Origin of the sequence: Alkalispirillum mobile (assembly GCF_003664325.1) — a bacterium.
Classification (GTDB): Bacteria; Pseudomonadota; Gammaproteobacteria; order Nitrococcales; family Halorhodospiraceae; genus Alkalilimnicola; species Alkalilimnicola mobilis.
This window is the reverse complement of record NZ_RCDA01000001.1, coordinates 1,482,767-1,594,554: the sequence shown is the minus strand read 5'-3', so window position 1 is coordinate 1,594,554 and position 111,788 is coordinate 1,482,767. Positions and strand designations below refer to the sequence as shown.

Below are 111,788 nucleotides of genomic sequence, written 5' to 3'. Positions count from 1 at the left end.
CGCGCACGGCGTCGACGAAGGCCTGGTCCAGCTCCACCGGCAGCAGGTCCGGGTCGGGGAAGTAGCGGTAGTCGTTGGCCTCCTCCTTGGTGCGCATGGAGCGGGTCTCGCCCTTGTCCGCGTCGTAGAGGCGGGTCTCCTGCACCACCTCGCCGCCGGACTCGATCAGCGCGATCTGGCGCTCCACCTCGTAGTTGATGGCGCGCTCCACGAAGCGGAAGGAGTTGAGGTTTTTCAGCTCGGCACGGGTGCCGAACTCTTTCTGCCCCTTGGGCCGGACGGAGACGTTGGCGTCGCAGCGGAAGGAGCCCTCCTGCATGTTGCCGTCGCAGATCTCCAGGTAGCGCACCAGGGCGTGCAGCTTTTTCATGTAGGCGGAGGCCTCGGCGGCGCTGCGCAGATCGGGCTCGGAAACGATCTCCAGCAGCGGCGTGCCGGCGCGGTTCAGGTCCACCCCGGTCATGCCCTGAAAGTCCTCGTGCAGAGACTTGCCCGCGTCCTCCTCCAGGTGGGCGCGGGTGATGCCGATGCGCTTGCGCTCGCCATCCTCCGGCTCGATCCACAGCTCACCGCCCTCGACAATGGGCAGCTCGTACTGGCTGATCTGGTAGCCCTTGGGCAGGTCGGGGTAGAAGTAGTTCTTGCGGGCGAATACCGAGCGCGGCGCGATCTTTGCGCCCACGGCCAGGCCGAACTTGGCGGCCATGTGCACCGCGCCCTTGTTCAGCACGGGCAATACGCCGGGCATGCCCAGGTCCACGGCGCAGGCCTGGCGGTTGGGCTCGGCGCCGTAGGCGGTGGCCGCGCCGGAGAAGATCTTGCTCTTGGTGGCGAGCTGAGCGTGAATCTCAAGCCCGATTACCGTTTCCCATTCCATAATCGTGTTCCTGGTCGAAGCCCTGGTGGTCTGGCGGTCTCGTGGTGCCGGGGTCGGTCCGGGTGTGACGGCCTTACTCGAAGCCCTCGGGCACGTGCCGGTGCCAGTCGGTCACCTGCTGGAACTTGTGACCGACGTTGAGCAGCCGGGCCTCGTCGAAATAGTTGCCGATGACCTGCAGCCCCACCGGGCGGCCCTGCACGAAGCCGGCCGGGACGGACAGGCCGGGCACGCCGGCCAGGTTCACCGCCAGGGTGTAGACGTCGGAGAGGTACATCTGCACCGGGTCGTCGGTGCGCTCGCCGATGTTGAAGGCCACCGTGGGCGAGGTGGGGCCCATGATCACGTCCACCTCTTCCAGTGCGCGGGTGAAGTCGTCGCGGATCAGCCGGCGGACCTGCTGGGCCTTCAGGTAGTAGGCGTCGTAGTAGCCCGCGGACAGCGCGTAGGTGCCCACCAGGATGCGCCGTTTCACCTCGTCGCCGAAGCCCTCGCCGCGGGAGCGCTTGTAGAGATCTTCCAGGTCAGCGGGGTTGTCGCAGCGGTAACCGTAGCGCACGCCGTCGAACCGGGACAGGTTGGAGGAGGCCTCCGCCGGGGCGATGACGTAGTAGACGGGCACCGAGTGGCGGGTGTTGGGCAGGGAGATCTCGCGGATCTCGGCGCCCTCCTCGCGGTAGACATCGATGGCCCCCTCGACCACCCGGCGCACCTCCGGGTCCAGCCCCTCACCGAAGAACTCCTTCGGCACGCCGATCTTCAGGCCTTTCACCGAGCGGCTGAGGGTCTCGCTGTAATCGGGCACCACGTGGTCAACGCTGGTGGAATCGCGCCCGTCGAAGCCGGCCATGCCGCCGAGCAGCAGGGCCAGGTCCTCGCAGGTGCGGGCCATGGGGCCGCCCTGGTCGAGGCTGGAGGCGAAGGCGATCATGCCGTAGCGGGAGACCCGGCCGTAGGTGGGTTTGAGCCCGGACAGGCCGCACAGCGCCGCCGGCTGGCGGATGGAGCCGCCGGTGTCGGTGCCGGTGGCCGCCGGGGCCAGGCGCCCGGCCACCGCTGCGGCGGAGCCGCCGGAGGAGCCGCCGGGTACCGCGTCCAGGTCCCAGGGGTTCTTCACCGGGCCGTAGAAGCTGGTTTCGTTGGAGGAGCCCATGGCGAACTCGTCCATGTTGGCCTTGCCCAGCATGACCATGCCGGCGTCTGCCAGCTTGCGCACCACGGTGGCATCGTAGGGGGACTCGAAGTTATCCAGCATGCGCGAGCCGCAGCTGGTCCGCACCCCCTGGGTGCAGAAGATGTCCTTGTGGACCAGCGGCACGCCGGTGAGCGGCCCGGCCTCACCGGCGGCAATGCGCTGGTCGGCGGCGTCGGCCGCGGCCAGGGCCTGCTCGGCGGTGGGGGTGATGACGGCATTGGTCACCGGGTTCAGCGCGTCGATGCGCGCCAGGAAGGCCTCGGTGACCTCGCGGCTGGAGAACTCGCCGGCGCGCAGCGCGGCGGCAATCTCGGCTACGGTCTTTTCATGCATGTCGGGTCGGGTTCCTGGTGGGGGCTCGGGGTGGACGCGGCGATCACTCGATGACGCGCGGCACCAGGTACAGGCCGGCCTCGGTGGCCGGGGCGATGGCCTGGAAGCGCTCGCGCTCGTCCGGCTCCGTGACCTGGTCCTCGCGCATCCGCTGCACGGCGTCCAGCGGGTGGGCCATGGGGGTCACGCCCTCGGTGTCGATGTCCTTCATCTGCTCGACGAAGTCGAGAATGTCGGACAGGTTGCGGGCATAGCCGGGGATGTCGGCGGGCTCGATGGCCACGCGTGCCAGGTGGGCAATGTGCTTGACTTCGGACTCTTCCAGGGACATTGCGCATCCTCCAAGACAGTAAGCCGGGAAACTTACCACAACACCCCGCTTGCCCAAAGCGCTGCCCAATGTGTAGATTAGCGGCTTTCCTTCCAGCCGGTTCTAAACTCTAATGTTCAAGGGTATTCGAGGACTCTTCTCCAACGACGTCTCCATCGACCTGGGGACGGCCAACACACTTATTTACCTGCGCGGCAAGGGCATCGTGCTCGCCGAGCCGTCGGTGGTGGCCATCCGGCAGGACCGCGACGGCGGCGCCAAGCGCATCGCCGCGGTGGGGGCCGAAGCCAAGGCCATGCTCGGGCGCACCCCCGGGAACATCCGCGCCATCCGGCCGATGAAGGACGGCGTGATCGCCGACTTCACCGTCACGGAGAAGATGCTGCAACACTTCATAAAGAAGGTACACGAAGCGCGCATCTTCAAGCCCAGCCCGCGGGTGCTGGTCTGTGTGCCCTGCGGCTCCACCCAGGTGGAGCGCCGTGCCATCCGCGAGTCCGCCGAGGGGGCCGGGGCCCGCGAGGTGTACCTGATCGAGGAGCCCATGGCGGCGGCCATCGGCGCCAGCATGCCGGTGGATGAGGCCAGCGGCTCCATGGTGGTGGACATCGGGGGCGGTACCTCCGAGGTGGCAGTGCTCTCGTTGAACGGCATCGTCTACTCCGCCTCGGTGCGCATCGGCGGCGACCGCTTCGATGAGTCCATCATCAACTACGTGCGCCGCAACTACGGCATCCTCATCGGCGAGGCTACCGCCGAGCGGATCAAGCACGAGATCGGCACCGCCTTCCCCGATCCCGAGGTGCACGAGGTGGAGGTCCGCGGCCGCAATCTGGCTCAGGGCGTGCCGCGCAGCTTCACCCTGAACAGCAACGAGATCCTCGAGTCCATGCAGGATCCGCTCTCCGGCATTGTCTCCGCGCTCAAAACCGCGCTGGAGCAGACCCCGCCCGAGCTGGGGGCCGACGTTGCCGAGCGCGGCATCGTACTCACCGGGGGCGGTGCCCTGCTGCGCAACATCGACCGGCTGCTGATGGAAGAGACCGGCCTGCCGGTGGTGGTGGCCGACGACCCGCTGACCTGCGTGGCACGCGGGGGTGGCCGGGCGCTGGAGATGATGGACGAGAAGGGCACCGACCTGTTCGTCGGGGAGTAACAGCCCCTCACGCGGCGGCCGGGCTCGCGCCAGGGAGCATGATGCCGCCGTTCGTATGGCAGTACACCGCCGGTGTGGCCCGGGAAGGCGCACCGGCCCTGAAATCCGGTAAGGGTCATCAAGCCGCTATTCCTGCAAGGACCTTCCATCACCGTGCGACTGGTGCTACTGGCACTGGTCTCGGTGCTGTTGATGACCCTGGATCACCGCCAGCAGTTGGCCGAGCCCGTCCGGCAGGGCCTGGCCGCTGTGGTCTGGCCGGTGCAGCAGGCGGTGAGCCTGCCCTATGAGGCAAGTCAGCGGCTGGCCGAGCAGCTCAGTGGTCGCCAGCAGCTGATCGACGAGAACCGCGATCTGCGCCGTCAGTACCTGCTGGACCAGGCCCGCCTGCAGCGCCTCCGGTCCCTGGAGGAGGAAAACCAGCGCCTGCGCGACCTGCTCGGCTCCTCCGGCCAGCTGGGTGAGACGGTATTGATCGCCGAATTGCTCCGCGTCGATCTCGACCCCTACTCCCATCTGATCCAGGTGGACAAGGGCAGCCACCAGGAGGTGACCATCGGCCAGGCGGTGCTGGATGCGCAAGGGGTGATGGGGCAGGTGGACCGGGTCGGGCCCCGCGCTGCCATGGTCCGCCTGATCACCGATCCCAGCCATGCCATCCCCGTGGAGGTGAACCGCAACGGGTTGCGGACCATCGCGCTGGGCACCGGTGACCTCAACCGGCTGGAACTGGGCAGCGTGCCGATCAACGCCGACATCCGCGCCGGAGACCTGTTGGTGACCTCCGGTCTGGGCGGGCTCTTCCCGCGCGGCTACCCGGTGGCCGAGGTGGAGCGGGTGGTGGTGGACCCGGGCGAGCCCTTCGCCCGTGTGACCGCCCGTCCGCTGGCGGCGCTGGACCGGAGCCGAAAGATGGTGCTGGTGCAGGGCGCCGCCCTGCGCGGCGCGGCGGACCTGCCGTCGCCGGAGGAGTTGAGCGCGCCCCCTGCGGCGCCGGCCGCCGGGGCGCCGGCGCAGGCCCCCGAGGCGCTGGAGGCACCGGTTGAACCGCCACAAGAGGAGGCACCGTGAGTCAGGTGGTCCCGCGTGGTCGCTGGGTGATCCTGTTCAGCCTGCTGGCGGCCGGCATGCTGGTGCTGGTGCCCATGCCGGATTGGGCCGCGCCGGCCCGGCCCCAGTGGGTGGCGCTGGCGGTCATGTACTGGGCGATGGCGCTGCCCAGTCGGGTGGGGGTGACGGTCGCCTGGATGGGCGGGTTGTTCCAGGATGCGCTGGTGGGCAGCCTGCTCGGCCAGCATGCCCTGGCTTTCGCCCTGATCACCTGGATTATCCTCAAGCTGCACCAGCGCACCCGGCTGATGCCGGTCTGGCAGCAGGCCCTGATCGTGCTGCCGCTGCTGTTCGCGGTACAACTGGTGCTGTTCTGGGTCAACGGCCTGATCGGCCGGCCGGCGCCGCCGTGGCAGGCGTGGTTGGCCCCGGTGGTCGGGGCGGCCATGTGGCCCTGGGTGTTTTTCCTGCTGCGTGCCGCGCGTCGCCATTTCGGCGTACAGTAAAGTCAGCATGTACTCGAACAAGGCCATTAAAGACGGTTCCCGCGAGTCCCGTCAGTTTCTCCGGCGCGCCGTTGTCGCGGCGGTGGCGGTCGCCCTGCTGACCGGGGTGTTGGTCAACCAGATGGTCAAGCTGCAGGTGCGCGACCACGAGCACTACAGCACCCTCTCCCAACAGAACCGTGTCCGTATTCAGCCGGTGCCTCCCACGCGGGGGCTGATCTACGACCGCAACGGCGTGCTGCTGGTGGAGAACCGCCCCTCCTACCGCCTTACCGTCACCCCGGAGCAGGTGCGCGACATGCCGGCCCTGCTCGAGGCGCTGGGCGAGGTGGTGGACCTGGACGAAGCGGACATCAACCGCTTCGAGCGCCAGCTGCAGCGCTCGCGCCGTTTCCACGAGGTGCCGCTGAAGCTGCGCCTCACCGAGGAGGAGGTGGCGCGGCTGTCGGTGCACCGGCACCGCTTCCCCGGGGTGGAGGTCCGTGCCCAGCTCACCCGCCACTACCCCCACGGCGAGCACATGGCCCATGTGCTGGGTTACGTGGGCCGGATCAGCGAGCAGGAGCTCCGCCGCATCGATACCGCCAATTACGCCGGCGCCACGCACATCGGCAAGAGCGGCGTGGAGCGGGCCTACGAGGACCTGCTGCACGGCCGCGTCGGGTACGAGCAGGTGGAGACCAACGCCCTGGGGCGGGTGCTGCGGGTGCTGGAACGGACTCCGCCGGAGCCGGGCACTGACCTGCACCTCACCCTGGACAGCCGATTGCAGCGCGTGGCCGAAGCGGCGCTGGAGGGGCAGCGGGGCTCGGTGGTGGCCATGGATGCGCATACCGGCGAGGTGCTGGCCATGGTCAGCGAACCGGGCTACGACCCCAACCTGTTCGTGGGGGGCATCAGCCACCAGCAGTTTCAGGCCCTGCAGAGTGCCGGCAGCCAGCCGCTGTTCAACCGCTCGATCCGCGGTCAGTACCCGCCTGGCTCCACCATCAAGCCCTTCGTGGCGCTGGCGGGCCTGCACCACGGCGAGACCGATGAGCGGCGCCGCGTGCAGTGCTCCGGGCAGTTCTCCATCCCCGGGGATGACCGCGTCTACCGGGGGCGCTGGCACTCGAACAACGGCCGCCTGGCGCTGCGCGAGTCCATTGCCGAGTCCTGCAACATCTATTTCTACGACCTGGCCTACCGGATGGGTATCGACGACATGTCGGATTTCCTGGCCGGTTTCGGGTTCGGTCAGCTGACCGGGCTGGATATGAACGGCGAGCGTCCCGGTGTGCTGCCCTCGCGTGACTGGAAGCGCGGGGCGCTGGGCGAGGGCTGGTACCACGGCGAGACCCTGCACACCGGCATCGGCCAGGGGTATTTCTCGGTCACGCCGCTGCAACTGGCGGTGGCCACCGCCATCATGGCGAACCGCGGCTACCCGGTGGAGCCGCGCCTGCTGGCCCGCACCGGTGAGGGGGATGAAACCCTGGCCGCGCCGCCCGAGGTGATGGAGCGCGAGGCCCGGATCACCGTGGACGACCCGGCCTACTGGGATGCCGTGATCGAGGGCATGGAGATGACCGTGCACGGCCGCTACGGTACGGCGCGTGGTATCACCAATGGCCTGGACTACCGGATCGCCGGCAAAACGGGTACCGCCCAGGTCTCCGCCCAGATGCGGGATATCGACCACGAGGAGCGGCCCTACCACCACCGCGACCACAGCTTGTTCGTGGCCTTCGCTCCGGCAGAGCAGCCCCGCATCGCCATCTCGGTGGTGGTGGAGCATGGTGGTGGCGGCGGCCGGACGGCGGCGCCGGTGGCCCGCCAGGTACTGGACGCCTACCTCGACATGGAGGAGGCGCTGGAGGGCGAACCGCCCCCGGAGGGTTACATCGATGGCGACGATTGATATTGGCCGCAACACCCTGGCTGGCCGCGCCCGGCTCGGGACCAGCCGGCTCTCGCCGCTGCAGCGCTACCTGCACCTGGATGGGACCCTGTTGACGGCGCTGCTGCTGGTGGCGCTGTTCGGCCTGGCGGTGCTCTACAGCTCCTTTGGGGAGGACCCGGCACAGGTGCAGCGCCAGCTGGTGCGCCTGGGCATCGCCTTTTCCGCCATGCTGGTCATGGCGCAGATCCCGCCCAGCACGCTGCGCCGCTGGACGCCCTGGCTGTTCGCTGCCGGCGTAGTCATGCTGCTGGCGGTCATGGTGCTTGGGGTCATGGGCAAGGGGGCCCAGCGCTGGCTGGACCTCGGGTTTATCCGCTTCCAGCCCTCGGAGCTGATGAAGCTGGCCATCCCGATGATGGTCGCCTGGTGGCTTGCGGAGCGGCCGCTGCCGCCCAACTGGCGGCACATCGTCATCTGCGGCACGCTCATCCTGGTGCCAACAGCCCTAATAGCGCTGCAGCCCGATCTGGGCACCGCGATCGTCACCGCGGCCTCCGGCTTTTTCGTGCTCTACCTGGCCGGTCTGCGCTGGCGCTGGATGATAACGCTGGCGTTGCTGCTGGCGGCGGCGGCCCCGTTGATGTGGTTTTTCGTCATGCAGGACTACCAGCAGCAGCGGGTGCTGACCTTCCTGAACCCGGAGCGTGATCCCCTGGGCGCCGGCTACCACATCATGCAGTCCAAGATCGCCATCGGCTCCGGGGGGCTCTTCGGCAAGGGCTGGCTGAACGGGACCCAGGCCCATCTGGACTTCCTGCCGGAACGGCACACCGACTTCGTCATGGCGGTGGTCAGCGAGGAGTTCGGGCTGATCGGTGTGCTGCAACTGCTGGCCGTCTATCTTTTCATCGTCGGCCGGGGGCTGTGGATTGCTGCCAACGCCCAGGACACCTGGAGCCGGCTGGTGGGGGGAAGCCTGGCGCTGACGTTCTTCATCTACGTCTTCGTTAATGCCGGCATGGTTTCAGGGTTGCTGCCGGTGGTGGGGCTGCCGTTGCCGCTGGTGAGTTTCGGTGGCACATCGTTGGTGACGGTGATGGCCGCTTTCGGTATTCTCATGTCCATACACACCCACCGAAGAATCTGGTCTTCCTGAACAACTTAGCGGGTATTCTGTGTAATGGACCTTAAGAAATCCTGCTGGGCCGCCGGCTTTATGCTGCTCGCCGGCCTGGCGAGCCCGGCGCAGGCCGGTTTCTCCGACGAAGGGCTGGCCGATTTTGCCGACGAGGTCAGTGAGCGCCACGGGCTGGAGCGGGCCCGGGTGCAGGCCCTTGTGGAGGGCGCGGTGTTCCAGCAGGACATCATCGACGCCATCTCCAGCCCGGCCGAGGCCCGGCCCTGGCGCGAGTACCGCCCGATCTTCCTGACCGAGTCGCGCATCGAGGAGGGGGTCGAGTTCTGGGACGCCCACTCCGACAAGGTCGACGAGGCCGCTGAAGCCTTCGGGGTGGCCCCGGAGGTGCTGGTGGCCATCCTCGGGGTGGAAACCCGCTACGGCCAGCATGCGGGTCGGCACCGGGTGCTGGACGCCCTTGCCACCCTGGCCTTCGGCTACCCGCCGCGCGCCGATTTCTTCCGCAGCGAACTGGAGCAGTTCCTGCTGCTGGTGGAGGAGGAGGGCCTGGAGCCAGAGGGGCTGAAGGGCTCCTACGCCGGGGCGATGGGGCTGCCGCAGTTCATATCCAGCAGCTATCGCCACTACGCGGTGGACTTCGACGGCGATGGTCAGCGGAATCTGTTCGAGAACAAAGCCGACATCCTCGGCAGCGTGGCCAACTACTTCAGCGAACACGGCTGGCGCACCGGTGAACCGGTGGCGGTAAGGGCCGAGGTCTCGGGCGAGGCGTGGGCCGAGCTCACCAGCCCGAACCGCGGGCCTGCCCGCACCCGCCACACCATGGCGGAGTTGTCTGCGGCCGGAGTCACGCCGGCCAGCGATGTGGCGGATGACACCCCGGTGGCCCTGCTGGAGCTGGAGGGCGAAGAGGGCCCTGAATACTGGGTGACCTTCCACAACTTCTACGTCATCACGCGCTACAACCACAGTGCGCTATACGGTCTGGCGGTCTACCAGCTGGCCGAAGCCATCCGGGAAGGGCGTGACGCATGAGCCGCCTGACGCTTCCCGCGCTGGCGCTGGTCCTCCTGCTGGCCGGTTGTGCCGGGCCGGACGCCCCTTCCCCGACCCCCAGCCCCAGCGGCAGCGACCCCTGGGCGGGTCGTACCCCCGACGCCGGGCCGGACAGCCCGCCGGACCTCAGCGCCGTGCGCGATGCCGTGCCTCGGGAGGAGCCCCGTGCGCGGTACGGGAACCCGGCCAGTTACGAGGTGTTTGGCGAGACCTACCACGTGAAGGAGACCGCGGAGGGGTATGAGGAGGAGGGCCGGGCCTCCTGGTACGGCACCAAGTTCCACGGTCGGCGCACCTCCAGCGGCGAGACCTACGACATGTACGCCATGACCGCGGCCCATCGCACCCTGCCGCTGCCGGCCTATGCCGAGGTGACCAACCTGGACAACGGCAAGCGCGTGGTGGTGCGGATCAACGACCGTGGGCCCTTCGTGGACAACCGGATCATCGACCTCTCCTACGCCGCGGCCTACCGGCTGGACATGGTGGATGCCGGCACCGCGCCGGTGCGGGTGCGTACCATCACCGTGGGCGATCTGCCCACCGTGGCGGATGCCGCCGACTCGGCGGACGCCGGCGAAGAGAGTGGCTCGTCCGCCGAAGCGGCCACCGAGGCACCGGTCCGGCTCGGAGAGGCGGCGGGTATCCCCGAGGTGGACCTGCCCGAGGGGGAGCGCCTGAGCGTCACCCGCAGTGATGACGAGCCGGAATCCGGCGCTGCCGAGGACAATGGCAGCAGCGCCGAGCAGGGGCGCTACTTCCTGCAACTGGGCGCCTTCGGTGACGAGGACAACGCCCGACGCCTGCGTGACCGCCTGGCGAGCAAACTATCCGCCCCGGTCCGGGTCCATAGCGAGAACGGTGTCCACCGGGTCAAGGTGGGGCCAATGACCGATATGCGGGCGGTGGACCAGGCCCACGGCGAGTTGCACGGCCAGGGGCTGCTGGACTTCCACCTGGTCGAACGCTAGGCCGCGGCGCACCGCACGCCACTGTGTACAATGCCCAATCCCCACAACCGATCGTGAGCGAGTTGAACCCATGCGTCAGCTGATCATCGCCTGCCTGCTGTCTCTGCTGGTCCTGTTTTCCAGTTCGGCCGTCGGTCAGATCCCCATTCCCACACCGGCGGCACCCTCGGTCGGGGCCGCGTCCCACGTATTGATGGACGCCCGCAGCGGGCAGATCCTGGCCGAAGGGAATGCCGATGAGCAGCGCGATCCGGCCAGCCTGGTCAAGATGATGACCGCCTACGTGGTCTTCAGCGAGCTGCGCGAGGGCAACGTCGACCTGGAGGAGATCGTCACCGTCAGCGAGCGGGCCTGGCGTACCCCCGGCTCGCGCATGTTCATCGAGCCGGGTGACGAGGTGCGGGTCGCGGACCTGATGCGGGGGGTGATCATTCAGTCCGGCAACGACGCCTGCGTGGCCCTGGCCGAACACCTCGCGGGCGACGAGCAGACCTTCGCCCAGGTGATGAACAGCTACGCCGAGCAGCTGGGCATGGAGAACACCTACTTCGCCAACGCCACCGGTCTTCCGGACGAGGCGATGAAGACTACCGCCCGGGATACCGCCCTCCTGGCCCGCGCCATCGTGCGCGACTTCCCCGAGTACTACAGCTGGTACTCCGAGCGCAGCTTCACCTGGAACGACATCCGCCAGTCCAACCGCAACCGCCTGCTGTGGCGCGATTCCAGCGTGGACGGGATCAAGACCGGCCACACCAGTGCGGCCGGCTACAACCTGGCGGCCTCCGCCGAGCGCGATGACATGCGCCTGGTGTCCGTCGTCCTCGGCACCTCCAGCGAGCAGGCCCGGGCGGACCAGACCCAGTCACTGCTCAACTACGGCTTCCGGTTCTTCGAGACCCACCGCCTGTACGACGATAACGAGGAGCTGACCCGCTCCCGCGTCTGGAAAGGCGACATGGAGGACCTGGGGGTCGGCATCGACGGCGAGCTCTACCTGACCATCCCACGCCGCCAGTACGACAACCTGGAGGCGAGCCTGCGGATCGATGAGCCGCTCGTCGCCCCCATCGAGGCCGGTGATCAGGTGGGCCGCCTGGTCGTCCGCTTACAGGGCGAAGTCATGCACGAGGAGCCGCTGCTGGCCCGCGAGACCGTCGCCGAGGGCAGCCTCTGGCGCCGGGTGGTGGACGACGTGCTGCTGCGCTTCCAGTAAGGGGCCGATGGGCATGAGCAGACTGTGTTATCTCAACGGCGAGATCCTTCCCCTGGACGAGGCCCGCATCTCCCCGATGGATCGCGGGTTTCTCTTCGGTGACGGGGCCTACGAGGTGATCCCTGCCTACGATGGGCGCCCGTTCCGCCTGCCCGAGCACCTGCGCCGGCTGGACCAGACGCTGGAGGGCATCCGGCTGCCCAACCCTCACAGCCACGCCGAGTGGGCGGCGATGATCGCCCGACTGCTGGAGGCCGCGGGGGGCGGTGACGCGGGGGTCTACCTGCAGGTGACCCGCGGCGTACCCGAGGTGCGGGACCACGCCTTCCCCCTCGACGCCCGGCCGACGGTGTTCATGACGGTCTCGCCGTTGCCGGCGCCCCTGGGCCCGGAGGCTGGCGAGGGCGCAAGCGCCATCCGCCTGCGGGACAACCGCTGGGGCCGCTGCGACCTGAAGACCACCGCACTGCTGCCCAACGTGCTGCTCCGCCAGGAGGCCATCGAGGCCGGTGCCGACGAGGCGCTGCTGCTGCGCGACGGCCAGCTGACCGAGGGGGCGGCCAGTAACGTCTTCGTGGTGTGTAACAATGAGGTCATGACGCCGCGCCAGAGTCCGAACCTGTTGCCCGGTGTCACCCGGGATTTCGTGGTGGAGCTGCTGCGCGAGCGCGGGGTTCCCTGCCAGTGCAGCGCCATCAGCGCCGACCAACTGGCCCGCGCCGACGAGATCTGGCTGACCAGTTCCACCAAGGAGGTGCTGCCGGTGACCCGGCTGGATGGCGAGCCGGTGGGTGATGGGCGCCCGGGCGCCTTCTGGCGGCAGGCGCGCACCTGGTTCGATGAGTACAAGGCGGCCTTTGCCGCTGGAGAGTAAGATGGTTCAGCAGTTTGACGAGGACAACACCCCACTGGAATTCCCCTGCCGCTTTCCCATCAAGGCCATGGGGCGCGCCGAGGCGGATGTGGAATCGGTGGTCCGCGCCGTGCTCACCGAGCACCTGGAGCGGCCCGAGCAGGTGGAGTTGCGTATCTCCGAGAGCCGTAACGGCCGGTTCATCTCGGTGACCGCCACCATCACCGCCCACAGCCGGCCGCAGCTGGACGCGATCTACCGCTCGCTGCACGCCGAAGAGGCGATCCTGATGACCCTGTAGGGGGTCCCCTGTGCCTGCCTTGCGGCTGGGCCCGCTTCCAAGGAGTCTCTATGCCCCCGTGCCCGTTGACCGACATCCAGGTGCGTTACTTGGGCGAGCGTGACTACCGCCAGACCTGGGAGGCCATGCGCCGGTACACCGACGAGCGCGGGCCGGACACCGCGGACCAGCTCTGGGTGGTCTCCCACCCGCCGGTCTACACCCTGGGCCAGGCCGGCAAGCCCGAGCATATCCTCGCGCCCGGTGCCATCCCGGTGGTGGAGACGGACCGTGGCGGCCAGGTCACCTACCACGGTCCGGGCCAGATCGTGCTCTACCCATTGCTGGACCTCCGCCGCTGGGGGCTGGGCGTGCGCAGCCTGGTCTCCGCCCTGGAGCATACGGTCGTCAGTCTGCTCGCCGGCTATGGCATTGCCTCCGCCGCCCGTGACGACGCCCCCGGTGTCTACGTGGACGGACGCAAGGTGGCCTCGGTGGGCCTGCGGGTGCGGCGCGGCTGCAGTTACCACGGTGTCGCGGTGAACGTGGACATGGACCTGGAGCCCTTCAGCCGGATCAACCCCTGCGGCTACCCCGGGCTGGAGGTCACCCGCCTGCTCGATCTGGGCGTGCCCACCCCCTACGAGCGTCTGGAGGCGGACCTGGCGCTGCACTGCCTTGAGGCCATCGCCGAGTACGGCACCCCGTCTTCCTGAGCGCGGCGGCACCGCCCGCCGCACCAGGATAGGGCGCTTGTCGCCACCCGCACCGTTGCGGTGCGGGCCGGCGCGCCGTTGAAGTGCACAACCCGCTGATTTCCCGGGTCACCACGGCTGGCATGCAACTTGGATAGGCAACGGACAGGCGTACCCGCCTTCCGTTGACTCTTTGCATGTCGAGGTGATCATGAACCGTACCCTCCCCCTTGCCATCCTCCTGGGGCTCCTGGCCCTGGTGGTCGCCCCGTTGGCCCTGGCGCACCCCCACCCGCACCCCCATGTCCACGGCGGTTTCGGCCACGGGCTGTTGCACCCGCTGGTGGGCCTCGATCACCTGCTCGCCATGGCCGGTTTCGGGGTCTGGGCCAGCCAGCAGGGCGATGCCCGCAAGGCCCTGCTGCTCCCGGCGGCCTTCCTGGCCGCGATGGTGGCGGGTTTCGCGATCGGCCTGGCCTCCGCGCCCTCCATGGCCGTGGAGTTCGGGATTCTCGGCTCGGTGCTCCTGGTGGGCGGCCTGGTCGCCTGGGGCGGGCGCCTGCCGCTGTCGGCCGGCATGGGGCTGGCGGCGGTCTTCGCCCTCTTCCACGGCCACGCCCACGGCGCGGAGATGGCCGCTGGCCTCTCGGGTCTGAGCTTCGGCGCGGGTTTCCTGCTGGCCAGTGCCGGCCTGCTCGCGGCGGGCGTGGGCCTGGAGCGCCTGGCCCGACGGAGCGTGCCCGCCATGCCCCTGGCGCGGGGCGCCGGCGTGGGTATCGTGCTGGCCGGTCTCGTGCTCGTCGCCCTGTTCTGAGCGCGGCGAGATGGCTGTTGCCCAACAAGCCTGGTCCGCAGGGGCCAAGCCGGCCGCTTCTGACCCGCCCGCGAGTCCGGGGTGGCAGGGCGTATTGCGGCTGGACTTCGCCCGACGGGGCGAGCGCACAGCTCTGGTGCGTAAACGCCACCAGGGGCCGCTGGTGGTCCAGCGCACCTTCCACCCGGAGGGCGCGGCCTGCCACGCCTACCTGCTGCACCCCCCCGGGGGGCTGGTGGGTGGCGATGAGTTGGACCTCTCCGTGGCGGTGGGCGAGGGCGCTCACGCCCTGATGACCACCCCCGGGGCCGCCAAGTTCTACCGCTCCCTGGGCGACTGGTCCACCCAGCGGCAGGTCTTCCGGCTGGCGCCGGGGGCCGCGTTCGAGTGGCTGCCCATGGAGACCATCCTCCACGGGGGCAGCCGCAGCCGGCTGATCAACCGCTTCGAGCTGGGCGAAGGGGCCCGCCTGATCGCCTGGGAGATGGTGGCGCTGGGCCGTCCGGGGAGTGGTGACCACTTCCCCCGGGGTGCCCTGGACCAACGGTTGGAGGTGGATCGCGAGCAAATGCCGCTGCTGCGGGAGCGCCTCTCCCTCGATGCCGAAGACCCCCTGCGCAAGGCCCCCTGGGGGCTCCAGGGCCAGGCGGTGTTCGCCACGCTGCTGGCGTCCCCCGCCCCGGAGGGCCTGGAGCGCGACCTGCGTGAGGCGCTGCAACCACTGTCTGGCGTGCGCATGGGGGTCACCCGATGCCCGGAGGGACTGTTGGCGGTGCGCGTGCTGGGGCCCGGCGTGGAGCCGGTGCGCCAGACCCTGGAGCAGGTCTGGCGGACCATCCGTGAGCCCGTGGTCGGGCGTCCCCCCTGTCCCCCCCGAATCTGGAGTACGTGAGGCCGAACCCATGGATCTGACCCCGAGAGAGAAAGACAAGCTGCTGCTCTTCACTGCCGGGCTGCTGGCGGAGCGGCGCAAGGCCAAGGGCCTGAAGCTCAACCACCCGGAAGCGGTGGCGCTCATCTCCTGCGCCATCATGGAGGGCGCCCGGGAGGGGCGCTCCGTGGCCGAGATGATGGACGCGGGCGGCCAGGTGCTGACCCGGGAGGACGTGATGGAGGGGGTCGCGGAGATGATCCCCGAAGTACAGGTGGAGGCCACCTTCCCCGACGGGGTCAAGCTGGTCACCGTTCACGAACCCATCCGCTAGGGGGCGCACCATGATACCCGGAGAAGTCCGTACCGAGGACGGCGAGATCACCCTCAACGAGGGGCGCGACACCCTCACCGTGGCGGTCACCAACACCGGCGACCGCCCCGCTCAGGTGGGATCCCACTACCACTTCTACGAGGTCAACGACCACCTCCACTTCGACCGTGAGCCCACCCGGGGCTTCCGGCTGGATATCGCCGCCGGCACGGCGGTGCGCTTCGAGCCCGGCCAGAGCCGCACGGTGCAGCTGGTGCGCTACGCGGGCAGTGGCGATGTCTACGGCTTTCAGGGCCGGGTGATGGGGCCGGCAACAGGAGAGAGCGCATGACTACCCGAATTTCCCGCCGCGCCTACGCCGACATGTTCGGCCCCACCACCGGCGACCGCGTGCGCCTGGGGGATACCGAGCTGTTCATCGAGGTGGAGCGCGATCACACCGTTTACGGCGACGAGGTGAAATTCGGCGGCGGCAAGGTGGTGCGCGACGGCATGGGGCAGAGCCAGCGTACCAACGCCGAGGCCGTGGACCTGGTCATTACCAACGCCCTCATCCTCGACCACTGGGGGATCGTGAAGGCGGACGTGGGCATCAAGGCCGGGCGCATCCACGCCATCGGCAAGGCTGGCAACCCGGACACCCAGGACGGTGTGCACGTCATCATCGGCCCCGGCACCGAGGCCATCGCCGGCGAGGGCAAGATCCTCACCGCCGGACACATCGACGCCCATATCCACTTCATCTGCCCGCAGCAGATCGAAGAGGCGCTGATGTCCGGGGTCACCACCATGATCGGTGGGGGCACCGGCCCGGCCACCGGCACCAACGCCACCACCTGCACCCCCGGACCCTGGAACATCCACCGCATGCTGGAGGCCGCCGAGGGCTTCCCCATGAACCTGGGCTTTCTCGGCAAGGGCAATGCCAGCCTGCCCGATGCGCTGAACGAGCAGGTGGAGGCCGGCGCCCTGGGGATGAAACTGCACGAGGACTGGGGCACCACCCCGGCGGCCATCGACAACTGCCTGAACGTGGCGGAGGCCCACGACGTGCAGGTCTGCATCCACACCGACACCCTCAACGAGTCGGGTTTCGTGGAGAACACCCTGGCCGCCTTCAAGGGGCGCACCATCCACACCTATCACACCGAAGGGGCCGGTGGCGGGCACGCGCCGGACATCATCAAGGCGGTGGGCGAGGCCAATGTGCTGCCCTCCTCCACCAACCCCACCCGCCCCTACACGGTGAACACCATCGACGAGCACCTGGACATGCTCATGGTGTGCCACCACCTGGACCCGGCCATCCCCGAGGACGTGGCCTTCGCCGAGTCGCGCATCCGTCGCGAAACCATTGCCGCCGAGGACATCCTCCACGACCTGGGCGGGTTCTCGGTGATCGCCTCCGACTCCCAGGCCATGGGCCGGGTGGGGGAGGTGGTCATCCGCACCTGGCAGACCGCCCACAAGATGAAGGTGCAGCGCGGGCCGCTGGCGCCGGACAGCGAGCGCAATGACAACTTCCGCGCCCGGCGCTACATCGCCAAGACCACCATCAACCCGGCCATCGCCCACGGCGTGGCCCACGAGGTGGGCAGCATCGAGCCGGGCAAGCTGGCGGACCTGGTGTTGTGGGACCCGGCCTTCTTCGGGGTGAAGCCGAGCCTGATCCTGAAGGGGGGGTTCATCGCCGCCGCCCCCATGGGCGACCCCAACGCCTCCATCCCCACCCCGCAGCCCCGCCACTACCGGTACATGTTCGGTGGTTTCGGCAGGGCCATGCCCAACAGCTCGGTCACCTTCGTCTCCCGGGCGGCGCTGGAGGCCGGGGTGGGGGATCGGTTGGGCCTGCAGCGGCGACTGGTGGCGGTACGGGACTGTCGCAGCATCACCAAGCGGGACATGGTGCTGAACGATTATCTGCCCAAGATGGAGGTGGACCCGGAGACCTACCAAGTGCGGGCAGACGGCGAGCTGCTCGTCTGCGAGCCGGCGAACGTGCTGCCCATGGCGCAGCGGTATTTCTTGTTCTGACGACCCCAGCGCACTCTGATCCTCGTCATCGCGAGGCCCCAGGCCCGCGGCGATCCAAGTGCTGGCCTGGACTGCCACGCCCCTTTGGGGCTCGCAATGACGGTGGGGCGGGGCTGGTCGCGCTATAGCGCCTTTACGGTCACCCAGTTACTACGAGGAGCCTCCAAAAACATGATGTTGACCTTGATTGAACGACTTTCCGACTCCGCCCCACCGGACGCCACCCTGACCCTGCCCTTCCAGGTGCGCCAGAAGAGCCGTTTCCGTGCCCGGCTGGACGACGGCCGTGAGGTGGGTGTCATCCTCAGTCGGGGCGAGATCCTGCGCGATGGTCAGTGCCTGCGGGCCGAGGACGGCACCGTGGTGAGGGTGCGGGCCGCCGACGAGGCGGTGAGTACCCTGCGCAGCGATGACGGTCTGGCGCTGGCGCGCGCCTGCTACCACCTGGGAAACCGCCACGTCCCCCTGCAGATCGGGGCCGGCTTTGCCCGCTACCTGCACGATCACGTGCTGGACGACATGCTCCGGGGCCTGGGGCTGGAGGTGCTGAGCGAACAGGCCCCCTTCGAACCGGAGCCGGGGGCCTACGGCGGCGGGCACGGCCACGGCCATAATCATGGCCACGACCCTAACCACCAGCACGACCACGCCCATGAGCACTGAGACCGACCCCGGCCTGGCCCAGCGGCGGCTCTGGCAGCTGATCAGCCCCACCCTGCCCATCGGCGCCTACAGCTACTCCGCCGGCCTGGAATATGCCGTGGAGGACGGCTGGCTGCGTGATGCCGACGCCGTGGCCGACTGGCTGCAGGGCCAACTCCACCACGCCCTGGCGCGGGTGGACATCCCGGCACTCGCCCGCCTGCACGCCGCATGGCAGAGCGAGGACGCCGTGGCCCTCCATTACTGGAGCCAGTGGCTGCGGGCCAGCCGGGAGACCATGGAACTGCGGGAGGAGGATCGCCACGTGGGCCAGGCCCTTGCGCGGTTGCTGCGCGACCTGGACCTGCCCGAGGCCGCCCCCTGGGTGGACGACCCCATCGCCGGCTGGCCCACCCTCTACGCCCTGGCCGTCGCCCGCTGGGCCATCCCCCTGGAGACCGCCGCCGAGGCCTACCTCTGGGCCTGGTGCGAGAACCAGGTGGCCGCCGCCATCAAGCTGGTGCCCCTGGGTCAGACCGCCGGCCAACGGCTGCTGCTGGCACTGGCCGAACCCGTGGGCGAGGCCGCCCGCCTCGGGCTGGCCCTGGACGACGAAGACATGGGCGGCGGCCTGCCCGGCGTCGCCCTGGCCAGCAGCCTGCACGAAACCCAGTACTCCCGGCTGTTCCGCAGTTGAGGAGACTTCACCTAACCGCTAGCCCCGCCAGGGCCGACCCCACCCATATAGAGAAAGGAACGGATCATGAAAGACAAACCCGCATTGAGAGTCGGCATCGGTGGCCCCGTGGGCTCCGGCAAGACCGCCCTGGTGCAGGCCCTCTGCAAGGCCCTGCGCGAGCACTACGAGATTGCCGTGGTCACCAATGACATCTACACCCGCGAGGACGCCGAGTTCCTGACCCGGAATGGTGCACTCCCCGCCGACCGCATCATCGGCGTCGAGACTGGTGGCTGCCCCCACACCGCCATCCGCGAGGACGCCTCCATGAACCTCGCGGCCGTGGCCGACCTCAACCAGCGCTTCCCCGCCCTGGAAGTGGTCTTCATCGAGAGCGGCGGCGACAACCTCTCCGCCACCTTCAGCCCCGAACTCTCCGATCTCACGATCTACGTCATCGACGTCTGCGCCGGTGACAAGATCCCCCGCAAGGGCGGCCCCGGCATCACCCGCTCCGACCTGCTGGTGATCAACAAGATCGACCTGGCGGAGGGCGTGGGCGCCTCCCTGGAAGTGATGGACCGGGATAGTCGCCGTATGCGCGGGGAGCGGCCCTTCGTCTTCACCAACCTGCACGTGGGCGAAGGGCTGCAATCCGTGATCGAGTTCATCGTCACGGAAGGGATGCTCGAGCGGAAGCCGGCGCTTGCACCAGTATGAAAAAGCGGGGGTGCGCCGTGATCCGATTTGGTGCGCGGGATGGGGGTCATCACGGTTCATGCCTTGAAATGAATCCAAAAAGTCGAGCATAAGCAGTGGTTTGCAAGGCTGGCACGGGGGTTGCTTTTGCCTGATCGAGCTAACGCCTGCCGGTGCACCGCACTGGCGGGATCCTAAGCATCAGGAGGGAAGCATGAGTAAATCGCAAACGCGTACCAACCCCGTCGCCGGCCTGCGCCGCACCGCCATCGCCGCGGGCGTCATGGCCGCCGTCGGTCTGGGGGGGCCGGCGGTGTCCGTGGCCGACGAGGGGCCGATCAAGGTGGGGATTCTCCACTCCCTGTCCGGCACCATGGCCATCAGCGAGACCTCGCTGCGCGACGTGGCCCTCATGACCATCCAGCAGATCAACGAGCAGGGGGGGCTGCTCGGCCGTGAACTGGAACCGGTGGTCATGGACCCGGCCTCCGACTGGCCCCGCTACGCCGAACAGGGGCGGGAACTGCTGGAGCGCCACGAGGTGGACGTCATCTTCGGCTCCTGGACCTCCGTCTCCCGCGAGGCGGTGCTGCCGGTGCTGGAAGAGCTTAACGGCCTGATGTTCTACCCGGTGCAGTACGAGGGCGAGGAGTCCTCCCGCAACATCTTCTACACCGGCGCGGCCCCGAACCAGCAGACCATCCCCGCCGTGGAATACCTGATGAGCGAAGAGGGCGGCGGCGCCGAGCGCTTCTACCTGGTGGGCACCGACTACGTCTTCCCGCGCACCACCAACCGCATCGTCCGCGCCTTCCTGAATCACCACGGCGTCAGCGACGACGACATCGAAGAGGTCTACTTCCCCTTCGAGCACAGCGATTTCCAGTCGCTGGTGGGTGATATCCGCAGCTTCGCCGACGGCGGCCCCACGGCGGTGATCAACACCGTCAACGGCGACTCCAACGTGGCCTTCTACCAGGAACTGGCCAACCAGGGCATCGACGCCATCGACATCCCGGTGCTGGCCACCTCGGTGGGTGAGGAAGAACTGCGCGGCATGGACACCGGCCCGCTGGTGGGCCACCTGGCGGCCTGGAACTACTTTATGTCCATCGACACCCCGGAGAATGAGAAATTCGTCTCCACCTGGATGGATTACGTGGAGGCCGAGGGCCTGAGTGGCGGTAGCGACCGGGTGACCAACGACCCGATGGAGGCCACCCACATCGGCATCCGCATGTGGGCCCAGGCGGTCCTGCAGGCCGGCACCACCGACGTGGACGCGGTGCGCCAGGCGGTCTACGGCCAGTGCGTGGACGCCCCCTCCGGTTTCGAGATCTGCATGGACGAGGAGAACCACCACCTGCACAAGCCGGTGATCATCGGCGAGATCCAGCCCGACGGGCAGTTCGCCCCGGTCTGGGAGACCGACGGCCCGGTGCGCGCCGAGCCCTGGAGCGAGTACCTGGAAGACAGCCGGGACAAGGTCGCCAACTGGCGCTACCCCTGGGTCTGCGGTGACTGCACCGAGCCCACCTACGAGCTGGACTTCTGATCCGCTGTTGACGGACGGGGCCGCCACGCCGGCCCCGTCCCCCGCCTGAAGACCGAGTGTCGGGGCCCCGGGTGACCGGGGTCCGCGGCACCCCATCAGTCCCCCGGGGCCATGCCCCGACCGGACGGGAGCGACCATGAAAGCCTTGACGCGATGGGCGCTGGCAGTCCTGTTGTGCGCGGCGGCAGCGAGCGCCGTGGCCGAGGAAGAACTGACTGCCGAGGAGCGCGCCGCCCAACTGGCGGAGACCGAGGCCGACACCGTCGAGGTGGCCGGCGACGGGCTGGCCGAAGAAACCGCCGAGGCGGTCTCGAAGATGGCCACCAGCAACTGGCAGGACGTGCGCGATGCCATCAACCGGCTTGCCGAACTCAACGACGCCGATGCCCTGCCGGTGCTCCAGGCCCTGCAGGACCGGCGCCTCTATTACGACCAGGACGAGCGCGTGCTGGTGGAGGACGCCCTCACCGGGCAGCTGCGCAACCCGGTCACCGGCGAGGGTGTGGACCGGGAGGGGCTCGACCTGAGCGAACCGCCCCTGACCAACCCGATCCGGCGGAGCCTGCGCCCGGTGATCGGGCAGTTGCAGATCTTTTCCGACGAATTGCCCCTGCGCCTGGCGGCCGCCGAGGAACTGGCCGACCGGCCCCAGGCCGCCATGCTGGATACCCTGCGCGAGGCGGTGGAGCAGGAGGACAACGCCGAGGTGGCGCGCTTGCTCAATATCGCCATCGCCCGGCTGGAACTGGATGACGACGACGCCGAGGTGCGTCTGGCCGCCGTGGAGATTATCGGCGAGGTCCGCTCCAGCCGCCTGAAATCCCAGCTCCAGCGCCTGCTGGCTCAGGACGACGAGGGCGTCTACAGCGAGCCCGACGAGCGGGTACGCGAGGCGGCCCGCGAGGCCATTGAGGCCATCGAGTCCCGGGAGCGGGTGGCCAGCGTGCTCAGTGACCTGGTCTACGGCCTGTCCATGGGCAGCGTCCTGCTGCTGGCGGCGCTGGGGCTGGCGATCATCTTCGGGCTCATGCGGGTCATCAACATGGCCCACGGCGAGCTGCTGATGATCGGCGCCTACGTCACCTTCCTGGTGCAGAACTTCTTCGTCTTCTTCCTGCCCGGGCTGTTCAACTTTTACCTAATAGCGGCTGTCCCCGTGGCCTTCATCGCCACCGCCCTGGTGGGCATCGCCATGGAGCGGGGGGTCATCCGATTCCTCTACAAACGCCCCCTGGAGACCCTGCTGGCCACCTGGGGCATCAGCCTGATCCTCATCCAGACCATGCGCAGTATCTTCGGCGCCCAGAACGTGCGGGTCTCCAGCCCCGAGTGGTTCTCGGGCAGCGTGCAGTTGATGCAGGGGGTCTCCCTGTCCACCAGCCGGGTGGGGGTCATCCTGTTCGCCATCTTCGTGGTGGCCCTGGTCTGGTTCCTGATGCAGCGCACCCGCCTCGGTCTGGAGGTGCGGGCGGTGATGCAGAACCGGGAGATGGCCGCGGCCCTCGGGGTCTCCGCCAACCGGGTGGACATGTGGACCTTCGCCGCCGGGGCCGGGGTGGCCGGCCTGGGGGGCGTGGCCCTCTCGCAGATCGTCAACGTCGGCCCGCAGCTCGGTCAGGCCTACATCGTGGACAGCTTCATGGTGGTGGTGCTCGGTGGCGTGGGTAACGTCATGGGCTCGGTGGTCAGCGCCCTGGGCATGGGGGTCTTCTCCAAGTTCCTGGAGCCGGTGACCGGCGCCGTCATGGCCAAGATCCTGCTGTTCACCGCCATCATCCTGTTCATCCAGTGGCGTCCCCAGGGCATCTTCGCCCTCAAGGGCCGCTCCGCCGACGACTGAGGTCCGCCGACATGAGAGAACCCATGGTCATGCGCCTGGCGGGGCTGCACTCTCCCAAGGGATGGCTGCTCTTCGCCCTGCTCAGCGCTGCTGTTCTGATCCTGGTGCCGGTGCTCAACCGCGTGGTACCACCGGAGTCCTTCTTCTACATGCCCAACTGGATGCTGACCCTGATGGGGCGCTTCCTCTGCCTGGCCCTGGTGGCCCTGGCCCTGGATTTGATCTGGGGCTATACGGGGATTCTCTCCCTGGGGCATGGCGCCTTCTTCGCCATCGGCGGGTACGCCATGGGCATGCACCTGACCCGCAACACCCATGATGAGGGCAGCGTGCCCAACTTCATCCAGTTCCTGGGCATGAGCGACTGGCCCTGGTTCTGGGCCCCCTTCGAGTACTTCTGGGCCACCGCCCTGCTGGTGGTGCTGGCACCGGGGCTGCTGGCGCTGGTGTTCGGCTTCCTCGCCTTCCGCTCGCGCGTACGCGGGGTCTACTTCGCCATCATCACCCAGGCGCTCACCTTCGCCCTGATGCTGCTCTTCTTCCGCACCGAGACCGGGCTGGGGGGCGATACCGGGTTGACCAACTTCCAGGAGGTGCTCGGCTTCTCCCTGCGCTCCCCCGACGCCCGCCTGACCCTCTACCTGCTGAGCGGCGTGGTGCTGATCCTGGCCTACCTGCTCTGCCGGTTCATCGTCACCTCCAAGCTGGGCCGGGTGCTCACCGCCATCCGCGACGCCGAGAACCGGGTGCGTTTCACCGGGTACAACCCGCTGCGCTACAAGCTCTTTGTGTGGACCTTCTCGGCCATGCTCTGCGGCGTGGCCGGGGCCCTCTACGTGCCCCAGACGGGGGTGATCAACCCCGGCGAGATGGCCCCGGCGGTCTCCATCGAGATGGCCGTCTGGGTAGCCCTGGGCGGGCGCGGCACCCTGGTGGGGGCGCTGGCCGGCGCCGGCATCGTCAACGGCGCCAAGAGCTGGTTCACCGCCGCCTACCCCGAGCTGTGGCTCTTCTTCCTGGGCGCCCTGTTCATCTTCGTGACCCTGTTCCTGCCCAAGGGGGTGGTGGGGCTGTTTGACCGCTTCCGCAAGGAGAAACGCTCATGAAGCCGCTGGAACTGCTACAGGAGCTGCGCCGGCGTGACCGGGTCTTCCCCTTCATCGACGAGGCACCGCCGGTTCACCCGAGGCTGGATACCCGCCACGGGCCCATCCTCTACGTGGAGGGCATCACCAAGAGCTTCGATGGCTTCAAGGCACTCAACGACCTGACCCTCTACGTGGGCGACGGCGAGCTGCGCTGCCTGATCGGCCCCAACGGCGCCGGCAAGACCACGCTGATGGACGTCATCACCGGCAAGACGCAGCCGGACGAGGGCCACGCCTGGTTCGGCCAGCGGCTGAACCTGCTGCGCATGAACGAGCACGATATCGCCCAGGCGGGCATCGGGCGCAAGTTCCAGAAGCCGACGGTGTACGAGAACCTCACCGTGTACGAGAACCTGGAGCTGGCCATGCACGCCCACCGGGGTTTGATGACCAGCCTCTTCTGGCGGCTGGACGGGGAGCAGCGGGACCGGGTGCAGGAGATCCTGGAGCTGATCGGCCTCAAGGAGGAGGGGCACCGGGCCGCCGGCCTGCTCTCCCACGGGCAGAAGCAGTGGCTGGAGATTGGGTCGTTGCTCATGCAGAACCCCCGGTTGCTGCTGGTGGACGAGCCGGTGGCGGGGATGACCTCGGCGGAGACGGAGGCCACCGCCGAACTGCTGGTCTCCCTGGCCGGCAAGCACTCGGTGGTGGTGGTGGAGCACGATATGGACTTCGTGCGCTCCATCGCCCGCACCGTCACCGTCCTGCACCAGGGAAGCGTGCTGGCCGAGGGCACCATGGATCAGGTGCAGAATGATCCGAAGGTGCGGGAAGTCTACCTGGGGGAGGAGGCGTGACATGCTCGAGATAAACGGGCTTAACCAGTATTACGGCGGCAGTCACATCCTCAAGGGCGTGGACCTCGCCGTGGAGCAGGGCACCTGCGCCTGCCTCATGGGCCGCAACGGCATGGGCAAGACCACCCTGCTCAAGTGCCTGATGGGCCTGGTGCCCATCGCCGATGGCAGCATCACCTTCCAGGGCCGGGAGATCAGCCGCCTGAGGCCCCAGCAGCGGGCGCGCATGGGCATCGGCTACGTGCCCCAGGGGCGGGAGATCTTCCCCCAGCTCACCGTCGAGGAGAACCTGCGGGTACCGCTGGCCGGCAAGCGTTCCAAGGGCATCCCGGAGCGGATCTACGAGCTCTTTCCGGTGCTCAAGGAGATGGCCCGGCGCCGGGGCGGCGACCTCTCCGGCGGTCAGCAGCAGCAACTGGCCATCGGCCGGGCGCTGGTGCTGCAGCCGGAGATCCTGCTGCTGGACGAGCCCAACGAGGGCATTCAGCCCAATATCGTGCGCCAGATCGGCGATGTCATCCGCACCCTCAACCGGGAGGAGGGGCTGACCATCCTGCTGGTGGAGCAGAAGCTGCCCTTCGCTCGCGCCACCGGCGATCATTTCACGCTGCTCAACAATGGCCGTAACGTCGCCTCCGGCGCCATGGGCGAGTTGACCGACGAGTTGATCCAGGAGCACATGACGGTCTGAGCAGGGTGCCCCCTCCCGGGGCTGGACCGAGAGGGGGCGCCCCGACCGCCGCCTCCGGCCCTATTCCGCCTCCGGGGGGATGCGCTCGGCGTCCACCTCGTGCCCCTGGTCGCGGTAGTAGCGGATGGCACCGGGGTGGAACCACATCACGGTGTTGCGGTCCAGGTGCTCCGCCCGGGTGTCTGTCGCGGCCGGGTGCAAGGCTTCGGGCAGGTTCGGGTGTTCCAGTACCCGGGCCATCAGGTCGTGAACCAGGTCGTCGGACAGGTCCTTGTGGCCGATGGCGAAATTCCAGAACGCCACTGAATGCTGTACGGCCTCCTGGCTGGCATAGGTGTCGGCAGGAATGTCGAAGCGCGCCACCGGGAAGCGCTCCACCAGCCGCGCCTGTTCCTCCTCGGAGAAGGCGAACAGGTGCACGTCATGGCGCTCCTCCAGGTTCAGGAAGGCCTGAATTGGCAGGCCGGCGCAGAAGGCGAAGGCGTCGACAAGGTTGACCGCCACGTAGTCGGCAAGCTGATTGGCCCCGTCGTACTGGTAGTGCACGTCCTCCACGCCCAGGGCCTCCAGGAAGCGCGGCCAGTAGTTGGCGCAGGTGCCACCCATGGGGCCTACGCCCACCCGGCGGCCCGACAGATCGCTGATCTGCTCGATGCCGGAGTCCGCCAGCGTGATCACCTGAAAGGGGGTCTGGTACATGGGAAAAAGTGCCCGTACATCGCGCATCTCCACCCCGGGGGCCACGTCGGACTCGCCCTGCCAGGCCTCCCGGGCCGGCCCCAGGGTAGTCAGGCCCAGCTCCACGTCCCCGCTGTGGACCAGAGCCATGTTGTGGTACGGCCCACCGGTGATCTCCGGTACCGCGTTCACATCCAGTTCCTGGCCAATCAGCCGCGCCAGTCCCTCTCCGTAGACGGCATAGGTGCCCCCGGGCGAGGCGGTGCCGATGCGCAGGGGTTCATCCCCGGGGTTATCACTCGCCAGTGTCGGGGCGACCACGCAAGTCAGGGCCAGGGCAGGAAGCCAGGCCTTCCACGCCCGGCATTGGTGGGTTGTCTGCATCACGGGCATTACACGCCTCCCGACTCCATCCCGAACACCTCACCGGTGCGCGGACATGCGGGGCCGACGCACCGGCCAGACCTCATCCTTGCAGTATGGGCCGGAACTGCACGGATTTCTCGGTCTGGCGGGTCTGTCAACGGGTGTGGCGTTCTGCCCCGCCGGTTTGTGCACATGGGCAAGACGGCCGCATGGACCCGTGCCGACGTGGTGAGCAGGGGCATGATTGCCTGGCAATGTTCTGTAACCTATTGATTATTTGGGGTTGTTTCTGGGCTGGTTAAAAATGCGTCAAATCGCGGCAGCCGGTGCCTATCAACCACTTGGCGTGCTTTCCAGCAATGATCCACAAAGTTGTCCACAGTTTCTGTGGATGACTCGAGCTACCGCCGGGATGAGCGGTTACGCGCCGGGTTACGCCCCGGCAATTCGCAGCCGGACACCCGCGTCGGCGAGTGCGCGCACGATATCGGGTGGAGGCTCCTGGTCGGTGATTAGCGTGTCGAGAGTGCTCAGTGACGCAACCCGCTCGAGCCGAGGGCGGCGGAACTTGTCGTGGTCAGCGAGCAGCGTCACGTGGTGGGCGCGCTCCAGCATGACGCGCTTGACCCCGGCCACGTCCGAGTCCACTTCGGTAGGCCCCTCCGCGGTCACCGCGCCGCAGCTGGAGAAGCAGTGGTCTGCGGTGAAGCGGCGAAGGAACTCCGTTGTCTCGCTGCCGTAATTGGCCCCCTCGGTACTGTTGTAGAAGCCACCAGCCATGATGACCTGGAAGGTGGTGTTGTATGCCATGGCGCTCGCGAGCGCGAAACTGTTGGTGACCACCTTGAGTTTGCGCCGTTCGACCACCAGGCGTTGCGCCAGCGGCAGGCATGTGGCGCAGGCGTCCAGCATCAGCACCTGACCGTCGCGCACCATGCCGGCAGCGACCCGGGCGATCCGCTCGCGTTCCTCCGCGAGCAGGGTGGCCCGTTGGTTCAGCGCCGGCTCCCGGGCGGTCTTCAAGGCGGCGGCCCCACCGTAAGTGCGTTCCAGCAGGCCCGCCTCCGCCATGGCGTCGATGTCACGCCGTACGGTTTCCACGGAAACACTGAACTGTGACGCAAGCTCGGAGATGAGCACCACCGGGCGCGCCTCGAGCATGTTCTCGATCATCAGCCAGCGTTCTTTGCGTGTCAGACGCTGGTCGTCCAGTCCTGCGCTCATTTGCGACCCCCTGCGCGAAGTCGTTGTTCACAAAGTCAGCTTGCCGGATTGTCCGGACCTTGCCAACTGTATTGTGCGTTGCACCAAGATGTGGCACTTGCCAAGTTTGTGCCTCTGGTTTGCGCCTATGTTGGGCATGCTTGAGCCGACTCGTGATGTGGCAGGAAGGTCATAATGATGCGTAACAGGTTGTTTTTAAGATTAAAGACGAAGTATTGGCTCGTTCTTGATTCGTGTGGCCCGTAATTTGCAAATTGGTGATCACCACATTGCAGTGGTCTGATGCAACCGATTGAGGACGAGTCCATGAGCCATACAAAGTTCAACCGCCGTCGCTTCCTGCAGAGCGCCGGGGCACTGGCCGGTGGCGCCGCAATGATGCCCCTGATGCCTGGCCAGGCCTGGGCCTCCCGCGACCGGGAACTCAGCATGCTGGTCTGGGAGGGTTACAACTCGCCCAACGTGCTCGACCCCTTCCGCAGGGAGTTCTCCGCCCGCGTCTCCGCCAGCAACGTCACCTCGGACCCGGACGCCGTGAACCGCCTGCGCGCGGGCGAGACCCGCGTCTGGGATCTGATCAACCTGAACAACCCCTGGGCGCGCCAGATGATGTACCCGGAGGGGCTGATCAAGCCCCTGGACCAAGAGCGCTTCCGGCCCTATTTCGACGACATGCTCCCGGAGTTCCACTGGCCCTATCCCTGGGCCATGAGCGACGACGGCAATGAGCTGCTCGGGGTGGTCCAACGCTTCGGGCCGCTGTCATTCGTGGTGAACACGGACCGGATCTCCCGCGCCACTGCCGAGGACGAGGGCTTCAACCTGTTCCTAGACAGCAGCATGAGCCGACGTTACGGCGTACTGACGTGGGCGAACTGGAACATCTTCCACATGTGTGTCACCGCCGGATTCTCGCCCTTCAAGGAGCACACCGAGGAGGAAATGAGCCGCTTCAGGGAGGTGGCCGAGCACATCTTCGCCAATGCCCGGTTCCTGTCGGATGACCACCTGCAGATGAACCAGGCGCTGATCACCGGCGAGATAGATGCCTATTTCACCGGGGGCACCTACTCCTGTTCGGTGGCGCGCGCCGACGGCTTCAGCAACGTTCGGGGCATCACGCCGAAAAGCGGGCCCATCGACGGCAAGGGGGGCATTGTCTGGGTAGAGCTTACCTCCGTCGTCAACAACCCCAACCTCTCGCCGCTGGCGGAGACCTTCCTCGAGTACATCATGCGCCCAGATGTCTGCCACGACGTCGCCTTTGCCGAAGGGTCCCACAACCCGGTGGCGCAGATGGGCGATCCGGACGTGCTCGGCCAGTTCTCCAGCGCGGAGCTGGACGCTCTGCAGTACGACTCGCTGGAGGAGGATCTGGCCCGTTGCGCGGACTACGACGTCAACCCGGACTACGCGGAGATGCTGGAAATCTACACCGAGGCCCGGCGGAACGCCTGATTGCCGCCAGGGGTGGCGGTGCCGACGTGATCCGGCCGGGCGCGCCCGGGAGCGGGCCCGGCGGTCCGGATCACGACGCCACCGGGGCCTTTTCGAGCGCGGTTTTCCGGTTTCCTCCAATAGAGGCACACGACATGGCAGAGAACATTCTGGAGTTGCGACGGGTGGACAAGCTGTTCGGCGATTTCGTCGCGGTGGAACGTATCGATCTGACGGTGGCGGAGGGGGAGTTCTTCACCATCGTCGGCCCCTCGGGTAGTGGCAAGACAACGATGATCCGGATGCTGGTGGGTATGGATGGTCCCACCCGAGGAGACATTCTGCTGCGTGGCGAACGCATAAACGATGTGCCCGCCAACCAACGTCCGACCTGCATGGTCTTCCAGTCACTAGCCCTGTTTCCCCACAAGACGGTGGGCGAGAACATCGAGTTTCCCCTGAAGCTGCGCGGGGTCTTGCCCCATGACCGGCGCGCCCGCGCCCTGGAACTGCTCGCGCAGCTGCACCTGCCGGAAGCCTATTACGACCGGCGGATACACCAGTGCTCCGGCGGCGAGCGCCAGCGCGTGGCATTGGCCCGGGCGCTGGCCTTTGACCCCGAGGTGCTGTTCTTCGACGAGCCGCTCTCGGCGCTGGACTACCGGCTGCGCAAGACGCTCGAGAAGGAGTTGAAGGATATCCAGCGCAAGACCGGGAAGACCTTCGTCTACATCACCCACTCCATCGAGGAGGCCATGGTGATGAGCGACCGCATTGCCATCATGCGCGACGGCCGCCTGGTGCAGGTGGGCTCCCCGGACGAGATCTACCACCGGCCCCGCAACGGTTTCGTCGCCCAGTTCATGGGTGAGGTGAACGCCTTCGAGGTAAAGCAGGGCGATGACGGTACCGTCCGGGACGCGGCGACTGCGGCCTGCTATCCCCGGCCCGACACCGTAGTCACGCCGGCTGGCGATCTGATGATCGTGCGTCCGGAGAGAATGCGGATCCTGGCCCCGGGGGAGACCGCCGAGGCGACGCTGGAGGGGCGGGTGACCAACCAGTACGTCCTGGGCCCGCGCACCCAGTACCAGGTGCAGGCCGGCGACCGGCAGTTGCTGGTGGAAATGCTGGCGTCCGGCGTGGACCACGCGGTCAATGATCAGGTGCGGGTGGGCTGGTCCGCGCGGGATGCCCTGCTGCTGAGCGCCTGAGGAGGTGATCATGTCTCTGGTACGAAGCCTTCTCTCCGGGGTCACCGGCGGCGCCCTGCCCCGGGGCGCCGGGACCACATCGACGACGCCGGCGCAGCCCGGAAAAGCCCTCGCGGACCTGGTTCGCCATCTTTCAAGGCCTGGTTTGCTGCTTTCGCTCCCGGTGTTGGTGCTCCTGCTCACCGGCTTCCTGGCGCCGCTCGTGCTGGTGGTGACCTACAGTGTCATGCCGCCGCACAGTTTCAGCATCACCCAGGTGCCCACGCTGGCGAACTATGCGCACATTCTGTCCAGTAGCTACTACGTCTCCTTCCTGTGGTCGTTGCTCCTGGCGTTCCTCACCACCGTGATCCTGATGGCGGTGAGCTGGCCCATTGCCTACGGCATGATGCGCACCTTCCGGCATCCCATGGTGCTGACGCTTTTTCTGGTCCTGCCGCTGTTCATCTCCGAGAACGTGCGTCTCTACGGCTGGGTCCTGACGCTCCTGCAGCACGGGGTGGTCGACGGCTCCATGCGGGCGTTGTTCGACATCAGCATCCCCAGCGTGCTCTACAACGGGCCGATGATCCTGCTGGGGCTGGTTGTCGTATTCCTGCCCTTCATGCTCTTCCCGATGGCGCTGGGGATATCGATGATCCCGGACGCCTGCCGAGAGGCCGCCTACGACATGGGGGCTAACCGCTGGCAGGTCTTCCGGGAGGTGGAGGTGCCGCTGGCCATGCCCGGCATCCTGATCGGCGCGCTGCTGACCTTCGTGCTGGCCCTGGGGTCCATTGCCGAGTCAAAGATCCTCGGCGGGCAGTCGATCATCATGGTCGCGCAGGAGATCGAGACGGCCTTCACCTATGCGCAGAACTGGCCGCTCGGCGCCGCTCTCGCGACGCTGCTCATTGCCCTCACCGCGGTGCTCGTGCTCACCCTCCTCGCCCGCCTCGATATCGACCGGCTGTTCGGCCGGGGCGATTAAGGAGACTTCCGTCATGGCCGAATTCCAACAGAACCCCCGTGAGCGCCGGAATGCGCGTCTGATGCGCCTGTGGACGGCAATGGTGCTGTTCATCCTTTATCTGCCCCTGGTGGCCATCGTGCTGGCTTCCTTTTCCAGCATCCGGTTTTTCATGTTTCCGATCCAGCAGTGGTCGCTGCGCTGGTACGAGGCGGTGCTCGGCTCGATGGAACTGAGGGATCACCTCGGGACTTCGCTGTCTATCGCCGTCCTGGTCACGCTGATTTCGGTCGTGATGGGGGTCTTCGGGGCACTGGCGTTCGCGCGCTACCCCTGGCGCGGGCGGCGGCTGTACCAGCGCTTCATACTGCTGCCGATCTTCTTCCCCCAGGCCGTGCTGGGGCTGGCCCTGCTGCTCTGGTACTCGGCGCTGGGTATCACCCCGAACTGGCAGACCGCCGTATTCGCCCACCTGGTGTGGATCGTCCCGATCGTCACGCTGATCATTTCCATCCGCGTGTATGGCTTCGATCCGGCCCTGGAGGAGGCCGCCCGGGACCTGGGTGCGACACGTGCGCAGGTGTTCCGGGAAGTCACGCTGCCTGTGCTCTGGCCGGGCATCTTCTCCGGGGGATTGTTCGCCTTCCTGCTTTCCTGGGGAAACCTGCCCCTGTCCGTGTACACCTCCGGAGCGGATCAGACCATTCCCGAGTGGCTCTATTCGCGGATGATCGCCGGCTACACCCCGCAAGTGCCCGCCCTGGGCGTCCTTCTCATCCTGGTTGCCGCCACCGTGCTGTTCGGTGGTTACGCGCTGCTCCGCTGGCGGGCGCGCCGGCGGGACGGGCAACCCGCAACGATTTGACCGGAGGTCAACCATGAGCACTCAGGCTGAACTCTCTCTTGATCCGTCCGATGGCCTCGATGCCGGGTTCCGGGTCTTCGCCGAAGCCGCCTTGTCGTGCTGGTCGCTCCCGGCGGGGACCCGGCTCTCCCTGCTCTCCGTTTCCGAGAATGGCACCTACCGGGTCGACGCGCCCGGCATGGACGGCCCCCTGGTGCTGCGGGTGCACCGCACCGGTTACCACAGCCGGGACGGCGTCCGCACCGAACTGGCCTGGATGCAGGCCCTTCAGGACCAGGCCGGGGTCTCCACGCCGCAGGCGGTGGCCGGGCGGGACGGCGCGTATATCCAGGAGGTGGCGCACCCCTCCGGGGACGATTCCCGTTTCGTGGACCTGTTTCACTTCATCCCCGGGGAGGCGCCGGACGAGCGCGAGCTCCAGGGCCCCTTCCGCCGGCTCGGCGAGGTGGCCGGGCGCATGCACCACCATGCGCGGGCGTGGCGGCGCCCCGAATACTTCTCCCGTCTGGTCTGGGATTTCGACGGTTGCATCGGCCGGCGACCCAACTGGGGCGACTGGCGTGAGGGCCCCGGGCTTGATGCCGAGGGCCGCGCCGTGCTCGAGGCGACCGCGTCCGAGATCGGCCGTCGGCTGACGCGCTACGGCCGGTCGCCTCGGCGATATGGCCTGATCCACTCTGACCTCCGCCTGGCGAACCTGCTGATCCATGGCGACGATACCCGGGTGATCGATTTCGATGACTGCGGCCTGGGCTGGTTCATGTACGACGTGGCCTCAAGCGTGAGTTTCATCGAGACCCGGGACGACCTGGAGGCGCTGGTGACTGCCTGGCTGGCGGGGTACCGGCGCACGGCTTCGCTGGAGCCCGAGGACCTCGCCGAGATACCCACTTTCATCATGCTGCGTCGGATGACGCTACTGGCATGGCTGGGCACGCACGCCCATACGGACATGGCCATCGAGCAGGGCGATGCCTTCGGGCGGGATACGGTGGCGCTGGCCCGGCGTTTCATGAATGGCACCCTGTTGCCCGGCTACACGAGATAATCGGTGAAGAACATGACTCGAACAGACAAGAAAGCCTTTCTGGAGCGTACGAAAAAGGTCTGGAACCCTGGCAAGACGGCGGACTGGCAGCGCATGGGGGTCGATATCGTCATCGACCGGCGCGAGGGCTACTGTTTCTGGGACCTGGACGGCCGGCGCCTGATCAACATGCACCTGAACGGCGGCGTATACAACCTGGGGCACCGGAACCCCGAGGTCATCGAAGCGGTGACCGACGCGATGCAGCATTACGATATCGGCAACCACCACTTCCCCTCCGTGATGCGGACCCGCCTGGCCGAGGCCCTGCTGGAGACGGCCCCGGCGCATTTGCAGTACGCCATCTTCGCCAGCGGGGGTGGCGAGGCCATCGATATCGCGCTGAAAACGGCCCGCGCGGCCACCGGGCGTCGGCGGATCGTGTCGCTGGAGAACTGCTATCACGGTCACACCGGGCTGGCGGTGAAGACGGGGGCCGGGCGGTTCTCGGAACGCTTCCTGTGCGAACCGGAGGCGGATCAGTTCACGCAGGTGCCGATCGGAGACCTGGAGGCCATGGAGGCTGCCCTGGCCGGCGGCGACGTGGCTTGCGTGATCCTGGAAACCATACCGGCGACCTACGGGTTCCCCATGCCCGATCCGGACTACCTGCGTGCCGTGAAGGCGTTGTGCGAGCAACACGGCGCCCTCTACGTGGCCGACGAGGTGCAGACCGGGTTGATGCGCACCGGACGCATGTGGGCCATCGACGGTTACGGCGTGGCACCGGACCTGCTCGTGACCGGGAAGGGTTTGTCGGGCGGCATCTACCCGATCGCCGCCGTGCTGGTGACCCGGGCAGCGGCCGGCTGGCTGCACGAAGATGGCTGGGCGCACATGTCCACCTTTGGCGGCTCCGAGATCGGCTGTGCCGCGGCGCTGAAGACCCTCGAGATCACCGGGCGGCCAGCAACCGTCGCGAACGTGCGTTCGTTGACCACGTTCTTCGCCGAGGAACTGGCGGTGCTCCAGCGCCGGCATGCGCCTCTGTTCAGCGGCGTGCGCCAGAACGGACTGGTCATGGGGCTGGAGTTCGATCACCCGAACGGCGCCGAGTGGGTGATGCATGCCCTCTTCGAGGAGGGGGTTTGGGCCATCTTTTCCGCCCTGGACCCCCGGGTGCTGCAGTTCAAACCGGGCTTGCTCATGGAGGAAGACCTGGCCAGGGAGGTCATCGGCTGCCTGGATCGGGCGATCCAGTCCGTGCAGCAGCGCCTGGCCGTGGCCTGAACACCGATCATTCTGAAACCGGAGGTCCAAAACGATGCTGACATCCATTGCAGGTCGTTCCGTGCTCGTCACCGGTGCCAGTAAGGGCATAGGCAAGGGCATTGCCCGGGTGTTCGCCCGCGAAGGGGCGAAAGTGCTGCTGGTGGCCCGCTCAGAGGATGCCGCCGAGGCGGCGGCGGAGACCCTGCGGGCCGCCGGCGGCGTGGCTTCGGCCTTCGCCGCCGACGTCACGGACCGCGACGCCATGGCGGCGGCCGCCGAGGCAGCGGTGGCTCGTCATGGCGGCCTCGACGTCCTTTGCGCCAACGCCGGGATGTTCCCCTCGGCAAGCCTGGAGGAGATGACCGAGGCCCAGTGGGACGAGGTCTTGAGCACCAACCTCAAGGGCACCTTCCTGAGCATCCAGGCCTGCCTGCCCGCCCTCAAGCAGAGCGAAGCCGGGCGCATCGTCCTCACCTCGTCGATTACCGGGCCGATCACCGGCTTCCCCGGCTGGAGCCACTACGGCGCCAGCAAGGCGGGACAACTGGGCTTCCTGCGCACGGCCGCCATCGAACTGGCCCGGTACGGCATCACCATCAACGCGGTGATGCCGGGCAACATCATCACCGAAGGGCTGGAGGGGATGGGCGATGACTACCTGGCCCAGATGGCTGCCTCCATCCCGCTGAAGCGGCTCGGATCGGTCGAGGACATCGCCCACGGGATGCTCTACTTCGCCTCGCGCGAAGCGGCCTACGTCACCGGCCAGACCCTGGTGGTGGATGGCGGGCAGACATTGCCCGAGTCGCTGGAAGCGCTGGAGTAGCGCGGAGGGGCCATGCGCATGTACCGCAATCACGTCGGCGGGCGGGGCTGGCGTTTCGATGGGCTCCGGACGCTGCTGGCCAAGGCCTCGCCCGTCCGTGCCGGCGACCAGTTGGCCGGGGTCGCGGCGGACAGTGCCGAAGAGCGTGCCGTGGCCCAGCAGACACTGGCCGAGGTGCCCCTGACGGACTTCCTGGATGACCCGGTGGTCCCCTACGAGTCCGACGAGGTCACCCGGCTGATCCTGGACGGCCATGACCGGACCGCTTTCCGGCCGGTGAGTGGCCTGACGGTGGGGGGATTCCGGGACTGGCTGCTGGACGCCGGCAACGCCCCCGGGCTGCCGGCACTGGCTGCGGGCCTTACGCCCGAAATGGTGGCGGCGGTCTCCAAGCTGATGCGCCTGCAGGACCTTGTGCTGGTGGCATCCCGTTGCCAGGTGACCACTGCCTTTCGCAACACCATCGGCGGGCCCGGTCGGCTGGCCACGCGGCTGCAGCCCAACCACCCGGCGGATCATGCCGCCGGCATCTCCGCCAGTATCCTCGATGGACTCATGTACGGGAACGGCGACGCGGTCATCGGCATCAACCCCGCCACCGACAACGTGCCCACGGTGGCCCGCCTGCTGCATCTGCTGGACGAGGTCATCCAGACCTACGCCATTCCCACCCAGGGCTGTGTGCTGACCCACGTGACCACCACGCTGCAGGCGATGGAGCGGGGCGCCCCGGTGGACCTGGTGTTCCAGTCCATTGCCGGCACCGAGGCCGCCAACCGGGGCTTCGGTATCGACCTCGCACTGTTGCGGGAGGCAGCCGATGCCGTCCGCGAACTGGGCCGGGGCCCCGTTGGCGACAACGCAATGTACTTCGAGACCGGGCAGGGCAGCGCCCTGTCCGCCGACGCGCATCACGGGGTGGACCAGCAAACGTGCGAGGCGCGGGCCTACGCAGTGGCCAGGGCCTATGCCCCGCTGCTGGTCAATACAGTGGTCGGTTTCATCGGCCCGGAATACCTGTATGACGGCAAGCAGATCATCCGGGCCGGGCTGGAGGACCACTTCTGCGGAAAACTGCTGGGCCTGCCCATGGGCTGCGATATCTGCTACACCAACCACGCCGAGGCGGATCAGGACGACATGGACCTGCTGCTCACCGCCCTGGGCAATGCCGGCTGCACCTTCATCATGGGGATACCCGGGTCGGACGACATCATGCTCAACTATCAGAGCACGTCCTTCCACGATGCCCGCTACCTGCGGCAGTTGCTGGGGGTGCGGCCCGCGCCGGAGTTCGAGCGCTGGCTGGCCGAGGTGGGTATCGAGGCCGGGGACGGGGCGCTGATGCCCGCCGCCCGGCTGCCCCGGGTGTTCCGCCACATCGCCGTCGATCATTGAGGAGGCGCCATGGCGGATCTACCGGAATACCGCCCGGGAGGGGCCGCGAAGGCCGATGCCTGGGTGGCCCTGCAGCGTCACACCGAAGCGCGGATCGCCCTGGGCCGCGCGGGGGAAAGCCTGCCCACCCGCGCCCATCTGGACTTCCAGCTGGCCCATGCCCGGGCGCGGGACGCCGTCCACCGGGCCTTGGACAGGAACGGCGTGGCGCAGGTGTTGTCGCCCGTGGTCGATCGTATTCTGCACGTATCGAGTGCCGCGGGCACTCGCGAGGTTTTCCTGCGTCGGCCCGATCTGGGGCGCCGCCTGCCGGAGGCCGCCGCCGCCCGGCTGAGGGCGTCCGCCGGCAGTGGTTGCGACCTTGCCATCGTGCTGGGTGACGGGCTATCCGCCCGGGCCACGGAGGAAAACGGACCGGCCCTGATCAGGGCGTTGCTGCCCCTGCTCAAGGGGCTGCGGATCGGTCCCCTGGTGCTCGCCGAGCAGGCCCGGGTCGCATTGGGCGATCCCGTCGGTGAGGCATTGGGCGCCGGCCAGGTGCTGGTCCTGCTCGGGGAGCGCCCGGGATTGAGTGCGGCGGACAGCCTCGGCGCCTACCTGACCCATGCGCCCAGGCCCGGCCGGCAGGACTCCGAGCGCAATTGCGTGTCGAACATCCGTCCCGGCGGCCAGCCCCCGGAGGAGGCCGCGCACCGTCTGGCTTACCTGGTCCGCGAGGCCTGGCGCAGGGGCGGCACCGGCGTGGCGCTCAAGGACAATACCGAAGACCTGGTCCACGCATCGTGCGGGGATGACCCCCACGTCAACCTGCTGTCGGGTAGCGCTCCATCAGGTAGCAAAGACAATCCTGGCGGATGACCCGCTCATCCCGGGTAAGCATCGCCGGCATCATCGGGCGCCGCAGGAGGATCTCGTCGCCCTCGTGAACGAAATAGGCGTCGCAGGCCTCCTGGCCGGCGTTGTCCTCGGCGGACAGAAAGGCGTTGCTGCCCGGCCGCACTCGGCAGAAGGCCGTCCCGGCGGGCAGCTCATGGAAGTTCAGGTCATCCAGGTCCGGCAGCAGCTGCAGATCCACGTCGCTGCGGTCGAAGCCGAAGCTGTGCTGGCGCGGGATCCGCACCGTGGCCACGGTGTGGTATACGCCCAGGTCGGCCGGCTCCACGTGGTTGGGGATCTCCTGCAGGTGCAGGGCATCTTCCATGAAGGTGCGGGCGTGGGCGGTGGCCGCGGGGCTCCCGGGCTGGCCACACTCCACGGTGACCGCCGGGCAGAGCTCCGCCATGGCCAGCGATTGCACCCCGCGCGGGCGAGTGAAATAGACCAGCGTGCGGGAAAAGAGCGAGGCCAGGAACAGGTAGCGGGCATCCAGCCGGTTGACGCAGCCGTAGAAGGGGTTGCGGCCGGTGTTGTTGTGGATGTCCAGGCTGGCGAAGACCCCCCGCGCTGCCTGTCGGGCTACCACCTCCGCCATCAGCCGCCGTTCGGGGCAGTCGGGGTAGTCGGTGCCCGGCCAGACCCGGTTGTAATCGGGCTGGTGATCCAGTCGCCTTACCCCATGGCGCGCCGCCTGCACGTTGCCAATGAACAGGGTTAGCGCCCGGGGCAGGGGGCGGCCGGCCCAGTCCTTGAGCAGGCTTTGCAGGGCCTCGATGCCGGTGGTCTCGTTGCCGTGGAGCAGCGTGGTGACGAACAGCGGCGGATTGCGCTTTCCGGGTATGTGGATGAGGCTGGGCCCGCCCAGGATCTCGTCCATGGCCGTGGGCGGGGCATCGAGGAAGCCATCCGGGATGTCGTCGTAGACCTTGAGCATGTCCCTATTGTAACCCCTGGTGTGGTGCGTCGGCGGTGGCCGTCACAAGGGCCAGCGGTGCACGGGCTGCCCGGTTTGCTGCTGTTCGAGCATGGCGCGGGTCAGCGCCCCGGCGTCGTGGCCGTGGCGCTGCCACCAGGCCCGCTGCCAGGCCGCCCCGGTCTGGCCGCTGCTGACCCGTTCCCGGATCAGGCCCAGCCAGGACTCGATCTCGTCGCCGGCCACGTCCTGGTGTTCCAGCCCCACCCGGGCCAGGGGCAGTAACTCCTCGAGGATCAGCTCGCGCAGCGGTGCCCGTTGCTGACCAAGCCAGGTCACCGGGGCCTCCAGCCCATGCCGCGCCGCGCTGTAGAAATTGGCCTGGGCGGTGACGAAGGGCAGACGCATCTCCAGTTCCGGCTGCTTGAGCACCAGCCCGTGGACCAGGCCGTAGAAGAAGGCCGCGTTGGCCACCACGTCACTCAGGGTGGGGCCGGCCGCCATGACCCGGTGCTCGATGCGCAGGTGGGGCGTGCCGTTGTCGCCCGGATCCACCAGCGGTCGGTTCCAGCGCCAGATGGTGCCGTTGTGCAGCCGCAGGTGGGCCAGTGCCTCCGGCGGCGTGTCCTGCAGCACCGGGAGCAGCACCGGGTAGTGCTGGCGGTTCTCCACGAACCAGCCGTAGAGGGCGTCCCGGGCGTAGCCGCTGCCGAAGCCCACCCGCGCCATGGGGCCGGCGTGGCCGCCGTGCAGGGGGGTTACCGCCACCGCCTGCTCGAACAGGGGTATGCGGGTCTCGGCCCAGAGCAGGTGGTCAAAGAGCAGTGCGGAGTTGGCAGCCGTGCCCACGGTGGCGGCGGAGGCGGCCACTGCCGCGTTGAACAGACGGTGGGCGTTGCCCGGGGTAACCTGCAGATGCAGTTGCAGGGAGGTGGCGGCGGATTCCAGCATCACGTCCGGGTGGTCCAGGGTGATGTGTTCCTCGCCCCGGATGTCCAGGTGGATGGGCCGGCGGTTACGCAGGGCCAGTACCTGTTCGTTGAGCGCCTGGTAACGCTTCTGGCCGGACATGGCCGCCACGGAGAGGTCCGATTCCCGCACGGTGGGCAAAATGCCGACCAGGGCCGGTTGGCATTGCTCGGCCTGGGCAGCGCGGTGCAGTGCCGCCCAGCGCTGCTCCAGCACCCCGGCTAACTCGCTGAAGGGCCGTCCGGGCAGCGCCATGGGGTCGGTGTTCAGTTCCAGGTTGTAGCGGGCGAGTTCGGTTTCCAGGTGCGAGTCGTCGCAGCGGGAGATGACCTCGGCGTTGCGCGGCGCCGGTCGCCCCTGCCCGTCCACTAGCCACGCCTCCAGCTCCAGGCCGATGCGGGCCGGCTCGTCCGGGAAGCGCCCCTCCTGAAGCCACTGCTTGAGCAGCGCCGTCTCCTCCTTCAGCCGGCGGGAGAAGGTGTGGAAGTGCTCCTGGGTGAAGCGGGTCTCGTCGATCTCCTGGCCCATGCTCGCTCCTGTTGCCGGTGCGGGGTCCGCGCGCCTCAGCCCGTGTCGCGCAGGGCGCGGTCCAGCCCGCGAAGCCGCTCCGGAGTGCCCACGTCGTGCCACTGGCCCCGGTGGTGCTGCCCGGTGACCCGGCCGGCGGCCATGGCGCCGCGCAGCAGCGGGGCCAGCGGGAAGGCCCCGGGCCGGGTGTCGGCCCAGAGCGCGGGGTGGAAGATGCCGATGCCGGCGTAGGTCAGCCGGGGCCCGGCTCCCGTCTCCGCCACGCTGTTGCCGTTCAGCACGAAGTCCCCGTTCTCATTGTGGTCGGGGTTGTCCACCAGCACCAGGTGCGCGAGCGCGCGGGGCGGGGTCAGCAAGGGCGCCAGCGGCACATCGCACCAGACATCCCCGTTGATCACCAGAAAGGGGGCATCCCCGAGCAGCGGCAGGGCGTGGCGGATGCCGCCCCCGGTATCCAGGGCCCCCTCCGGCTCGCGGGAGTAGTTCAGGTGCAGGCCGTAACGGCTGCCGTCGCCCAGGTGGGCCTCGATCCGGTCGCCCAGCCAGGCGGTGTTGATGACCACCTCCGTGACCCCGGCATCGGCCAGGGCGAGCAGGTGGTGCTCGATCAGCGGGCGGCCGCCGACGGCCAGCAGTGGCTTCGGCGTGTGATCGGTGAGCGGGCGCATGCGCTCGCCGCGCCCGGCGGCCAGGATCATGGCCCTCACGGGACCAGCTCCGAGGCGCGTCCGTGCCATTCATCGAGCAGTGTGCGCAGCGGTGCCAGGCCTGGTTGGCGGTCGGCAGCGGCGTACAGGTATTGCAGGAAGCGGGGGGCGTCTTTCAGGTAATCGCGCTTGCCGTCGCGGTAGCGGAGCCGGGCGAAGATGCCCAGCACCTTCAGGTGGCGCTGCACGCCCATCCAGTCCACGTCCACCAGGAAGCTGTCGTAGCGCGGGGCCACCGGCACCGAGCGCATCCCGGCGATGCGCCAGTAGTCGTGCAGCCACTGCTCCACCCGGTCGTCCGGCCAGCTGATGAAGGCATCCCGGAACAGCGAGGCCACATCGTAGGTGACCGGCCCGGTCGCCGCGTCCTGGAAATCCAGCACGCCGGGGCCGTCGGGCAGTGGCATCAGGTTGCGGGGCATCCAGTCGCGGTGGATCCAGACCCGGCCCTGGCTGGAGACCCGGCGGACCAGTTCGTTCACCAGCGCGTCGAAGGCCTCCCGCTCCTCGCGGGTGATGGCCACGCTCAGGTGGCGGCCCAGGTACCAGTCGGTGAACAGCTGCAGTTCCCGGCGCAGGGCAGTCTCGTTGAAATCGGGCAGCTCGCCGGAGCGGCTGGCCCGCTGCCAGAGAATCAGCGAGTCCAGGGCCTGGCCGAAGAGCTCATCGGCGTTGTCCCCGGTAAGCGCTTCCAGGTAGGTCTGGTGGCCCAGGTCCTCGAGCAGCAGGAAGCCCTGGTCCAGGTCCACCGCGTAGATGTAAGGCACCCGCAGGCCGGCGCTGGCCATCAGCTGCTGGACATGCACGAAGGGCTGGCTGTCCAGCGCGGTGGGTGGTGCGTCCATCACCACCCGGGTGCCCTCCGGGTGGTCGATCCGAAAGTAACGCCGGGCGCTGGCGTCGCCGGAAACCGGATGCAGGGGCTCCGGGGCCATGCCCAGTTGCTGCTGCAGCCACGCCTGCAGTCGTTGCCAACGCTCATCGGTCTCCGGCGGCGTGGCCGGGGAGGTGGAATCCGTCTTGCTGCCGCTCATTTGTTCCTGTGTGCTGTCCGGGCTGAGCCTATTCGGCGCTATCGCCTGGCAAAATGCAAGCCTGCCAGCGGTAAATCGGTGCCTGCAATACGCATGACAGGCTGGAATTAGCGGTTACAATGCGGGCTTGCAGCCTGGATGCATGCCCGTGAAACGTCTCGTACCCACCACCATAATACTGGCCCTGTTCGGGGGCGCCGCCGCCCAGGCCCAGGGACCCAGTGCGGCCGAGCGCGAGGACTACTTTGCCGAGCGCCAGCGCATGCTGTGCGGTCCGCCGCTGGTCCGCCCGCTGGACGACGTGGATATCGCCCTGCGCCAGGCCCCCGAGACCCCCGCCACCGTGGACGCCGATGCGGTCTACTACGATGGCAGGGCCGGTCGCTACCGCTTCCGCGGCGATGTCTTCATGCAGCGGCTGGATCAGACGTTGCGCAGCGAGGAGGTCCGCTACGACCAGGAGAGCGGGCGGGTCGATTTGGACTTCCCCTTCGAGTACGAGGAGGCGGGCCTGGCTCTCACCGGGAAGAGTGGCTGGATGCTGCTGCGCGAGGACCGTGGCGAGGTGGTGGATGGCCAGTTCATGCTGGATGAACGGAACATCCGGGGCGAGGCGGAGCTGATCCGCCTGCAGGATGCCCAGCGCTCCAGCTACGAGCGGGTCGGGTACACCACCTGCCGACCGGGTAACGAGGACTGGTGGCTGCAGGCGCGCGACCTGGAGTTGGACCGGGAGGAGGGGTTGGGCACCGCGCGCCACGCCTGGTTCACCTTCCTCAACGTGCCCATGTTCTACACCCCGTGGATCACCTTCCCGATCGACGACCGGCGGCGCACCGGGTTGCTTGCCCCGAGTTTCTCCACCTCCGACCGGGACGGCACCGACATCACGGTGCCGTTCTACTGGAACATCGCGCCCAACTACGACGCCACCCTGGTGCCGCGCTGGATCGAGCGCCGGGGCACCATGCTGGGCAGCGAGTTCCGCTACCTGCGCGAGACCTTCTCCGGCGAGGTGTACGGGGAGTACCTGCCCGACGACGACCAGTTCGGCGATGACCGCTGGCTCTTTGGCTGGGACCACGATGGACGGCTGCCGCTGGGCTGGCGCTACGATGCCGACATCAACCGCGCCAGCGATGACGACTACCTGCGCGACTTCGGCAGCGGCCTGCTGGAGACGAGCTCCAGCCACCTGGAGAGTCGCGGCCGGCTGCGCAACAGCTGGAATGAATGGGCGGTGGAGGCCGAGGTCCAGCACTGGCAGACCCTGGGCGAGGACCTGCGCAACCCCTACCGGCGGGAGCCGCGGCTGAGCGCCGAATACCAGACCCCGTTCCGCATGGGCCGCCCGCTCTACCAGCTGGACACCGAGTACACGCGCTTTGCGCTGCCGCAGGACGACCCGGGCCGGCCGGAGGGCGAGCGCATGGATATCGCCCCCCGGGTGGAGTGGAGCTTCCGCCAGCCCTGGGGCTACGTGACGCCGGCGGCCAGCCTCCGGCACACCCAGTACAGCCTGGACGAGCCGGTAACGGACGCCGCCGATACCAGCCCCAGTCGCACGGTGCCCACCTTCAGCCTGGATTCCGGGGTGTACTTCGACCGCCCCTTCGAGCTCGGCGACCGGCAGCTGATGCAGACCCTCGAGCCCCGGGTCTTCTACCTGTACACGCCGGAACGCAACCAGGACGACCTGCCCGATTTCGACACCTCCCGCCGCGATGTCAGTTTCGACGGCCTGTTCAGCGAGGACCGGTTCGCCGGGGCCGACCGGGTGGGGGACGCCGACCAGGTCACCCTGGCCTTGACCACCCGCTTCATCGACCTGGCCGAAGGGCGCGAATACCTGCGCGCCAGCCTGGGGCAGATCCACTACCGCCGCGACCGCGAGGTGACCTTAAGCCCGGGGCAGGTGCTGGAGGAGGACCGCCGGGGTCGCTCGGATTACGTGGCAGATCTGCGCAGCGAACTGCCGGGCGGGGTGCTGGCGCAGGGCGAGTACCGGTACAATCCTTACGACAACCGCTCCGAGCAGGGGGCGTTCCGGCTGGGCTGGAACCCCAGGCCCGACTTGGTGGTCGGCGCCGGCTACCGCATGCGCTACGGCAGCAACGAGCGGGATCTGGAACAAACCGACCTGGCAGCGGTCATCCCGATGGGCCCCCGGTTCAGCCTGATCGGTCGGTGGCTCTACTCGCTGGCGGACGAGAACAGCCTGGAGACCGTCGGCGGGCTGGAGTACCGCACCTGTTGCTGGCGGGTGCAGGCGCTGGGCCGGCGCAGTTTCGAGGGCTCGGGCGCCGAGCCCGACACTTCCGTCATGCTGCAGTTCGAGTTCACCGGCCTCGGCCAGGTGGACGCCGGCAGCACCGACTTCCTGCAAGACAGCATCTACGGCTATGAGGGCGAGCGCTTCTGACGCCCGGGAATGAGACAACCATGACTGCAATCACCCGCACTATCCTGACCGGTACGCTGCTTACCGTCGCCCTGCTGCTGGCGGCCCTGCAGCCCGCCCGCGCCGAATCGCTGGACCGCATTATCGCGGTGGTGGACGACCAGGTGGTGCTGGCCTCCGAGCTGGACCGGGAGATGGCCACCATCGCCAACCAGCTGCGGGGCCGCGGGCAGCAGCTACCGCCGCAGGACACCTTCCAGCGCCAGGTGCTGGAGCGGCTGATCACCCAGCGGGTGCAGCTCTCCCGCGCCCAGCGGGTGGGCATCAACATCGACGACGCCACCCTGGATGCCGCCATGCAGCGCATGGCCCAGCAGAACAACATGACCATGGGGCAGTTCCGCCAGGCGGTGGAGCAGGAGGGCTTCGAGTTCAACTACTTCCGCGAGGGCATCCGCGAGGAGATCGCCATCAGCCGCCTGCGCCAGGCCCAGGTGGAGGAGCAGGTCACCGTCACCCCGCAGGAGGTGGAAGAGGTGCTCGAGACGCTGGATGACGAGAACCAGGAATACCGCCTGGGCCACATCCTCATCGCCACCCCCGAGGCCGCCTCCAGCGACCAACTGGAAGAGGCCCGTGAGCGGGCCGAGCAGCTGCGCGAGCAGATCGTCGCCGGCGAGACCGACTTCGAGGGCGCGGCCACCGCTTTCTCCGACGCGGCCACCGCCATGGAGGGGGGTGATCTGGGCTGGCGTCTGCAGGGCCAGCTGCCCAGCCTGTTCGCCGAGGCCATCGACGCCGGGCTGCAGACGGGCGAGGTGAGCGAGGTGCTGCAGAACAGCAGCGGCTTCCACCTGGTCAAGCTCATGGATCAGCGTACCCAGGGGGGCGAGCACGTGGCCGAGACCCGCGCCCGCCACATCCTGATCCGCACCGACGGTGATGTGATCACCGACGAGGACGCCAGCCTCCGACTGCAGTCCCTGCGCGAGCGCGTTGAGGACGGCGAGTCCTTCACCGAGCTGGCCGAGGAGTACTCCGAGGACACGGGCAGTGCCGCCCGCGGCGGTGACCTGGGCTGGACCCGGCCCGGCCAGCTGGTGCCGGAGTTCCAGGGCGCCATGGATGCCCTCGACGAGGGGGAGATCAGCATGCCCTTTGCCACGCCCTTCGGGTGGCACATCGTCCAGGTCACCGATCGGCGCGAGCGGGACATCACCCGCGAGCGGCTGCGCGACCAGCTGGCGCAACAGATCCACCAGCGCAAGGCCGAGGAGGCCTTCGAGCAGTGGATCCGCCGGCTGCGCGACGAGGCCTACGTGGATGTGAGGGTCGACCAGTGAGCCTGCCGCGACTGGCGCTTACCGCCGGCGAGCCGGCGGGCATCGGCCCCGATCTTTGCCTGAAGATCGCCGCCGAGCCGCTGGATGCCGCCGTGGTGGTGCTGGGTGACCCGCAGCTGCTGCGCGAACGGGCAGAGCAGTTGGGGCTGTCGGTGGCGGTGCAACCGGTGACCGCCGTCCCCACCGGCCGCCACCAACCCGGCACCCTGCCGGTGTTGCCCGTCCCGCTCGCCGGTAGCCGTGCCCCCGGGCAACTGGACACGGCCAACGCCGCACACGTGCTGGCCCTGCTGGAGGGCGCCGCCCGTGGCTGCCTGCAGGGTGAGTTCGACGCCGTTGTCACCGCCCCGGTGCACAAGGGGGTGATTAACGAGGCCGGGCACGTCTTCAGCGGCCACACGGAATTCTTTGCCGAGCAGACCGGCGGGCAGCTGCCGGTGATGATGCTGGCGGCGGACACCCTGCGCGTCGCGCTGGTGACCACCCACCTGCCGCTGCGGGCCGTGGCCGACGCCATCACCGCCGAGCGGCTGGAGCGGGTCATCACCACCCTGGACCGGGACCTGCGCGCACGGTTCGGCATCCAGCGGCCCTGCATCCGGGTCTGTGGCCTGAACCCCCATGCGGGCGAGGGCGGCCATCTGGGGCGGGAGGAGATCGAGGTGATCGAGCCGGTGCTGGCCCGGCTGCGCGATCAGGGGCTGGACCTGGACGGCCCGCTACCGGCGGACACGGTGTTCACCCCGCGCCACCTGGCCGGTGCCGACGCGATCCTGGCCATGTACCACGACCAGGGCCTGCCCGTGCTCAAGCACGCCGGTTTCGGCCGGGCGGTGAACATCACCCTGGGGCTGCCCATCATCCGCACGTCGGTGGACCATGGCACCGCGCTGGACCTCGCCGGGACCGGGCAGGCGGAAGCCGGCAGCCTGCTCGAGGCAATCGCGCAGGCCCGCCGAATGGCGCTTGCCACCCAGTCACCCGCGTAAGACACCGCAGTCATCGCGAGGGCCGAGAGGCCCGTGGCGATCTCCCTGCTCTGGACGCCGCCGGCGACCTCGCCGGACTTACCCGCCGCTGACCGGTGGCAGTAGTACCAGAGTGTCGTCCGCCTTCAATCGGGTGTCTTTGCCAACCAGTTCGTCACCCACCGCATAGGCGACCCGGGCCAGGTGCGGTGCCAACTCGGGCTGTTGCCCGGCCAGCGCCTCCAGTGCATCGGCGACGGTCGCACCCTCGGCCAGCTCCAGCGTCATCCGCGGCTGGCCCACCACCTCTTCCAGAATGCCGTAGAACTCTACTTGCACGTTGTCTTTACCCGCTTCAGTCGTGTTTCACATGTATGTTACGGCAATGGGTTTCATGCAGCAGCAATGAGGCGGCCAGCGCCAGCGTGGCAAAGCCGCACAGCAGCACCAGCCCGCCCTGGTAGGCCGCGAAGCCGTAATCGGTGTCCCCGGACGCCGCCAGGATCAGGTCCATGATCCAGCCGAAGATGGGCTGGAACAGCGCCGCGCCCAGAAACAGCCCGGTGTTGACCAGGGCGATGCCCATGCCCGCCAGCGCCGGGGCGGTAACCTCCTTGGCGTGGGCGTAAGCCACCACGAAGCAGCCAGCGGACAGCCCCAGGGCCATGAACAGCGCCATGGCCAGCGGGCCCGGCCCCCAGGGCAGCAGCCACAGCCCCAGGCAGACGACCAGGTAGGCCGCGGCACCCCCGATCAGAACCGGCCGGCGCCGGCCCACTCGGTCGGAGTACATGCCAGCCACCAGGCAGCCGATGGCGAAGGCCACCGTGGCCAGCGTGGGGTAAAGCGAGGCGGCGCTGCGGTCCAGCGCGTGCAGGTCGCGCAGCAGCGGCACCGCCCATAGGCCGACGAAGCCAAAGAAGCTGCCGGTAATGCCGAAGTCGTACACCGCACCCGGCCAGAGCTTGCGGTTGGCGAACACGGCCCGCAGGTCCTTCACCCAGTGCTGGTCGCGGGCGGCGTGGGCGCTCTTGCCCTCCATCTCCCGCACCGATGGGAAGCCGGCGTCCTCCGGCTTGTTGTAAACCTTCAGCCAGGTGGCCACTGCCAGCAGGATGGAGAAGACGCCCAGGGCCACGAACACGCTGCGCCAGTCGTAGTGGTCCAGCACCAGGGCCAGTGGGCCGGTGGCGGCGATGGCGCCGGCATTGCCCAGCAGGAGCGTCAGCCCGCTGATGGAGCCGTACTGGCGCTCGCTGAACCAGACGCTGTTGCTCTTCATCAGGCCCACGAACACCGTCGATACGCCCAGCCCCACCAGGAAGCGGCCCACGCTGGCCATGGTGAAGGTGTCGGCCAGCCCGAACAGGATGGAGCCCACCCCGGCCACCAGGCTGCCGGTCATCACCGCCCAGCGGGCACCCAGGGTGTCGGCGAGCACGCCGGAGGGGATCTGCATGGCGGTGTAGATGTAGTAGTACATCGCCGCCAGGGAGCCCAGGGCGGCCGCGCTGGTGCCGAAGGCCTCGGTGAGTTCGCCGGAGACTGACCCGGGCGCCATGCGGTGAAAGAACACCAGCATGTAGGCCAGGATCAGGATGCCGTAGATGGTCCAGCGGACCTGCTGGAAGTGTCGGTGGTCGAAAGCGGTCAAGTCGGGTCTCCCGCGGATTTTATGATTATCGTCGGCCCGGGTGCTGCCGGGGCCGTACCCCGCCCCGCGGCCGCGGTAGTGCGCTCAGACGATGGGCGGCTCTTCGGAGGACGGGAGTTCCCCCTCCAGCCCCTCCTCGTAGGCGGCCCACTGGGCGGCGACGCGTTCCGCCCGGGCGGCCTGCTCGTAGCGCGCCACGTGGTAGAGCGCTTCGCCCTCATTCACCAGGGGCAGGTTGTTGCGGCCCACCACAATGCCGTCGAAGGGCGCGCGTACCGGCAGCTCCTGTTCGCCGAACGGGTCCGCAATATAACCCAGTATCTGACCCTGTTTCACGTGGGTGCCCAGCGGGCTGACGGTGCGGAAGATGCCGTCCTGCTCGGCACGCGCCCATTGCGAGGCGTTGGCGACGTAACTCTGGGGCGCGTCGCGGCGGCGGGTGGGGCGTTGCGGCAGCATCCCCAGGTGGCGCATTACCCGCACCGTACCGGCGAGACCGGCCTTGATAGCCGGCTCCTGGAAGCGCAGCGCTTCGCCCGCCTCGTAGGTGATCACCGGGATGCCGGCCTCGTCCGCCGCCGCCCGCAGGCTGCCCTCGATCAGCCCGCTGTTCAGGGTCAGCGGCACCCCGAACGCCTGTGCCATCTCCGCGGCATCGGCGTTGTCCAGGTTGACCCGGATCTGCGGGAGGTTGTCGCGGTGGATGGCAGCGGTGTGCAGGTCGATGACGTGGGTGCAGCGCTCCACGATTCCGGTCTTGAACAGGTAGGCGGTGCGCGCCCCCAGCGAGCCCCGCTCGGTGCCCGGGAAGCAGCGGTTGAGGTCCCGGCGGTCCGGCAGGTAGCGGGAGCGGTGGATGAAGCCGAAGACGTTGACGATGGGCACGGCCACCAGGGTGCCCGCCAGGTGGCGCAGGGTGGAGAGCCTGAGCAGCCGGCGGATGACCTCCACCCCGTTGATCTCGTCGCCGTGGAGGGCGGCGCTGACCAGCAGCACCGGGCCGTCCCGGCGCCCGTGCACCACCTGTACCGGCATGTGCAGCTGGGTATGGGTGTAGAGCTGGGCCAGCGGCACATCCACCGTCATGCGCTGGCCGGGCTGGACCTCGGCATCAAAGATGCGGAAGGGGGCCCGGCGCGCCATGCTCACTCGCCGTCCCGGTGCTGGTTCTTGACCTTCACGTAGTGGCGGGCGGAGTAAACCAGCTTTTCGCGCTCCTCGTCGGTGAGGGGGCGGGCGGCCTTGGCGGGGCTGCCCACGTAGAGGTGGCCGCCTTCCAGCTTCTTGCCGGGCGGCACCAGCGCCCCTGCTGCCAGGATGCTTTCATCGCCGATCTCGGCCCCGTCCATGATGATCGCGCCCATGCCGATCAGGCAGCGGTCGCCCACGGTGCAGGCGTGCACGATGGCCTTGTGGCCGACGGTGACGTCCGCACCGATATGCGTGGCGAACCCACCCGGGCTGTAGGGGCCGTCGTGAGCCACGTGGACCACGCTGCCGTCCTGGATGTTGCTGCGTTTGCCGACGCGGATCGCCTGCACATCCCCACGCAGCACGGCCATGGGCCAGATGGAGACATCCTCCGCGAGCGACACGTCGCCGATGACCACCGCACTTTCGTCGATCCAGGCGGAGTCGGCGATGTCGGGGTAGCGGCCCAGATAATTACGGATCATGGTAGCTCCGAGGTTCAATGCGTCAGATCACGACGGTGACGGGGCAGGGCGCGGTTTCCACCACGCGGTGGCTGACGCTGCCCAGCAGGGCCTCGGTCAGCGTGCCGCGCCCGTGGCGCCCCATGACGATCGTGGGGGACTGGTCTGCGCGTTCCGCCGCCTGCCGGACGATGGCCTCGGCCGGGCGGGCGTGGCTCAGCAGCGTCTCTTCGATGCCGGCCGGGACCTCGCCGAGTGCTTCCCGGGCCGCGGCGAAGATGGCTTCGGGCTTGTCGTCGCCCGGGTCGACCCCGCCCACCGGCTGGCAGAAGATCAGTTCCACCGGTACGTCGACGTTGCGTGCCATGTCGCCGGCAAGGGCCGCCGCGGCGCGGCTGTGCCCGGAGCCGTCCACCGGCAGCAGGATGCGGCGCAGGGCTGCGCTGCCCTCGTTGACGGCGTCATCGTGAACCACGGTGACAGGGCACTGGACGCGGTGAAGGATCTGGTTGCTGACACTGCCCTCCACCAGCTTGAGCAGATCACTGAGGTGGCGCGCACCCAGCACAAGCAGGCAGTCGGACTGGCGCCGCACGTGGTCCACCACCACCCGTGCCGGGCGGTGCACCAGGCTCTCGTCATCGGCTTCCAGAGTCACGCACTCGGCCTCGGGGCCCTGATCGATGGCGGCCCGCGCCTTCTCGAAGGCCCGTTCCGCAGCGCGTAACTGGTCGGCGCGGTCCGGGTCGTTCTCCGGTTTGCGGTTGGCGGGCAGGTCGCTGAGTTCCGCCGGGATTGGGGGCATCACGTGCACCAGTTGCAGGCGCGCGTGCAGCGTCTGCGCCAGCAGTCCGGCATGGCGGGCCGCTGCACCGGCCGCCGGGGAACCATCGACGGGAACAATTACCAGGCTGATCTTCTCGCTCATTGTTTTCCGGCCCACTCCTCAAGGTGCGTTGATTCTGTCCAAGAGGATAGCGTAACCGGGTCGGTGGCCGCCGACCAATGTCGGGGGAGGGATTCCTTTGGGGGGAGTGGGGCCCGCGATGACAGCGCGGGTTAATGACACGGGCGGTCGTGTCCCGGGGCAGGCCGGTGATGGGGTGTTCGGCCTGCCCCGGCGGTCGCGTCGGTCGGTTTCAGCTGTCCAGCTGCTTTTTGAGATGTGCCAGGGTTTCGCAATGCTCATGCTGCGGGCTGAAGAGGATGATCTCGGCGTCGTCTTCCACCCGGAGCGTGTGGCCCGGTGGCCAGTAGAAGATGTCCCCGGCGGATACGGTCTCTTCGCTGCCGTCCCGGTAGGTCATGATCAGGCGGCCTTCGATCATGTAGCCCCAGTGGGGGGACTGACACAGGTCCTCTTCGAGCCCCTTCAACAAGGGGCCGATATCAGTGCCCGCCTCCAGCGAGAAATACTCCCCGGTCATCTTGTCGTACTGGCTGGCATCGCCGAACTCGAGAATCTGCCGGGCCACGGCGCCCGGCGCGCTGAACACCTCCGGTACGTCGGTCTTCGCGATACGCATGATCCACCTCCTTCCGTCCTCTGCGGATGCGCCCTCTAGACCAAGCGGTCTAATCGTGAGTGTAGAAAGGCGGCTGGGGCGGTCAAGGTGCGGGTTCTTCGGGGTGTGAACAGTCGCGCGAATTCATCGACGCCGGCCGGGGATAGCCGTTCAGGCCGCCGTGCGGAAGTAGAAGTCGAGCATGGCGGTCAGGGGGGCAGGGTCCCGTCGAAGGCGGCTTCGCAATGCGGCGCCTTCCCAGCAGTCCAGCAGCAGGTCTGCCATGTGGTGCACGTCGGTTTCCTTCGGCAGGTCACCGTGCAACCTGGCCTCTTCCAGGCAGACGGCCAGCCGAGCCGTGATCTCGCCAAAGCACCACTCGATCTTGTACCGGAAGGCATCGTTTACGGCTGACAACTCCTGCCCGAGGTTGCCGAGCAGGCAACCGCGATAGCCCTCGCGGCCATACTTTTCCCGGGAGAGCTCGAAGAAGCGGCGCACGCGGTCCAGCGGCGGACGGCGGGTGTCGTTCAGGCAGTCATCAAGGCCGGCATGGACCTGCCGCATGTACCGGTCCACCACGGCCAGGGCAAAGTCCTGCTTGCTCCTGAAATGGTGGTAAAAGGAGCCTTTCGGTACATCGCTGGCCGATAGCAGCGCCTGCACGCCCAGATCGTTGTAGCCGTGTTCCAGTAGCAGATCCAGGCCGGTTTCCAGGAGGTGCTCTTTGGTGTCCTTGCGCATGGGGTGCCTGTAGACTGACTGGTCTACAGTAACCCTACGCCACTGTGGTGTGGCGTCAAGGCGGATAGGGAGTGAGCCGCCCGGTCACGCCTTACGCATTGCGCCGCGTAAGCAAGGCCTTCCGTTTCGCTGCTAGGATCAACATTATGACTGAACTGATGAAATCACTGTTGCAGGGGGTCCGGGTAGTGCCGGTGTTCCGCAGGTATGGTGCTGCCTTTTGCGTTGTGGCGCTGTCCGGGGCGCTCATGGCGTGTGTTCCCGGGGGCACGCAGACGCAGGGGGCTGAGCCGACAGCTCAGTCCGCCTCCGGCAGCAACGGCGGAAATGGCCAGGCGGTGACCGCCGATGACATGGAGGACGGGCTGCGCGAGGCCTTGAGCCTGGCCACCCAGCGGGTGGTGGCGCAGTTGGGCGCCACCGACGGCTTCTATGCCCATGATGATGTCCGCATCCCGTTGCCGGCGCGGCTTCAATCGGTGCGGGAGCAGTTGGCGCGGGTTGGCCAGGAAGGCCGGGTGGATGCCCTCCACGAGCAGCTCAACCGCGCGGCGGAGCGGGCGGCGCCCGAGGCCGAAGCGCTGTTTCTGGACGCATTGCGTGACATGACGGTGAGTGATGCCCGGGCCATCCTGTCCGGCCCCGAGGACAGTGCCACCCGGTATTTCCGTGAGGCGACGGGCGATGACCTGGAGGCGGCCATGGCGCCCATCGTCGAGGACCGCCTGGATCAGGTGGGTGCCTTCAGCACCTGGGGGCAGCTGCAGGAGCGCCTGGAGGCCCTGCCGCTGGTGTCCGGCTTCTCCCTGGACCTGACCGATCACGTGGTGCACCACGCAGTGGACGGCCTTTTTCTGCGTATGGCAGAGGAAGAGGCCGCCATCCGCGCCAACCCGGCGCAGCGCGGCTCGGAATTGCTGGAGCGCGTCTTCAGGCGTTGAGGCGGGCAGGGCGCGGGCACCGGCCCTTCAGTCGAGCAGCTGCTCCCCCCGCCACAGCTCGGCCAGCGGCTCGCGGGCCCGCACCACGTGGAACTGGTCCCCGTCCACCAGCACCTCCGGCGGCCGGGGGCGGGTGTTGTAGTTGGAGGCCATGACGAACCCGTAGGCGCCGGCGGAGTGCACGGCCAGCAGATCGCCCTCGGCCAGGGCCAGGGTCCGTTGCTTGCCGAGGAAGTCGCCGGTCTCGCAGACCGGGCCGACGATGTCCCAGGCCAGCGCCTCGCCGTCCGGGCGGGGGCGTACCGGGGTGATGGCCTGCCAGGCGTCATAGAGTGCCGGGCGCAGCAGGTCGTTCATGGCGGCATCGACAATGGCGAAGCGCTGCTCCGGGCCGTCCTTGAGGTATTCCACCCGCGTGATCAGCACCCCGGCATTGCCCACCACGGCGCGGCCCGGTTCCATGAACAGGGTGAGGTCCCGGTCGGCCAGGCCGTCCAGCAGCACCCGGGCGTAGTCCTCCGGTGCCGGTGGGGTCTCGTCCTGGTAGCGGATGCCCAGGCCGCCGCCCACGTCCAGGTGGCGAATGGTGATGCCCTGCTCGGCCAACCGGTCCACCAGCTCCAGCACGCGCGCCAGCGCATCGGCAATGGGCGACAGGTCGGTGAGCTGGGAGCCGATGTGGAAGTCCACCCCGTCCACGCTCAGGTGCGGCGCCTCCGCTGCCTGCCGGTAGACGGCCTCGGCCTCGCGGATGTCGATGCCGAACTTGTTTTCGCGCAGTCCGGTGGAGATGTAGGGGTGGGTGCCGGCGTCCACGTCGGGGTTCACGCGCAGGGAGACCGGTGCGGTCACGCCGAGCTCGCCGGCCACGTCGTTCAGCCGGGTCAGCTCGGCGGCAGATTCCACGTTGAAACAGCGGATGCCCACCTCCAGCGCCCGGCGCATCTCCCCGGCGGTCTTGCCGACGCCGGAGAACACGATCTTCTGCGGCTCGCCGCCGGCAGCGAGCACCCGTTCCAGCTCGCCGCCGGAGACGATGTCGAAGCCCGAGCCCAGCCGGGCCAGCAGCTGCAGGACCGCCAGGTTGGAGTTGGCCTTCACCGCGTAGCAGACCAGATGCGGGTGCTCACCCAGCGCTTCGTCGAAGCCGCGCCAGGCGGCCTCGATGGCGGCCCGGGAGTAAACGTAGGCGGGGGTGCCCACCTGCTCGGCGATACGGTCCAGCGGCACGGCCTCGGCGCACAGCCGGCCGTCTTGCAGCGAGAAGGCTTGCATAAGGGGTCAGAACTCCGGGCTGAGGGTTACGACTGCTCGGTCTCGTCCTCCGGCATGTACAGATCCCCCTTCTGGCCGCAGCCGGTCAGCGCGGCGGCAAGGGTCAGCAGCAACAGCAGGGTCAGTAACGTTGCGCGCATGGACAGGCCGGGTGGATGAATTTGGACCGGACATTATACCCTCGACGGCCATAAATCCCAGCGAACATGACCCAGCGCAAGATTTTAAGCCGACGGCAACGCTAGGCTGTGGGCGGATCAAAGAATAACCCTTCAGGAGAGGATCAATGGACAGTCAGCGTCTGGACCGCGTCGAAGTGCCCACCGGGCCGGAGCCCACCGCCAGCGTGATCTGGCTGCACGGCCTGGGTGCCGACGGCCACGACTTTGAACCCATCGTCCCGGAGCTGCGCAAGACCGCCGCGCAGTGTGAGGTGCGCTACATCTTTCCGCACGCCCCCAAGCGTCCGGTGACGGTGAATGGTGGTGCGGTGATGCGCGCCTGGTACGACCTCTACGACTTGGGTATCAACCGCGCTCAGGAGGACGAGGAGGGTATCCGGGAGGCGGTGGGCCTGGTGCAGGGGCTGATCGACGAGGAGAAGGCGCGCGGCGTGCCGGCCGAGCGGATCGTGTTGGCAGGTTTTTCCATGGGCGGGGCGACGGCGCTGTACAGCGGGTTGCGCCATGGTGAGCGGCTGGCAGGCCTCATGGGGCTGTCCTGCTATCTGCCGCTGGCCGACCAGCTGGCGGAGGAGCGCAGCCCGGCCAATGCCGACACGCCGGTGCTGCTGGCCCACGGCACCTACGACCCGGTGCTGCCGTTGCAACTGGGGTCCGCTGCCCGCGACACCCTGACGGGTCTGGGCTACCGGGTGGAGTGGCAGGACTACCCCATGGAGCATCAGGTCTGCATGGAGGAGATCACCCTGGTGGACGACTGGCTCAGCCGGGTGCTGGCCGACTGAGCCATTCAGCGCCTCAGGACGACGCGGCGTGCTGCCCCTTGGCGGTGGCGTCGCGGGCGTACTGGGCGCGCACCTCGTCCTTGGTGGCCGGGCGCACCTCGCGGATCTGCACCTCGAAGGTCAGTTGGCGGCCGGCCAGCGGGTGGTTGCCGTCCAGCACGGCGCCATTTTCGGTCAGGCGCACCACCTTGAGGGTGAAGCGCCGGCCGTGGGAGCCGCTGGTCAGCTGCTGGCCCTCGTACAGCTCCAGGTCCTCGGGCAGAAATTCGCGGTTGGCCTCGAAGACGAGGTTCTCCTGGCGCGGGCCGTAGGCCTGCTCTGGCGCCAGCGTGACCCGGTGGGGCATGCCTTCCTCGATGCCCTCCAGCGCCTCTTCCAGCGCCGGCAGGATGTGCTTGTAGCCGTGCAGGTAGACCATGGGGCCGGATTGCTGGCTGTCATCCAGCAGCGTGCCGTCCTCGTCTTTCAGGCGGTAGTCCACGGTGACTACGGTGTTCTTGCGAATCTTCATGCGTGCTTTCTCCCGCCATGCATCAGGGCGTCTTTATTTCCTTGAACTGCGGGTTGGTGTGCTGCATGCCCATCGCCCCGGCGCGGCAGTCGGGACAGACGGCCAGGTGACTGGCGTCCAGGCCCTTTTCCCGCAGGGTGGCCATCATGCCGGCCAGGTCGCCTGAGGCCGCGAAGGGTTTGCCGCAGCGGGCGCAGTCGGTCTGGTTGCCGGCACCGCTGGCGGCCACGGCGGCGGAGGCCTCTGCCAGTTCGGTGGCCTCCGGTTGGGTTTCGGACTCGGGGGCAGGCACCTGGGCCTGCAGCCAGCGGGCATCCTGGTCGAGGCTGTCGCGGATCATGCGGCCAAGCACCAGGTAGGGGGCGCCGTGCGGGGCGTCGCGGGCTTCCTGTTCGATCTTGCGCACCCAGTCGTTGGGCCAGGGGCGAAGGAAGCGGTTGAGGAAGTCGCGCGCTTCTTCCAGGTAGTGGGTGGCGGCGTCGTCCTCGGCCTGGGCGGCGGAGGCGAGCAGCAGGGCCAGGAACTGGAGCTGCAGCGCCAGGTGGTCGGGGGTGTCGCGGAAGCTGACGTCCTTGGCCAGGCCGTGGCGCTGGTAGTAGCCTTCCATCTCTACGACGCTGGGGCCCATCATGCTCTTGTCGATGTAGAGGGCGGCGTTCAAGGGTGCCGGGTAGGGGGGCACCAGGAACAGCCGGCTGTAGCCGCGCAGCAGGGTTTCGTGGTCGGCGATGGGCTGCATGGCGTCGCGCAGTTGTTGCCCGGCGCCGGTGTCTGGCAGCAGTTCGTCCAGGTCGGCGGGCAAGGCCTCGCCCATGGCCTGGTGGTAGCCGGCCTGCACCGGCGGGATGAGGGCCTGGCCGAGGCAGAGGTAGAGCTCGGCGCGGGTCATCAGGTGTTCGGCGTGTTGTTGCAGGTTTTGCATGGCGTTGGCTTGGCCTGATTCGATTGTCCGGGAGGGCGTGGCTGCCATTCTGGACGGCCACGGCTTTGTTCAGGGGTTTCTGGTGAGTGCTGCCGGGAGCGGATGATCGCTGGGCGCTCCACTTGCGCACCCCTTCGGGGTGCCCTGCGCTACTCGGGAAAATCGGCGCGCGTGAACTCGCTTCGCTCGGACATGCACGCGCTTTTTTCCGATTTTCCCTGCGTTGCTCGGTGCGCAAAGTCGCTTCCAGCGATCATCCGCTCCCGGCAGCACTCACCAGAAACTGGTCGATAAATGGGCGCCGGGGCTTCCCTGCCCCGGCCTTCCTTGCCCCGGCTTCAGGCCGTGGCCCGGGCCTCGGCCTCCGCTGCCTCCTCCAGCTGCTCCGGCACGGCGGAGAGGTTGAAGTACTTCTCGCCAAGTACGTAGAGCGTGAAGATCATGGCGGAACCCATGATGGTCAGTGCCCACTCGGTGGCCGAGGGGGTGTACTGGATCATGTTCCACGCCCAGGTGCCCTGGAACAGCGGGATGACCTGGCCGCCCACCACGAAGAAGTAGCGCTCGGCGAACAGGCCGCCGAAGGTCAGCACGGAGACCAGGATCTGCACCTGCGGGTTGACGCGCAGGGTCCGGGACATCATCAGGGCGAAGGGCACGACCAGGCCCAACAGCAACGAGAGGATGTAGACCGGCGAGGCGAACAGGTAGTCCGCCCAGACGTGGTAGACCTCCGGGTTGTTGGCGTACAGGCCGGTGATGGCGCGCACCGCCACGAACAGGATGGTCAGCCCCAGTACCGCCGCGAACAGCTTGGGCAGACCGTTGTTCAGGGCGTTCTGCAGTTTCTGCGGCATCTTGCTGCGGTCGAAGCCGTAGGCCATATAGCTGAAGAAGAACAGCGCGGCCATGCCGCTGGTGACGGCGGTCAGGTAGAAGTAGATGGGCAGCGAGCCGTCGAACCAGAACGGACGCATGCTCATCATGCCGAAGATCAGCGCCAGGTTGCCGCTGGCCAGCAGCACGCCCAGGAAGGAGGCGATGCCGACCATCTTGGTGTTCTTGCTGTCCCAGTCGCCGGCCTCCATTTTCTGGAATTTCCAGAGCAGGAAAAGCAGGTCGGCGGCGTAGAACACACCCATCCAGAACATGGCGGACTGGATTTGCATGTTGAAGGGGATGGCCCACAGCATGCGGAAGGTGTGGCCCAGCTCCAGCGCCAGCACCGCCATACCGGAGATCAGGATGATGAAGGCCAGGAAGATGGCCCGCTTGGCGATGCCGTAGTACTGCTTGAAGCCGAATACCAGGGGCAGCGAGGCGATCAGGCCCAGCCCGGACGACGCCAGGGCGAAGTACAGGTAGGTGGAGATCGGCTGCCCCCAGGGCAACTGCGAACTGACGTTGAAGGCCGCGTGGCCGTGCGTCATGAGCTGGGTCATGACGTAGCCGAACGAGCCGATAAGGATCAGGGCGGAGAGCACCAGCAGCCCGGTGCCCAGCCCGCCTTTCATGACGTTGTTATCTGACATGGTCATTCACCCCCTCAGGAATTGCGCGGGCTGAAAGCGGGTACACCGGCGCCGGCGCCCAGGTAGTAGACCTGCGGGCGGTTGCCCGTGTGGTCCAGCAACCGGACACCCTTCTTGTCGCCGATGATGCGGTTGACGTTGGACTCCGGGTTGTCCAGGTCGCCGAAGAAACGGGCCTTGGGCGGGCAGGTGCGCACGCAGGCCGGCACGTACTCGACGAGATCCGGATCGTCCTCGTCCAGATCGGGCACGCCCTCGGGGGCCTTGCTGATCTTGTGGTAGCAGAAGGTGCACTTGGAGACCACGCCCTTGGGCTGGATGCCGATGCCCCGGCGCCAGTCCTGCTCCGGGTTCTGGTAGGGCGGGCTCCACATCTGGCCGTTCTCGCCCGGGTAGACGTCGCGCATGTCCGGCTCGATGAGCGGCTGCTCATCGGCGTAGAAGCGCACGCCGTAGGGGCAGGCGATCATGCAGTATTTGCAGCCGATGCACTTGTTCCAGTCCACGAAGACGATGCCGCCGGCGTCAGGGTCCTTGTAGGTGGCCCGGGTCGGGCAGACGTGCACGCAGGACGGGTCCTCGCACTGCATGCAGGGCCGCGGCAGCCACTTCATCTGGGCGGTCGGGTATTCACCCTCGTTGTAATAGAGCACGTCCTGCCAGCTCTCGCCGGGCAGGGTGTTGTTCTCCATGGAACAAGCCGTGGTGCACGCCTGGCACCCGGTGCACTTGTCCAGGTCGATGACCATTCCCCATTTAGCCATTATTCATTTCCTCCAGTAATCGGGTTCAGGCCTTTTCCAGCCGCACCTTGCCGGTGTAATAGCTGGCGAGCCCGGAGATCGGGTCGGAGAGGTTCTCGGTGATGTCGCCCGAGTGCCCCGGCTTGATATCGCGCCCCTCGGCGGTGGCCCAGCGGCCCTGCGCCCAGTGGCCGTACTCCATGGGCAGCACCAGGGTGTCCGGGCGGTGGCCGGGCATGTAGCGCGCCTTGGCCTTGATGGATTTGGTCTCACCCCGGACCTCTGCGGAGATGCGCACGGTGTCACCGTCGTTGATGCCCCGCTCGCGCGCCGTCTGCGGGTTCACCTCCAGGTAGCAAGTGCCGCGGCCGCCCACGATGGGCTGCATGTAAGCCTGCGCCTGCGGGATGTTGGCGCTGCGGCCCTCGGCGTGCAGCGGGGTCTTGGGGGTGACGAAGTGCAGGTCGCCGCCGCCGGTATGGCGGGGTTCCACCCACTGCACCAGGCCCACCCGGTCCTCCGGGATGTCCATCTCCTGAGCGATGTAGTTGGCGTGGTCCTCAAGGAAGCTGGACTTGAACTCGAACTTGCCCGAGCCGGTGGGCATGAGCTTGTCCTTGACCTCCGTCTCGGTCATCTCGATGTTGTAGTCCTCGCCGTCCCACTCCCAGAACTTCCCGCGCCAGTAGCGCCAGTGGTAGGGCTTCTTGTACCAGACGCCCTTCTCTTTCCAGCTTTCGAAGTCGTTGACGCCGTTGTCGCCCGGGTCATCGGCGAAGCCCTTGGCCCGGTGGCGGAGCATGTTCTCCACGTCACCCAGTTCGGCGTAGTAATCGGCCATCGGGCCGTTAATGCGCTTGCCGAGCTCGATGATCATGTCGCCGAAGTGCTTGGTGTCGTACACCGGGTCGACGGCCGGGACGCGCAGCGCCGTCATGGGCCAGCCCTCGAAGGGGTAGGTGGGCGAGTCCTGCAGCCGCTCCAGGTAGGTGTGCTCCGGCATGATGATGTCGGCGTACATGGCGGTCTCGCCGGGGTAGGGCGAGGTGTCGATGATGAAGACATCCTTCAGCGCCTCCTCCCACAGGGTCGGGTCCGGGGCCGACCAGATGGGGTTGGTGACGAAGAACATGGCTGTGTCCAGCTTGTAGGGGTCGCCGGCCAGGTGGTGCTTGGCGCACTCCTGCATCATGTGGCTGGTCATGGGCCACTTCTCGGTGCCCGCCATGTCGATGCGCGGGTACTTGCCGTCCATTTCCCGGGCGTGGTCGTCCATGTAGTCGTCCGCGCTCACCGGCAGCGAACCGTAGGAGGGGCCCATCTGGTAGAACAGCCCGCCCTCGGCGAACATGCTGCCCACCAGCGCGTTCAGCGCGTGTACGGCCATGCCGTTGTAGGTGCCGTTGAAGTGCGCGGTCGGGCCGCGTTCCATGATCGCCATGGCCGGCTTGGTGGTGGCGAACTCCCGGGCGGTGCGGTAGATCTGCGCCGCCGGGATGGTGGTGATCTCTTCGGCCCACTCCGGGGTGCGGTCCTTCAGTTCCCCGTTCCACCATTCGGCGATGCCGTGAGTCCAGTTCTCCTCGAAGGCATCCGCGACGATGGTCTCGCCGGTGCGGAAATGGTTGCGGCCGTCCTCGAAGTCGCCCACGAACTCCTTGTCCCACAGCCCCTCGGTGAGGATCACGTGGGCGATGGCCAGGGCCAGGGCGCCGTCGGTGCCGGGCTTGATCATCAGGTAGCGGTCGGAGGCCGCCATGGTGGGGTTCATGCGCACATCGATGGAGGTGATGCGGGTCTTCGGGCTTTTGCTCCGCATGTGGCCCCACACCTGCATCAGGTAGTTGTAGGGGCGGAAGGCCTCCAGGAAGCTGGCGCCGAAGTTCAGGATGTAGTTGGTGTTGCGGTAGTCGTAGCTGTTGTACGAGTCGTTGCCGTCGGTGGCGCGCTTGGCCCGCTTGGAGCCCTCGGCACAGATCGAGGCGTGACCGATGGCGGAGTTCGGGGTGCCGTAGAGCTTGCCGAAATCACCGTACAGGCCGGCATCGGAGGAGCCCCAGCCGCGGCCGTAGAAGTGGGCGAAGCGGTGGGATTCACCGTTCTCGCGCAGCCGGTTGAGCCGCTCGGCGACGATGTCGAAGGCCTCATCCCAGGAGATCGGCACGAACTCCGGGTCCTCGTCGCGGCCCTTGTTGGGGTTGGTGCGCTTCATCGGGCCCTTGAACCGGTCCGGGTCATACAGCAGCTGGGTGCCCAGGTGGCCCTTGGGGCAGAGCTTGCCGTTGGCGATGGGGTTGCCCGGGTCGCCGTAGATGGCGTGCACCCGCCCGTTGGTGGTGTAGACGTTGATGCCGCAGCGGGCCGGGCACTGGTGACAGATGTTCTTGGTCACGCGGGTCTCGCCACCCGGCCGGGCATTGGCATGGGTGGAGTTGGTGCTGGCGGCGGTAAACCCGGCCAGCTTGCCGACCCCGGCGGTGGTCGCGGCCGCAGCGCCTGTGGCACCGGTGGCCTTGAGGAACCGCCGCCGGTTAAGCAGCGTATCCAGGATCATTTTCATCGCCTTGTTTCCTCCTGATCATCATGATCCCCGGGTGGGTTGCCCGGGTCTTGTGTGGGGCCCGCGGCCCCGGAGCTTGAGCCCGCTCCGAAGAGCAGATCGCGGCCCGCGCCCTGGGCCAGCTCGGCGTCCTTGCGGCAGCCGGGGCAGAGCGGCTGCTCTTTCCCTGCGGAAAAATCGGTGTGGCACTGCTGGCAACGTTGCCGGCGGTGCCGGGTAAGCGAGACGCGACCCATGTAGGGGTGCTGGTCCCGTGCATGGATGGTGATGGCCTGTTCCGGGCAGACCCGCTGGCACAGGCCGCAGCGGATGCAGTAAAGGGGGTCGTAATCCAGGCCGTCGCCCGCCGCGTCGGTTTGCTTCTGCAGCGCGCCGGTGGGGCACAATGAGGCGCAGATGCCGTGGTTGCTGCAGGCCTCCGACACACTCGCCTCCGGGAACAGGGTGTTGGGCAGCGTCTGATCCTGCGGCTCGGCCAGGGCCGCCAGCGCCTCCATCTGCCTGAGCCGGGGCACCGGCCGGACCCGGTTGGCCACCAGGGGGACCGGCTCGGGGGGTGGGCCGGTCTCGCCGCGCAGGCGCTCCGATGCCCCGGCGGCGTGCCCTGCCAGCCGGCGGAACAGGCCCCGCCGGCTGACCCGGCGCTCACCGGCCGACTGGGGGGTCTCCTGGCGGAGCAGGCGCCGGCTCAAGGGGGCCTGGCGCAGGCGCGGGGCCCGGTCGGCGAGGCCCAATTCATCCAGGGCGTCGTGGCACTCGGCAAGGGCCTTTTCCACCGGTGGGCGGGTGCATCCGGCGCTGGCCGGGCAGCCCTCGCACCAACCCCGGTCCAGCAGGTCCACGGGCCGCCCCTCGCCAGACCGGACCAGCTGCAGGAGCCGATCGCTGCTCAGGGCCCCCAGGCAGGGCACCCGGTGGGCCCCGTCCGGTGACTGGTCCGGCGGCACGCGCCAGCAGTCCACGCTCAGGGGCTGGTTAGCCGGGGCCGGTCGGGGTGCGGTGTCCAGCCCGGGGCCGTTCAGGGCGCCGGTGGGGCAGGCCGCACTGCAGCGGCCGCAGGCCACGCAGTCGCCGGTCAACCGCGGGCCCTCGGGCGTGGCCTCCAGCGCATCCGCCGGGCAGGCATCAACGCATGCTCGGCAGTCGGACAGCGGTGAGCGCGCCGGCAGGCACGCGTTCTGCTGCCACAGCAACCAGGGCTGCGCATCGTCCATGCGATGCCAGGCCGATTGTTCGGCGGACTGGGACAAGGTGGCTTCTCCTCCGGCACCCGGCCCTGTTCGTGGTGTCGTCGCCCTGTCCGGTGTGCGACAGGAGCGGGCCGTGGCGCATGCTTTGTACTCGTTGCCTGGGAGCAAGCAATTGCCTTGCCAACGTTGGGGTGTGGCGTAATGGCGCAGTTCGCGGCAGGATGACGCAGCGAAGCGCGTCCAGCGTGTTACCGGTTGGTAACAGCGCGCAGGCAGAGATCGGGCCGGGTGTTACGGGTTGGTAACCCACATTGGGAGGTGCGCTGATGCGCCAAGGGTATATCTGGATCGGGGTGGTGCTTGTCTGGCTGGCCGGGCTGGCCGGCCCCGTGATGGCCGACGAGGATGCGCCGCCCCTGCGGATCGGCCTCACGCCGGTGATCCTGGAGGACCAGCTGAGCTTCCTGGACGAGTGGCAGGTCTACCTGGAGGAAAAGGTGGGCCGCGAGGTGCGTTTCGTGCGCCGGAACAGCTACGGCGAGGTGGTGGACCTGGCCCTGCGCGGCCGCATCGACTTCGCCTGGCTCTGCGGCTACCCCTACGTGCAGCACGAGGGCCGACTGGACCTGCTCGCCGTGCCGTTGTTCGAGAGTGCGCCGCTCTACCGGGCCTACCTCATCGTGCCCGCCGACGATGATCAGACGGAGTCCATTAGCGATCTGGCCGGCAGGGTATTTGCCTATTCCGACCCCAACTCCAACTCGGGCTGGCTCTACGGGCAGCAGTTGCTGGATGAGGCGGGTGTGGACCCTGAGCGGTTTTTCCGCCGGACCTTCTTTACCTTCAGCCACCGCAAGGTGGTGGAGGCCGTAGCCGAGCGGGTGGCCCATGGCGGGCTGGTGGACGGTTACGTCTGGGAGACCCTGGCCCGGTCCCGGCCGGACCTGACCGAGCGGACCCGCGTGGTGCACCGTTCCGAACACTTCGGTTTCCCGCCGCTAGTGGCCTCCCCCGGGGCGACGGCGGACGAGCGCAACGCCCTGCGCGAGGCCCTGTTCGGCATGGGCCAGGATACAGAGGGGCAGGCGTTGCTGGAGAAGCTTAACCTCGAGGGGTTCCGGGCCGCTGACGATGAGCTGTACGACGGCATCCGGGCACTGAAGCGACTGGTGGATGTCGGTCGCTTCCCGGAGCCGCCGGATAGCTACGAACCATGATTGAGAACATCAGTTATCGCTACAAGGTACCGCTCAACATTACCCTGGTGGTGGTGCTGACAGCGGCGGTGATCGCGGCGACGGTACTCGGCCAGGCCTGGCGTGACCTGGAGCGGGATCTCTACCAGAACGGTCAGAGCCTTGCCCGAGTGCTGGCGCACGGGGTGGCGCCGGCCCTGCTGCAGGAGGACGTCTGGGGCGCCTACGAGACCATCCGCGCGCCGATGACCGTGGACATGGAGCCCCACCTGCGGCCCGAGAGCATCATGGTGCTGGACGAGCAGGACCGCATCTACATCTCCACCGATCCGGACCGGCTGCCCATCCTCGACCGTCCGGCCGAGGCCGATGCCCGCCTGGCCCCGCTGGGCCGCCTGCTGGCCGGCGAAGGCGTCGACGGCCCGGAGCGGCTGCAGCTTGAGGGCAACGAGTTTCTGGTGCTGTTGCCGGTGGAGATGGACGGCAGCGTGCTCGGTACGGTGGTGCTCGGGTATTCGCGCGATGGCTTTCTGCCCCGATTCCTGGGCGCGGCGCAGCAGGTTTTGGTCACCACCTTCCTGATTCTGCTGGTGCTGGTGCCGGCCGGCTGGTGGCTGGGTCGCCGTGTGGCAGAGCCTTTGCTGGCCCTGTCCGACTGCATGGACAAGCTGGGCAGCGGTCCGGCCGAGGAGGTGACCTGCCGCCTGCGGCGCTCCGGCAAGGATGAGATCGGCCGGCTCAACCGCCAGTTCCGCGCCTTGATGAGCGAATTGCAGGAAAAGGAGGCGCTGGAGCGGGAGATGGTGCGGGCGGACCGGTTGGCGGCCATCGGCCGGTTGACCTCCGGCATTGCCCATGAGATCAACAACCCGCTGGGGGGCATGCTCAACGCCCTCAACACCTACAAGCACCACGGCGCGCCCGATCCCTTCACCCTCAAGACCCTCTCGCTGGTGGAGCGGGGGCTGCTGCAGATCCGCGATATCGTCGGTGCGCTGCTGGTGGAGACCCGCCTGAAGGGCGAGGACCTCTGGGCGGAGGACCTGGAGGACGTGCGCACGCTGGTGGCCCCGGACATCCGTCGCAAGCAGGTGGCCCTGCAATGGGACAACGCCCTGCAGGGGCCGGTGCCGCTGCCCTCCACGCCGGTGCGCCAGGTGCTGATCAACCTGCTGCTGAACGCCGTGCGGGCGGCGCGCCAGGGCGGCGAGGTGCACTGCCAGTTGGAGCGGCGGGACGACTGGCTGCGCATCCGGGTCTGGAATGACGGCGATCACATCCCCGCCGAGCGGATGGAGCACCTGTTCGAGCCCTTCTCCGGGGTCAGTGCCGTGGGCAATGGGCTCGGCTTGTGGGTAACCTATCAGATCATCGAGCAGCTGAGCGGACGAATCGAGGTGCAGAGCCGGCCCGACGACACCGAGTTCCTCATCCAGCTGCCGCTGGGCGTACGCCGGGAGGTGATGCCGTGAGCCAGCGCCTCTGCCTCATCGAGGACGACCCGATCATGGGCGAATCCCTGCAGGACCGCTTCACCCTGGAGGGCTTCGAGGTGGACTGGTGCCCGACCGCCGCCGAGGGTGAGCGGCATCTGCGGCGCGGTGGGTACGCGGCCGTCATCAGCGATATCCGCCTGCCGGACCGTGGGGGCGATGCGCTTTACTTGGACTTGAAAGGGGAGGGCCTGTTGTTGCCCCCCTTCATCTTCATCACCGGCTTCGGGGCCATCGAGACGGCGGTGCGGCTCCTGAAGGAGGGTGCGTCGGATTTCGTCACCAAGCCCTTCGATCTGGACGAACTGGTGGAAAAGGTGCGCGCCCTGGCGGAGCGGCACACGCCGGAGGCGGGCGATGACGCCGAGGCGGTGCTCGGGATTGCCCCCGCCATGCGCCGGCTGGAATCACGCCTGTTGCGCCTGGCGCGCGCCGGTGCCGGGGTGCTGATCACCGGCGAGTCCGGTGTCGGCAAGGAGCACGCCGCCCGCTACCTGCACGAGGCGGCCGCGCCCGGGCAGCCCTTCGTGGCCGTCAACTGCGGTGCGCTCACCGAGACCCTGTTGGAGGCGGAACTCTTCGGCCACGAGAAGGGCGCCTTCACCGGCGCGGATCGGGCCCGGCGCGGCGTCTTCGAGCAGGCCCAGGGTGGCACCCTGTTCCTGGACGAGATCGGCGACATGTCCCCGGCCATGCAGGTGCGGCTGCTGCGCGCCATCCAGGAGCGCCAGGTCACCCGGGTCGGCGGCGAGACGCCCATCCCGGTGGATATCCGCCTGGTTTCCGCCACCCACCGCGACCTGCGCACGATGGTCGAGGCCGGCACCTTCCGCGAGGACCTCTACTACCGGGTGAACACCGTGCAGGTGCGCATCCCGCCGCTGCGCGAACGCCCAGAGGACATTCTCTGGTTCGCCGGCCGGTTTCTGGCCGAGGCCTGTGCCGAGCAGGGGCGGGAGGACCTGCAGGCGCTGTCCAACGCGGCCCGGGAGGCCCTGCTGGGGCACGACTGGCCCGGCAACCTGCGGGAGCTGCGCCACGCCATCGAGCGGGCGGTGATCCTCTCGGAGGGGCCTCAGGTGGGGCCGGCGGACCTGCTCGACGACGGTGCGGCGGCCGAAGCCGTGGAAGCCGAGGGGCACGGGCTCAGCGACTACCTGCGCCGCTGTGAGCGGGCCCACATCGTGCAGGCGCTGGAGGCCAACGCGGGGCACATGGCACGCACCGCCGAAAGCCTCGGTATCAGCCGCAAGAACCTCTGGGAAAAGATGAAGAAGCTGGGCCTGAGTGCGTCCTGACTGTCGGGTTGTGGGTGCGGATCGCGACACCCGCCTACACCGCAAAGCCCGCAAACGTTATACTGCAGGGTTCCCGATCAAGAATGTGCGGAGGCGCACGGTGACACGCAATAACCCCCTCAAGCAGCTCGTTGAGCAGGGCCAGAGCCCCTGGTTCGACAACATCCACCGTCGCATGCTCGAGGATGGCGAGCTGCAGCGCCTGGTGGAAGAGGACGGCCTGCGCGGGGTCACTTCCAACCCGACCATCTTCCAGAAGGCCATCGGCGGCAGCGATGCCTACGACGCCGCCATCGCCGATGCCCTGGCCGCCGAGCCCGGGTTGAGCGCCGAGGGGCTGTTCATGCACCTGGCCGTGGCCGATATCCGCGCCGCCGCCGACGTGCTGCGCCCGGTCTTCGAGCGCACGGACGGGGCCGACGGCTTCGTCAGCATGGAGGTCTCGCCGGAGCTGGCGCGGGACACCGAGGGCACCATTGCCCAGGCCCGCGACCTGTATGCCCGCATCGATCGGCCCAATGTGATGATCAAGGTGCCCGCCACCCGCGAGGGGCTGCCGGCCATCGAGACGCTGATCGCCGAGGGGATCAGCGTCAACGTCACGCTGCTGTTCTCCGTCGCGCGCTACGCCGAGGTGGTGGAGGCGTGGTTGACCGGGCTGCAGCGCCGGCGCGAACAGGGGCTGCCGCTACATACCGTGCAGTCGGTGGCGAGCTTTTTTGTCAGCCGTGTGGACAACAAGGCCGACCCCATCCTGCAGGCGGCGGGCAGTGACGCCGCCCGCGAGCTGCTGGGCAAGGCCGCCATTGCCAACGCCCGCGCCGCCTACGGCCGGATGCAGCGCTGGCTCGGCGGCCCGCGCTGGCCGGAGCTGGCGGCCGTGGGCGCGCGCCCGCAGCGGCTGCTCTGGGCCAGCACCGGCACCAAAAACCCGGACTACTCCGACGTGCTCTACGTGGACGAGCTCATCGGCCGCCACACCGTCACCACCCTGCCGCCGGCCACTTGGGAGGCGTTCCGTGACCACGGTGTCGCCAGCCCGGTGCTCGAGGATGGCGACGACGGCAGCGCCACCCTGAGCGCCCTGGCGGAGCAGGGCGTGGACATGGACGCCATCACCGTCCAGCTTGAGGATGAGGGCGTCCAGGCCTTCGTGGACTCCTTCCGCGACCTGCTCGGCACGCTGGAGAACAAGGCTGCCGACCTGGGCGTCCGTGGCCGCAAGGAGGGTGCATGAGCGACGACCAGGAGCGCTACCGCGTCGAGGTGGACGTGGACCCGGCCTACGTGGCGGACCAGTCCGACCCGGCGGAGGGTCGTTACGTCTTCTCCTACACCGTCACCATCAAGAACATGGGCGCGGTTACCGCTCAGGTGGTCAGCCGTCACTGGGTGATCACCGACGGCAGCGGCCATGAGCGCGAGGTCCGCGGTGAGGGGGTGGTCGGCGAGCAGCCGCGCATCAAGCCGGGTGAAGGCTTCCGCTACACCAGCGGCGCGATCCTCGAGACCCCGGTGGGCAGCATGCATGGCAGCTACAGCCTGGTGGCCGAGGACGGCACTGCCTTCAACGCCGATATCCCCGCGTTTACCCTGGCAGTGCCGCACACGCTGCATTAGGCTGGCCGAGCCGCGCCTTATCCCCAGTAACCTCCGGGAGACCACTGATGGCTGTCTACGCGATCGGCGATCTGCAGGGCTGTCTGTCCCCCCTTGAGGCGTTGCTCGAGCAGCTGCGTTTCGACCCCGCCAGTGACCGCATCTGGTTCGTGGGCGATCTGGTCAACCGCGGGCCCGACTCCGCGGCCTGCCTGCGCTATGTGCGGGACATGGGCGATGCCGCCATCACCACCCTGGGCAACCACGACCTGCACCTGCTGGCGGTCTGGGCCGGCACGGCGAAGGTCAAGCGCAAGGACACCGTCCACCAGGTGCTGGAGGCCCCGGATGGCGAGGAGCTGCTGCACTGGCTGCGCCATCGCAACCTGACCTGGCGCGATGACGCCCTGGGCTACTTCATGGTCCACGCCGGCGTGCCGCCGGTCTGGAGCCTGCACGAGGCGCAGGCGCACGGCCGGGAGCTGGAGGCGGTGCTGCGCAGCGATGACTACCTGGGTTTTTTCCGCAACATGTACGGCAACCAGCCGGACCGCTGGCAGGATGACCTGGACGGCTGGGACCGCCTGCGCTACATCTGCAACGCCTTCACCCGCATGCGCTACGTCGACGCCGAAGGCCGCCTGGACATGCGCTGCAGCAGCGCGCCGGGCAGTCAGCCGGACGGGCTCTACCCCTGGTATGAGATGCGCGAGCGCCTGCGCCCCGCGCCCGATCCGCTGACCATCGTTACCGGCCACTGGTCCACCCTGGGCCTGTGCCAGCGTGGTGGCAACGTGGCCATCGACACCGGCTGCCTGTGGGGCGGCGAGCTGACCGCCCTGCGCCTGGACAGCGCGGAGCGCGAGGTCATCAGCCGCCCTTGCCCGGCCTTTCTCACGCCCAAGTAGCGCCTCCCGCCGCACCCGGTGGCTGCAGCGCCGCCCGCAGTCGGGCCCAGTCGAACAGCGGCCCCGGGTCGGTCTTGCGCCCCGGGGCCACGTCGCTGTGGCCCACCACCCGCTCCGGGGTGATCCCGGGAAAGGACGCCATCAGCGTCTGGCACAGCGGGCCCAGTACCTGGTACTGGGCGTCGGTGTAGGGCGTCTCGTCGGTGCCCTCCAGTTCAATCCCCACCGAGAAATCATTGCAGCGTTCCCGCCCGGCCAGCACCGAGCGGCCGGCGTGCCAGGCCCGCCGGTGCAGCGGCACGTATTGCACCAGCGCGCCGTCGCGCCGGATCAGCAGGTGGCTGGAGACCCGTAGCCGGTGGATCTCGGAAAAATAGGGGTGGGCCGCCGCCGGCAACTCGTTCGTGAACAGCCGGTCGATCCACGGCCCGCCGAACTCGCCCGGGGGCAGGCTGATGCCGTGGATGATCAGGGCATCCACCCGCGTGCCCTGCGGGCGCTCATCCTGGTTGGGGGACAACACCAGTCGCGCCGGGCTGATCAGGCCGCTTTCCCGGTGGTAATAAAACTTGGACATGTGGCCGGGCCCCTTGGGTTGCTAAACTGGACGCTCTCTATACTCATCGCGGAGGTGCACTGATGGCTGCAGTCGGCAACCGCCTGGGTGATGCCACCAGCCCCTACCTGCTTCAGCACGCCGACAACCCCGTTGATTGGCAGCCCTGGGATGACCGGGCCCTGGCGCTGGCGCGCGAGCAGAACAAACCTATTCTACTGTCCATCGGCTACTCTGCCTGCCACTGGTGCCACGTGATGGCCCACGAGTCCTTCGAGGATCGGGACATTGCCCGGCTGATGAACGAGCGCTTCATCAACATCAAGGTGGACCGCGAGGAGCGCCCGGACCTGGACCGCATCTACCAGACCGCCCACCAGCTGCTCACCCGGCGGCCCGGTGGCTGGCCGCTCACCCTGGTGCTCACCCCGGAGGACCAGACCCCGGTGTTTGCCGGCACCTATTTCCCGCCCCGGCCGCGGGGCGGCATGCCGGGTTTTGCCGACATCCTGCGCCAGGTGGACGAGGCCATCCGCGAGCAGCCCGGGGCCGTGGCCGAGCAGAACGCGGCCCTGCGCCACGCCCTGGGTAAGCTTTCCCGGGCCCCCGACGAGGGCGGGGCGTCCGCCCTGGGCAACGGGCCCCTGCGCACCTGCCGCGACGCCCTGGCGGCCAGCTTCGATACGGTTCACGGCGGCTTCGGCGCCGCGCCGAAGTTCCCCCACCCCGGCGGCATCGAGCGTCTGCTGCGCCACTACGCCCTGACCCTCACCACCGATGACGAGCCCGACCGCGATGCCCTGCACATGGCCTGCTACAGCCTGCGCCGCATGGCCCTTGGCGGGCTGTACGACCAGGTGGGTGGGGGCTTTGCCCGGTACTCGGTGGACGAGTACTGGATGATCCCCCACTTCGAGAAGATGCTCTACGACAACGCCCTGTTGCTCGGCCTGTACGCCGACGCCTGGCACGCCACCGGCGACGGGCTTTACCGGCGCATCGTCCGGGAGACCGCCGCCTGGACCATGGCCGAGATGCAGCACTCGCGGGGCGGCTACTTCGCCAGCCTGGATGCCGACTCCGAGGGCGAGGAGGGGCGCTATTATCTCTGGACCCCCGATGAAATCCGCGGCCTGCTGGACGACGACGAATGGGCATTGGTGGAGCACCGCTTCGCCCTGGACGAGCCGGCCAACTTCGAGGGGCGCTGGCACCTGCACGTGCAGGCCAGCTTCTCCGAGTCGGCCAAGCGGCTCGGCCGGCCGCGGGACCAGGTGGTGGCCCTCTGGGAGAGCGCCCGGGACAAGCTCTATCGCGCCCGCGAGCAACGGGTGCGCCCGGGTCGCGATGACAAAGTGCTCACCGCCTGGAACGGCCTGATGATCGCCGCCATGGCCCGCGCCGGCCGCCTGCTGGACGAGCCCACCTGGGTGGGCTCCGCCGAGCAGGCGCTGGACTTCGTCACCGAGCGCTTGGTGGACAGCGAGGGGCGGCTCCATGCCAGTTGGCGGGGCGGGCGCGCCGCCCACCAGGGCTGCCTGGAGGACTACGCCTTTCTGCTGGAAGGGGTGCTGGAGTGCCTGCAGAGCTACTGGTCGGACAGCCGGCTGCGGTTTGCCGTGGGTCTGGCCGATACCCTGCTGGCGCGGTTTCAGGACGAGGACAGTGGCGGCTTCTGGATGACCGCCGACGACCATGAGCCCCTCATTCAGCGGCCCCGGCCGCTGGCCGACGATAGCCTGCCTTCCGGCAATGCCGTGGCCCTGCGCGCGCTGCAGCGGCTGGGCCATCTGCTGGGCGAGACGCGCTACCTGGAGGCTGCCGAGCGCGGCCTGCAGGCGGCCAGCGGTGCCCTGGCGCGGATGCCGGAGGCCCACGCCAGCCTGCTCACCGCGCTGGAGGAGCACCTCTATCCGCCGGAGATCGTCGTCATCCGCGGCAATATGGAGGCCACGGCCTCGTGGCGCGCCCGGGCGCTCAAGTACTACACCCCGAACCGGCTGGTGTTTACCCTCCCGCCGGCAGCCCGCCCGCCGGGCCTATTGGCAGAACGCGTTGCCGAAGAGGGTGCGCCGGTGGCCTGGGTTTGCCATGGCAGCACCTGTCGGCCGCCGGCGCGCACGCTGGATGCCCTGGACGAGGTGCTGGACCAGTCCGGAGGCAGCTCTTGAACGCACCTAATATATCATTCAGAATGAATGTTATGGCGGCGAGACCGGGAGGCCGTCCCCTTACGGCCCTACTCTGGCGACGCCGGGCGGTCCAGTCCGGCGGTTAGGCCGGCGAGCAGGAGATACGACCATGCGCTTGACCGTTTACAGCGATTACGCCTTCCGGGTGCTGATCTATCTGGGCACGCGGCAGGGCGAGCGCGCCACCATCCGCGGGATCGCCGAGTGCTACGACATCTCGCGCAACCACCTCACCAAGGTGGTGCACCAGCTGGGCGCGCGCGGCTACATCGAGACGGTCCGCGGGAAAGGCGGCGGGCTGCAATTGACGCGCGACCCGGAGGGGATCAACGTCGGGGCCGTTCTCCGCGACACCGAGGAAGGTTTCGGCCTCGTGGAGTGCATGCGGCCCGAGGGGCGGGGCAAGTGCCGCATCCAGGGCAGTTGCCGGTTGCAGGGCATACTCGGCGAGGCTACCCAGGCGTTTCTGGCCGTGCTGGACCGGTACACCCTGGCCGACCTGCTACAAAACCGCACTGCGCTCCAGCAGCTGCTGGACGGTCCCATGGGGGCCGGCGGTGAGGAGGGCACCGCCGGGGGGCCGGCCCGTCGGTCAACCCCGTCGTAGATGCCCGGGCATCGGCTGCGCATCCGCCCTGGGGCGCAGCAGGATGGGCGCGAAGTGGAATAGGTAGAGGGCAAAGGCCAGCGCCCACAGCGTGCCTGACAGGTGCAGCAGGCCGGGCCAGTCCAGCCCCAGGGCCGTTGCCACCCGGACCAGCGCGGCCAGGTTCACCAGGGCAAAGGCGGCGACCATGCCGCCACTCACCACCAGCGGCCGGCCACTGTGGCCCAGCGCCACCCGGGCGATCATCCCCAGGCCCAGCGCCCCCAGTGCCCCGGTCATCAGTGCGTGTACGCCCACCGTCGCCGCCACGCCCCAGTCAAAGCTGGACGCGGCCAGCAGCGCGTAGCCCACGGCCAGCCAGAGATAACCCAGGTGCAGTACCCAAAGCAGCGGCTCACCCCGCGTGGCCCAGGGCCGCCAGCCGGCCAGCCGCAGCAGCAGCGCCATGCTGGTCAGGCCCAGCAACAGGCCGGTCACCGGGCTGCCGGGGAGCAGCAGCCAGGCCACGGTGGCGGCCAGGGCCAGCGCCGCCGAGGCCCAGTGCAACGGCGTGGGGTTACGGAGCGGCACGTGGGGCAGCCGCCGACCGGTGAAAAAGGGGATCACCCGACCCCCCATCACCACCATCAGCAAGGCCACCATTAGCATCGCGGCGAGCAGCGCCGGCCGCCCCCAGCCCGGCGCGATGCCCAGCATGTCCAGGTGGACCGCACCGTTGAAGCCGGCCAGGGCTAGCAGGATGGGCAGAAAGAGCAGATTCCGCCGGTTGCCGGTGAGAATCAGTACCCGGCCCAGGGCGATGGCCACCAGCGGCAGAAGGGCAAAGTCCAGCGCCGCCAACAGCCCCATGGGCAGCATTTGGGGCAGGGCGAAACCCACCCGGGGGATCAGCCACAGGGCCACGAATGCGGCCAGCAGACCGGGGCCCACGGTGCGCATGCCGGTCCAGTTCTGCGCCGCCGTGAGCAGAAAGCCGGTAATGATTGCCCCCGCAAAGCCGAACACCATCTCGTGACCGTGCCAGAGCAGCGGGTTTACCCCGACGGGGCCCGCCACCGGGCTGCCTTCCAGCCAGAGGAGCCACTGCAGTACCGAAAGGGCGCCGAACAGTGCGGCCAGCAGGAAAAAGGGGCGGTAGGGTTGGGAAAGCAGGGTCACGGCCGACCTCATAAAAGATGTATTGCGAGTAGATCTTAAATGGCCGGCGCACCCCTGTCACTACCCCTTCCGGGAGAGGTGCCTGGAGGATCGGCAGTCGCATTGAAAATTGAACCGATATGCCCCGGATCTGTCATACTGTGCGGATAACATAACGAAAAATCCGGGCACAGGGATCAGGTGTCATGCACCCGCTTCACGTTTCAGCAATCGGGACGACTTGTCGCGGTGCTCACGGCCGGCGCCCGCCTGCGTCCTGTGCTAATAGAATTGGCAAATCCTAGGTTAATCTTCGCGGAGTACCCATGGCAGTACCCTGCAATGTCATTACCGGCGCCCTGGGTGTCGGCAAGTCAACGGCGATCCGCTACCTGCTCCAGCACCACCGGCCCCGCGGTGAGCGCTGGGCCGTGCTGGTCAACGAGCTGGGGGCGATCCCGGTGGACCACGCCGCCCTGTCGGTGGACGACAACGTGGTCGTCGCCGATCTGCCCGGCGGCTGCCTGTGCTGCACCCTGGGTGCACCCTTCGACCAGACGGTGGAGCGGCTCCTGCGCCAGGAGCGCCCCGACCGGCTGCTCATCGAGCCCACCGGACTGGGGCATCCGGCGCGGGTGCTGGAAACGCTGCGCGAAGGCCGCTCGGCAAAGGCTGTCGACCTCAAGGCCACCATAACCCTGGTGGATCCGCGCCAGTGGCGTTCCGGCGAGCTGGCGGACCATCCGGCCTGGTGGGACCAGATCGAACTGGCGGATGTGCTTATCGCCAACAAGGCCGATCTCGCTCCCTCCGGCGACCTGGCCGCCTTCATGGGCTGGGCGGCGGATCTCTTTCCACCCAAATCGCGGGTGGAAATCACCCGGGATGGTCAGCTGAATCCGTCCTGGCTGGATGAGCCCTGTGATTCCGGCCGTTCCCCGTTGTTCCCGGACGCGCACGCGTCCACCGATGGCGGCCAGCTTCGGGAGCCGGAGCCGGTGACCGAGGGCGTCTGGCGCGCCTGCGGCCGGGGGCTTGGCCAACGCTCGGTGGGCTGGGTGTTCGCCGCCGCCACCGTGTTCGATCGTCAGCGGCTACTGCGCACCCTGGGCGAGCTTCGCCCGGCCCAACGACTCAAGGGCGTGTTCCGCACCGGGCGGGATTGGCTGCTGGTGAACGGGGACCGTGACGGCATCCGCGCCGAGACCTGCACCTGGCGTGCGGATAGCCGGTTGGAGGTCATCGGCAATGCCGATGCGGAGGCGCTGGAGGCGGCCCTGCTGGCCTGTCGGCGGGAGAAAGGGCGGGTCTGACCGTCACCGGTGGTGCGGGGGCAGCCTCCTGGCCGCCCCCGTCACTGCTGAACGGGCGTTGCCTCAGGCGCTCGCCTTGCCGTGGCTGCAACTGCCACCGCTGCTAGCGCTGCTGCTGGAACTGCTGCCCGAGCCGCTGTCACCGCTCTTGCCGCTTTCGCCGGAGCCGCCGCTCTCGGCCACGTTGCGCCGGTTCCCGCTCTTGAAATCGGTCTCGTACCAGCCGCTGCCCTTCAGGCGGAAGCCGGCGGCGGAGATCTTGCGCTGCAGGCTGGCGGTGTTGCACTCCGGGCAATCGCTGAGCGGCTCATCGCTCATGGACTGGATGGCCTCCAACTCGTGGCCGCACTGCTCGCATCGGTACTCGTAAATGGGCATGGATACTCTCCTCCCCACTGGGCCCAACCCACTGTTTAGATAAAGACTCGGGCATAAATGGGGGCAACGGCCCCGAAATCCAAGCCCCTGACCGGACGGCGCGGGCGGGTTTGCGCACGGCCCGGGGTGCGTGGTGAGGATACCCGCACCGCGTCCGGTGCGCCAGCGGTGAACCGCGCCCCACGGGCGTTGTCCGAAACGTAAGCCGCTGGCTATCGGAAGCCCGATGTACAAGGGGCCCGGTCTATCGCCGTGGCGCCCCGCGCCAAATTTGGGCATAGTGGGCGCCCCGCAGGTAAAACCTGAACCTCAGTAGACGCTTATGCACGCCGACGAGATACTCTCCACCTACTTTCTCCCCGTGGGCCTGGCCTTTTTCATGGGCTATATGCTCTTCATCATCTGGAAGCTGGGCAAGGACTCCAAGGCCGGCAAGTTCGGTATGGTCATTCTGTTCATCGTGCTGGGCTTCGGCATGTTCGGCTTTCTGATCAAGACCATACTGGTCGAGGTAATGGGGATAGGATGACCGATATGACCCGGGTGAACGTCGCCGTCGTGGGCGGCGGCATGGTGGGATCGGCCCTGGCGGCCCTGCTGGGGCAGGTGGGTATCCGCGTGGCGGTGCTGGAGGCCCAGGCACCGCCCCCCTTCGACCCGGCACAGCCGCTGGACCTGCGCGTCTCCGCCATTAACACCCACTCCGAGGCCGTCTACCGCGCCGCCGGCGCCTGGGCCGGCATGGTGGCGCGACGTGGCTGCGTCTACGATGGGGTCCGCGTCTGGGACCAGGGCAGCAGCGCGGTCACCCGCTTCGATGCGCCGCAGGGCAGCCACCTGGGCTGGTTCATGGAGAACCGCATCATGCAGCTGGCCCTGCTGGACCGGCTCGCCGAACTGGACAGCGTCAGCCTGCACTGCCCGGCCCGGCCGGTGGCCCTGCTGCCGGAGCCGGAGGCCATGGGCCTGCAACTGGAAGACGGCGGGCTGATCCGCGCCGACCTGGTTATCGGCGCCGACGGCGCGCGCTCCGCCGTGCGCGCCATGGCCGGCATCGACGTCCAGGCCCACGACTACGGCCAGCAGGCCATGCTGATTAACGTGCGCACGGTCCGGCCCCACCAGACCGTCACCTGGCAGCGCTTCACCCCCGCCGGGCCCCAGGCCTTCCTGCCGCTGCCCGGCAACCACGCCTGCCTGGTCTGGTACGACAGCCCCCGCGCCACCGAAGTGCGCCTGGGGCTGGACGACGAGGCCCTGCGCCAGGAGATCGAGGCCGAATTCCCCGAGGAGCTGGGCGGGGTGGAGACGGTGCTTTCCCGGGGCGCGTTCCCCCTGCGGCGGACCCACGCCCGCAGCTACCGGGCCCACCGCATCGCCCTGGTGGGGGATGCCGCCCACACCATCCACCCGCTCGCCGGTCAGGGGGTCAACCTGGGCCTGCAGGACGCCGCCACCCTGGCCGAGCTGCTGATCGGCGCCCACGGCGCGGGCCGGCCGTTGCATGCGGCCGGTCTGTTGGCGCGGTACGAGGCCCGGCGCCGGCCGGCCAACCTGGCCATGATGCACAGCATGGACCTGTTCAAGGGGGTGTTCTGCAACGACAGCCCGCTGCTGCAGCGCCTGCGCCGGGGCGGCTTGTGGCTGGCCGATCACGCCGGCCCGGCCAAGTCGTGGGTGGTGCAATATGCCGCAGGCGGCAAGCCCGCGATCGCTGATACCATGAATCCCTGAGTCGTGCACTGGGGTTGCCCCCGGGTGCGCTTGCTGCCGAGGCTCACGTCTCCACCGGGGCGTGAGCCTCTCGCGTTTTAGGCCCCGAAAACCGGAGGATTAGCCGCATGAAACAATCCCTGTTCCAGGAGAAGTACCCGATTTTCACCCTGGAGGTGGCGAAGAGCGAGACCACCTACCAGAACGTGGATGAGATCCTGGCCTACCTGAAGGCGCAGATCGAGGCCGACCCCAAGTGCCGGTTCATCGCCGAGTTTGACCACTACAGTCACACCAGCGCCCTGCCGGAGGCCGAGATCGCCCCGGAGATCAAGGACGCGAAGAACATCGTCTTCTGCTTCGGCATCAAGCTGCCGAACCCGGAGGTGATGGCGGTGCGCCCGCGCTCCATCGGCGTGACCGAGTTGGAGGACCGCTTCGTGATCGCCTTCATGGAGGCCCCGATGCCGGTGGCCAACAACGCCATGGAGGCCTGGGCGAAGGGTATCCGCAACCGCTGAGTGCGGCGGTCATCGCCGCGCAGCCCCATCGCGCGGCGATGCCTCTGATCGCCGCTTCTCGTTACCTTAACCCTGTCCGCATTCTCTCTCGCTTGCGCACGCCCTAAACTGTTCCCCTCGCCCCAAAACAAGGCAGTGTTTCCAACTGGAATCGCAGCCCTCTGTCCTGCCCTACAAACGGTGCCTGCATTCGGTGAATTCCGATACAAAGGCGCCGGAAGCCCTAAAAAGGGAGAACCTCTTCGCGCTCCCTGAGTGTATTTGATCTGGCAACCCGCACTGTTCTGGGGCGGGCTGCCATTTTGTATTTATTCGCTTATCCTGATTTATCATGGGGTTAGCGCTACCAGAGGCGGTTGGCACGCCGCTTGCTAATTAGTTATTACCGCGATGGCCCTCGTCACTGACCAGCGTGATTGGGCATATCTGCCGGGTGTTTCTCGCTCAGCCTCGGTGACTGGAACGGCCCTTTTTAACGTGTAAAAAGGAGATAAGTTTTGATAGCTGCAATCGTAAAATATCGGCTGCCACCGACAATCAGCAGAGAGGATTGTCGGGCTCATTTCTACAAAATATCTGAGGATTTTTGCGGGGTCCAAGGCTTGTTAAGTAAGCATTTCGTATGTGACAAAGACGGCGTTGTGGCCGGTGGGATCTACTTTTGGGAGTCAGCGGAGGCTGCCACAAAGTTCTACAAAGGTCCTTGGCGCGATGGGATATTTGATCGTTACGGCATGTATCCCGATATCGAATACCTCGACGTTTTCGCTCGCACCGACAACGTCTCGGGTCAGATTGACCACCTCTGATCCCCACCGATTTCCTCACGTAATGTCCCTGGACGCCCATCGGAGAGATAATCATGGAACGTCGTGCTTTTTTAAAAGCAACTGCCGCAGCCGGCGCAGTTACTGCTGCCGCCTATTCCGCCCCCGCTATCAGCAATAACCGTAGGGAGTGGCGCATGGCCACCGCTTGGCCGTCTGGACTGCCAGGCTTGGGTACGGGCGCAGAGAGTCTGGCGCGTCGTATTACGGATATGTCAGATGGCCGAATCACGGTCAGGGTGTATGCGGCAGGCCAACTTGTCCCGGGCCTCGAGACTTTCGATGCCGTCCAAAGCAATACCGCCCAGATCGGTCATGACACGCCCGGCTTCCATCTGGGCAAGCATCGCGCCTTCGCATACTTCTTTGGGGCCCCCTTTGGCATGAGTTTCGCCGAACACTCCGCATGGCTTCGTTATGGGGGTGGGCAGGACCTTTGGGATAAATTGTCAGCGGAGTTCGGGCTGAAGAGTTTTGCTATCGGTAATATTGGTACGCCGCCTTTTGGCTGGTTCAAGAAGCCTTTGAACAGCGTTGATGACTTGAAGGGCGTTACGATGAGAATGCCCGGGTTGGGAGCGCAAATGATTCGTCGGCTTGGTGCAGTGCCAACGCTTATGGCTCCTGGGGATGTGTATCAGGCACTGCAGTCTGGAACCTTAGACGCTACGGATTTCACTGGACCGGCGAATGACATGGCACTGGGTTTTCACCGCGTCGCGAAGTATTACTACTGGGCTGGCGTACACAAGCCGGGCGCCGTCCAACAGGCCATCATCAACAAAGAGGAGTACGACTCCTTACCGAAGGACCTCCGTCGCATTGTGGATGTTGCGTGCCAGGCTGCCAACGAAGATATGCTCGCGGAGTACACCTGGATAAATGCCCAGGCGGCGAAGGCCTTGCGGGATGAGCACGACATCATATTTGACCGCTTGCCGGAAGACATGGTGGTTGCGTTGGGTCGCGCTGCTGGAGAGATTCTCGAGGAAGAGCATGAGAGCCTGGATTCCCTCGGAAAAGAAATCTGGGAGTCCTACTTCAGGGCGCGCAGGGACCTGAAAGCCTTGACGGAGTTTGGCGATCAAGCTTTCTACGATGCTCGCGGTGCCGATTTCAGCTACCCGAATCCCTGACATGCACGGTCCGATACCCAGAATCATGCGCTTGCTGGGAGAAGTTCATATGCTTGGTCGTTTGGCACATGTTCTCGAGTCCATCAACACCGTAATAGGGAGGGTGGTCGCGTGGGCAATGTTGGCGACGGTCCTCGTGACGTTCGCCACGGTTTATTTCCGCTATGCGATGGGTATCGGGCTGATTTGGCTCCAAGACTTGTACGTTTGGACACATGTCGCCGCAATCTTGCTTGGTTCCGCTTTCGCGCTATTGAGCGGGGGTTTTATACGGGTTGATATGCTCCAGAATCGTATGAGTGAGGCCAAGCGGGCATGGGTAGAGATTGTCGGAACTATCGCTTTTCTTTTCCCTTTTGTGGGTTCTTTGCTTTATTTCGGTTTTCCCTTCTTTTACAGGTCATGGCAAATAGCGGAAGCCTCTTCCTCCGAGGGAGGGCTTCCCGCCCTGTTTGTCTTAAAAGCTTTGCTGATTATCTTCCCGGTACTTTTGGCTATCCAGGGCGTTGCAATGTTAGCGCGCAATATCAGTTTCTTGTCCGATAATCGGCCTAATGGCAGCTAGGCTAGCCTGAGCACGAATCGAACCCGAGAGGAATCTAGTCGCGATGGAATTTACACTTCTGGAAGTTTTCTTGCCGCTGGGCCTTTTCGTCGGTGTGATCGTGCTCACTATGCTTGGTTACCCGGTAGCCCTGACGCTGCCAGGTACGGCTATCATATTTGCGTTGGTGGCGTCTCAGTTCGGTCTGTTCGATCTAAGCTACTTTGGCGCGCTACCCACCCGGTACTGGGGGGTGCTGACCAACGAGATCCTTATTGCGGTCCCTCTTTTCGTCTTTATGGGAGTGATGCTTCAGCGCTCTAAGATCGCTGATGCCTTGCTGGAAACGATGGGCTCGCTATTCGGCAGTCGGTCCGGGGGACTTGCCCTGTCCACGATATTCGTCGCCGCTTTGCTGGCGGCTTCGACGGGGATTGTTGGGGCCACCGTTATTACCATGGGACTGATCAGCCTGCCGGCCATGATGAAAGCAGGATATGACAACCGTCTGTCAACGGGACTGATTTGCGCGTCGGGCTCGCTTGCGCAGGTGATACCGCCGTCTACTGTGCTCATTTTTTTGGCGGTAATACTCCAGGGTGCCTACAGTGAGGCGCAGATGGCACAGGGGAATTTTGCGCCGGACACCTTTTCCGTTGGGGATATCTTCGCTGGTGCACTGATTCCAAGCCTATTGATCGCCGGGCTTTATAGTGTGTGGGTGGCTTTCATTGCATTCTTCAGGCCGGAGGCGGCTCCTCCGCTGCCCCGGGCGGAGCTGCAGTATGACAGCGTTGTATACAAAAGAGCGGTAAACAACATCGCCCCGGCCCTGCTCCTGATATTCGCTGTTTTAGGATCGATAATCGGTGGAATCGCCACTCCTACCGAGTCCGCCGCTGTAGGAGCGGTCGGAGCGATAGTGCTGACCATGGTGAAGGTCATATACGAGGACTTGGCACGCGGGCGGGATGAGGCAAAAGCAGAGCACTGGTTGTTTATATTCTGGCTGTCGTTCGCTGGAGCAGTGGTGCTCCTGGGTTATACGGTCGGCGGTGTTGGCGTTCTGAACCTGTTGTTGTTTTCGCTGGTTGCATGCTCTGCCTTCATCGCAGTCATGAAAGGGCTACGATCAACCGTACTGGGGATTATCAGGGAAGTTTCTGGTTCTTCGCTGATTATCACGTGCATGGTGTTCACGCTTTTCCTGGGTGCCAGTGTTTTCTCTCTCGTCTTCGCGCGTCTCGGGGGTGAGGAGTTGGTGCAGGCAGGTCTCTCTGCCATGCCCGGGGGGCAGATGGGTGCAATATTCGTTGTGCTTTTCCTTATGTTTTTCCTCGGGTTCTTTCTTGATCCTTTCGAAATCATCTTCATCGTGATTCCGGCTGCGGCACCTGCGCTGCTTATGATGGGAGTCGAGCCGATCTGGCTTGCCATCATGGTAGGCATCGTTTTACAGACGAGTTACCTGACACCTCCGTTCGGATTCTCGCTGTTTTTCTTGCGGAGCGTTGCGCCTCCAGAGGTTAGGACCGGCGATATCTACAGGGGAATAGTACCCTTCGTCGGGATTCAACTGCTGTGCCTGGCCGGTGTCTGGATGTTCCCCGATCTCGTGATGTGGCTACCGAAGCTGATCGGCTAACAGTGGCGGGCCGGACACAAAAAAGCCCGCCGGGTGGCGGGCTTTGATGCAGGCCGGCGGTATGCCGGCCTTTTTTGTTGGTGGGTCGTGTAGGACTCGAACCTACGACCAGCGGGTTAAAAGCCCGATGCTCTACCAGCTGAGCTAACGACCCAAATGAGGGCGCAGATTCTAGCCGAACCGGGGAGGCTTGGCAACGGTCGTTACAGCCCCCGGTCCTGCATCAGTTCCAGGCGTTGCTCGGCGAGGTTGGCGGCGGTGGTGCCGCGGTGCTCGTTGCGCGTGGCCTGGAGGATCTCCCGCGCTTCGTCATAGCGTTCCTGCTCGAAGCGGACAAAGCCCAGCTTGAGCTTGGCGTCGGCCACCTTGTTGCTGTCCGGGTGGTCGTCCAGCAGGCGTTCGAACTCCTCGCCGGCCCGGTCGAACTCGCGCTCGGCGTACCAGGTTTCGGCCAGCCAGTAGCGGGCGTTGGCCGCGTACTCGCCGTCCGGGTGGTCGCTGAGCAGGGCGTCGAAGGCCTCGCCGGCCTGACGGAAGCGCCCCTCGGTGATGAGCTGGAAGGCTGCCTGGTAGCGGTCGGCCTCGCTGCGCTCATCGTCCACCGCCGCGCTGGTGTCGCGCTCCTCTTCCTCCAGCTCGGGCACAGGCACGGTCGTGGCAGGGTCGTCCGGGGCGGCCTCTTCATCCAGGTCCGGGACCGGTACCTGGTCTTCTTCTGCCGGGGCGGCCGGGGCGGCCGGTGCGGACGCCGGGGCACTGCGCGACAACTCCTGCATCCGCTGGTCCAAGTCCAGGTAGTGGTCCTGCTGCTGCTCGCGCAGTTGCCGGACCTCCCGGGCCAGTTCCTCCGTCTGGCCCCGAAGTTCCTGGTTCTCCTGCTTCAGGCGCTCCAGGTCGTTGGCCATGTTGATCAGGGTGGAGCTCTCGAGCCTGCGCTCCAGGCGCTCCACGCGGTCTTCCAGGGCCTGGGCCTGCAACGGGACGGCGGCCGCCAGGGCCGCCGCCACGCACATGCCCGTCAGCCGCTTACCGGCCTTGTGCATGGTCAATGCTCCCGTCTTACTGACGATAGATCAGCTCGGCACGGCGGTTCTGCTCCCAGGCGTCCTCGTCGGAGCCCAGGGCCACCGGGTTTTCCTCGCCGTAGCTGACGATTTCCAGCTGGTCCTCGTCGACGCCGTTCAGCACCATGACGCGCTTCACCGACTCGGCCCGACGCTCGCCCAGGGCCAGGTTGTACTCGCGGCTGCCGCGCTCGTCGGTGTGGCCTTCGATGGTCATGCGGCGGCTGCTGTTCTCGGTCAGGAAGCGGGCGTGGGCCTCGATGACCGGCATGTCCTCGTCGCGGATCTCGCTGCGGTCAAAGTCGAAGTACACGGTCTGTTGGGCCAGCGGGCCCTCCGGGTCGTCCATCAGCGCGCTGATGAAGGGGTCGTCCGGGTCCAGGCCGCGGGCGCGGGCCTCGTCCAGGCGACGCTCGCTCCAGTCCGCTTCGGCGGTGCGGTCACGGTCGCGGTCGGCGCGGCGCTCGTCGGTCTCCACGTCGCTGACGGTGGCGCAGGCGCTCAGGAACAGGCCGGCCACTGCCAGCACGAGCCAGGTGTGCAACTTCTTCATCTAACGCTCCCTCTCTGAATGAGTGGTCAAAGGATGCCGTGAAGGGACAGGCCCTTACCAGGCGGGTTCTCGGGTCAGTCCGCCGGAGCGGGGCAGGGTCTGGTTGGCCCGGCCGTGCACGGAGACCGTGCGCAGCTGGGAGTCGCCGCTGCCACCGGCAGAATACATGATCATGTCGCCATTGGGTGCAAAGACCGGGGACTCGTCCCAGGGCCCGTCGGTGAGCACCCGGGTGCGCTCGCTCTCCAGGTCGTGCACCGCGATGCGGAAGTCGCCGTCGTGGCGGTGGACCATGGCCAGGCGGCGGCCGTCCGGCGACCAGTTGGGGCGGGCGTTGTAGTCGCCGTCGTAGGTCACGCGCTCCACGCCGCCCGGACCGTTCACCGCCATCTTGTAGACCTGCGGCCGGCCGCCCCGGTCGGAGGTGAAGGCGATCTGCTCGCCGTCGGGCGAGAAGGTGGGCTCGGTGTCGATGGCCCAGTGGTCGGTGAGCCGCCGGGTGTCGCCGTCGGACACGCGCAGCAGGTAGATGTTGGCGCGCCCGTCGCGGGACAGGGTCACGGCCAGGTGCTCGCCGTCCGGCGACCAGGCCGGGGCGCTGTTGATGCCGCGGAAGCTGGCGATCTTCTCGCGCTCGCCGGTGCGCAGGTTCTGCACGTAGATCTCCGACCGGCCGGCCTCGAACGAGACGTAGGCCAGCCGGTCGCGGTTCGGCGACCAGGCCGGGGACATGATCGGTTGCGGCGACTCCAGCACCTCGCGCGGGCGGTGGCCGTCGGCGTCGGAGATCATCAGCCGGTGCAGGCGCTGGTCGTCGCGCTCCTCCACCTCCACGTAGGCGATCTGGCTGCTGAACACCCCGGGCAGGCCCACCACCTCCTCGAAGATGATGTCGCTGATGGCGTGGGCGAGGCTGCGCAGGTTGCGCGGGTCGAGCTGGTAGCGGCGGCCCTCAATGCGGTTGCCGCGAAAGACATCCAGCAGCTCGAAGGTGACGCTAATGTTGTCGTCCTCCATCTCCATGCGCCCGGTGACCAGGTAGTCCATGCCCAGCCCGCGCCAGGAGGAGAACCGGGTGTCGTCCAGGCCGGCGGGGCGGGCCACCAGTTCGTCCCGGGACAGCACCTCGAAGCGGCCGCTGCGCGCCAGGTTGTCGCCGATGATGCGGGCGATGTCCTGGTCCGGGGCGCTGACGCCACCGGAGACGGCGAAGGGGATCACCGCCACCGGCATGGCGCCCTCCTGCCCGCCGATGACGTCGATGACATCGTCCGACTGCGCGGTCTGCAGGCCCAGCACCATCAGGGCCAGGATGAACAAGCTGTTGTATAGGCGGCGCATGGCGTTACCTGTTCTGATCAACGGTCCGGCGCGAAGCGGTAGGTGCGTTCGCGCAGTTCGCGGTTGGCGTCCTCTTCGTCGGGCATGGGCAGCGGTGCGGCCCGGTAGGCGGCGCGCACGACGGAGGCGTCGAAGGCATCATTGCCGCTGCCGCGGGTAATTTCCACATTTTGCACATCGCCGTGGCGGGACAAGCGGATGCGCACCAGGGCCTCCAGGCCGGCGGGTGTGCCGCTGGGGCGGACCCAGGCGCGGCGGAGCTCGGCGCTGATCCGGCCGGCGTAGCTGCCCACCATCTGCTGCACCTCGCGGGCGCGGCGTTCGGCCTCGATGGCCTCCTGGCGGGCTCGCTCCTCGGCCTCGCGTTGTGCCTCTTCCTCCTGGCGCTGGCGTTCTTCCTCTTCCTGACGCCGGCGCTCCTCTTCTTCCTGCCTTCGCTGCTCTTCCTCCTGCTGCCGCCGCTCCTCCTCTTCCTGGCGGCGGCGTTCCTCCTCCTCGCGCTGGCGCTCTTCCTCCTCCTGGCGACGGCGTTCCTCTTCCTGACGCCGCTCCTCCTCTTCCTGCTGGCGGCGCTCCTCTTCCTCGCGTTCCAGGCGCTCGGCCTCCTCCTGTTGCCGGCGTTCCTCCTCGCGGCGCGCCTCTTCCTCGGCCTCCTGCCGCGCCTGTTCTTCCTCTTCCTGACGCCGTTGCTCCTCGAGCCGCTCCTGTTCGCGGCGCTCCGCCTCCTGGCGTTCGCGCTCCTCTTCCTCGCGCTGGCGGCGTTCCTCTTCCTCCGCCTGACGCCGCGCTTCCTCCTCGGCGGCCTCGCGCTCGCGGATGGGGGCCATGGCCACCTCTTCCTCTACCGCGAACGCCTCGATGATATCGCCGTCGCCGGCGTGCTCCTCGGTGGTCTGGGGCAGGAAGGAGATGTTCGCGAAGAAGAGCCCGAAGACCAGCACGTGCAGCACCACCGAGACCAGCACGTAGCGGCCCGGTCGGGTGCTGCGCACCGGACGGGCGCCACCCGAATCAGGCGTGCCGGTGCGGCGACGCAGTGCCATGTCAGCCCTCGCCCTCCGGCGTGCGGGTCATCAGCCCGACGCCGGCCGCACCCGCATCGCGCAACCGGACCATCACCGAGACCACATCGCCGTAGGGCACGTTACTGTCACCGTTTACCAGCACCCGCTTGTCCGGGTTGTCCGCCAGTAAGGCCGCCACCGCGTCGGAAAGTTCACCGGCGGTCATGGCGGCCTCGGGGTCGTCGGCCATGTTCAGGTAGTAGCGGCCATCGGCATCCACCGAGACGATCACCGGCTCCTGCGGCGGGTCCTGCTCCGCCTGCGCATCCACCTGGGGCAGGTCCACGTCCACCCCCTGGTAAAGCAGCGGCGCGGTGACCATGAAGATCACCAGCAGCACCAGCATCACGTCGATGTAGGGCACCACGTTGATCTCCGACATCGGCCGCCGCCGGCTGCGGTGGCCCATCGGACTGGCGGAATAGGGCACGGCGACGCCTCCGTTACTGCGCCGGCTGACCGGCGGTGAATTCCGAGGGGCCGTGGGTGTTGCGCTGCAGGATGCTGGTGAACTCCTCCACGAAGGTCTCGTAGCGGTTGATCAGCCGCTCCACCTGGTTGGCGTACTGGTTGTAGGCGATGACCGCGGGGATGGCGGCGAACAGGCCCAGCGCGGTGGCGATCAGCGCCTCGGCGATGCCCGGGGCCACCGTGGCCAGGGTAGCCTGCTGCATCTCGCCCAGGGCGCGGAAGCTGTTCATGATGCCCCAGACCGTCCCAAACAGCCCCACGTAGGGGCTCACCGAGCCCACCGTGGCCAGGAAGGGCAGGTGCCGCTCCAGGTCGTCCATCTCGCGGGAGAGTGACACCCGCATGGCGCGGTGGGAGGCCTCAACCATGGTGCCCGGTGCCGTGCCGGTCTGCTTGCGCATCCGGGTGAACTCCTTGAACCCGGCGCGGAAGATGCGCTCCAGCCCGCCGTGGTCCGGGTGCGGCTCGCGCATGTGGCGGTAGATCTCCGCCAGGTTGCCGCCCGACCAGAAGCGCTCCTCGAACTGCACTGCCCCGGAGTGGGCCTTGCGGATGGTGGCGCGCTTGAAAAAGATCAGCGCCCAGGAGCTGACCGACGCCAGCACCAGGATCAGCATGACCAGCTGCACCAGCAGACTGGCCTCGAGAATAAGGTGGGTAATGGATAGTTCGCCCGACATCAGCGTGCTCCGGCCACGGGTTCAGCCCAGTGGTTGGACTTGAATGACAGCTCAAGGAAGGGCGTGTAAGCCCATGGTTTGCAACGCGGACTAATGTAGCGGCAGGCGGGGTCGGGGGCAACCACCCCGGAGCAGGGTTAATCGTGGCGTCATGCGCGGCGGTGGCGGGTCGCCGCGAACGCCCCCCGTCATTGCGAGCGTGAGCGAAGCAATCCAACGGCCTGTGTGGATTGCTTCACTCCGTTCGCAATGACGGGGCGGGGTCAACAACTGCAATGACGGGGCGGGGTTAACCCATGCAATGACGGGGCGGGGTTGACCCATGCGATGGAGACGCGGGGTCAACCAATAGGGTCTCGGCCCGCGTCCGGGACTCTACTCGTCGTCCTCCTCCTCGTAAGCCGAGTAGTCCCGTTCGTCGTCGCCGGAGGGGGAGGGCTCGATCATCGCCGACTCCACCGCTGCCAGCGCGCTCATGTTCACGATGGCGCGCACCGTGGAGGAGGGGGTCAGGATGTGCGCCGGGCGGGCCGTGCCCAGCAGGATCGGGCCCACCGAGACGCCCTCGCTCATCACCTTCAGCAGGTTGAAGGCGATGTTGGCCGCATCCAGCGTCGGCATCACCAGCAGGTTGGCCTGCCCCTTCAGATCGTTGTTGGGGAAGATGCGCTTGCGGATATCCTCGGAGATGGCCGCATCGCCGTGCATCTCGCCCTCCACGTCCAGCGACGGGTCCGCGTCCTTGATCAGCTGCAGCGCCTCGCGCATCTTGTGGGCGCTGTCCGCATTGGAGGTGCCAAAGCTGGAGTGGGAGAGCAGCGCCACCTTCGGCGTGATCCCGAACCGGCGCACCTCGTCCGCCGCCAGCCGGGTCATCTCGGCGATCTGGTGGGCGTTGGGGTCGTGGTTCACGTAGGTGTCCACGATGAAGAAGGTGCCCTTGGGCACGATCAGCACGTTCATCGCCGCCATGTTCCGCACGCCGGGCCGGCGACCGATCACGTCCTGCACGTGGCTGATCTGCCGGTGGTAGCGGCCCACGCTGCCGCCCACCAGGGCGTCCGCCTCGCCGCGCCGCACCATCAGTGCGCCGATCACCGTGGTCCGGGTGCGCACCACCGTGCGGGCCCGCGCCGGGGTCACGCCCTGGCGCTCCATGATGGAGTGGTAAAGCTGCCAGTACTCGCGGTAGCGCGGATCGTCCTCCGGGTCGGCCAGGTCGACGTTCTTGCCGATCTCCAGGCGCAGGCCCAGGCGCTTGATGCGCATCTCCACTACCTTGCGGCGGCCGACCAGGATGGGTTTGGCCAGCCCGTCGTCCACCACCACCTGCACGGCGCGCAGCACGCGGTCCTCCTCGCCGTCGGTGTAGACCACCCGCTTGGGGTTGTTGCGTGCCCGCTCGAAGATGGGCTTCATTACCAGCCCGGACTGGAACACGAACTGCGACAGCTCCATGTGGTAGGCGTCGAAGTCCGTGATGGGCCGGGCGGCCACGCCGCTGTCCATGGCCGCCTGGGCCACCGCCGGCGCGATCTTCGTGATCAGCCGCGGGTCGAAGGGCCGCGGGATCAGGTACTCCGGGCCGAAGCGCAGGGCCTTGCCGCCGTAGGCCGCGGCCACGATGTCGGAGGACTCGGCCATGGCCAGATCGGCAATGGCGTACACCGCCGCCAGCTTCATCTCCTCGTTGATGGTGGTGGCGCCCACGTCCAGCGCCCCCCGGAAGATGAAGGGGAAGCAGAGCACGTTGTTGACCTGGTTGGGGTAGTCCGACCGGCCGGTGGCGATGATGGCGTCCGGGCGCGCCTCCTTGGCCACCTCGGGCAGGATCTCGGGTACCGGGTTGGCGAGCGCCATGATGATCGGGCTGTCGGCCATCTGCTTGACCATCGCCTCGGTGAGCACCCCGGGGGCGGACAGCCCCAGGAAGATGTCGGCGCCGTCGATCACCTCCTTCATGGTGCGGGCGGAGGTCTCGCGGGCGTACCCCTCCTTGCGCTCGTCCATGTACTCCTTGCGGCCCTTGAACACGATGCCCTTGGAGTCGGCGACGAAGATGTTCTCCTTCTTCATGCCCATGGACACCAGGATGTCCAGGCAGGCAATGGCCGCCGCCCCCGCGCCGGAGCAGCAGAGCTTCACGTCCTCGATCTTCTTGTCCACCACCCGCAGGCCGTTGAGCACCGCCGCGGCTGTGATGATGGCCGTGCCGTGCTGGTCATCGTGGAAGACCGGGATGTTCATCCGCTTGCGCAGCGCCCCCTCCACCTGGAAGCACTCCGGGGCCTTGATGTCCTCCAGGTTGATGCCGCCGAAGGTGGGCTCCAGGCTGGCAATGATCTCGACCAGCTTGTCCGGGTCCTGCTCGTTGATCTCGATGTCGAACACATCGATGCCGGCGAACTTCTTGAACAGGACGCCCTTGCCCTCCATGACCGGCTTGGAGGCCAACGGGCCGATGTTGCCCAGCCCCAGCACCGCCGTGCCGTTGGTGATCACCGCCACCATGTTGCCGCGGGCGGTGTACTTGGAGGCGGCCTGCGGGTCGTTGACGATCTCCTCGCAGGCGGCGGCGACACCGGGAGAGTAGGCCAGCGCCAGGTCCCGCTGGTTGGCCAGCGGCTTGGTGGGCACGACCTGCAGCTTACCGGGGCGGGGTTGTTCGTGGTATTCGAGGGCGTTGTCGCGGAAGTTGTCGGACATGGTGTCTCCGAGCTTGTTGTCCTGGTTCTGGGGTCGGATCGGGGCCGGGCGCTGGTTGTTGTTGTGCGAGTGTGGCGGCCGCCGGGCAATTCCGGGGCGCACAAAAACGGTGCAACCGGGTCCGCAAAGGTCGCGCCAGGGCAGGGTGTCTGCACGGGCGGCGGCGGTGGTCAATAACCAGCTGCGCCTACGATTATAGAGGCCTATCACCCGGTCTTGCCACCATGGTCAGACAACTTTTCCAGAGTGCAGCAAAATCTTCACGAAAACGGCGCAGGGTGACGCCGGCAGGCCGGCTCACTTAGGCTATGCCCATCCATCCACGCGGCCCCGGGCCGCCCAGCGAACAGGATGCACCCATGAGCGAGACCAAACACTGCAAACTGCTGATTCTCGGCTCCGGCCCCGCCGGCTACACCGCCGCCGTCTACGCCGCCCGCGCCAACCTGGAGCCGGTGCTGGTCACCGGGCTGGAGATGGGCGGCCAGCTCACCACCACCACCGATGTGGACAACTGGCCGGGGGACGACCAGGGCGTGCAGGGCCCAGAACTCATGGAGCGCATGAAGCGCCACGCCGAGCGCTTTGAGACCGAGATCGTCTTCGACCACATCCACACCGCCCACCTGAAGGAGAAGCCCATCCGCCTGGAGGGCGACGCCGGCAGCTACACCTGCGATGCCCTGATCATCGCCACCGGCGCCACCGCCAAGTACCTGGGGCTGGACTCCGAGCAGGCGTTCATGGGCAAGGGGGTTTCCGCCTGCGCCACCTGCGACGGCTTCTTCTATAAGAACAAGCCGGTGGCAGTGATCGGCGGCGGCAACACCGCCGTGGAGGAGGCGCTGTATCTCTCCAATATCGCTTCCCACGTCACCCTGGTCCACCGCCGCGACAGCCTGCGCGCCGAGAAGATCCTCCAGCGCCAGCTCATGGAGCGCATGGAGGCCGGCAAGGTGGACATCATCTGGGACCACAACCTGGACGAGGTGCTGGGCGACGACGCCGGCGTAACCGGCCTGCGGCTCAAGCACACGAAGAGTGACGCGACGCGTCAGGTGGACGTGCACGGCGTGTTCATCGCCATCGGCCATGCGCCCAACACCGGGCTGTTCCAGGATCAGTTGGAGATGAACGGCGGGTACATCGTGGTGAAGAGCGGGCTGAACGGGAATGCCACGGCGACCAGCATTCCCGGCGTGTTCGCGTCGGGGGATGTGATGGATCACATCTATCGGCAGGCGGTGACCTCCGCCGGCACCGGCTGCATGGCGGCGCTGGATGCGGAGAAGTATCTGGATGCGCTGCATTTGGAGTGAGGGGTTGGGCTGACCCGCGGTGATGGAGGGGTCTGTCGGGTAGCAGGCCCCTTTTTTGGTAGTGGACTGTGGGGAGACTGACGTTTTTCGACAGGTGATGGCGACGGGTGGGGGCAGTGTCCGGGCCTGGGGTAGGGAAAAGGTGAGGTGGCAGTTTGGTGACCGGCGGGTTTGCGGTGTCGGGTTAACTTATTCTAATCAGGGACTTGGAGGTGGGGTGTTGGCTGGCGGTGGCCGGGTGGGGCAGGTTGGCACTGCTTCTGCATATGTAGGGGCAGGAGGAATACTACCTCCTTGGTTATGTGGGCCCGGCGACGGGCGATGGGTTGAAAGTCGACTCGACAGGAGAACGACCATGCAGAAGCAACAGGGCTTTACTTTGATCGAACTGATGATCGTTGTGGCGATCATTGGTATTTTGGCAGCGATTGCGATTCCGCAGTATCAGAACTACATCGCTCGGGCGCAGTTTTCTGAGGCGCATACCCTGTTGGGTGGTGTGAGGACTGGGGCGCAGGAGCGGATTAACCGGGGGCGCTCGGTCGGTGACGATGGAGACTCAGAAAGTGATTCTGATGGTTTGGCGTCAGACTCCAATATTGTCGAGCAACTGGGGATCCAAGTCTTGGGGTCCCATGGCGCTATAACGGCGCATTCGGGCTGGAGTGATGGCGACAGTGTTTTCGACGTGACCTACACCTTTGGCGCTGATGACACCGAGGCGAGTCCCCGGCTGACTGCCGATGGTGGTGGCGCCGTTAGGTACCGGTACTTTGTTACTGATGCCGATGGTGATGCGGGTACTTGGGAGTGCCAGACAGACGTTGATGAAGCGTATGTCTCGGATTGTGAGTCGGTCGATGATCTTGATTGATTTGATTTGGAGCTAGGGGTCAGGTCTTGCACTGCCACATTGGTTTAGGGATGAGTTGATTGGTGGTGTGTGGTCTGGCTCCGGCCTCTGGCCTTGAAAGCCTCGGTGTAACAGCCGGGGCTTTTTCTATTGGCGGAGAGCTCATGGAGTTAGGGGTTGCCTTGCGCGCGCCGGTATTCTTTCAGGATTGGGAGCAGGTCCCAATACTCGTTCCTCGCCTGCACCTCGAATGAGATTCTCCTGTTCGGCTCCTTGTCGATCAGCAAAAGGCCATCGCGCAGGACGCGGTGAACAAGATCTGGCGGTGCATGGTTCAGGTGTATCAGATCTACCCTCTGGCCGAGGGCATCTTCCAGATCCAGCTTTAGTCGGGTGAGCGGGCTCAGGAGCCCCGGCTTAACGTCATTTGAGGTCAATACGGCAATATCGACGTCGCTTCGGGGGCCAGCATCACCCCGAGCAACGCTGCCGAAGAGATAAGCGCAAACAACGAGGGGCTCTGCGGCCAGCAGTGGAGTGACGGCTTTGACCAGAGCATTTCGGTTGCGCGTTGACGATTCCATAGCGCTATGATGGTTGGGTCATGCCGCCTTGTGCAGCGCAAGCGTGATACTGCCGTCAAACGCGTTGCGATCAATAATCAAGTCCGTTGTCTCCGGGTGGTTCTTGAGGATGGCGCCGTTAATTCGGATGGTCAAAAAGTGGCCTTCAGATGGGTCAGCGCTGGGGTCAAGTAGCACCTCTCCAATAGGGCTTAATCCAATTGTGGGTGAGTTCCCATAATCATGCGCTGGGTGAAGCTCTAATGACCAGATGTGGCTCGGTAACCACTTGGTACGGTAGTATCGCTTGACTGCGGGGTTCAGATTCGAGGCCAGCGCCTGTTCCCGAACCTTGGTGCGAGCCAGCAACAGTGTTCGAGTAACCAACCTTGATGGAAGGTCAATCATTTTCCGAACCTTCTCAATGTTCATTACGTCATTAAGAAGGCTGATGGTGGCTGTTCTTGCCTCATCGGCATCCACGAGAATATCAGAAGACAGTAACGGAATTGCACAGAAGGCGTTTGCAAGCGTGTATCCGCTCCCTGGTCCTCTGGTCAATTCCAAATAAGGGCCCGTGTTGTCATTATGGATGTAATAGGGGTGTGCCCACTGGGAAGCGTCCAGCAACGCAGCTCCTGCCAGCTTCTCGCGGACAGGCTGAGGGCGACGTCCCTGCGCTGGGTCTTGCCTGCTCCAGCCGTGCCCGATAGCCACTACTGCATGACCGCCTGACGGATGGAGCAGGGCAAGGATGACAGGAATGCCTGATTCAATATAGGGGTAGAGAGTGCGACATACCTTGGCATACTCTCCTGGTTCCCATGCTTCTTTCCCGTTAGCGCCTGGCTTTCTGAGGTAGATTACGTGGGGAGAATAGCCTGCTGTCCTGATGGCTTCGGTGATTTGCTCTATTCGGAGGCCATCCCGATTGGGTAAGGTGCGGCCACTAACCATGAACCGGGTTGCGGCCGAGGTGATGTCGGCAGGGTTGAACGCGGAGCGCCCTTCCTTCCAGCGCAACGTGCGTAAGGCCATCCAGATGGAGGCTTGTGCGCAGGCGCCGACCGCATTGTCCTGCTGCATAAACGGTGTGGCGTCAACGTGGAACTGCCGACCTGAGAGGTTAACGGGATATCTGTCGTATGTGCGGATGAACTGGCCCCATCCCGAGCTGGGCTTGCGCATAAACGAGGCGGCGACAGGACTGTTCGCGACGGGCCGTAACGTGATGAACCCGAGGTAAACGTCTTCTCCGGCTTCAGCCCAGCCGTCTATTGCCTCGAGGACATCCGCGGATTTCGGCTTCGCTGAAAAGAAGTGGATGCGGGTGCAGAATCGAGGCACTGCATAAGCCCATCGGGAGTAGTACGTGCCGTGTTCGGCCAGGAAATCAGGGTCTTGAACCTGGCGCTGGACCACCGCTGCTACGGTGCCTGATCGATGAAGATGTAAGCAGGCGTGCTCGAGCTGCGGGTAAGGGCCAAGGCTTTCGGTTGTTGAGGAGCCCAGGACACTTGCGATCAGCCGACGTAGCCGCGGTATGTTCTCAACAGGGTGGAGTTGCAGGCGCTCATCCATGAGCATAGCCGCGGTTACCGGACCGCGATCTCCTTCATCTGTTCATAAGCCTTGCGTTGGTGTTCACGGTGCGAATCAATGGCAGGCGCCACCTCATCCCTGAACTCGGCGTGAAAATGGCGAAGCTCTTCTTTCGATAGCGCCTGTTGTTCGCCTGTCTCCAGAAGACGAGCGACAGCCTGAGCGAGGTTGTGCCGTTCCATCTTGGCCTCCGGGCAGAAAAACGAGTTGGTTCGCTGGTTCGTCCAACTCGTGTACGTTGACGGGAAGAGTGGCCGAAGTTGGGCTTTGTTTCAAGCGACGGCGTAGGGGTCAGGTCTTGCACTGCCAGTCTTACTGCCACATGGATGACTTGACGGATTGCTCAGGGAGGAGGATACGGACATGGCGCGTCCGTTACGGATTGAATTGGCCGGTGGCCTGTATCACGTGACGTCTCGCGGGGACCGGCGTGAGGCGATTTACCTGGATGATGGAGACCGGCGGGCCTGGCTGGATTTGCTCGGCGAGGTCTGCGAACGCTTCAACTGGCGCTGCCACGCCTACTGCCAGATGACCAACCATTACCATCTGGTGGTGGAGACCCCGGAGGGCAATCTCGCCAAGGGCATGCGCCACCTTAATGGCGTCTACACCCAGCACGTCAACCGCACCCATCGGCGTGCATAATTCCACGGTGAGTCGGGCCGTAAGGCAATTCCGTCGTGAGTAGGTCGGTTAATCCCTTGGCATGAAACCTGCTGCCTTTCCGGCAAGAAACTGGGGGCAGGTATGAAGCAAAAGCAGCAGGGATTCACGCTGATCGAGTTGATGATCGTAGTGGCGATCATCGGTATTCTGGCGGCGATCGCCATTCCGTCTTACCAGGGGTTCGTGGTGCGGGCGCAGTTCAGTGAGGGGCTGACCCTGGCCGGCATGGCCAAGACGCCGGTGACGGAGCATCTGCAGCGGGGACAGACATTCGATAGCCTCGAGGATGACCTGGGCATGCAGATGGCGGGTAGTTTCGGGGGTTTGGTAGATGCCGAGTTCGATGGTGACAAGGAGGGCATCTGGCGATTTGCCTACGAATTCGGGAAGGATGGCCAGGCCGTGAATGGTCGACTTAATGGTGACCAGATCCAGTACGTTTACGACTTCGCTGACGGGAGTTGGTCCTGCGAGACGGGGGTCAGCCAACGGTATGCGACCGGTTGCGAGACGGTCGAGGACTTGCCCAAGCTGCCGGATGACTCGGGGGGCGGGGGTGGTTAGCCATCCATCGGGTGCGACGTGTGACGCTTGCCGGTGCCGTCATGCGTCACACCTGTCAGATCGCGTCAGCCGGTTAGGCCGCCGAGCGTTGACGTCATAACGTCTGGGCTCCAGAATGTCATGACATCCTGGAGCGTGGTAGTGAGACCATGACTGAAGCATCCAAGCGTTCGACTATCTATCTTGACGCCCAACTGCACGCGGCGCTCAAGCTAAAGGCAGCCCATAGCAATCGCACGATCTCTGACATTGTCAATCAAGCGGTCAGGGAGGCCTTGGCAGAAGATCAGGAGGATCTGGCGGCGTTTGAAGAGCGCGTTGCGGAGCCGACCCTCAGTTATGAGGCCCTGCTTGATGACCTGAAGGCGCATGGCAAGTTATAAACTCGTCTTCAGACGATCCGTCGCCAAGGATCTGCGGTCTATCCCGAACAGGGACGTTAACAGGATCCTTCAGCGGATAGAGGCGCTGCGCGCGGACCCGCGCCCACAGGGAAGCGAAAAACTCTCTGGCCAGCCGCGATACCGGATACGGCAGGGGCGCTATCGCATCCTGTATCAGATTGAAGATGATGTTCTGGTGGTCACGGTCGTCAAGGTAGGCCACCGGCGGCATGTCTACAGGCGTGGCTGATAACGGTTCAGGTGACCCCGCACGCTGTTTAGCCGGGTAGGTTTGTCAGGCGTTGCTCCAGGTCGTGTGGAGCAACGAATCCTTGGGTTTTCTTGTCCAGAGGGCGTGAGTCCAGTAGCCCCATTCGAGTTGATAAATTTCGGGCAGATTTATCGGTTTTGCTTGGGCGCATGTCGGGGCAACCGGCCAGAGAGTCGGTTAATGCCACCCGCTACTCCATCTCCAACTTCTTCAGCTTGTACCGCAACGACCGGAAGCTGATCCCCAGCAACCCGGCTGCCGCGGTCTTGTTGCCGTTGGTCTTGGCCAGCGCCCGCTGGATGGCGGTGCGCTCCAGGTCTGCCAGGTAGTCCTCCAGTTCGAAGCCCTCTTCGGGTTCGGGTTCTGCCAGTCCGCCGTTTGCTTGCCCCGCCGCCGCGGTATCTCCCCTGTCCGGCAGGTGCAGGTCGGGCACATCGATCACCCCCTCGTCCGCCAGGGTCAGCGCCCGCTCCAGGATGTTCTCCAGCTCCCGCACGTTGCCGTCGAAGGGGTGGCGCTGCAGGGCGCGGATGGCGTCCAGGGTGAGTCGGGGGCGCAGTTCCGGGTCATCCCCCACCATCTTCCCCAGCAGGTGGTCGATCAGCGGCGGGATGTCCTCGGGCCGTTCGCGCAGCGGCGGGATGTTCAGCGGGATGACGTTCAGCCGGTAATACAGGTCCTCCCGGAACTCCCCTTGGGCCACCCGCCGGGTCAGGTCCTGGTGGGTGGCGGAGAGGATGCGCACGTCCACTGGGACCTCCTGGCTGGCGCCCACCGGCCGGATGCGCTTCTCCTGGATGGCGCGCAGCAGCTTGACCTGCATCGGCAGCGGCAGCTCGGCCACCTCGTCGAGAAACAGGGTGCCGCCGGCGGCGGTCTGGAACAGGCCCTTGCGGTCGGCGTGGGCGCCGGTGAACGACCCTTTTTTGTGGCCGAAAAACTCCGACTCCATCAGCTCCGACGGGATGGCGCCGCAGTTCACCGGCACGAAGGGCCCGTCGCGTCGGGGGCCCTTCTCGTGGATCAGCCGTGCCACCAGCTCCTTGCCGGTGCCGGAGGGGCCCTGGATGTAGACCGGCGCCTGGCTGCGGGCCAGCTTGACGATCATGCCGCGGATCTTGCGCATGGCCCCGGAGTCGCCCAGCAGCACGTCGCGGGAGCGGCGGTCGATGGCGTTCTCCGGCCCCATCTTCAGCGCCTGCCCGACCACGTTGCGCAGTTCCTCGATCTCCAGCGGCTTGGCGATGAAGTCGAAGGCGCCCGCCTTCATCGCCTCCACCGCGGCGTCCATGCTGCCGTAGGCGGTGATCACGGCCGTGGGCATGTCGGGAAACCGCTTTTGGGCGTAGCGGACCAGCTCGATGCCGTTGCCGTCGGGTAGGCGCATGTCGGTCAGGCACAGGTCGTAGGCCTGCTCCTGCAGGCGGTCGCGCGCCTCGCGCAGGCTGGCGGCGGTGCGGCAGTTGCTGCCCATGCGGCGCAGCGATATGCCCAGCAGGTCGAGGATGTCCGGCTCATCGTCCACGACAAGCACTTGCGGTGCGGCCATCGTTCCAGTCCCTCGGCGGCGTCCGTTCGGGTGACGTGATTTGTCACCATGGTACAAGATTATATGCAGCAAGCGGGATTCGCGGGCTCACGCTGGTGTGACGGCCAGGCCAGAGGGAGGGGCGACCGGGGCGGGCCGAGTACCTGACGGTGTCGCTAGGTTATTGATTGCCCGAGTGTTTGCCGTCGGGGTATCCTGACCGGGGCCAGGCAATCCTGCCGGCCCGGTCACAAGGGAGGTCTCCATGGGGCTGGACGCTACGCAGTCGGGGCAGGCGGTGGACACGCCCGCCACGGCCAACGGCGCGCATGACTGGTCACTGGGCAGTGTCCGTGACTACCTCGCGCAGCTGCTCACCATCCGCAATCACACCCGCGATTTCACCAGCACCCGGGCGGAGTACATTCGCGCGCGGCTGACCACCATGCAGCTGCTGTTCGCGGTGGGCTTTCTCGCCTGGACGCCGCTGGACTACCTGATGCTGGAGGGCCAGGGCGAGGCGACCGGCATCATGATCGCCCGGGTGGTGCTGGCCGCCGTGCTGTTCGGCCTCTGGTTCGGCACCCGGCGCGAGACCGAGTACCGGGGCACCACCCTGCTGCTGGCGCTCACCATGCTCTCGGTGGCTGTCTTCTACACGGTGTCCATGGCGATCCTGGGGCAGGCCGGCACCTCGGAGCTGATCGGTGGCTACCGGGCGCTCCCCTTCGTGCTGATCGTGCTCAGCGCCCTGTTCCCGGCGACCCTGGTGGCCGGTGCGCTGCTGATCGGGATGATCATCGCGCTCTTTCTGGCGGTCGAGTTCTACCTGGGCACCCTGTTCACCGTCGGCACGGCCAACTTTCTGTGGATGCTGGTGGTGGTGGGCGGCATTGTCATGTGGGTACAGGCGGGGCAGCTCTCCATCCTGCTGCAGCTGTACGACGAGTCCGCCCACGACCCGGTGACCGGCCTGCTGAGCCGGCGGGTGATGGAGCGCGCCGCCGACCGCGAGCTGGCCCTGGCGCGGGAGCAGGGGCAGCCGGTGGCGCTGTTCAGCCTGGAGCTGGACCAGCTGGAGGATATCCGCGGCCAGCACGGGCAGCACGCCAGTGACGCCATCCTGCGCCGGACCACGCGCCTGCTCGGCCGGGAACTCGGCGAGGAGACCCTGATGGGCCGCTACGACGGCCAGGTGCTGGCCGCGCTGGTGGTGGGCACCGAGGTGATGGACGCCGTGGTGCGGGCGGAGAAGCTGCAGTCCGCGCTGGAGGCGCTCTCCTCGCCGGCACCGGAGGGCGGCGAGCCGATCCGGCTGCAGCCGTTGGCCGCGGTCACCCGCGTGGGCGAGGACGAGCGGTTCGACGACGCCATGGAGCGGGTCAGCCTGGCCCGGCCCCGCGCCCGCCGGGCCAGCCGCAACAAGGTGGTGCTCTGCTGAGCCCGCTCGGCGGGCGGGGCCTTACTCGGCCGGGCCCCGCACCGCCTCGCTCTTGTCCGGCGTGAAGCCGCCCTCGCCGTCCGGGTAGTGGATCAGCGTGATCACCGCCCGGTCGGGGTCGGTGCTGTGCGGGGTGTACTGGTGGTAGCCATCGTCGGTGACCCCCACCGGCATCATGTAGAGGTCGTCCTCCACCTGCACGGCCCCTTCGGGGATGCGCACCTCGGCGCCGATGTCCGGCGGTTCCGGCGCGCGCGGCAGGTCGTCGGGGTCACCGCCGCCGCTGTTGCCGCTGCAGGCTGCGGCGAGCAGGCCACCGGTGACCACCACCAGTACCTGCCCCAGTCGGTTCACGCCTTTCATCCCGATACCCCGTACTCGTCGCGGTAGGCGCGGATGCGCTGCAGGTGCTCGTCCGCCTGGCCGTGGGTCTCCAGCCAGCCCACCAGGTCGTCCAGGCAGATGATGTTGACCACCGGCAGCCCCAGCCGGCTGGTGACCTCCTGCACGGCGGACTGCTCGCCCTCGCCCCGCTCCTGCCGGTCCAGGGCGATGGCGACACCGGCCGGCTCGGCGCCGTGCTCGCGGATCAGCTCCACGGCGCCGCGCACGGACATGCCGGAGGAGATGACGTCGTCGATGATCAGCACCCGGCCCTCCAGCGGCGCGCCCACCAGGTTGTTGCCCTCGCCGTGGGTCTTGGGCTCCTTGCGGTCGAAGGCGTAGGGGATGTCGCGGCCGTGGTGCTCGGCCAGGGCGATGGACAGGGATGCGGCCAGGGGGATGCCCTTGTAGGCCGGGCCGAACACCATGTCGAAGGGCAGGCCGGAGTCCACCAGCGCCTGGGCGTAGTGCTGACCCAGCCGGGCCAGGGCCTTGCCCGTGTTGAAGCGGCCGGTGTTGAAGAAGTAGGGGCTCTGGCGGCCGGATTTCAGCGTGAACTCGCCGAAGCGCAGCACCTCGCGCTCCAGGGCGAACTCGATAAAGCGGCTCTTGTGGTCTTGTGACACGGTGATTTCCTTGGTTCTCGCTTTCCGTTAAGGCTAGCCGGTGTTGCGCATGCCGGCGGCGATGCCGTTGATGGCCACCATCAGCACCTGGCGCAGTTGCTCGTCATCGCACAGGCGGCTGCGGTGGAGCAGTTCCGCCTGCAGCAGGTTGAGCGGGTCCACGTAGGGGTTGCGCACGTCCACGGCCCGGCGCACCACGGGGAAGTCGGTCAATGGGCGCTCGTGGCCGCTGACGCTGAGCACCGCATCCAGGGTCTTGCGGTAGCGCCCGCGCAGCTGCTCGCCCATGGGGTGGAGGTGCTCCGGGACCAGGCGGCGGTCGTACAGCCCGGCGACGCTGGGGTCGCCCTTGGCCAGTACCATCTCCACCATGTCCACGAAGGCCTCGAAGAAGGGCCAGCGCTGGAACATCTCGCGCAGGGTGTCGCCCAGGTCGTCCTCCAGTGCCTCGCTGAGCGCATCGCCCACGCCCAGCCAGGCGGGCAGCATCAGCCGGGTCTGGGTCCAGGCGAAGATCCACGGTATGGCCCGGAGGTTGTCGACGGTCAGGTCCTTCTGGTTGCGCTTGGCCGGGCGGCTGCCGATGGCCAGCTGGCCGATCTCGCGCACCGGGGTGGCGGCCTGGAAGTACTCGATGAACTCCGGCGTCTCCTTGACCAGCCCGCGGTAGGCGCCGCAGGCGGTGTCGCTGAGCCGGTCCATCAGCTCGCGCCACTCGGGCTCGGGCTCCGCCGGCGGCTGCAGGGTGGCCTCCAGCACGGCGGTGGTGTAGATCTCCAGGTTGCGCAGGGCGATGCCGCGCAGCCCGAACTTGGACTGGATGACCTCGCCCTGCTCGGTGACCCGCAGGGTGCCCTTCACCGAGCCCGGGGGCAGGGAGAGGATGGCGGCGTGGGTGGGGCCGCCGCCGCGGCCGATGGAGCCGCCCCGGCCGTGGAACAGGGTGAGGTTGATGCCCTTGTCCTCGGCCAGTGCCACCAGGGCCTCCTGCGCCTGGTAGAGGGTCCAGGCGGCGGTGAGGTGGCCGGCGTCCTTGCCGGAGTCGGAGTAGCCGATCATCACCTCCTGGTGGTCGTCGATGCGACCCCGGTACCAGGGCTGCTCGAACAGCGCCTGCATGGTCTCGGCGGCGCTTTGCAGGGTGTCTCGGGTCTCGAACAGCGGCACGGTGCGCAGCGGCTGCCGCACCCCGCACGCCTTTTGCAGCAGCTCCACGGCGAGGATGTCCGACGGGTGCTCGGCCATGGAGACGATGTAGGCGCCCAGCCCGTCGCTGCCCAGCTCCGCCAGGGTGTGGAAGGTGTCCAGCACCTCGCCGGCGTCGTCGCCAGGGGAGAGGTCGTCCGGGATCAGCGGCCGGCGGCTGGCCAGCTCGCTCAGCAGCCAGCGCTGGCGGGCCTCTTCGTCCCACTGGTCGTAGCGGCCCAGGCCCAGGGCGCTGGTGATCTCGGACAGGGCATCGGCGTGGCGGTCGGCGTGCTGGCGGATGTCCAGCCGGGTGAGGGTGAGGCCGAAGCAGGAGACCCGGCGGATGGTGTCCAGCAGCTCGCCGTCGGCCACCCGGCTGGCGCCGCAGTGGCGCAGGGAGTAGTAGCAGGTGAGCAGCGGTTGCAGCAGCTCGTCCTTGTCCAGCAGGACTTCACCCTCGGGCGGGTTCTTGCCACCCAGGCGCGCCTCGGCCCAGCGCTGGGTCAGGCGCAGCCGGGCGCGCAGCCGCTTGAGCAGCACCCGGTAGGGCTCCCAGGCATCCCCCACCAACTCGCGCAGGGCCTGGTCGCAGCGGGTCATGGACAGGGTGTTGATGAGGGTCTGGATCTCCTTCTCGTAGAGCTGGGCGGCCATCCAGCGGTTCATCAGGCAGACCTCGCGGGTCACCCGGGCGGTGACGTTGGGGTTGCCGTCGCGGTCGCCGCCCATCCAGGAGCCGAAGCGGATGGGGGCGGCGTCCAGCGGCAGCGGCCGGCCGGTGTGGGCCTGCAGGCTGCGGTCGAGGTTGCGCAGGTAGCGGGGGATGGCGTCCCACAGTACCTGTTCCATCACTGCCAGGCCCCAGCGCGCCTCGTCCACCGGGGTGGGGCGCCGGCGGCGGATCTCGTCGCTCTGCCAGGCGCCGATGATCTCGCGGCGCAGGCCGGAGGTGACCTCCTCGGTCTCGTCGGGGGTCAGGTCCAGCCGGTCGCGGCTGTCCAGCAGCCGGGCGATGCGGTTGTACTTCTGTAGCAGGGTGCGGCGCTGGGTCTCGGTGGGGTGGGCGGTGAGCACCAGCTCGATGTCGAGGTTGCAGGCCGCCTCGTGCAGCGCCTCGGGGTCGCTGTCGTTCCGCAGCAGGCGGGGGAAGGCCTCCTCCAGCGAGCCCTTCAGCGGGTCCACCTCGGGGGTGCGGGCCCATTCTCGGCTGCGGCGCACCCGGTGGTGCTGCTCGGCGATGTTGGCCAAGTTGAGGAACTGGGAGAAGGCGCGGGCCACGGGCATGATCTGCGCCGGGTCCAGCGAGCCCAATTCCTGCTCCAGGGCCTCGGCGGCCTCGGCCTCGCCGGCACGGGCCTGCTTGGCCAGGGCGCGAATGCGCTCCACGGTGTCGAACAGGGCCGTGCCCTCCTGCTCCTTCAGGGTCTCGCCCAGCATCTCGCCCAGCAGGCGGATATCGTCGCGCAGGGGGGCATCGGAATCCTGGCTGCTCATTGGTTGCTCCTCGGTGATTCGGATGTGCGCAGCTTACAAAGGTTTGCCGACGCGGTGCTACCCGCGTAACGCGGGGGCATGAAAAAACCCCGGGCGGCGGGCCGCTCCGGGGTTTGGTATGGCTGACGGCGGGGCCGGGCCCCGCCTTGCCGTGCCGCTTACTCCGGCAGGCCGAACTGCTCCACGCTGGCGAAGATGTCGGTGTCGGAGATGATGCCCACCGGCTGGTTGTTGTTGTCCATGACCACCATGCGGCGGATGTTGGACTCCGACATGATCTCGGCGCAGTCGTGCAGGCTGGTGTCCACCGGGGTGGTGACCAGCGGCCGGCTGGCGATCTCCTCGACCTTCACCGTGGAGGGCGTGCGGTTCTTGGAGACAATGCGGCTGAGCACGTCGCGCTGGGTCATGATGCCCCACTCGCCGTCACTGCCCGGCTCGGTGATCACGCTGGAGATGCGCTTTTCGCGCATCAGGTGCATGGCGTCCTCGACGGTGGTCTCCGCCGGCACGGTGACCGGGTTGGGGTTCATCAGGTCGCCCACGGTGTGCGGGGTGCGGCCGGAGGCGATCATCTCCTCCAGCGGGGCCACCACGCGGCGCTGCTCGCGGGCCTTGCGCTCGCGCTCCACCGCCTCTTCGCGCTCGCGACGGATCTTGTCCACGTCAATCTTGCCGCGCATCTGGTCGATGATGGCGTCGGCGAACTGGCTGGTCTTGACCTCGGTGGCGCCTTCGAGCTGGCGGGCGAAGTCGTAGGTGACGATGCGGGCGGTGACCACGTCCTGGTAGGCGGCGGTGATCAGGTCCGCGGCCTCCTGCCAGCCGATGTGCTCCAGCAGCATGACGCCGGAGAACAGCAGCGAGCCGGGGTTGACCTTGTCCTGGCCGGCGTACTTGGGCGCGGTGCCGTGTGTGGCCTCGAACACCGAGACGTGGTCGGCCATGTTGGCGCCCGGGGCGATGCCGATGCCCCCCACCTCGGCCGCGGCGGCGTCGGAGAGGTAGTCACCGTTGAGGTTCATGGTGGCCAGCACGTCGAAGTCGGCCGGACGCAGCTGCAGCAGCTGGAAGATGATGTCGGCGATGCGGTCCTTGATGACCACCTTGCCCTCGGGGCGCTTGCCGCCGTAGGTGGAGTAGAGCTCCTCCTCGGTGATGGTCTGCTCGCCGAACTCCTCGCGCGCCACCTCGTAACCCCAGGTGCGGAAGGCACCCTCGGTGAACTTCATGATGTTGCCCTTGTGGACCAGGGTCACCGATTCGCGGTTGTTGTCGATGGCGTACTGGATGGCCTTGCGCACCAGGCGCTTGGAGCCGTAGGCGCTGATCGGCTTGATGCCCAGGCCGGCGTCCTCGAAGAAGTCCGCGCCCATCTCCTCGCGCAGGAACTTGGCGAGCTTTTTGTTCTCCTCGCTCCCGCTCTGGTACTCCAGCCCCGCGTAGACGTCCTCGGTGTTCTCGCGAAAGATCACCACGTCCACGTCTTCGGGTTTTTTCAGCGGCGAGGGCACGCCGGCGTAGTGGCGCACGGGGCGCACGCAGGCGTAGAGGTCCAGCTCCTGGCGCAGGGAGACGTTGAGGGAGCGGAAGCCGCCGCCGACCGGGGTGGTCAGCGGGCCCTTGATGGAGATGAGCAGGTCCTGGAGGGCCTCTTTGGTCTCCTCGGGGAAGTAGTTGCCGTCGTACTTGGCCGCGGCCTTCTCGCCCATGTAGAGCTCGGCCCAGTGGATCTTGCGCTGACCCTTGTACGCGTGCTCCACCGCGGCATCCCAGATGCGCAGGCAGGCGCGGGTGATATCGGGGCCGATGCCATCGCCTTCCACACAACCGATGATGGGATTGTCGGGCACCGAAAGGCGGCCGTCTTTTACTGTGATTTTCTGGCCGCTCTCGGGGTACTGGATGTGCTGGCTCATTCGTCCTCCTTGGATTTGGTCTTGATTCGGGTCGCGGAGGGGCTTTGGGCCCCGCCTCCGCCGGTGGCTTTCAACAGGTGCGGTGCGACCCGGGGGACAGCGGGATCATTCTGACCGAGCACCGGGGGGTGATCAACCAGAGCGCACCGCTATCCGCCTGTTTGGAAAGGACCAAAACAGCGCAGGAACCGGGGTCTCGGCAGCGCTGTCAGGTCTCTCGTGAGGATAAGCATAGCTCGCGGGAGAGCGCTGCGAAGTCCGCCAGCGCCAACTGCTCGGCGCGCTCGGCCGGGCTCACGCCGGCGGCGCTGATCTGCGCCTCGGTGAGCAGCCCCTTGAGGGTGTTGCGCAGGGTCTTGCGCCGCTGGGAGAAGGCCTGGGTGACCAGTCGGGCGAAGGCCTGTTCGTCGCCCACGTCCACGGTGGGCTCTTCGTGGGGCACCAGCCGGACGAAGGCGGAGTCCACCTTGGGGGGCGGGCGGAAGGCGCCGGGGGCAGCCGGAACAGGCTGGTGACCGCGCACCGGTACTGGACCATCACCGATAGCCGGCCGTAGATCTTGCTGCCGGGCGGTGCGGCCAGCCTGTCTACCACCTCTTTCTGCAGGGTGAAGTGCATGTCCTGGATGACGTCGGCGCTCTCCAGCAGGTGGAAGATCAGTGGGGTGGAGATGTTGTAGGGCAGGTTGCCCACCACCCGCAGCCGGGCCGGCGGTGCCGGGGCGAGCTGGCGGAAGTCGAAGCGCAGGGCGTCGGCCTGGTGTACGGTCAGTTCACCGGCGGCGCGGGCCCGCGACTGCAGCGGGGCCACCAGGTCGCGGTCCAGCTCCACGGCGGCCAGCCGCCCGGCGGCGCGCAGTAGGGGCAGGGTCAGCGCCCCCTCGCCGGGGCCGATCTCCACCAGGGTGTCGTCGGGGCCGGGGTTGATGGCCTTGACCATGCGGCTGATGAGCGTGGGGTCGTGCAGGAAGTTCTGCCCGAAGCGCTTGCGGGGACGGTGGCGGTGGTTGCTGTTCATGGCGCGCAGTTTAGCGGGCTGCACCCGTCGCGGAAATGGGCGATGCTGGGCTATCAGGCAAGCGAGGGAGTAAGGGATGATCAATACCACCGTCCGCCGTCTGGGCGGCACCTTCTTCAAGGGGCTGGCGGCCATCCTGCCCGCCGTGGTCACCGTCTACGTGCTCTGGTGGTTGGGCAGCACCGCCGAGTCGATCCTGGGCGGGATCATCCAGTGGGTGCTGCCGGAGAGCTTCTACCTGCCCGGGCTCGGGCTGCTGGCCGGGGTGGGGCTGGTCTTCGCCCTGGGGGTGCTGCTGCAGGCCTGGGTGTTCCGACGGATATGGGAGTGGGGCGAGGGCCTGATGACCCGGCTGCCGGTGGTCAAGACCATCTACGGGGCGGTGCAGGATCTGATGGGCTTCTTTTCCGGGGACGCCACCCAGGACATGCAGCAGGTGGTGGTGGTGGACCTGCCCGGCGTGCCCTTCCGCCTGCTGGGCATTGTCACCCGTCAGGACTTCAGCCAGCTGCCGGACGAACTCGGCGGCGAGGACACCATCGCCGTTTACACCCCAATGAGTTACCAGATCGGCGGGTACACGCTGATGCTGCCCCGCGACTGCGTCCACCCCGTCGACATGAGCGTGGAGGACGCCATGCGGTATGCGGTGACCGCCGGGATGTCGGTGAAGAAGACCACGTCACATATTGGTAAGACTGATTGACCAGCGGTGGCAACGTGCGTTAGTGGTTACTATCATGGTTTGCGGACCATAAAGCTGGGGCTTGCTGCACAACGGAAACCGCGCCGGTATCACAAACCAGAAAAGCCGGCCGTCTACCGGTAGCCGTCCCAAACACAAAAGAAGCCGCCACCAGTCTCGGTGGAAGCGGATGCCTGGCCCAAAAGGCCGGGTAATGCGGGCGCCGCAAGTGCGGGCCCCGGCCGCGGAAGCCGCGCGTGTGGCTAGACCCAAGAGGTGAAATCATGGCTGCAGTTGAACCCTTCCGTGAGGGTGATGTTGATCCGCTCGAGACCCGGGAGTGGCTCGAGGCGCTTGAGGCAGTAATCGAGGAGGAGGGCCCCGAGCGCGCCCAGTACCTGCTGGAACAACTGGTTGAGAAGACCCGCCGCCGCGGTGGCGTGGCCCCCTTCAAGGCCACCACCGGCTACGAGAACACCATCCCCCGCGAGCTTGAAGCCCGCTCTCCCGGCAACCACGAACTGGAGTGGCGCCTGCGCTCGATCATGCGCTGGAACGCCATGGCCATGGTGGTTCAGGCCAACAAGGAGCACGATGGCATCGGGGGGCACATCGCCTCCTACGCCTCGGCGGCCACCCTGTACGAGACCGGCTTCAACCACTTCTGGCATGCGCCATCGGACGAGCATGGCGGGGACATGGTCTTCATCCAGGGGCACTCGGCGCCCGGCATCTACGCCCGCGCCTACCTGGAGGGGCGTCTCACGGAGGATCAGCTGCACAAATTCCGCCAGGACGTGGGGGGTGACGGGGTCACCTCCTACCCCCACCCCTGGCTGATGCCCGATTTCTGGCAGTTCCCCACCGTGTCCATGGGTCTGGGGCCGATCATGGCCATCTACCAGGCCCGGTTCATGAAGTACATGCACGACCGCGAGGTCAGTGACAACGAGGGCCGCAAGGTGTGGGCCTTCATGGGTGACGGCGAGATGGATGAGCCGGAGTCCATGGGCGCCATCGGCATGGCCGGACGCGAAAAGCTGGACAATCTGGTCTTCGTGGTCAACTGCAACCTGCAGCGCCTGGACGGCCCGGTGCGCGGCAACGGCAAGATTATCCAGGAGCTGGAGGGCGAGTTCCGCGGCTCCGGCTGGAACGTGATCAAGCTCATCTGGGGTTCCGGCTGGGACGCGCTGCTGGAGCGCGACCGCACCGGGCTGCTGCGCAAGCGCATGGAAGAGTGCGTGGACGGCGAGTACCAGAACTTCAAGGCGAAGGGCGGGGCTTACACCCGCGAGCACTTCTTCGGAAAGTACCCCGAACTGAAGGACATGGTCGCGCACATGTCGGACGAGGAGATCGCCCGGCTCAACCGTGGCGGGCATGATCCGCACAAGGTCTACGCTGCCTTCGACGCCGCCACCAAGCACAAGGGCCAGCCCACCGTCATCCTGGTGAAGACGGTGAAGGGCTACGGCATGGGCGAGGCCGGCGAGGGGCAGAACATCACCCACCAGCAGAAGAAGATGGGTGAGGCGGCCCTGAAGGCCTTCCGCGACCGGTTCGACATCCCCATCCCCGAGGAGAAGATCGCCGAGGCGCCCTTCTACAAGCCGGAAGAGGACAGCCCGGAGATGAAGTACCTGCACGAGCGTCGCCAGGCGCTGGGCGGGTACCTGCCCAGCCGTCGCACCGAGGCGCCGCCGCTGAAGGCGCCGGAGTTGTCCGCCTTCGACGTGCTGCTGAAGGACAGCGGCGACCGCGAGATGTCCACCACCATGGCCTTCGTGCGGGCGCTGACCATCCTCACCCGCGACAAGGACCTGAAGAAGCACATCGTGCCGATCGTGCCGGACGAGGCGCGCACCTTCGGCATGGAGGGGCTGTTCCGTCAGTTGGGCATCTACTCCTCCGTGGGTCAGCTCTATACCCCGCAGGATGCGGATCAGCTGATGTATTACAAGGAGGACAAGAAAGGCCAGATCCTGCAGGAGGGCATCAACGAGGCCGGCGCCTTCTCCTCCTGGATCGCCGCGGGCACCAGTTACAGCAACCACGGCGTGAACATGGTGCCCTTCTACGCCTACTACTCCATGTTCGGCTTCCAGCGCATCGGCGACCTGGCCTGGGCCGCCGGCGACATGCAGGCGCGGGGCTTCCTGATGGGCGGCACCGCCGGGCGTACCACGCTGAACGGCGAGGGCCTGCAGCACGAGGACGGCCACAGCCACCTGATGGCGGCCACCATCCCCAACTGCCGGGCGTACGATCCCACCTTTGCCTTCGAGATGGCGGTCATCATCCGTGACGGGCTCCAGCGGATGTACGTGGATCAGGAGAACTGCTTCTACTACATCACCATGCTGAACGAGAACTACCGGCAGCCGGAGATGCCCAAGGGCGCGGAAGAGGGCATCGTCAAGGGCATGTACCTCTTCCGCGAGGGCAAGAAGCCCAGCGGCAAGAAGAAGGCCCCGCGGGTGCAGCTGATGGGCTCCGGCGCCATCCTGCGCGAGGTGATCGAGGCGGCCGACCTGCTGGAGCAGGACTTCGGCGTCAACGCGGATATCTGGAGTGTGCCCTCCTTCACCGAGGTCCGCCGCGACGGCATGTCCACCGAGCGTTACAACACCCTGCACCCCGAGGCGAAGAAGCCCCGGGTGCCTTACCTGCAGGCGTGCCTGGAGGGGCGCGAGGGGCCGGCGATTGCCGCTACCGACTACATGCGCTCCTTTGCCGACCAGATCCGTCCCTGGATGGATCGCACCTACCGGGTGCTGGGCACCGACGGCTACGGCCGCTCGGATACCCGCGAGAAGCTGCGCCAGTTCTTCGAGGTGGACCGCTACCACGTGGTGGTGGCCGCCCTGAAGGCGCTGGCCGACGACGGCGCCGTGCCGGTGGCCAAGGTCTCAGAGGCCATCCGCAAGTACGGCGTGGACCCGGAGCGGCCCGACCCCTGGACGGTTTGATCCGTGCCATGGCGGCCCGGGGCACAGAGCCCCGGGCCCCGTCGAGTCGCAAGCCCAGCAGCCGGAAGGAAGAACAAAATGGCAGACGTTAAAGAAATCCGCGTCCCCGATATCGGCGATTTCGCCGAGGTGGACGTCATCGAGGTGCTGGTCGCCCCCGGCGATCGCATCGAAAAAGAGCAGTCCCTGATCACCCTGGAGTCCGACAAGGCCTCCATGGAGGTGCCCTCCAGCGAGGCGGGGGTGGTCAAGGAAGTGAAGATCAACGTGGGCGACAAGGTCTCCGAAGGGGACGTGGTCGTCCTGGTGGAGGCGGAGGCCGGCGGCGATGCCCCGGCTGAGGCCCCGGCCGCCGGTGGTGGTGCCGAGGCCCCGACGCAGGGCGCCGGCGGTGGCGGTGAGGCCGTCGAGGTGAAGGTGCCGGATATCGGCGACTTTGCCGAGGTGGATGTCATCGAGGTGCTGGTCAGCCCCGGCGACACGGTGGAGAAGGAGCAGTCGCTGATCACCCTGGAGTCGGACAAGGCCTCCATGGAGGTGCCTTCCAGCCACGCCGGCGTGGTCAAGGAGGTGAAGATCAGCGTCGGCGACAAGGTCTCGGAAGGGGACACAGTGGTCGTGCTGGAGAGCGCGGGCGAAGGCGGCAGTGCGGCGCCCGCGGAGCAGAAGGCGGACACCGCAGCGCCGAAGTCGGCCCCCGAGGCGCCTTCGGAGACGTATGCAGCCGACAGCCAGCGCGAAGCAGCGGCCCCGGAGAGCTACAAGGCCAACGCCTACCTGCTCACCGACTCCCGGCCGCCGCAGGCACCGCCGCCCATCGACCGCGAGGCCCACCGCCGTGCCCACGCCAGCCCCGCCGTGCGCCGCTTTGCGCGCGAGCTGGGTGTGGACCTTGGTCAGTTGCAGGGCAAGGGCTCGGGCCGCAAGGGGCGCATCCTTAAAGAGGACGTCAAGGCCTTCGTCAAGCAGGCCCTGCAGGGGGGTGGTGCGGCCGCAGCCCCGGCGGCAGCCGCTGGTGGCGCTGGCATTCCGCCCATCCCCGAGGTGGATTTCAGCAAGTTCGGCGAGGTGGAGCGCGAGCCGCTCAGCCGTATCCAGAAGCTCTCCGGCCCGCACCTGCAGCGCAGCTGGCTGAATATCCCCCACGTCACCCAGTTCGACGAGGCGGACATCACCGAGCTGGAGGCGTTCCGCAAGTCCATGAAGGCGGAGGCGGAGAAGGCCGGCGTGAAGCTGACCCCGCTGGCCTTCATGGTGAAGGCCTCGGCCTCGGCCCTGCGCGCCTTCCCGCGCTTCAACAGCAGCCTGGCCCCGGCCGGCGACGAGCTGATCCTCAAGAAGTACGTCAACATCGGCGTTGCGGTGGACACCCCCAATGGTCTGGTGGTGCCGGTGATCCGCGATGCGGACCAGAAGAGTGTCTACCAGATCGCCGAGGACCTGGGCACGCTGTCCGCCAAGGCGCGGGACGGCAAGCTGGGCCCGGCGGACATGCAGGGGGGGTGCTTTACCATCTCCAGCCTGGGGGGTATCGGCGGTACCGCCTTCACGCCCATCGTCAACGCGCCCGAGGTGGCCATCCTCGGGGTCTCCCGTTCGTCCATGAAGCCGGTCTGGAACGGCAGCGAGTTCGAGCCGCGGCTGATGCTGCCGCTGTCGCTGTCCTTCGACCACCGGGTGATCGACGGCGCCGCCGGCGCCCGCTTCACCACCTGGGTGGCCCAGGCCCTGGGCGACATTCGCCGCCTGCTGCTGTAACGGACGAGGGAGTCCTGACATGACCGATTTGGTAGAAGTGAAGGTCCCGGACATCGGCGACTTCGACGCGGTGGACGTGATCGAGGTGCTGGTGAGCCCGGGTGACGAGATCGAGGTGGAGCAGTCGCTGATCACCCTGGAGTCGGACAAGGCCTCCATGGAGGTGCCCTCCAGCCACGCCGGCGTGGTCAAGGAGGTGAAGATCAGCGTCGGTGACAAGGTCTCCGAGGGTGACGTGGTCTGCACGGTGGAGGCCTCGGCCTCTGCGGGTGGGGGCGGTGACGCGCCTGCTGCCGGCGGTGGCGAGGCGGAGAAGCCCGCCGAACCCGCCAAGCCGGCCGCCAGCGAGCCGGCCAAGCCCGCGCCGGCGGCAGCCGCCCCCCAGGGCGACGCCCCGGCGGACGCCGACTGCGACGTGCTGGTGCTGGGTGCCGGCCCCGGCGGCTACACCGCCGCCTTCCGGGCCGCTGACCTGGGGCTGAAAACCGTGCTGGTGGAGCGCTACCCGAACCTGGGTGGCGTCTGCCTGAACGTGGGCTGCATCCCCTCCAAGGCGCTGCTGCATGCGGCCAAGGTGATCGACGAGGCCGAGCAGTTCGCCGACCACGGCATCACCTTCGGCAAGCCGAAGCTCGATATCCGCAAGCTGGCGGACTGGAAGACCAGCGTGGTCAAGAAGCTGACCGGCGGGCTGGCCGGCCTGGCCAAGCAGCGCAAGGTGGAGGTGGTCACCGGCAAGGCCAGCTTCAAGGATGCCTACCACCTGGAGGTGG

At 67.1% G+C, this 111,788-nt stretch carries 105 protein-coding genes, 1 tRNA gene and 3 pseudogenes (2 of these 109 running past the window's edge); 64 read left to right on the top strand and 45 right to left on the bottom strand.

Annotated features, from left to right (window positions below; genetic code table 11):
- The 3 genes from gatB to gatC form a co-directional block, all read right to left on the bottom strand.
- Positions 1–877, bottom strand: the 5' portion of a protein-coding gene (gatB, locus tag DFR31_RS07620) for an Asp-tRNA(Asn)/Glu-tRNA(Gln) amidotransferase subunit GatB (protein WP_121441994.1). The gene continues 560 nt to the left of window position 1, outside the view; the window shows 877 of its 1,437 coding nt (coding positions 1–877); its start codon is at positions 875–877; its stop codon lies beyond the left edge, outside the window.
- A 73-nt stretch (positions 878–950) separates the two neighbouring features.
- Positions 951–2,405 carry an Asp-tRNA(Asn)/Glu-tRNA(Gln) amidotransferase subunit GatA gene (gene gatA / locus DFR31_RS07615; protein WP_121441993.1) on the bottom strand — a complete coding sequence of 485 codons (1,455 nt, stop codon included), beginning with the start codon at positions 2,403–2,405 and terminating at the stop codon, positions 951–953.
- A 43-nt stretch (positions 2,406–2,448) separates the two neighbouring features.
- Entirely contained in the window at positions 2,449–2,736 is a 288-nt protein-coding gene (gene gatC / locus DFR31_RS07610; RefSeq protein WP_121441992.1) for an Asp-tRNA(Asn)/Glu-tRNA(Gln) amidotransferase subunit GatC, read from the bottom strand.
- Positions 2,737–2,848: 112 nt separating this feature from the next.
- On the opposite strand from gatC, the gene DFR31_RS07605 reads away from it, so the two are divergent.
- From DFR31_RS07605 to urtE, 24 genes are all read left to right on the top strand, one after another.
- On the top strand, positions 2,849–3,892 hold the full coding sequence (locus tag DFR31_RS07605) for a rod shape-determining protein (protein ID WP_121441991.1): 1,044 nt from the start codon (positions 2,849–2,851) through the stop codon (positions 3,890–3,892).
- Between the two features lie 117 nt (positions 3,893–4,009).
- A complete protein-coding gene (gene mreC, locus DFR31_RS07600) occupies positions 4,010–4,963 on the top strand; it encodes a rod shape-determining protein MreC (RefSeq protein WP_342767661.1) in 954 nt (317 codons plus the stop codon).
- On the top strand, positions 4,960–5,448 hold the full coding sequence (mreD, locus tag DFR31_RS07595) for a rod shape-determining protein MreD (RefSeq protein ID WP_121441989.1): 489 nt from the start codon (positions 4,960–4,962) through the stop codon (positions 5,446–5,448). Before mreC ends, mreD begins: the two co-directional genes overlap by 4 nt.
- A gap of 7 nt (positions 5,449–5,455) precedes the next feature.
- Positions 5,456–7,348 (top strand): penicillin-binding protein 2, encoded by a 1,893-nt coding sequence (mrdA, locus tag DFR31_RS07590; protein ID WP_121441988.1) that lies wholly within the window; start codon positions 5,456–5,458, stop codon positions 7,346–7,348.
- A complete protein-coding gene (gene rodA / locus DFR31_RS07585) occupies positions 7,335–8,486 on the top strand; it encodes a rod shape-determining protein RodA (RefSeq protein WP_121441987.1) in 1,152 nt (383 codons plus the stop codon). Before mrdA ends, rodA begins: the two co-directional genes overlap by 14 nt.
- Before the next feature lie 24 nt (positions 8,487–8,510).
- Complete coding sequence (gene mltB / locus DFR31_RS07580; RefSeq protein WP_121441986.1) at positions 8,511–9,503, top strand: lytic murein transglycosylase B; 993 nt, start codon at positions 8,511–8,513, stop codon at positions 9,501–9,503.
- Positions 9,500–10,495: a septal ring lytic transglycosylase RlpA family protein gene (locus DFR31_RS07575; protein ID WP_121441985.1), complete on the top strand. Its 996-nt coding sequence runs from the start codon at positions 9,500–9,502 to the stop codon at positions 10,493–10,495. Before mltB ends, DFR31_RS07575 begins: the two co-directional genes overlap by 4 nt.
- Before the next feature lie 70 nt (positions 10,496–10,565).
- Positions 10,566–11,711 (top strand): D-alanyl-D-alanine carboxypeptidase family protein, encoded by a 1,146-nt coding sequence (locus DFR31_RS07570; RefSeq protein WP_121441984.1) that lies wholly within the window; start codon positions 10,566–10,568, stop codon positions 11,709–11,711.
- A gap of 13 nt (positions 11,712–11,724) precedes the next feature.
- Positions 11,725–12,585, top strand: a complete 861-nt coding sequence (locus tag DFR31_RS07565) for a D-amino acid aminotransferase (RefSeq protein WP_121441983.1) — start codon at positions 11,725–11,727, stop codon at positions 12,583–12,585.
- 1 nt (position 12,586) lies between these two features.
- A complete protein-coding gene (locus tag DFR31_RS07560) occupies positions 12,587–12,865 on the top strand; it encodes a YbeD family protein (protein WP_121441982.1) in 279 nt (92 codons plus the stop codon).
- Positions 12,866–12,915: 50 nt separating this feature from the next.
- Complete coding sequence (lipB, locus tag DFR31_RS07555) at positions 12,916–13,560, top strand: lipoyl(octanoyl) transferase LipB (protein WP_121441981.1); 645 nt, start codon at positions 12,916–12,918, stop codon at positions 13,558–13,560.
- Between the two features lie 190 nt (positions 13,561–13,750).
- Positions 13,751–14,353 carry a HupE/UreJ family protein gene (locus tag DFR31_RS07550; RefSeq protein WP_121442200.1) on the top strand — a complete coding sequence of 201 codons (603 nt, stop codon included), beginning with the start codon at positions 13,751–13,753 and terminating at the stop codon, positions 14,351–14,353.
- Positions 14,354–14,363: 10 nt separating this feature from the next.
- Complete coding sequence (locus DFR31_RS07545) at positions 14,364–15,245, top strand: urease accessory protein UreD (RefSeq protein WP_121441980.1); 882 nt, start codon at positions 14,364–14,366, stop codon at positions 15,243–15,245.
- A 10-nt stretch (positions 15,246–15,255) separates the two neighbouring features.
- Positions 15,256–15,558 (top strand): urease subunit gamma, encoded by a 303-nt coding sequence (gene ureA / locus DFR31_RS07540; RefSeq protein WP_011627933.1) that lies wholly within the window; start codon positions 15,256–15,258, stop codon positions 15,556–15,558.
- Positions 15,559–15,568: 10 nt separating this feature from the next.
- Positions 15,569–15,889, top strand: coding sequence for an urease subunit beta (locus tag DFR31_RS07535; RefSeq protein WP_121441979.1), 321 nt, complete (start codon positions 15,569–15,571; stop codon positions 15,887–15,889).
- Entirely contained in the window at positions 15,886–17,592 is a 1,707-nt protein-coding gene (gene ureC / locus DFR31_RS07530) for an urease subunit alpha (protein WP_121441978.1), read from the top strand. Before DFR31_RS07535 ends, ureC begins: the two co-directional genes overlap by 4 nt.
- Positions 17,593–17,766: 174 nt before the next feature.
- The gene (gene ureE, locus DFR31_RS07525; RefSeq protein WP_121442199.1) at positions 17,767–18,255 is read left to right on the top strand and encodes an urease accessory protein UreE; all 489 of its coding nucleotides are present in this window, start codon (positions 17,767–17,769) and stop codon (positions 18,253–18,255) included.
- Entirely contained in the window at positions 18,245–18,931 is a 687-nt protein-coding gene (locus DFR31_RS07520; protein ID WP_121441977.1) for an urease accessory protein UreF, read from the top strand. Before ureE ends, DFR31_RS07520 begins: the two co-directional genes overlap by 11 nt.
- 66 nt (positions 18,932–18,997) lie before the next feature.
- Positions 18,998–19,633: an urease accessory protein UreG gene (gene ureG / locus DFR31_RS07515; RefSeq protein WP_121441976.1), complete on the top strand. Its 636-nt coding sequence runs from the start codon at positions 18,998–19,000 to the stop codon at positions 19,631–19,633.
- A 193-nt stretch (positions 19,634–19,826) separates the two neighbouring features.
- On the top strand, positions 19,827–21,167 hold the full coding sequence (urtA, locus tag DFR31_RS07510; RefSeq protein WP_121441975.1) for an urea ABC transporter substrate-binding protein: 1,341 nt from the start codon (positions 19,827–19,829) through the stop codon (positions 21,165–21,167).
- A gap of 136 nt (positions 21,168–21,303) precedes the next feature.
- Entirely contained in the window at positions 21,304–23,007 is a 1,704-nt protein-coding gene (urtB, locus tag DFR31_RS07505; RefSeq protein ID WP_121441974.1) for an urea ABC transporter permease subunit UrtB, read from the top strand.
- A gap of 11 nt (positions 23,008–23,018) precedes the next feature.
- Positions 23,019–24,113 (top strand): urea ABC transporter permease subunit UrtC, encoded by a 1,095-nt coding sequence (gene urtC / locus DFR31_RS07500; protein ID WP_121441973.1) that lies wholly within the window; start codon positions 23,019–23,021, stop codon positions 24,111–24,113.
- Complete coding sequence (gene urtD, locus DFR31_RS07495; RefSeq protein WP_211328243.1) at positions 24,110–24,952, top strand: urea ABC transporter ATP-binding protein UrtD; 843 nt, start codon at positions 24,110–24,112, stop codon at positions 24,950–24,952. Before urtC ends, urtD begins: the two co-directional genes overlap by 4 nt.
- Position 24,953: 1 nt before the next feature.
- A complete protein-coding gene (urtE, locus tag DFR31_RS07490; protein WP_121441972.1) occupies positions 24,954–25,643 on the top strand; it encodes an urea ABC transporter ATP-binding subunit UrtE in 690 nt (229 codons plus the stop codon).
- Positions 25,644–25,703: 60 nt separating this feature from the next.
- Here urtE and DFR31_RS07485 read toward each other — a convergent pair whose 3' ends face one another.
- Together DFR31_RS07485 and DFR31_RS07480 are read right to left on the bottom strand one after the other, a co-directional pair.
- Positions 25,704–26,714 carry a TAXI family TRAP transporter solute-binding subunit gene (locus DFR31_RS07485; protein WP_121441971.1) on the bottom strand — a complete coding sequence of 337 codons (1,011 nt, stop codon included), beginning with the start codon at positions 26,712–26,714 and terminating at the stop codon, positions 25,704–25,706.
- A gap of 405 nt (positions 26,715–27,119) precedes the next feature.
- Entirely contained in the window at positions 27,120–27,911 is a 792-nt protein-coding gene (locus DFR31_RS07480; protein ID WP_121441970.1) for a DeoR/GlpR family DNA-binding transcription regulator, read from the bottom strand.
- Positions 27,912–28,217: 306 nt separating this feature from the next.
- Between DFR31_RS07480 and DFR31_RS07475 the strand changes: the two genes are divergently transcribed.
- From DFR31_RS07475 to eutC, 9 genes are all read left to right on the top strand, one after another.
- Positions 28,218–29,369 carry an ABC transporter substrate-binding protein gene (locus tag DFR31_RS07475; protein ID WP_121441969.1) on the top strand — a complete coding sequence of 384 codons (1,152 nt, stop codon included), beginning with the start codon at positions 28,218–28,220 and terminating at the stop codon, positions 29,367–29,369.
- Positions 29,370–29,503: 134 nt separating this feature from the next.
- Positions 29,504–30,562: an ABC transporter ATP-binding protein gene (locus DFR31_RS07470; RefSeq protein WP_121441968.1), complete on the top strand. Its 1,059-nt coding sequence runs from the start codon at positions 29,504–29,506 to the stop codon at positions 30,560–30,562.
- 10 nt (positions 30,563–30,572) lie between these two features.
- Positions 30,573–31,532, top strand: a complete 960-nt coding sequence (locus tag DFR31_RS07465; RefSeq protein ID WP_121441967.1) for an ABC transporter permease — start codon at positions 30,573–30,575, stop codon at positions 31,530–31,532.
- A 13-nt stretch (positions 31,533–31,545) separates the two neighbouring features.
- Complete coding sequence (locus DFR31_RS07460; RefSeq protein WP_121441966.1) at positions 31,546–32,376, top strand: ABC transporter permease; 831 nt, start codon at positions 31,546–31,548, stop codon at positions 32,374–32,376.
- A 13-nt stretch (positions 32,377–32,389) separates the two neighbouring features.
- Entirely contained in the window at positions 32,390–33,424 is a 1,035-nt protein-coding gene (locus DFR31_RS07455) for a phosphotransferase enzyme family protein (protein ID WP_121441965.1), read from the top strand.
- 12 nt (positions 33,425–33,436) lie between these two features.
- Complete coding sequence (locus DFR31_RS07450; protein WP_121442197.1) at positions 33,437–34,693, top strand: class-III pyridoxal-phosphate-dependent aminotransferase; 1,257 nt, start codon at positions 33,437–33,439, stop codon at positions 34,691–34,693.
- A gap of 34 nt (positions 34,694–34,727) precedes the next feature.
- Positions 34,728–35,501 carry a 3-oxoacyl-ACP reductase FabG gene (fabG, locus tag DFR31_RS07445; protein ID WP_121441964.1) on the top strand — a complete coding sequence of 258 codons (774 nt, stop codon included), beginning with the start codon at positions 34,728–34,730 and terminating at the stop codon, positions 35,499–35,501.
- Between the two features lie 18 nt (positions 35,502–35,519).
- Positions 35,520–36,899, top strand: coding sequence for an ethanolamine ammonia-lyase subunit EutB (locus DFR31_RS07440; protein WP_245971097.1), 1,380 nt, complete (start codon positions 35,520–35,522; stop codon positions 36,897–36,899).
- Positions 36,900–36,908: 9 nt separating this feature from the next.
- A complete protein-coding gene (eutC, locus tag DFR31_RS07435) occupies positions 36,909–37,757 on the top strand; it encodes an ethanolamine ammonia-lyase subunit EutC (RefSeq protein WP_121441962.1) in 849 nt (282 codons plus the stop codon).
- Here the strand turns inward: eutC and DFR31_RS07430 are convergent.
- The 4 genes from DFR31_RS07430 to DFR31_RS07415 are packed head-to-tail and all read right to left on the bottom strand — an operon-like array spanning position 37,702 to position 41,926.
- Positions 37,702–38,709, bottom strand: coding sequence for a M14 family metallopeptidase (locus DFR31_RS07430; RefSeq protein ID WP_121441961.1), 1,008 nt, complete (start codon positions 38,707–38,709; stop codon positions 37,702–37,704). The two genes, eutC and DFR31_RS07430, sit on opposite strands and share 56 nt — an antisense overlap.
- A gap of 42 nt (positions 38,710–38,751) precedes the next feature.
- Positions 38,752–40,185: a glutamate-cysteine ligase family protein gene (locus DFR31_RS07425; protein ID WP_121441960.1), complete on the bottom strand. Its 1,434-nt coding sequence runs from the start codon at positions 40,183–40,185 to the stop codon at positions 38,752–38,754.
- Positions 40,186–40,220: 35 nt separating this feature from the next.
- Complete coding sequence (gene murU / locus DFR31_RS07420; protein ID WP_121441959.1) at positions 40,221–40,892, bottom strand: N-acetylmuramate alpha-1-phosphate uridylyltransferase MurU; 672 nt, start codon at positions 40,890–40,892, stop codon at positions 40,221–40,223.
- Complete coding sequence (locus DFR31_RS07415; RefSeq protein WP_121441958.1) at positions 40,889–41,926, bottom strand: aminoglycoside phosphotransferase family protein; 1,038 nt, start codon at positions 41,924–41,926, stop codon at positions 40,889–40,891. The genes murU and DFR31_RS07415 overlap by 4 nt, the downstream gene beginning before the upstream one ends.
- A 148-nt stretch (positions 41,927–42,074) precedes the next feature.
- On the opposite strand from DFR31_RS07415, the gene DFR31_RS07410 reads away from it, so the two are divergent.
- The 3 genes from DFR31_RS07410 to pdxA are packed head-to-tail and all read left to right on the top strand — an operon-like array spanning position 42,075 to position 46,659.
- Complete coding sequence (locus tag DFR31_RS07410) at positions 42,075–44,348, top strand: LPS-assembly protein LptD (protein ID WP_147436953.1); 2,274 nt, start codon at positions 42,075–42,077, stop codon at positions 44,346–44,348.
- A 20-nt stretch (positions 44,349–44,368) separates the two neighbouring features.
- Positions 44,369–45,670 (top strand): peptidylprolyl isomerase, encoded by a 1,302-nt coding sequence (locus tag DFR31_RS07405; RefSeq protein ID WP_121441956.1) that lies wholly within the window; start codon positions 44,369–44,371, stop codon positions 45,668–45,670.
- Positions 45,667–46,659, top strand: a complete 993-nt coding sequence (gene pdxA / locus DFR31_RS07400; protein WP_121441955.1) for a 4-hydroxythreonine-4-phosphate dehydrogenase PdxA — start codon at positions 45,667–45,669, stop codon at positions 46,657–46,659. The genes DFR31_RS07405 and pdxA overlap by 4 nt, the downstream gene beginning before the upstream one ends.
- Before the next feature lie 78 nt (positions 46,660–46,737).
- On the opposite strand, the gene DFR31_RS07395 is transcribed toward pdxA, so the two are convergent.
- The 7 genes from DFR31_RS07395 to DFR31_RS07365 form a co-directional block, all read right to left on the bottom strand.
- Positions 46,738–46,977, bottom strand: coding sequence for a MoaD/ThiS family protein (locus DFR31_RS07395; protein WP_121441954.1), 240 nt, complete (start codon positions 46,975–46,977; stop codon positions 46,738–46,740).
- A gap of 16 nt (positions 46,978–46,993) precedes the next feature.
- Complete coding sequence (locus DFR31_RS07390; protein ID WP_121441953.1) at positions 46,994–48,292, bottom strand: MFS transporter; 1,299 nt, start codon at positions 48,290–48,292, stop codon at positions 46,994–46,996.
- Between the two features lie 84 nt (positions 48,293–48,376).
- Positions 48,377–49,435, bottom strand: coding sequence for a succinylglutamate desuccinylase/aspartoacylase family protein (locus DFR31_RS07385; RefSeq protein WP_121441952.1), 1,059 nt, complete (start codon positions 49,433–49,435; stop codon positions 48,377–48,379).
- Between the two features lie 2 nt (positions 49,436–49,437).
- A complete protein-coding gene (locus DFR31_RS07380) occupies positions 49,438–49,968 on the bottom strand; it encodes a gamma carbonic anhydrase family protein (RefSeq protein WP_121441951.1) in 531 nt (176 codons plus the stop codon).
- 22 nt (positions 49,969–49,990) lie between these two features.
- A complete protein-coding gene (locus tag DFR31_RS07375) occupies positions 49,991–50,875 on the bottom strand; it encodes a universal stress protein (protein ID WP_121441950.1) in 885 nt (294 codons plus the stop codon).
- A 211-nt stretch (positions 50,876–51,086) separates the two neighbouring features.
- Positions 51,087–51,473, bottom strand: coding sequence for a cupin domain-containing protein (locus DFR31_RS07370; protein ID WP_121441949.1), 387 nt, complete (start codon positions 51,471–51,473; stop codon positions 51,087–51,089).
- Positions 51,474–51,623: 150 nt separating this feature from the next.
- Entirely contained in the window at positions 51,624–52,196 is a 573-nt protein-coding gene (locus tag DFR31_RS07365) for a TetR/AcrR family transcriptional regulator (protein ID WP_121441948.1), read from the bottom strand.
- Between the two features lie 146 nt (positions 52,197–52,342).
- Here DFR31_RS07365 and DFR31_RS07360 point away from each other — a divergent pair, with 146 nt between their 5' ends.
- Positions 52,343–53,137, top strand: a complete 795-nt coding sequence (locus DFR31_RS07360; protein WP_121441947.1) for a DUF4197 domain-containing protein — start codon at positions 52,343–52,345, stop codon at positions 53,135–53,137.
- A 27-nt stretch (positions 53,138–53,164) separates the two neighbouring features.
- Here the strand turns inward: DFR31_RS07360 and lysA are convergent, their stop codons facing one another.
- Both lysA and lptM read right to left on the bottom strand, forming a co-directional pair.
- The gene (gene lysA, locus DFR31_RS07355; protein ID WP_121441946.1) at positions 53,165–54,412 is read right to left on the bottom strand and encodes a diaminopimelate decarboxylase; all 1,248 of its coding nucleotides are present in this window, start codon (positions 54,410–54,412) and stop codon (positions 53,165–53,167) included.
- Positions 54,413–54,438: 26 nt separating this feature from the next.
- Positions 54,439–54,552 carry an LPS translocon maturation chaperone LptM gene (gene lptM, locus DFR31_RS07350; protein WP_121441945.1) on the bottom strand — a complete coding sequence of 38 codons (114 nt, stop codon included), beginning with the start codon at positions 54,550–54,552 and terminating at the stop codon, positions 54,439–54,441.
- A 146-nt stretch (positions 54,553–54,698) separates the two neighbouring features.
- Between lptM and DFR31_RS07345 the strand changes: the two genes are divergently transcribed.
- Positions 54,699–55,379, top strand: a complete 681-nt coding sequence (locus tag DFR31_RS07345; RefSeq protein WP_121441944.1) for an alpha/beta hydrolase — start codon at positions 54,699–54,701, stop codon at positions 55,377–55,379.
- A 13-nt stretch (positions 55,380–55,392) separates the two neighbouring features.
- On the opposite strand, the gene DFR31_RS07340 is transcribed toward DFR31_RS07345, so the two are convergent.
- The 6 genes from DFR31_RS07340 to DFR31_RS07315 form a co-directional block, all read right to left on the bottom strand.
- Complete coding sequence (locus DFR31_RS07340; RefSeq protein ID WP_121441943.1) at positions 55,393–55,890, bottom strand: FKBP-type peptidyl-prolyl cis-trans isomerase; 498 nt, start codon at positions 55,888–55,890, stop codon at positions 55,393–55,395.
- Between the two features lie 22 nt (positions 55,891–55,912).
- Entirely contained in the window at positions 55,913–56,812 is a 900-nt protein-coding gene (locus DFR31_RS07335; RefSeq protein WP_170153622.1) for a molecular chaperone TorD family protein, read from the bottom strand.
- A gap of 338 nt (positions 56,813–57,150) precedes the next feature.
- Positions 57,151–58,344: an NrfD/PsrC family molybdoenzyme membrane anchor subunit gene (gene nrfD, locus DFR31_RS07330; RefSeq protein ID WP_121442196.1), complete on the bottom strand. Its 1,194-nt coding sequence runs from the start codon at positions 58,342–58,344 to the stop codon at positions 57,151–57,153.
- Between the two features lie 14 nt (positions 58,345–58,358).
- The gene (locus DFR31_RS07325) at positions 58,359–59,108 is read right to left on the bottom strand and encodes a 4Fe-4S dicluster domain-containing protein (protein WP_342767655.1); all 750 of its coding nucleotides are present in this window, start codon (positions 59,106–59,108) and stop codon (positions 58,359–58,361) included.
- Between the two features lie 25 nt (positions 59,109–59,133).
- Positions 59,134–61,647: a molybdopterin-dependent oxidoreductase gene (locus DFR31_RS07320; RefSeq protein ID WP_121441940.1), complete on the bottom strand. Its 2,514-nt coding sequence runs from the start codon at positions 61,645–61,647 to the stop codon at positions 59,134–59,136.
- Positions 61,644–62,897 carry a 4Fe-4S binding protein gene (locus DFR31_RS07315; RefSeq protein WP_121441939.1) on the bottom strand — a complete coding sequence of 418 codons (1,254 nt, stop codon included), beginning with the start codon at positions 62,895–62,897 and terminating at the stop codon, positions 61,644–61,646. Before DFR31_RS07315 ends, DFR31_RS07320 begins: the two co-directional genes overlap by 4 nt.
- 266 nt (positions 62,898–63,163) lie before the next feature.
- Between DFR31_RS07315 and DFR31_RS07310 the strand changes: the two genes are divergently transcribed.
- The 6 genes from DFR31_RS07310 (at position 63,164) to DFR31_RS07285 (ending at position 69,331) form a co-directional block, all read left to right on the top strand.
- Complete coding sequence (locus DFR31_RS07310; RefSeq protein ID WP_121441938.1) at positions 63,164–64,054, top strand: substrate-binding domain-containing protein; 891 nt, start codon at positions 63,164–63,166, stop codon at positions 64,052–64,054.
- The gene (locus tag DFR31_RS07305) at positions 64,051–65,505 is read left to right on the top strand and encodes a sensor histidine kinase (RefSeq protein WP_121441937.1); all 1,455 of its coding nucleotides are present in this window, start codon (positions 64,051–64,053) and stop codon (positions 65,503–65,505) included. The genes DFR31_RS07310 and DFR31_RS07305 overlap by 4 nt, the downstream gene beginning before the upstream one ends.
- Positions 65,502–66,824: a sigma-54-dependent transcriptional regulator gene (locus DFR31_RS07300; RefSeq protein ID WP_121441936.1), complete on the top strand. Its 1,323-nt coding sequence runs from the start codon at positions 65,502–65,504 to the stop codon at positions 66,822–66,824. The genes DFR31_RS07305 and DFR31_RS07300 overlap by 4 nt, the downstream gene beginning before the upstream one ends.
- A gap of 100 nt (positions 66,825–66,924) precedes the next feature.
- Complete coding sequence (gene tal, locus DFR31_RS07295; RefSeq protein ID WP_121441935.1) at positions 66,925–68,061, top strand: transaldolase; 1,137 nt, start codon at positions 66,925–66,927, stop codon at positions 68,059–68,061.
- Positions 68,058–68,444, top strand: a complete 387-nt coding sequence (apaG, locus tag DFR31_RS07290) for a Co2+/Mg2+ efflux protein ApaG (protein ID WP_121441934.1) — start codon at positions 68,058–68,060, stop codon at positions 68,442–68,444. Before tal ends, apaG begins: the two co-directional genes overlap by 4 nt.
- Positions 68,445–68,491: 47 nt before the next feature.
- Positions 68,492–69,331 carry a symmetrical bis(5'-nucleosyl)-tetraphosphatase gene (locus DFR31_RS07285; RefSeq protein WP_121441933.1) on the top strand — a complete coding sequence of 280 codons (840 nt, stop codon included), beginning with the start codon at positions 68,492–68,494 and terminating at the stop codon, positions 69,329–69,331.
- Here DFR31_RS07285 and ampD read toward each other — a convergent pair.
- Positions 69,318–69,908 (bottom strand): 1,6-anhydro-N-acetylmuramyl-L-alanine amidase AmpD, encoded by a 591-nt coding sequence (gene ampD, locus DFR31_RS07280; RefSeq protein ID WP_121441932.1) that lies wholly within the window; start codon positions 69,906–69,908, stop codon positions 69,318–69,320. The two genes, DFR31_RS07285 and ampD, sit on opposite strands and share 14 nt — an antisense overlap.
- 62 nt (positions 69,909–69,970) lie before the next feature.
- Here ampD and DFR31_RS07275 point away from each other — a divergent pair, with 62 nt between their 5' ends.
- Together DFR31_RS07275 and DFR31_RS07270 are read left to right on the top strand one after the other, a co-directional pair.
- Complete coding sequence (locus tag DFR31_RS07275) at positions 69,971–72,058, top strand: thioredoxin domain-containing protein (protein WP_121441931.1); 2,088 nt, start codon at positions 69,971–69,973, stop codon at positions 72,056–72,058.
- 130 nt (positions 72,059–72,188) lie between these two features.
- Positions 72,189–72,686: an RrF2 family transcriptional regulator gene (locus tag DFR31_RS07270; protein WP_121441930.1), complete on the top strand. Its 498-nt coding sequence runs from the start codon at positions 72,189–72,191 to the stop codon at positions 72,684–72,686.
- On the opposite strand, the gene DFR31_RS07265 is transcribed toward DFR31_RS07270, so the two are convergent.
- A complete protein-coding gene (locus DFR31_RS07265; RefSeq protein ID WP_170153621.1) occupies positions 72,672–73,844 on the bottom strand; it encodes an NnrS family protein in 1,173 nt (390 codons plus the stop codon). The two genes, DFR31_RS07270 and DFR31_RS07265, sit on opposite strands and share 15 nt — an antisense overlap.
- Before the next feature lie 305 nt (positions 73,845–74,149).
- Here DFR31_RS07265 and DFR31_RS07260 point away from each other — a divergent pair, with 305 nt between their 5' ends.
- Positions 74,150–75,136, top strand: coding sequence for a CobW family GTP-binding protein (locus tag DFR31_RS07260; protein ID WP_121441928.1), 987 nt, complete (start codon positions 74,150–74,152; stop codon positions 75,134–75,136).
- Positions 75,137–75,199: 63 nt separating this feature from the next.
- Here DFR31_RS07260 and DFR31_RS07255 read toward each other — a convergent pair whose 3' ends face one another.
- Positions 75,200–75,514, bottom strand: a complete 315-nt coding sequence (locus tag DFR31_RS07255) for an FmdB family zinc ribbon protein (protein WP_121441927.1) — start codon at positions 75,512–75,514, stop codon at positions 75,200–75,202.
- Positions 75,515–75,836: 322 nt separating this feature from the next.
- Here DFR31_RS07255 and DFR31_RS07250 point away from each other — a divergent pair, with 322 nt between their 5' ends.
- The 6 genes from DFR31_RS07250 to DFR31_RS07220 all read left to right on the top strand — a co-directional run bounded on the left by DFR31_RS07250 (position 75,837) and on the right by DFR31_RS07220 (position 81,900).
- Positions 75,837–76,043 (top strand): DUF2788 domain-containing protein, encoded by a 207-nt coding sequence (locus tag DFR31_RS07250; protein ID WP_121441926.1) that lies wholly within the window; start codon positions 75,837–75,839, stop codon positions 76,041–76,043.
- On the top strand, positions 76,040–77,248 hold the full coding sequence (locus tag DFR31_RS07245; RefSeq protein WP_121441925.1) for a UbiH/UbiF/VisC/COQ6 family ubiquinone biosynthesis hydroxylase: 1,209 nt from the start codon (positions 76,040–76,042) through the stop codon (positions 77,246–77,248). Before DFR31_RS07250 ends, DFR31_RS07245 begins: the two co-directional genes overlap by 4 nt.
- A 107-nt stretch (positions 77,249–77,355) precedes the next feature.
- Complete coding sequence (locus DFR31_RS07240) at positions 77,356–77,748, top strand: DUF6858 family protein (RefSeq protein WP_121441924.1); 393 nt, start codon at positions 77,356–77,358, stop codon at positions 77,746–77,748.
- A gap of 862 nt (positions 77,749–78,610) precedes the next feature.
- On the top strand, positions 78,611–79,711 hold the full coding sequence (locus DFR31_RS07230; protein WP_121441922.1) for a TRAP transporter substrate-binding protein: 1,101 nt from the start codon (positions 78,611–78,613) through the stop codon (positions 79,709–79,711).
- A gap of 49 nt (positions 79,712–79,760) precedes the next feature.
- Complete coding sequence (locus DFR31_RS07225; RefSeq protein ID WP_170153620.1) at positions 79,761–80,276, top strand: TRAP transporter small permease subunit; 516 nt, start codon at positions 79,761–79,763, stop codon at positions 80,274–80,276.
- Positions 80,277–80,319: 43 nt separating this feature from the next.
- Complete coding sequence (locus DFR31_RS07220) at positions 80,320–81,900, top strand: TRAP transporter large permease (RefSeq protein ID WP_121441920.1); 1,581 nt, start codon at positions 80,320–80,322, stop codon at positions 81,898–81,900.
- A 78-nt stretch (positions 81,901–81,978) separates the two neighbouring features.
- Here the strand turns inward: DFR31_RS07220 and DFR31_RS07215 are convergent.
- The 8 genes from DFR31_RS07215 to DFR31_RS07180 form a co-directional block, all read right to left on the bottom strand.
- Positions 81,979–82,054: transfer RNA gene (locus tag DFR31_RS07215), tRNA-Lys, on the bottom strand.
- Positions 82,055–82,103: 49 nt separating this feature from the next.
- A complete protein-coding gene (gene ybgF / locus DFR31_RS07210) occupies positions 82,104–82,943 on the bottom strand; it encodes a tol-pal system protein YbgF (RefSeq protein ID WP_121441919.1) in 840 nt (279 codons plus the stop codon).
- A 16-nt stretch (positions 82,944–82,959) separates the two neighbouring features.
- A complete protein-coding gene (gene pal / locus DFR31_RS07205) occupies positions 82,960–83,517 on the bottom strand; it encodes a peptidoglycan-associated lipoprotein Pal (protein ID WP_121441918.1) in 558 nt (185 codons plus the stop codon).
- A 54-nt stretch (positions 83,518–83,571) separates the two neighbouring features.
- Positions 83,572–84,858, bottom strand: a complete 1,287-nt coding sequence (gene tolB, locus DFR31_RS07200; RefSeq protein WP_121441917.1) for a Tol-Pal system beta propeller repeat protein TolB — start codon at positions 84,856–84,858, stop codon at positions 83,572–83,574.
- Positions 84,859–84,875: 17 nt separating this feature from the next.
- Entirely contained in the window at positions 84,876–85,901 is a 1,026-nt protein-coding gene (gene tolA / locus DFR31_RS07195; RefSeq protein ID WP_121441916.1) for a cell envelope integrity protein TolA, read from the bottom strand.
- Position 85,902: 1 nt separating this feature from the next.
- Positions 85,903–86,331, bottom strand: coding sequence for a protein TolR (gene tolR, locus DFR31_RS07190; protein ID WP_121441915.1), 429 nt, complete (start codon positions 86,329–86,331; stop codon positions 85,903–85,905).
- 34 nt (positions 86,332–86,365) lie between these two features.
- Entirely contained in the window at positions 86,366–87,073 is a 708-nt protein-coding gene (gene tolQ / locus DFR31_RS07185) for a protein TolQ (RefSeq protein WP_121441914.1), read from the bottom strand.
- A gap of 375 nt (positions 87,074–87,448) precedes the next feature.
- Positions 87,449–89,779 carry an NADP-dependent malic enzyme gene (locus DFR31_RS07180; protein ID WP_121441913.1) on the bottom strand — a complete coding sequence of 777 codons (2,331 nt, stop codon included), beginning with the start codon at positions 89,777–89,779 and terminating at the stop codon, positions 87,449–87,451.
- Between the two features lie 359 nt (positions 89,780–90,138).
- On the opposite strand from DFR31_RS07180, the gene trxB reads away from it, so the two are divergent.
- Positions 90,139–91,098, top strand: a complete 960-nt coding sequence (gene trxB / locus DFR31_RS07175; RefSeq protein WP_121441912.1) for a thioredoxin-disulfide reductase — start codon at positions 90,139–90,141, stop codon at positions 91,096–91,098.
- Between the two features lie 355 nt (positions 91,099–91,453).
- Positions 91,454–91,972 carry a pilin gene (locus DFR31_RS07170; RefSeq protein ID WP_121441911.1) on the top strand — a complete coding sequence of 173 codons (519 nt, stop codon included), beginning with the start codon at positions 91,454–91,456 and terminating at the stop codon, positions 91,970–91,972.
- A gap of 149 nt (positions 91,973–92,121) precedes the next feature.
- Here the strand turns inward: DFR31_RS07170 and mntA are convergent, their stop codons facing one another.
- From mntA to DFR31_RS07155, 3 genes are read right to left on the bottom strand one after another with little or no spacing between them, the layout of a single operon-like run.
- Complete coding sequence (gene mntA / locus DFR31_RS07165; protein WP_121441910.1) at positions 92,122–92,535, bottom strand: type VII toxin-antitoxin system MntA family adenylyltransferase antitoxin; 414 nt, start codon at positions 92,533–92,535, stop codon at positions 92,122–92,124.
- Positions 92,536–92,553: 18 nt separating this feature from the next.
- Positions 92,554–94,095 carry a hypothetical protein gene (locus DFR31_RS13770; RefSeq protein WP_147436951.1) on the bottom strand — a complete coding sequence of 514 codons (1,542 nt, stop codon included), beginning with the start codon at positions 94,093–94,095 and terminating at the stop codon, positions 92,554–92,556.
- 14 nt (positions 94,096–94,109) lie between these two features.
- Entirely contained in the window at positions 94,110–94,298 is a 189-nt protein-coding gene (locus DFR31_RS07155) for a hypothetical protein (protein ID WP_121441908.1), read from the bottom strand.
- Positions 94,299–94,479: 181 nt separating this feature from the next.
- Between DFR31_RS07155 and DFR31_RS07150 the strand changes: the two are divergent.
- From DFR31_RS07150 to DFR31_RS07135, 4 genes and pseudogenes are all read left to right on the top strand, one after another.
- Positions 94,480–94,758: pseudogene (locus DFR31_RS07150) on the top strand (transposase); the annotation flags it as partial.
- A 108-nt stretch (positions 94,759–94,866) separates the two neighbouring features.
- Positions 94,867–95,349, top strand: coding sequence for a pilin (locus tag DFR31_RS07145; protein WP_121441907.1), 483 nt, complete (start codon positions 94,867–94,869; stop codon positions 95,347–95,349).
- A 149-nt stretch (positions 95,350–95,498) separates the two neighbouring features.
- Positions 95,499–95,732 (top strand): ribbon-helix-helix domain-containing protein, encoded by a 234-nt coding sequence (locus DFR31_RS07140; RefSeq protein WP_121441906.1) that lies wholly within the window; start codon positions 95,499–95,501, stop codon positions 95,730–95,732.
- On the top strand, positions 95,719–95,982 hold the full coding sequence (locus DFR31_RS07135) for a type II toxin-antitoxin system RelE family toxin (protein ID WP_121441905.1): 264 nt from the start codon (positions 95,719–95,721) through the stop codon (positions 95,980–95,982). The genes DFR31_RS07140 and DFR31_RS07135 overlap by 14 nt, the downstream gene beginning before the upstream one ends.
- A gap of 211 nt (positions 95,983–96,193) precedes the next feature.
- Here the strand turns inward: DFR31_RS07135 and DFR31_RS07130 are convergent, their stop codons facing one another.
- Complete coding sequence (locus tag DFR31_RS07130) at positions 96,194–97,552, bottom strand: sigma-54-dependent transcriptional regulator (RefSeq protein ID WP_121441904.1); 1,359 nt, start codon at positions 97,550–97,552, stop codon at positions 96,194–96,196.
- A 244-nt stretch (positions 97,553–97,796) separates the two neighbouring features.
- On the opposite strand from DFR31_RS07130, the gene DFR31_RS07125 reads away from it, so the two are divergent.
- The gene (locus tag DFR31_RS07125; protein ID WP_121441903.1) at positions 97,797–98,972 is read left to right on the top strand and encodes a GGDEF domain-containing protein; all 1,176 of its coding nucleotides are present in this window, start codon (positions 97,797–97,799) and stop codon (positions 98,970–98,972) included.
- Between the two features lie 21 nt (positions 98,973–98,993).
- On the opposite strand, the gene DFR31_RS07120 is transcribed toward DFR31_RS07125, so the two are convergent.
- The 6 genes and pseudogenes from DFR31_RS07120 to rsmA all read right to left on the bottom strand — a co-directional run bounded on the left by DFR31_RS07120 (position 98,994) and on the right by rsmA (position 105,600).
- Positions 98,994–99,335: a hypothetical protein gene (locus tag DFR31_RS07120; protein WP_121441902.1), complete on the bottom strand. Its 342-nt coding sequence runs from the start codon at positions 99,333–99,335 to the stop codon at positions 98,994–98,996.
- Positions 99,332–99,982 carry an orotate phosphoribosyltransferase gene (pyrE, locus tag DFR31_RS07115; RefSeq protein WP_211328241.1) on the bottom strand — a complete coding sequence of 217 codons (651 nt, stop codon included), beginning with the start codon at positions 99,980–99,982 and terminating at the stop codon, positions 99,332–99,334. Before pyrE ends, DFR31_RS07120 begins: the two co-directional genes overlap by 4 nt.
- A 33-nt stretch (positions 99,983–100,015) precedes the next feature.
- Positions 100,016–102,664, bottom strand: coding sequence for a phosphoenolpyruvate carboxylase (ppc, locus tag DFR31_RS07110; RefSeq protein WP_121441900.1), 2,649 nt, complete (start codon positions 102,662–102,664; stop codon positions 100,016–100,018).
- A 158-nt stretch (positions 102,665–102,822) separates the two neighbouring features.
- Positions 102,823–103,197, bottom strand: a complete 375-nt coding sequence (locus DFR31_RS13970) for a CBS domain-containing protein (RefSeq protein WP_245971129.1) — start codon at positions 103,195–103,197, stop codon at positions 102,823–102,825.
- 147 nt (positions 103,198–103,344) lie between these two features.
- Positions 103,345–104,583, bottom strand: a pseudogene (gene icd / locus DFR31_RS07105) (isocitrate dehydrogenase (NADP(+))); the annotation flags it as partial.
- 208 nt (positions 104,584–104,791) lie between these two features.
- A pseudogene (gene rsmA, locus DFR31_RS07100) lies at positions 104,792–105,600 on the bottom strand (16S rRNA (adenine(1518)-N(6)/adenine(1519)-N(6))-dimethyltransferase RsmA).
- 76 nt (positions 105,601–105,676) lie between these two features.
- On the opposite strand from rsmA, the gene DFR31_RS07095 reads away from it, so the two are divergent.
- From DFR31_RS07095 to lpdA, 4 genes are all read left to right on the top strand, one after another.
- Complete coding sequence (locus DFR31_RS07095) at positions 105,677–106,306, top strand: DUF502 domain-containing protein (RefSeq protein WP_121441898.1); 630 nt, start codon at positions 105,677–105,679, stop codon at positions 106,304–106,306.
- A gap of 263 nt (positions 106,307–106,569) precedes the next feature.
- On the top strand, positions 106,570–109,257 hold the full coding sequence (aceE, locus tag DFR31_RS07090) for a pyruvate dehydrogenase (acetyl-transferring), homodimeric type (RefSeq protein ID WP_121441897.1): 2,688 nt from the start codon (positions 106,570–106,572) through the stop codon (positions 109,255–109,257).
- A 78-nt stretch (positions 109,258–109,335) separates the two neighbouring features.
- Positions 109,336–111,015 carry a dihydrolipoyllysine-residue acetyltransferase gene (gene aceF, locus DFR31_RS07085; protein WP_121441896.1) on the top strand — a complete coding sequence of 560 codons (1,680 nt, stop codon included), beginning with the start codon at positions 109,336–109,338 and terminating at the stop codon, positions 111,013–111,015.
- A gap of 19 nt (positions 111,016–111,034) precedes the next feature.
- Positions 111,035–111,788: the 5' portion of a dihydrolipoyl dehydrogenase gene (gene lpdA, locus DFR31_RS07080; RefSeq protein ID WP_121441895.1), read on the top strand. Its footprint extends 1,040 nt past the window's final position; only the first 754 of its 1,794 coding nucleotides appear in the window; it begins with the start codon at positions 111,035–111,037; its stop codon lies beyond the right edge, outside the window.

What these genes read in the sequence shown, in the direction of transcription:
- gatA (WP_121441993.1), bottom strand. Translation starts at nt 2,405, where the DNA reads ATGCATGAAAAGACCGTAGCCGAGATTGCCGCCGCGCTGCGCGCCGGC.
- gatC (WP_121441992.1), bottom strand. Translation starts at nt 2,736, where the DNA reads ATGTCCCTGGAAGAGTCCGAAGTCAAGCACATTGCCCACCTGGCACGC.
- DFR31_RS07605 (WP_121441991.1), top strand. Translation starts at nt 2,849, where the DNA reads ATGTTCAAGGGTATTCGAGGACTCTTCTCCAACGACGTCTCCATCGAC.
- mrdA (WP_121441988.1), top strand. Translation starts at nt 5,456, where the DNA reads ATGTACTCGAACAAGGCCATTAAAGACGGTTCCCGCGAGTCCCGTCAG.
- rodA (WP_121441987.1), top strand. Translation starts at nt 7,335, where the DNA reads ATGGCGACGATTGATATTGGCCGCAACACCCTGGCTGGCCGCGCCCGG.
- mltB (WP_121441986.1), top strand. Translation starts at nt 8,511, where the DNA reads ATGGACCTTAAGAAATCCTGCTGGGCCGCCGGCTTTATGCTGCTCGCC.
- DFR31_RS07575 (WP_121441985.1), top strand. Translation starts at nt 9,500, where the DNA reads ATGAGCCGCCTGACGCTTCCCGCGCTGGCGCTGGTCCTCCTGCTGGCC.
- DFR31_RS07570 (WP_121441984.1), top strand. Translation starts at nt 10,566, where the DNA reads ATGCGTCAGCTGATCATCGCCTGCCTGCTGTCTCTGCTGGTCCTGTTT.
- DFR31_RS07565 (WP_121441983.1), top strand. Translation starts at nt 11,725, where the DNA reads ATGAGCAGACTGTGTTATCTCAACGGCGAGATCCTTCCCCTGGACGAG.
- DFR31_RS07560 (WP_121441982.1), top strand. Translation starts at nt 12,587, where the DNA reads ATGGTTCAGCAGTTTGACGAGGACAACACCCCACTGGAATTCCCCTGC.
- lipB (WP_121441981.1), top strand. Translation starts at nt 12,916, where the DNA reads ATGCCCCCGTGCCCGTTGACCGACATCCAGGTGCGTTACTTGGGCGAG.
- DFR31_RS07550 (WP_121442200.1), top strand. Translation starts at nt 13,751, where the DNA reads ATGAACCGTACCCTCCCCCTTGCCATCCTCCTGGGGCTCCTGGCCCTG.
- DFR31_RS07545 (WP_121441980.1), top strand. Translation starts at nt 14,364, where the DNA reads ATGGCTGTTGCCCAACAAGCCTGGTCCGCAGGGGCCAAGCCGGCCGCT.
- ureA (WP_011627933.1), top strand. Translation starts at nt 15,256, where the DNA reads ATGGATCTGACCCCGAGAGAGAAAGACAAGCTGCTGCTCTTCACTGCC.
- DFR31_RS07535 (WP_121441979.1), top strand. Translation starts at nt 15,569, where the DNA reads ATGATACCCGGAGAAGTCCGTACCGAGGACGGCGAGATCACCCTCAAC.
- ureC (WP_121441978.1), top strand. Translation starts at nt 15,886, where the DNA reads ATGACTACCCGAATTTCCCGCCGCGCCTACGCCGACATGTTCGGCCCC.
- ureE (WP_121442199.1), top strand. Translation starts at nt 17,767, where the DNA reads ATGTTGACCTTGATTGAACGACTTTCCGACTCCGCCCCACCGGACGCC.
- DFR31_RS07520 (WP_121441977.1), top strand. Translation starts at nt 18,245, where the DNA reads ATGAGCACTGAGACCGACCCCGGCCTGGCCCAGCGGCGGCTCTGGCAG.
- ureG (WP_121441976.1), top strand. Translation starts at nt 18,998, where the DNA reads ATGAAAGACAAACCCGCATTGAGAGTCGGCATCGGTGGCCCCGTGGGC.
- urtA (WP_121441975.1), top strand. Translation starts at nt 19,827, where the DNA reads ATGAGTAAATCGCAAACGCGTACCAACCCCGTCGCCGGCCTGCGCCGC.
- urtB (WP_121441974.1), top strand. Translation starts at nt 21,304, where the DNA reads ATGAAAGCCTTGACGCGATGGGCGCTGGCAGTCCTGTTGTGCGCGGCG.
- urtC (WP_121441973.1), top strand. Translation starts at nt 23,019, where the DNA reads ATGAGAGAACCCATGGTCATGCGCCTGGCGGGGCTGCACTCTCCCAAG.
- urtD (WP_211328243.1), top strand. Translation starts at nt 24,110, where the DNA reads ATGAAGCCGCTGGAACTGCTACAGGAGCTGCGCCGGCGTGACCGGGTC.
- urtE (WP_121441972.1), top strand. Translation starts at nt 24,954, where the DNA reads ATGCTCGAGATAAACGGGCTTAACCAGTATTACGGCGGCAGTCACATC.
- DFR31_RS07485 (WP_121441971.1), bottom strand. Translation starts at nt 26,714, where the DNA reads ATGCCCGTGATGCAGACAACCCACCAATGCCGGGCGTGGAAGGCCTGG.
- DFR31_RS07480 (WP_121441970.1), bottom strand. Translation starts at nt 27,911, where the DNA reads ATGAGCGCAGGACTGGACGACCAGCGTCTGACACGCAAAGAACGCTGG.
- DFR31_RS07475 (WP_121441969.1), top strand. Translation starts at nt 28,218, where the DNA reads ATGAGCCATACAAAGTTCAACCGCCGTCGCTTCCTGCAGAGCGCCGGG.
- DFR31_RS07470 (WP_121441968.1), top strand. Translation starts at nt 29,504, where the DNA reads ATGGCAGAGAACATTCTGGAGTTGCGACGGGTGGACAAGCTGTTCGGC.
- DFR31_RS07465 (WP_121441967.1), top strand. Translation starts at nt 30,573, where the DNA reads ATGTCTCTGGTACGAAGCCTTCTCTCCGGGGTCACCGGCGGCGCCCTG.
- DFR31_RS07460 (WP_121441966.1), top strand. Translation starts at nt 31,546, where the DNA reads ATGGCCGAATTCCAACAGAACCCCCGTGAGCGCCGGAATGCGCGTCTG.
- DFR31_RS07455 (WP_121441965.1), top strand. Translation starts at nt 32,390, where the DNA reads ATGAGCACTCAGGCTGAACTCTCTCTTGATCCGTCCGATGGCCTCGAT.
- DFR31_RS07450 (WP_121442197.1), top strand. Translation starts at nt 33,437, where the DNA reads ATGACTCGAACAGACAAGAAAGCCTTTCTGGAGCGTACGAAAAAGGTC.
- fabG (WP_121441964.1), top strand. Translation starts at nt 34,728, where the DNA reads ATGCTGACATCCATTGCAGGTCGTTCCGTGCTCGTCACCGGTGCCAGT.
- DFR31_RS07440 (WP_245971097.1), top strand. Translation starts at nt 35,520, where the DNA reads ATGTACCGCAATCACGTCGGCGGGCGGGGCTGGCGTTTCGATGGGCTC.
- eutC (WP_121441962.1), top strand. Translation starts at nt 36,909, where the DNA reads ATGGCGGATCTACCGGAATACCGCCCGGGAGGGGCCGCGAAGGCCGAT.
- DFR31_RS07430 (WP_121441961.1), bottom strand. Translation starts at nt 38,709, where the DNA reads ATGCTCAAGGTCTACGACGACATCCCGGATGGCTTCCTCGATGCCCCG.
- DFR31_RS07425 (WP_121441960.1), bottom strand. Translation starts at nt 40,185, where the DNA reads ATGGGCCAGGAGATCGACGAGACCCGCTTCACCCAGGAGCACTTCCAC.
- DFR31_RS07415 (WP_121441958.1), bottom strand. Translation starts at nt 41,926, where the DNA reads ATGAGCGGCAGCAAGACGGATTCCACCTCCCCGGCCACGCCGCCGGAG.
- DFR31_RS07405 (WP_121441956.1), top strand. Translation starts at nt 44,369, where the DNA reads ATGACTGCAATCACCCGCACTATCCTGACCGGTACGCTGCTTACCGTC.
- DFR31_RS07385 (WP_121441952.1), bottom strand. Translation starts at nt 49,435, where the DNA reads ATGGCGCGCCGGGCCCCCTTCCGCATCTTTGATGCCGAGGTCCAGCCC.
- DFR31_RS07380 (WP_121441951.1), bottom strand. Translation starts at nt 49,968, where the DNA reads ATGATCCGTAATTATCTGGGCCGCTACCCCGACATCGCCGACTCCGCC.
- DFR31_RS07375 (WP_121441950.1), bottom strand. Translation starts at nt 50,875, where the DNA reads ATGAGCGAGAAGATCAGCCTGGTAATTGTTCCCGTCGATGGTTCCCCG.
- DFR31_RS07370 (WP_121441949.1), bottom strand. Translation starts at nt 51,473, where the DNA reads ATGCGTATCGCGAAGACCGACGTACCGGAGGTGTTCAGCGCGCCGGGC.
- DFR31_RS07365 (WP_121441948.1), bottom strand. Translation starts at nt 52,196, where the DNA reads ATGCGCAAGGACACCAAAGAGCACCTCCTGGAAACCGGCCTGGATCTG.
- DFR31_RS07360 (WP_121441947.1), top strand. Translation starts at nt 52,343, where the DNA reads ATGACTGAACTGATGAAATCACTGTTGCAGGGGGTCCGGGTAGTGCCG.
- lysA (WP_121441946.1), bottom strand. Translation starts at nt 54,412, where the DNA reads ATGCAAGCCTTCTCGCTGCAAGACGGCCGGCTGTGCGCCGAGGCCGTG.
- lptM (WP_121441945.1), bottom strand. Translation starts at nt 54,552, where the DNA reads ATGCGCGCAACGTTACTGACCCTGCTGTTGCTGCTGACCCTTGCCGCC.
- DFR31_RS07345 (WP_121441944.1), top strand. Translation starts at nt 54,699, where the DNA reads ATGGACAGTCAGCGTCTGGACCGCGTCGAAGTGCCCACCGGGCCGGAG.
- DFR31_RS07340 (WP_121441943.1), bottom strand. Translation starts at nt 55,890, where the DNA reads ATGAAGATTCGCAAGAACACCGTAGTCACCGTGGACTACCGCCTGAAA.
- DFR31_RS07335 (WP_170153622.1), bottom strand. Translation starts at nt 56,812, where the DNA reads ATGCAAAACCTGCAACAACACGCCGAACACCTGATGACCCGCGCCGAG.
- nrfD (WP_121442196.1), bottom strand. Translation starts at nt 58,344, where the DNA reads ATGTCAGATAACAACGTCATGAAAGGCGGGCTGGGCACCGGGCTGCTG.
- DFR31_RS07325 (WP_342767655.1), bottom strand. Translation starts at nt 59,108, where the DNA reads ATGGCTAAATGGGGAATGGTCATCGACCTGGACAAGTGCACCGGGTGC.
- DFR31_RS07320 (WP_121441940.1), bottom strand. Translation starts at nt 61,647, where the DNA reads ATGAAAATGATCCTGGATACGCTGCTTAACCGGCGGCGGTTCCTCAAG.
- DFR31_RS07310 (WP_121441938.1), top strand. Translation starts at nt 63,164, where the DNA reads ATGCGCCAAGGGTATATCTGGATCGGGGTGGTGCTTGTCTGGCTGGCC.
- DFR31_RS07305 (WP_121441937.1), top strand. Translation starts at nt 64,051, where the DNA reads ATGATTGAGAACATCAGTTATCGCTACAAGGTACCGCTCAACATTACC.
- apaG (WP_121441934.1), top strand. Translation starts at nt 68,058, where the DNA reads ATGAGCGACGACCAGGAGCGCTACCGCGTCGAGGTGGACGTGGACCCG.
- DFR31_RS07285 (WP_121441933.1), top strand. Translation starts at nt 68,492, where the DNA reads ATGGCTGTCTACGCGATCGGCGATCTGCAGGGCTGTCTGTCCCCCCTT.
- ampD (WP_121441932.1), bottom strand. Translation starts at nt 69,908, where the DNA reads ATGTCCAAGTTTTATTACCACCGGGAAAGCGGCCTGATCAGCCCGGCG.
- DFR31_RS07275 (WP_121441931.1), top strand. Translation starts at nt 69,971, where the DNA reads ATGGCTGCAGTCGGCAACCGCCTGGGTGATGCCACCAGCCCCTACCTG.
- DFR31_RS07270 (WP_121441930.1), top strand. Translation starts at nt 72,189, where the DNA reads ATGCGCTTGACCGTTTACAGCGATTACGCCTTCCGGGTGCTGATCTAT.
- DFR31_RS07260 (WP_121441928.1), top strand. Translation starts at nt 74,150, where the DNA reads ATGGCAGTACCCTGCAATGTCATTACCGGCGCCCTGGGTGTCGGCAAG.
- DFR31_RS07255 (WP_121441927.1), bottom strand. Translation starts at nt 75,514, where the DNA reads ATGCCCATTTACGAGTACCGATGCGAGCAGTGCGGCCACGAGTTGGAG.
- DFR31_RS07250 (WP_121441926.1), top strand. Translation starts at nt 75,837, where the DNA reads ATGCACGCCGACGAGATACTCTCCACCTACTTTCTCCCCGTGGGCCTG.
- DFR31_RS07245 (WP_121441925.1), top strand. Translation starts at nt 76,040, where the DNA reads ATGACCGATATGACCCGGGTGAACGTCGCCGTCGTGGGCGGCGGCATG.
- DFR31_RS07240 (WP_121441924.1), top strand. Translation starts at nt 77,356, where the DNA reads ATGAAACAATCCCTGTTCCAGGAGAAGTACCCGATTTTCACCCTGGAG.
- DFR31_RS07230 (WP_121441922.1), top strand. Translation starts at nt 78,611, where the DNA reads ATGGAACGTCGTGCTTTTTTAAAAGCAACTGCCGCAGCCGGCGCAGTT.
- DFR31_RS07225 (WP_170153620.1), top strand. Translation starts at nt 79,761, where the DNA reads ATGCTTGGTCGTTTGGCACATGTTCTCGAGTCCATCAACACCGTAATA.
- DFR31_RS07220 (WP_121441920.1), top strand. Translation starts at nt 80,320, where the DNA reads ATGGAATTTACACTTCTGGAAGTTTTCTTGCCGCTGGGCCTTTTCGTC.
- ybgF (WP_121441919.1), bottom strand. Translation starts at nt 82,943, where the DNA reads ATGCACAAGGCCGGTAAGCGGCTGACGGGCATGTGCGTGGCGGCGGCC.
- pal (WP_121441918.1), bottom strand. Translation starts at nt 83,517, where the DNA reads ATGAAGAAGTTGCACACCTGGCTCGTGCTGGCAGTGGCCGGCCTGTTC.
- tolB (WP_121441917.1), bottom strand. Translation starts at nt 84,858, where the DNA reads ATGCGCCGCCTATACAACAGCTTGTTCATCCTGGCCCTGATGGTGCTG.
- tolA (WP_121441916.1), bottom strand. Translation starts at nt 85,901, where the DNA reads ATGGCACTGCGTCGCCGCACCGGCACGCCTGATTCGGGTGGCGCCCGT.
- tolR (WP_121441915.1), bottom strand. Translation starts at nt 86,331, where the DNA reads ATGGGCCACCGCAGCCGGCGGCGGCCGATGTCGGAGATCAACGTGGTG.
- tolQ (WP_121441914.1), bottom strand. Translation starts at nt 87,073, where the DNA reads ATGTCGGGCGAACTATCCATTACCCACCTTATTCTCGAGGCCAGTCTG.
- DFR31_RS07180 (WP_121441913.1), bottom strand. Translation starts at nt 89,779, where the DNA reads ATGTCCGACAACTTCCGCGACAACGCCCTCGAATACCACGAACAACCC.
- trxB (WP_121441912.1), top strand. Translation starts at nt 90,139, where the DNA reads ATGAGCGAGACCAAACACTGCAAACTGCTGATTCTCGGCTCCGGCCCC.
- DFR31_RS07170 (WP_121441911.1), top strand. Translation starts at nt 91,454, where the DNA reads ATGCAGAAGCAACAGGGCTTTACTTTGATCGAACTGATGATCGTTGTG.
- mntA (WP_121441910.1), bottom strand. Translation starts at nt 92,535, where the DNA reads ATGGAATCGTCAACGCGCAACCGAAATGCTCTGGTCAAAGCCGTCACT.
- DFR31_RS13770 (WP_147436951.1), bottom strand. Translation starts at nt 94,095, where the DNA reads ATGGATGAGCGCCTGCAACTCCACCCTGTTGAGAACATACCGCGGCTA.
- DFR31_RS07155 (WP_121441908.1), bottom strand. Translation starts at nt 94,298, where the DNA reads ATGGAACGGCACAACCTCGCTCAGGCTGTCGCTCGTCTTCTGGAGACA.
- DFR31_RS07145 (WP_121441907.1), top strand. Translation starts at nt 94,867, where the DNA reads ATGAAGCAAAAGCAGCAGGGATTCACGCTGATCGAGTTGATGATCGTA.
- DFR31_RS07140 (WP_121441906.1), top strand. Translation starts at nt 95,499, where the DNA reads ATGACTGAAGCATCCAAGCGTTCGACTATCTATCTTGACGCCCAACTG.
- DFR31_RS07135 (WP_121441905.1), top strand. Translation starts at nt 95,719, where the DNA reads ATGGCAAGTTATAAACTCGTCTTCAGACGATCCGTCGCCAAGGATCTG.
- DFR31_RS07130 (WP_121441904.1), bottom strand. Translation starts at nt 97,552, where the DNA reads ATGGCCGCACCGCAAGTGCTTGTCGTGGACGATGAGCCGGACATCCTC.
- DFR31_RS07125 (WP_121441903.1), top strand. Translation starts at nt 97,797, where the DNA reads ATGGGGCTGGACGCTACGCAGTCGGGGCAGGCGGTGGACACGCCCGCC.
- DFR31_RS07120 (WP_121441902.1), bottom strand. Translation starts at nt 99,335, where the DNA reads ATGAAAGGCGTGAACCGACTGGGGCAGGTACTGGTGGTGGTCACCGGT.
- ppc (WP_121441900.1), bottom strand. Translation starts at nt 102,664, where the DNA reads ATGAGCAGCCAGGATTCCGATGCCCCCCTGCGCGACGATATCCGCCTG.
- DFR31_RS13970 (WP_245971129.1), bottom strand. Translation starts at nt 103,197, where the DNA reads ATGAACCCCAACCCGGTCACCGTGCCGGCGGAGACCACCGTCGAGGAC.
- DFR31_RS07095 (WP_121441898.1), top strand. Translation starts at nt 105,677, where the DNA reads ATGATCAATACCACCGTCCGCCGTCTGGGCGGCACCTTCTTCAAGGGG.
- aceE (WP_121441897.1), top strand. Translation starts at nt 106,570, where the DNA reads ATGGCTGCAGTTGAACCCTTCCGTGAGGGTGATGTTGATCCGCTCGAG.
- aceF (WP_121441896.1), top strand. Translation starts at nt 109,336, where the DNA reads ATGGCAGACGTTAAAGAAATCCGCGTCCCCGATATCGGCGATTTCGCC.